The organism is Mycobacterium venezuelense (assembly GCF_054919535.1).
Window position 1 is genome coordinate 1 of sequence record NZ_JBONDW010000017.1, and the last position, 113829, is coordinate 113829.

Annotated in this window: 111 protein-coding genes (1 of these 111 only partly in view); 58 read left to right on the plus strand and 53 right to left on the minus strand. The window is 64.8% G+C overall.

The features are described from left to right. Positions 1-38: 38 nt before the first annotated feature. The 7 genes from ACRCUN_RS24525 to ACRCUN_RS24555 form a co-directional block, all read right to left on the minus strand. Positions 39-839, minus strand: a complete 801-nt coding sequence (locus ACRCUN_RS24525; RefSeq protein WP_462144224.1) for an acyl-CoA dehydrogenase family protein — start codon at positions 837-839, stop codon at positions 39-41. Positions 840-841: 2 nt separating this feature from the next. After that, positions 842-1963 (minus strand): acyl-CoA dehydrogenase family protein, encoded by a 1122-nt coding sequence (locus ACRCUN_RS24530; RefSeq protein WP_462144225.1) that lies wholly within the window; start codon positions 1961-1963, stop codon positions 842-844. Next, positions 1960-2394, minus strand: coding sequence for a nuclear transport factor 2 family protein (locus ACRCUN_RS24535; protein WP_462144226.1), 435 nt, complete (start codon positions 2392-2394; stop codon positions 1960-1962). The genes ACRCUN_RS24530 and ACRCUN_RS24535 overlap by 4 nt, the downstream gene beginning before the upstream one ends. Then, positions 2372-3598 (minus strand): metal-dependent hydrolase family protein, encoded by a 1227-nt coding sequence (locus ACRCUN_RS24540; RefSeq protein ID WP_462144227.1) that lies wholly within the window; start codon positions 3596-3598, stop codon positions 2372-2374. The genes ACRCUN_RS24535 and ACRCUN_RS24540 overlap by 23 nt, the downstream gene beginning before the upstream one ends. Before the next feature lie 82 nt (positions 3599-3680). Beyond that, complete coding sequence (locus ACRCUN_RS24545; protein WP_462144228.1) at positions 3681-4010, minus strand: hypothetical protein; 330 nt, start codon at positions 4008-4010, stop codon at positions 3681-3683. Beyond that, a complete protein-coding gene (locus ACRCUN_RS24550; RefSeq protein WP_462144229.1) occupies positions 4003-5340 on the minus strand; it encodes an aromatic ring-hydroxylating oxygenase subunit alpha in 1338 nt (445 codons plus the stop codon). Before ACRCUN_RS24550 ends, ACRCUN_RS24545 begins: the two co-directional genes overlap by 8 nt. Before the next feature lie 4 nt (positions 5341-5344). After that, positions 5345-5890, minus strand: coding sequence for a carboxymuconolactone decarboxylase family protein (locus ACRCUN_RS24555; RefSeq protein ID WP_462144230.1), 546 nt, complete (start codon positions 5888-5890; stop codon positions 5345-5347). A gap of 223 nt (positions 5891-6113) precedes the next feature. Between ACRCUN_RS24555 and ACRCUN_RS24560 the strand changes: the two genes are divergently transcribed. The 8 genes from ACRCUN_RS24560 (at position 6114) to ACRCUN_RS24595 (ending at position 14228) form a co-directional block, all read left to right on the plus strand. Next, positions 6114-7409 (plus strand): amidohydrolase family protein, encoded by a 1296-nt coding sequence (locus ACRCUN_RS24560; protein ID WP_462144231.1) that lies wholly within the window; start codon positions 6114-6116, stop codon positions 7407-7409. A 27-nt stretch (positions 7410-7436) separates the two neighbouring features. Next, positions 7437-8603, plus strand: coding sequence for an acyl-CoA dehydrogenase family protein (locus ACRCUN_RS24565; protein ID WP_462144232.1), 1167 nt, complete (start codon positions 7437-7439; stop codon positions 8601-8603). 15 nt (positions 8604-8618) lie between these two features. Then, entirely contained in the window at positions 8619-9377 is a 759-nt protein-coding gene (locus tag ACRCUN_RS24570) for an SDR family NAD(P)-dependent oxidoreductase (protein ID WP_462144233.1), read from the plus strand. Between the two features lie 5 nt (positions 9378-9382). Beyond that, positions 9383-10615, plus strand: a complete 1233-nt coding sequence (locus ACRCUN_RS24575) for a CaiB/BaiF CoA transferase family protein (protein WP_462144234.1) — start codon at positions 9383-9385, stop codon at positions 10613-10615. Between the two features lie 22 nt (positions 10616-10637). Further along, a complete protein-coding gene (locus ACRCUN_RS24580; RefSeq protein WP_462144235.1) occupies positions 10638-11786 on the plus strand; it encodes a thiolase family protein in 1149 nt (382 codons plus the stop codon). A 14-nt stretch (positions 11787-11800) separates the two neighbouring features. After that, entirely contained in the window at positions 11801-12949 is a 1149-nt protein-coding gene (locus tag ACRCUN_RS24585; RefSeq protein ID WP_462144236.1) for an acyl-CoA dehydrogenase family protein, read from the plus strand. Between the two features lie 116 nt (positions 12950-13065). Further along, positions 13066-13710, plus strand: coding sequence for a TetR/AcrR family transcriptional regulator (locus tag ACRCUN_RS24590; RefSeq protein WP_462144237.1), 645 nt, complete (start codon positions 13066-13068; stop codon positions 13708-13710). Positions 13711-13724: 14 nt separating this feature from the next. After that, positions 13725-14228 (plus strand): hypothetical protein, encoded by a 504-nt coding sequence (locus ACRCUN_RS24595; protein ID WP_462144238.1) that lies wholly within the window; start codon positions 13725-13727, stop codon positions 14226-14228. Between the two features lie 93 nt (positions 14229-14321). Here ACRCUN_RS24595 and ACRCUN_RS24600 read toward each other — a convergent pair whose 3' ends face one another. After that, positions 14322-15512, minus strand: a complete 1191-nt coding sequence (locus tag ACRCUN_RS24600; protein WP_462144239.1) for a cytochrome P450 — start codon at positions 15510-15512, stop codon at positions 14322-14324. Between the two features lie 191 nt (positions 15513-15703). Here ACRCUN_RS24600 and ACRCUN_RS24605 point away from each other — a divergent pair, with 191 nt between their 5' ends. After that, positions 15704-16060, plus strand: a complete 357-nt coding sequence (locus ACRCUN_RS24605) for a limonene-1,2-epoxide hydrolase family protein (protein WP_462144240.1) — start codon at positions 15704-15706, stop codon at positions 16058-16060. A 15-nt stretch (positions 16061-16075) separates the two neighbouring features. On the opposite strand, the gene ACRCUN_RS24610 is transcribed toward ACRCUN_RS24605, so the two are convergent. From ACRCUN_RS24610 to ACRCUN_RS24625, 4 genes are read right to left on the minus strand one after another with little or no spacing between them, the layout of a single operon-like run. After that, positions 16076-17041: an NADPH:quinone oxidoreductase family protein gene (locus tag ACRCUN_RS24610; RefSeq protein ID WP_462144241.1), complete on the minus strand. Its 966-nt coding sequence runs from the start codon at positions 17039-17041 to the stop codon at positions 16076-16078. Continuing rightward, complete coding sequence (locus ACRCUN_RS24615) at positions 17038-18027, minus strand: phosphotransferase family protein (RefSeq protein WP_462144367.1); 990 nt, start codon at positions 18025-18027, stop codon at positions 17038-17040. The genes ACRCUN_RS24610 and ACRCUN_RS24615 overlap by 4 nt, the downstream gene beginning before the upstream one ends. A 32-nt stretch (positions 18028-18059) precedes the next feature. After that, positions 18060-19361 (minus strand): acyl-CoA dehydrogenase family protein, encoded by a 1302-nt coding sequence (locus ACRCUN_RS24620; protein ID WP_462144242.1) that lies wholly within the window; start codon positions 19359-19361, stop codon positions 18060-18062. A gap of 16 nt (positions 19362-19377) precedes the next feature. Beyond that, on the minus strand, positions 19378-20034 hold the full coding sequence (locus ACRCUN_RS24625) for a TetR/AcrR family transcriptional regulator (RefSeq protein ID WP_462144243.1): 657 nt from the start codon (positions 20032-20034) through the stop codon (positions 19378-19380). Positions 20035-20232: 198 nt separating this feature from the next. On the opposite strand from ACRCUN_RS24625, the gene ACRCUN_RS24630 reads away from it, so the two are divergent. From ACRCUN_RS24630 to ACRCUN_RS24645, 4 genes are read left to right on the plus strand one after another with little or no spacing between them, the layout of a single operon-like run. Further along, positions 20233-21513 carry a cytochrome P450 gene (locus ACRCUN_RS24630; protein ID WP_462144244.1) on the plus strand — a complete coding sequence of 427 codons (1281 nt, stop codon included), beginning with the start codon at positions 20233-20235 and terminating at the stop codon, positions 21511-21513. Continuing rightward, positions 21513-21707 (plus strand): ferredoxin, encoded by a 195-nt coding sequence (locus tag ACRCUN_RS24635; RefSeq protein WP_462144245.1) that lies wholly within the window; start codon positions 21513-21515, stop codon positions 21705-21707. Before ACRCUN_RS24630 ends, ACRCUN_RS24635 begins: the two co-directional genes overlap by 1 nt. A 13-nt stretch (positions 21708-21720) precedes the next feature. Continuing rightward, a complete protein-coding gene (locus ACRCUN_RS24640) occupies positions 21721-22011 on the plus strand; it encodes a DUF1330 domain-containing protein (RefSeq protein WP_462144246.1) in 291 nt (96 codons plus the stop codon). A gap of 13 nt (positions 22012-22024) precedes the next feature. Continuing rightward, positions 22025-22945 (plus strand): LLM class F420-dependent oxidoreductase, encoded by a 921-nt coding sequence (locus tag ACRCUN_RS24645; protein WP_462144247.1) that lies wholly within the window; start codon positions 22025-22027, stop codon positions 22943-22945. Positions 22946-23192: 247 nt separating this feature from the next. Here ACRCUN_RS24645 and ACRCUN_RS24650 read toward each other — a convergent pair whose 3' ends face one another. The 8 genes from ACRCUN_RS24650 to ACRCUN_RS24685 form a co-directional block, all read right to left on the minus strand. Beyond that, on the minus strand, positions 23193-23396 hold the full coding sequence (locus tag ACRCUN_RS24650; protein ID WP_462144248.1) for a ferredoxin: 204 nt from the start codon (positions 23394-23396) through the stop codon (positions 23193-23195). Beyond that, a complete protein-coding gene (locus tag ACRCUN_RS24655; RefSeq protein ID WP_462144249.1) occupies positions 23393-24598 on the minus strand; it encodes a cytochrome P450 in 1206 nt (401 codons plus the stop codon). Before ACRCUN_RS24655 ends, ACRCUN_RS24650 begins: the two co-directional genes overlap by 4 nt. Before the next feature lie 129 nt (positions 24599-24727). Continuing rightward, positions 24728-25522, minus strand: a complete 795-nt coding sequence (locus tag ACRCUN_RS24660; RefSeq protein ID WP_462144250.1) for an NAD(P)-dependent oxidoreductase — start codon at positions 25520-25522, stop codon at positions 24728-24730. Continuing rightward, positions 25522-26340, minus strand: a complete 819-nt coding sequence (locus ACRCUN_RS24665; RefSeq protein ID WP_462144251.1) for an NAD(P)-dependent oxidoreductase — start codon at positions 26338-26340, stop codon at positions 25522-25524. The genes ACRCUN_RS24660 and ACRCUN_RS24665 overlap by 1 nt, the downstream gene beginning before the upstream one ends. Next, positions 26340-27227: an alpha/beta fold hydrolase gene (locus ACRCUN_RS24670; protein WP_462144252.1), complete on the minus strand. Its 888-nt coding sequence runs from the start codon at positions 27225-27227 to the stop codon at positions 26340-26342. The genes ACRCUN_RS24665 and ACRCUN_RS24670 overlap by 1 nt, the downstream gene beginning before the upstream one ends. 2 nt (positions 27228-27229) lie before the next feature. After that, positions 27230-28885: a thiolase C-terminal domain-containing protein gene (locus tag ACRCUN_RS24675; protein WP_462144253.1), complete on the minus strand. Its 1656-nt coding sequence runs from the start codon at positions 28883-28885 to the stop codon at positions 27230-27232. Positions 28886-28891: 6 nt separating this feature from the next. After that, positions 28892-29119 carry a ferredoxin gene (locus ACRCUN_RS24680; protein ID WP_462144254.1) on the minus strand — a complete coding sequence of 76 codons (228 nt, stop codon included), beginning with the start codon at positions 29117-29119 and terminating at the stop codon, positions 28892-28894. Continuing rightward, on the minus strand, positions 29116-30411 hold the full coding sequence (locus ACRCUN_RS24685) for an NADH-ubiquinone oxidoreductase-F iron-sulfur binding region domain-containing protein (RefSeq protein WP_462144255.1): 1296 nt from the start codon (positions 30409-30411) through the stop codon (positions 29116-29118). The genes ACRCUN_RS24680 and ACRCUN_RS24685 overlap by 4 nt, the downstream gene beginning before the upstream one ends. Positions 30412-30438: 27 nt before the next feature. Here ACRCUN_RS24685 and ACRCUN_RS24690 point away from each other — a divergent pair, with 27 nt between their 5' ends. After that, the gene (locus ACRCUN_RS24690; protein ID WP_462144256.1) at positions 30439-30912 is read left to right on the plus strand and encodes a hypothetical protein; all 474 of its coding nucleotides are present in this window, start codon (positions 30439-30441) and stop codon (positions 30910-30912) included. 5 nt (positions 30913-30917) lie between these two features. On the opposite strand, the gene ACRCUN_RS24695 is transcribed toward ACRCUN_RS24690, so the two are convergent. Genes ACRCUN_RS24695 through ACRCUN_RS24710 form a run of 4 tightly spaced genes read right to left on the minus strand, consistent with a single transcriptional unit; the run spans position 30918 to position 34491 of the window. Next, complete coding sequence (locus ACRCUN_RS24695; protein WP_462144257.1) at positions 30918-31832, minus strand: alpha/beta fold hydrolase; 915 nt, start codon at positions 31830-31832, stop codon at positions 30918-30920. After that, on the minus strand, positions 31829-32218 hold the full coding sequence (locus tag ACRCUN_RS24700; RefSeq protein ID WP_462144258.1) for a Rieske (2Fe-2S) protein: 390 nt from the start codon (positions 32216-32218) through the stop codon (positions 31829-31831). Before ACRCUN_RS24700 ends, ACRCUN_RS24695 begins: the two co-directional genes overlap by 4 nt. Positions 32219-32220: 2 nt before the next feature. Then, on the minus strand, positions 32221-33363 hold the full coding sequence (locus ACRCUN_RS24705; protein WP_462144259.1) for an amidohydrolase family protein: 1143 nt from the start codon (positions 33361-33363) through the stop codon (positions 32221-32223). Positions 33364-33387: 24 nt separating this feature from the next. Then, complete coding sequence (locus tag ACRCUN_RS24710) at positions 33388-34491, minus strand: amidohydrolase family protein (protein ID WP_462144368.1); 1104 nt, start codon at positions 34489-34491, stop codon at positions 33388-33390. A 242-nt stretch (positions 34492-34733) separates the two neighbouring features. Here ACRCUN_RS24710 and ACRCUN_RS24715 point away from each other — a divergent pair, with 242 nt between their 5' ends. The 4 genes from ACRCUN_RS24715 (at position 34734) to ACRCUN_RS24730 (ending at position 39090) form a co-directional block, all read left to right on the plus strand. Continuing rightward, complete coding sequence (locus tag ACRCUN_RS24715) at positions 34734-35738, plus strand: acyl-CoA dehydrogenase family protein (RefSeq protein ID WP_462144260.1); 1005 nt, start codon at positions 34734-34736, stop codon at positions 35736-35738. After that, on the plus strand, positions 35739-36914 hold the full coding sequence (locus tag ACRCUN_RS24720) for an acyl-CoA dehydrogenase family protein (protein WP_462144261.1): 1176 nt from the start codon (positions 35739-35741) through the stop codon (positions 36912-36914). Between the two features lie 130 nt (positions 36915-37044). Further along, positions 37045-38007 (plus strand): LLM class flavin-dependent oxidoreductase, encoded by a 963-nt coding sequence (locus ACRCUN_RS24725; protein ID WP_462144262.1) that lies wholly within the window; start codon positions 37045-37047, stop codon positions 38005-38007. Between the two features lie 9 nt (positions 38008-38016). Next, positions 38017-39090: an NAD(P)H-dependent amine dehydrogenase family protein gene (locus tag ACRCUN_RS24730; RefSeq protein WP_462144263.1), complete on the plus strand. Its 1074-nt coding sequence runs from the start codon at positions 38017-38019 to the stop codon at positions 39088-39090. 72 nt (positions 39091-39162) lie between these two features. Here the strand turns inward: ACRCUN_RS24730 and ACRCUN_RS24735 are convergent, their stop codons facing one another. Both ACRCUN_RS24735 and ACRCUN_RS24740 read right to left on the minus strand, forming a co-directional pair. Continuing rightward, a complete protein-coding gene (locus ACRCUN_RS24735; protein WP_462144264.1) occupies positions 39163-40494 on the minus strand; it encodes a TetR/AcrR family transcriptional regulator in 1332 nt (443 codons plus the stop codon). A 43-nt stretch (positions 40495-40537) separates the two neighbouring features. Further along, on the minus strand, positions 40538-41524 hold the full coding sequence (locus tag ACRCUN_RS24740; protein WP_462144265.1) for an SDR family NAD(P)-dependent oxidoreductase: 987 nt from the start codon (positions 41522-41524) through the stop codon (positions 40538-40540). Positions 41525-41618: 94 nt separating this feature from the next. On the opposite strand from ACRCUN_RS24740, the gene ACRCUN_RS24745 reads away from it, so the two are divergent. The 9 genes from ACRCUN_RS24745 (at position 41619) to ACRCUN_RS24785 (ending at position 52288) form a co-directional block, all read left to right on the plus strand. Further along, the gene (locus ACRCUN_RS24745) at positions 41619-43307 is read left to right on the plus strand and encodes a nitric oxide reductase activation protein NorD (protein ID WP_462144266.1); all 1689 of its coding nucleotides are present in this window, start codon (positions 41619-41621) and stop codon (positions 43305-43307) included. 29 nt (positions 43308-43336) lie between these two features. Then, positions 43337-44152, plus strand: coding sequence for a CbbQ/NirQ/NorQ/GpvN family protein (locus ACRCUN_RS24750; protein WP_462144267.1), 816 nt, complete (start codon positions 43337-43339; stop codon positions 44150-44152). 78 nt (positions 44153-44230) lie between these two features. Next, positions 44231-45346, plus strand: coding sequence for an ABC transporter substrate-binding protein (locus tag ACRCUN_RS24755; RefSeq protein ID WP_462144268.1), 1116 nt, complete (start codon positions 44231-44233; stop codon positions 45344-45346). A 4-nt stretch (positions 45347-45350) separates the two neighbouring features. Further along, positions 45351-46469 (plus strand): spirocyclase AveC family protein, encoded by a 1119-nt coding sequence (locus ACRCUN_RS24760; RefSeq protein WP_462144269.1) that lies wholly within the window; start codon positions 45351-45353, stop codon positions 46467-46469. Beyond that, positions 46462-47352, plus strand: coding sequence for an SDR family oxidoreductase (locus tag ACRCUN_RS24765; protein ID WP_462144270.1), 891 nt, complete (start codon positions 46462-46464; stop codon positions 47350-47352). Before ACRCUN_RS24760 ends, ACRCUN_RS24765 begins: the two co-directional genes overlap by 8 nt. Next, positions 47345-48814: an aldehyde dehydrogenase family protein gene (locus ACRCUN_RS24770; RefSeq protein ID WP_462144271.1), complete on the plus strand. Its 1470-nt coding sequence runs from the start codon at positions 47345-47347 to the stop codon at positions 48812-48814. Before ACRCUN_RS24765 ends, ACRCUN_RS24770 begins: the two co-directional genes overlap by 8 nt. Before the next feature lie 7 nt (positions 48815-48821). Further along, positions 48822-50063, plus strand: a complete 1242-nt coding sequence (locus tag ACRCUN_RS24775) for a cytochrome P450 (protein WP_462144272.1) — start codon at positions 48822-48824, stop codon at positions 50061-50063. After that, a complete protein-coding gene (locus tag ACRCUN_RS24780) occupies positions 50056-51324 on the plus strand; it encodes a cytochrome P450 (RefSeq protein WP_462144273.1) in 1269 nt (422 codons plus the stop codon). The genes ACRCUN_RS24775 and ACRCUN_RS24780 overlap by 8 nt, the downstream gene beginning before the upstream one ends. 85 nt (positions 51325-51409) lie before the next feature. Then, positions 51410-52288 carry a mycofactocin-coupled SDR family oxidoreductase gene (locus tag ACRCUN_RS24785; RefSeq protein WP_462144274.1) on the plus strand — a complete coding sequence of 293 codons (879 nt, stop codon included), beginning with the start codon at positions 51410-51412 and terminating at the stop codon, positions 52286-52288. 3 nt (positions 52289-52291) lie between these two features. On the opposite strand, the gene ACRCUN_RS24790 is transcribed toward ACRCUN_RS24785, so the two are convergent. After that, positions 52292-52957: a TetR/AcrR family transcriptional regulator gene (locus ACRCUN_RS24790; RefSeq protein WP_462144275.1), complete on the minus strand. Its 666-nt coding sequence runs from the start codon at positions 52955-52957 to the stop codon at positions 52292-52294. Between the two features lie 191 nt (positions 52958-53148). Between ACRCUN_RS24790 and ACRCUN_RS24795 the strand changes: the two genes are divergently transcribed. Together ACRCUN_RS24795 and ACRCUN_RS24800 are read left to right on the plus strand one after the other, a co-directional pair. Further along, positions 53149-53928, plus strand: a complete 780-nt coding sequence (locus ACRCUN_RS24795) for a spirocyclase AveC family protein (RefSeq protein ID WP_462144276.1) — start codon at positions 53149-53151, stop codon at positions 53926-53928. Positions 53929-54021: 93 nt separating this feature from the next. After that, on the plus strand, positions 54022-55128 hold the full coding sequence (locus ACRCUN_RS24800; protein WP_462144369.1) for a cytochrome P450: 1107 nt from the start codon (positions 54022-54024) through the stop codon (positions 55126-55128). 52 nt (positions 55129-55180) lie between these two features. Here ACRCUN_RS24800 and ACRCUN_RS24805 read toward each other — a convergent pair whose 3' ends face one another. From ACRCUN_RS24805 to ACRCUN_RS24825, 5 genes are all read right to left on the minus strand, one after another. After that, the gene (locus ACRCUN_RS24805; protein ID WP_462144277.1) at positions 55181-55504 is read right to left on the minus strand and encodes a hemophore-related protein; all 324 of its coding nucleotides are present in this window, start codon (positions 55502-55504) and stop codon (positions 55181-55183) included. 151 nt (positions 55505-55655) lie between these two features. After that, positions 55656-57017 carry a cytochrome P450 gene (locus ACRCUN_RS24810; protein ID WP_462144278.1) on the minus strand — a complete coding sequence of 454 codons (1362 nt, stop codon included), beginning with the start codon at positions 57015-57017 and terminating at the stop codon, positions 55656-55658. Positions 57018-57081: 64 nt separating this feature from the next. Then, on the minus strand, positions 57082-57273 hold the full coding sequence (locus ACRCUN_RS24815) for a ferredoxin (protein ID WP_085143733.1): 192 nt from the start codon (positions 57271-57273) through the stop codon (positions 57082-57084). A gap of 43 nt (positions 57274-57316) precedes the next feature. Then, positions 57317-58177 carry a mycofactocin-coupled SDR family oxidoreductase gene (locus ACRCUN_RS24820; protein ID WP_462144279.1) on the minus strand — a complete coding sequence of 287 codons (861 nt, stop codon included), beginning with the start codon at positions 58175-58177 and terminating at the stop codon, positions 57317-57319. A 24-nt stretch (positions 58178-58201) separates the two neighbouring features. Then, the gene (locus tag ACRCUN_RS24825; RefSeq protein WP_085143731.1) at positions 58202-58903 is read right to left on the minus strand and encodes an SDR family NAD(P)-dependent oxidoreductase; all 702 of its coding nucleotides are present in this window, start codon (positions 58901-58903) and stop codon (positions 58202-58204) included. A gap of 266 nt (positions 58904-59169) precedes the next feature. On the opposite strand from ACRCUN_RS24825, the gene ACRCUN_RS24830 reads away from it, so the two are divergent. From ACRCUN_RS24830 to ACRCUN_RS24885, 12 genes are read left to right on the plus strand one after another with little or no spacing between them, the layout of a single operon-like run. Next, positions 59170-60642, plus strand: a complete 1473-nt coding sequence (locus ACRCUN_RS24830; RefSeq protein WP_462144280.1) for an aldehyde dehydrogenase family protein — start codon at positions 59170-59172, stop codon at positions 60640-60642. Then, positions 60639-61847 carry a CaiB/BaiF CoA transferase family protein gene (locus tag ACRCUN_RS24835; protein ID WP_462144281.1) on the plus strand — a complete coding sequence of 403 codons (1209 nt, stop codon included), beginning with the start codon at positions 60639-60641 and terminating at the stop codon, positions 61845-61847. The genes ACRCUN_RS24830 and ACRCUN_RS24835 overlap by 4 nt, the downstream gene beginning before the upstream one ends. Positions 61848-61860: 13 nt before the next feature. Continuing rightward, the gene (locus ACRCUN_RS24840) at positions 61861-63036 is read left to right on the plus strand and encodes a Zn-ribbon domain-containing OB-fold protein (protein WP_462144282.1); all 1176 of its coding nucleotides are present in this window, start codon (positions 61861-61863) and stop codon (positions 63034-63036) included. Further along, positions 63033-64202: a thiolase C-terminal domain-containing protein gene (locus tag ACRCUN_RS24845; protein WP_462144283.1), complete on the plus strand. Its 1170-nt coding sequence runs from the start codon at positions 63033-63035 to the stop codon at positions 64200-64202. Before ACRCUN_RS24840 ends, ACRCUN_RS24845 begins: the two co-directional genes overlap by 4 nt. Continuing rightward, positions 64192-64989, plus strand: coding sequence for an MlaE family ABC transporter permease (locus tag ACRCUN_RS24850; RefSeq protein WP_462144284.1), 798 nt, complete (start codon positions 64192-64194; stop codon positions 64987-64989). The genes ACRCUN_RS24845 and ACRCUN_RS24850 overlap by 11 nt, the downstream gene beginning before the upstream one ends. Before the next feature lie 3 nt (positions 64990-64992). Next, positions 64993-65850, plus strand: coding sequence for an MlaE family ABC transporter permease (locus ACRCUN_RS24855; protein WP_462144285.1), 858 nt, complete (start codon positions 64993-64995; stop codon positions 65848-65850). A 17-nt stretch (positions 65851-65867) separates the two neighbouring features. Further along, positions 65868-67145: an MCE family protein gene (locus ACRCUN_RS24860; RefSeq protein WP_462144286.1), complete on the plus strand. Its 1278-nt coding sequence runs from the start codon at positions 65868-65870 to the stop codon at positions 67143-67145. Next, complete coding sequence (locus ACRCUN_RS24865; RefSeq protein ID WP_462144287.1) at positions 67142-68167, plus strand: MCE family protein; 1026 nt, start codon at positions 67142-67144, stop codon at positions 68165-68167. The genes ACRCUN_RS24860 and ACRCUN_RS24865 overlap by 4 nt, the downstream gene beginning before the upstream one ends. Beyond that, positions 68167-69249, plus strand: a complete 1083-nt coding sequence (locus tag ACRCUN_RS24870; protein ID WP_462144288.1) for an MCE family protein — start codon at positions 68167-68169, stop codon at positions 69247-69249. The genes ACRCUN_RS24865 and ACRCUN_RS24870 overlap by 1 nt, the downstream gene beginning before the upstream one ends. Beyond that, positions 69249-70727 carry an MCE family protein gene (locus ACRCUN_RS24875; RefSeq protein ID WP_462144289.1) on the plus strand — a complete coding sequence of 493 codons (1479 nt, stop codon included), beginning with the start codon at positions 69249-69251 and terminating at the stop codon, positions 70725-70727. The genes ACRCUN_RS24870 and ACRCUN_RS24875 overlap by 1 nt, the downstream gene beginning before the upstream one ends. Next, positions 70724-72139 carry an MCE family protein gene (locus tag ACRCUN_RS24880; protein WP_462144290.1) on the plus strand — a complete coding sequence of 472 codons (1416 nt, stop codon included), beginning with the start codon at positions 70724-70726 and terminating at the stop codon, positions 72137-72139. Before ACRCUN_RS24875 ends, ACRCUN_RS24880 begins: the two co-directional genes overlap by 4 nt. Then, positions 72139-73860, plus strand: coding sequence for an MCE family protein (locus ACRCUN_RS24885; protein ID WP_462144291.1), 1722 nt, complete (start codon positions 72139-72141; stop codon positions 73858-73860). Before ACRCUN_RS24880 ends, ACRCUN_RS24885 begins: the two co-directional genes overlap by 1 nt. 66 nt (positions 73861-73926) lie before the next feature. Here ACRCUN_RS24885 and ACRCUN_RS24890 read toward each other — a convergent pair whose 3' ends face one another. Then, the gene (locus tag ACRCUN_RS24890) at positions 73927-74436 is read right to left on the minus strand and encodes an Rv2253/PknI dimerization domain-containing protein (protein ID WP_462144292.1); all 510 of its coding nucleotides are present in this window, start codon (positions 74434-74436) and stop codon (positions 73927-73929) included. 110 nt (positions 74437-74546) lie between these two features. Here ACRCUN_RS24890 and ACRCUN_RS24895 point away from each other — a divergent pair, with 110 nt between their 5' ends. Further along, positions 74547-74942, plus strand: a complete 396-nt coding sequence (locus ACRCUN_RS24895) for a hypothetical protein (protein ID WP_462144293.1) — start codon at positions 74547-74549, stop codon at positions 74940-74942. Between the two features lie 9 nt (positions 74943-74951). On the opposite strand, the gene ACRCUN_RS24900 is transcribed toward ACRCUN_RS24895, so the two are convergent. From ACRCUN_RS24900 to ACRCUN_RS24910, 3 genes are all read right to left on the minus strand, one after another. Next, positions 74952-75383 carry an Rv2576c family protein gene (locus ACRCUN_RS24900; RefSeq protein WP_462144294.1) on the minus strand — a complete coding sequence of 144 codons (432 nt, stop codon included), beginning with the start codon at positions 75381-75383 and terminating at the stop codon, positions 74952-74954. A gap of 2 nt (positions 75384-75385) precedes the next feature. Then, positions 75386-75838: a hypothetical protein gene (locus ACRCUN_RS24905; RefSeq protein ID WP_462144370.1), complete on the minus strand. Its 453-nt coding sequence runs from the start codon at positions 75836-75838 to the stop codon at positions 75386-75388. Positions 75839-76013: 175 nt separating this feature from the next. Continuing rightward, positions 76014-77306 (minus strand): cytochrome P450, encoded by a 1293-nt coding sequence (locus ACRCUN_RS24910; protein WP_462144295.1) that lies wholly within the window; start codon positions 77304-77306, stop codon positions 76014-76016. A gap of 191 nt (positions 77307-77497) precedes the next feature. Between ACRCUN_RS24910 and ACRCUN_RS24915 the strand changes: the two genes are divergently transcribed. From ACRCUN_RS24915 to ACRCUN_RS24935, 5 genes are all read left to right on the plus strand, one after another. After that, positions 77498-78103, plus strand: coding sequence for a TetR/AcrR family transcriptional regulator (locus ACRCUN_RS24915; protein ID WP_462144296.1), 606 nt, complete (start codon positions 77498-77500; stop codon positions 78101-78103). 190 nt (positions 78104-78293) lie between these two features. Continuing rightward, on the plus strand, positions 78294-79034 hold the full coding sequence (locus ACRCUN_RS24920) for a hypothetical protein (protein WP_462144297.1): 741 nt from the start codon (positions 78294-78296) through the stop codon (positions 79032-79034). After that, entirely contained in the window at positions 79031-79783 is a 753-nt protein-coding gene (locus ACRCUN_RS24925; protein ID WP_462144298.1) for a hypothetical protein, read from the plus strand. Before ACRCUN_RS24920 ends, ACRCUN_RS24925 begins: the two co-directional genes overlap by 4 nt. Before the next feature lie 7 nt (positions 79784-79790). Beyond that, entirely contained in the window at positions 79791-80387 is a 597-nt protein-coding gene (locus tag ACRCUN_RS24930) for a cytochrome c oxidase subunit 3 (RefSeq protein ID WP_462144299.1), read from the plus strand. Positions 80388-80391: 4 nt separating this feature from the next. Next, positions 80392-80685 carry a cytochrome C oxidase subunit IV family protein gene (locus tag ACRCUN_RS24935; RefSeq protein WP_462144300.1) on the plus strand — a complete coding sequence of 98 codons (294 nt, stop codon included), beginning with the start codon at positions 80392-80394 and terminating at the stop codon, positions 80683-80685. 202 nt (positions 80686-80887) lie between these two features. Here the strand turns inward: ACRCUN_RS24935 and ACRCUN_RS24940 are convergent, their stop codons facing one another. Then, positions 80888-81655 carry a Coq4 family protein gene (locus ACRCUN_RS24940; protein ID WP_462144301.1) on the minus strand — a complete coding sequence of 256 codons (768 nt, stop codon included), beginning with the start codon at positions 81653-81655 and terminating at the stop codon, positions 80888-80890. Between the two features lie 454 nt (positions 81656-82109). On the opposite strand from ACRCUN_RS24940, the gene ACRCUN_RS24945 reads away from it, so the two are divergent. Continuing rightward, a complete protein-coding gene (locus ACRCUN_RS24945) occupies positions 82110-83450 on the plus strand; it encodes a cytochrome P450 (RefSeq protein WP_462144371.1) in 1341 nt (446 codons plus the stop codon). A 30-nt stretch (positions 83451-83480) separates the two neighbouring features. Here the strand turns inward: ACRCUN_RS24945 and ACRCUN_RS24950 are convergent, their stop codons facing one another. From ACRCUN_RS24950 to ACRCUN_RS24970, 5 genes are all read right to left on the minus strand, one after another. Next, positions 83481-84287, minus strand: a complete 807-nt coding sequence (locus ACRCUN_RS24950) for a phthiotriol/phenolphthiotriol dimycocerosates methyltransferase (RefSeq protein WP_462144302.1) — start codon at positions 84285-84287, stop codon at positions 83481-83483. An 8-nt stretch (positions 84288-84295) separates the two neighbouring features. After that, positions 84296-86551, minus strand: coding sequence for an MMPL family transporter (locus ACRCUN_RS24955; protein ID WP_462144372.1), 2256 nt, complete (start codon positions 86549-86551; stop codon positions 84296-84298). Between the two features lie 261 nt (positions 86552-86812). Further along, positions 86813-87961, minus strand: coding sequence for a 3-ketosteroid-9-alpha-monooxygenase, oxygenase component (locus ACRCUN_RS24960; protein WP_462144303.1), 1149 nt, complete (start codon positions 87959-87961; stop codon positions 86813-86815). A 151-nt stretch (positions 87962-88112) separates the two neighbouring features. Next, positions 88113-89021: a Coq4 family protein gene (locus ACRCUN_RS24965; protein ID WP_462144304.1), complete on the minus strand. Its 909-nt coding sequence runs from the start codon at positions 89019-89021 to the stop codon at positions 88113-88115. A gap of 3 nt (positions 89022-89024) precedes the next feature. Further along, positions 89025-90404, minus strand: a complete 1380-nt coding sequence (locus tag ACRCUN_RS24970) for a cytochrome P450 (protein ID WP_462144305.1) — start codon at positions 90402-90404, stop codon at positions 89025-89027. 231 nt (positions 90405-90635) lie between these two features. Here ACRCUN_RS24970 and ACRCUN_RS24975 point away from each other — a divergent pair, with 231 nt between their 5' ends. Beyond that, the gene (locus tag ACRCUN_RS24975; protein WP_462144306.1) at positions 90636-91454 is read left to right on the plus strand and encodes an Emopamil-binding protein; all 819 of its coding nucleotides are present in this window, start codon (positions 90636-90638) and stop codon (positions 91452-91454) included. Between the two features lie 220 nt (positions 91455-91674). On the opposite strand, the gene ACRCUN_RS24980 is transcribed toward ACRCUN_RS24975, so the two are convergent. From ACRCUN_RS24980 to ACRCUN_RS24995, 4 genes are all read right to left on the minus strand, one after another. Beyond that, positions 91675-92586: an SDR family NAD(P)-dependent oxidoreductase gene (locus ACRCUN_RS24980; protein ID WP_462144307.1), complete on the minus strand. Its 912-nt coding sequence runs from the start codon at positions 92584-92586 to the stop codon at positions 91675-91677. A 472-nt stretch (positions 92587-93058) separates the two neighbouring features. Beyond that, complete coding sequence (locus tag ACRCUN_RS24985) at positions 93059-94432, minus strand: WS/DGAT/MGAT family O-acyltransferase (protein WP_462144308.1); 1374 nt, start codon at positions 94430-94432, stop codon at positions 93059-93061. 410 nt (positions 94433-94842) lie between these two features. Further along, positions 94843-95988, minus strand: a complete 1146-nt coding sequence (locus tag ACRCUN_RS24990; protein ID WP_462144309.1) for a thiolase family protein — start codon at positions 95986-95988, stop codon at positions 94843-94845. Further along, the gene (locus ACRCUN_RS24995) at positions 95985-96428 is read right to left on the minus strand and encodes a Zn-ribbon domain-containing OB-fold protein (protein WP_462144373.1); all 444 of its coding nucleotides are present in this window, start codon (positions 96426-96428) and stop codon (positions 95985-95987) included. Before ACRCUN_RS24995 ends, ACRCUN_RS24990 begins: the two co-directional genes overlap by 4 nt. A 55-nt stretch (positions 96429-96483) precedes the next feature. On the opposite strand from ACRCUN_RS24995, the gene ACRCUN_RS25000 reads away from it, so the two are divergent. Beyond that, a complete protein-coding gene (locus ACRCUN_RS25000) occupies positions 96484-97017 on the plus strand; it encodes a VOC family protein (protein WP_462144310.1) in 534 nt (177 codons plus the stop codon). 71 nt (positions 97018-97088) lie between these two features. Here the strand turns inward: ACRCUN_RS25000 and ACRCUN_RS25005 are convergent, their stop codons facing one another. Then, positions 97089-97805, minus strand: coding sequence for an enoyl-CoA hydratase/isomerase family protein (locus ACRCUN_RS25005; RefSeq protein WP_462144311.1), 717 nt, complete (start codon positions 97803-97805; stop codon positions 97089-97091). Between the two features lie 58 nt (positions 97806-97863). Between ACRCUN_RS25005 and ACRCUN_RS25010 the strand changes: the two genes are divergently transcribed. The 5 genes from ACRCUN_RS25010 to ACRCUN_RS25030 all read left to right on the plus strand — a co-directional run bounded on the left by ACRCUN_RS25010 (position 97864) and on the right by ACRCUN_RS25030 (position 103798). Beyond that, on the plus strand, positions 97864-99441 hold the full coding sequence (locus ACRCUN_RS25010) for an AMP-binding protein (protein WP_462144312.1): 1578 nt from the start codon (positions 97864-97866) through the stop codon (positions 99439-99441). Between the two features lie 35 nt (positions 99442-99476). Next, entirely contained in the window at positions 99477-100667 is a 1191-nt protein-coding gene (locus ACRCUN_RS25015) for an amidohydrolase family protein (protein ID WP_067847621.1), read from the plus strand. Beyond that, positions 100664-102178, plus strand: coding sequence for a FadD3 family acyl-CoA ligase (locus tag ACRCUN_RS25020; protein WP_462144313.1), 1515 nt, complete (start codon positions 100664-100666; stop codon positions 102176-102178). The genes ACRCUN_RS25015 and ACRCUN_RS25020 overlap by 4 nt, the downstream gene beginning before the upstream one ends. Before the next feature lie 124 nt (positions 102179-102302). Then, positions 102303-103136 carry an Rv1363c family protein gene (locus tag ACRCUN_RS25025; RefSeq protein WP_462144314.1) on the plus strand — a complete coding sequence of 278 codons (834 nt, stop codon included), beginning with the start codon at positions 102303-102305 and terminating at the stop codon, positions 103134-103136. After that, positions 103133-103798 (plus strand): twin-arginine translocation pathway signal, encoded by a 666-nt coding sequence (locus ACRCUN_RS25030; protein WP_462144315.1) that lies wholly within the window; start codon positions 103133-103135, stop codon positions 103796-103798. Before ACRCUN_RS25025 ends, ACRCUN_RS25030 begins: the two co-directional genes overlap by 4 nt. A 127-nt stretch (positions 103799-103925) precedes the next feature. Here the strand turns inward: ACRCUN_RS25030 and ACRCUN_RS25035 are convergent, their stop codons facing one another. Further along, complete coding sequence (locus ACRCUN_RS25035; protein ID WP_462144316.1) at positions 103926-104414, minus strand: AfsR/SARP family transcriptional regulator; 489 nt, start codon at positions 104412-104414, stop codon at positions 103926-103928. Positions 104415-104653: 239 nt separating this feature from the next. Between ACRCUN_RS25035 and ACRCUN_RS25040 the strand changes: the two genes are divergently transcribed. Continuing rightward, complete coding sequence (locus ACRCUN_RS25040; RefSeq protein ID WP_462144374.1) at positions 104654-105874, plus strand: low temperature requirement protein A; 1221 nt, start codon at positions 104654-104656, stop codon at positions 105872-105874. On the opposite strand, the gene ACRCUN_RS25045 is transcribed toward ACRCUN_RS25040, so the two are convergent. Beyond that, positions 105859-107127, minus strand: coding sequence for an MFS transporter (locus ACRCUN_RS25045; RefSeq protein WP_462144317.1), 1269 nt, complete (start codon positions 107125-107127; stop codon positions 105859-105861). The genes ACRCUN_RS25040 and ACRCUN_RS25045 overlap by 16 nt on opposite strands. Before the next feature lie 308 nt (positions 107128-107435). Here ACRCUN_RS25045 and ACRCUN_RS25050 point away from each other — a divergent pair, with 308 nt between their 5' ends. After that, a complete protein-coding gene (locus ACRCUN_RS25050; protein WP_462144318.1) occupies positions 107436-108038 on the plus strand; it encodes a MerR family transcriptional regulator in 603 nt (200 codons plus the stop codon). 35 nt (positions 108039-108073) lie between these two features. On the opposite strand, the gene ACRCUN_RS25055 is transcribed toward ACRCUN_RS25050, so the two are convergent. The 4 genes from ACRCUN_RS25055 to ACRCUN_RS25070 are packed head-to-tail and all read right to left on the minus strand — an operon-like array spanning position 108074 to position 111995. Then, entirely contained in the window at positions 108074-108874 is an 801-nt protein-coding gene (locus ACRCUN_RS25055; RefSeq protein WP_067847606.1) for an ABC transporter permease, read from the minus strand. Next, positions 108874-109713 carry an ABC transporter permease gene (locus ACRCUN_RS25060; protein WP_462144319.1) on the minus strand — a complete coding sequence of 280 codons (840 nt, stop codon included), beginning with the start codon at positions 109711-109713 and terminating at the stop codon, positions 108874-108876. The genes ACRCUN_RS25055 and ACRCUN_RS25060 overlap by 1 nt, the downstream gene beginning before the upstream one ends. After that, positions 109692-110882: an ABC transporter substrate-binding protein gene (locus tag ACRCUN_RS25065; RefSeq protein ID WP_462144320.1), complete on the minus strand. Its 1191-nt coding sequence runs from the start codon at positions 110880-110882 to the stop codon at positions 109692-109694. Before ACRCUN_RS25065 ends, ACRCUN_RS25060 begins: the two co-directional genes overlap by 22 nt. A gap of 24 nt (positions 110883-110906) precedes the next feature. Beyond that, positions 110907-111995 carry an ABC transporter ATP-binding protein gene (locus ACRCUN_RS25070; RefSeq protein WP_462144321.1) on the minus strand — a complete coding sequence of 363 codons (1089 nt, stop codon included), beginning with the start codon at positions 111993-111995 and terminating at the stop codon, positions 110907-110909. 700 nt (positions 111996-112695) lie between these two features. On the opposite strand from ACRCUN_RS25070, the gene ACRCUN_RS25075 reads away from it, so the two are divergent. Further along, positions 112696-113829, plus strand: partial view of a fatty acid synthase subunit beta domain-containing protein gene (locus ACRCUN_RS25075; RefSeq protein ID WP_462144322.1) — the 5' end (the start) only. 8100 nt of this gene lie beyond the right edge of the window; only the first 1134 of its 9234 coding nucleotides appear in the window; its start codon is at positions 112696-112698; its stop codon lies off the right edge, out of view.

The window sequence follows — 113829 nt, forward strand, 5'->3', positions numbered from 1 at the left end:
CGGCCGACACGCCCGCTCGCGGTGCAAGGGGACGGGTGTCAGAGGTTGGCGAGACGGGGCACCGAGCCGCGGGCCCGCAGCCCCGCGCCGGCGCGGCGGGTGAGTTCCCGTGAGCTGCCGAGCAATCCGTCGAGCACCAGGGCGCGCTTCACGTGGCGGTGAAGATCGTGCTCCTCGGTGAAGCCGATGCCTGCGAGCACCTGCTGGCAGTGTTTGGCCGCGGTCAGCGCCGCCTTGCCCGCGGCTGCTTTTGCCAGCAGTGCGGTGAGATCGGGGTTGTCCGCGCCGGGGAGGGTGAGCGTAGCCTCGGCGCCTTCGATGGCCACGAGTGTTTCGGCCAACCGGTGCCGGACGGCCTGGAACGACGCGATCGGCCGACCGAACTGGACGCGGTCGAGTGCGTGCCGGCGCGCCAGGGACAGCATCGCTCGTGCCGATCCGACGAGCCACCAGCCGACCGCCAACCGGGCTTCGGCGACCCGAATGGGATAGCCCTCGTCCTCGCGGCGCAGCGGCAACCCGCCGAGCGTCGGATCAGCGCTGTGCGCGGTCGTCCGGTCCCACACGACCCACGTGTTGCCGGCATACGGCAACGGCAGCTCAAGCGTCCCGCCGATCTCATTGCCCGTGGCGTTCAGTACGACATCGACGAGAACCGAGGCGTGCGAGCCGGTTTCGCCCAGCAGGCGGAATACCAGTGGCACGGCCACATCCGGCATGTCGGACACCATCTCGGCCCAGCCGAGTTCCATCAGGGCCGCGTCGAGCTCAGGGCCGGAGGCCGAAAGCATGGTCTTGCGCAGACCGTCTTCGAGTAGTTCGAGCGACTCTCGATCCATGGTCACTCCTTCCCGAGGTCGAGCAGCCGACGGGCGATGATGTTGCGTTGCACTTCTGCGGTGCCGCCGTAGATCGTGGCTGCGCGCGAGTACAGATACTCGGTGCGCCATTCGGTGTCGTCGAGTTCGATGACGCCCGGCAGCAGATCGCGCGCCGTGTCGTAGAGCCGCTGTTCGGCACTTGCCAACAGCACCTTGTCGATCGAGGTGTCCGGACCGAGCTTGTGACCGTCGGCCAGCCGGTGCTGAGTGGCCCGGGACCGGCAGCGCAGCGTGTGCAGGGCCAGGTACGCCTCGCCCATGTCGGAGTCCACAGCCTGCCCGAGATTCTTGACCTCACCGACCAACGCGTCGAATCGCGAGTACAGGTAGGCGATGCGCTGCCAGAAGCACGTCGAGCGCTCGTAGGGCAGCAGATCCATCGCAAGCTGCCAACCGTCACCGGGCTTGCCGAGCATCCGGCCGGCGTCGACCGCGACGTCGTCGAAGTACACCTCGCAGAACTCGTCGACGTCGTGCATGGTGCGCAGCGGGCGCACCGAGATGCCTGGGGTGTCGAGGTCGACGAAGAACGCCGTGATGGCCTCGTGGTTGGGAGTGTCGGCATCACCGGTGCGGGTGAGCAGTATGCAGCGGTGTGAGTACTGGGCGAAACTCGTCCAGACCTTCTGACCGTTGATGATCCATTGGTCGCCCCGCTGCACGGCGCGCGTGGTCAACGACGCCAGATCGCTGCCCGAGCCCGGCTCGGAAAAGCCTTGACACCACTGCTCTTCGCCGCTGAGCAGCTTGGGCACCATCTCGGCCGCCAATTCGGCCGGCGCATAGTCGATCATCGTCGGCGCCAGTACTTCGAGCATCGAGTACGGTCCCGGCTCGGCGAGCCGGCGGCCCACCACCTCCTCGCCCACGATGGCCCGCAGCATCGCCGGACCGCCGAGGCCGCCCGCATGTTCGGGCCAGCCGTAACGGCTCCAGTCGGCGTCGTACAGCGCCCGCTGGACGCGCGCGAACTGGCGCATGTGCCCTTCGAGCGTGTGGTCGCCGGGCGGGGTCAGATCGTTCTCGTCGAGCCAGCCCCGCAGTGCCGTGCGGAACTGAGCGGGGTCGTGCAGGTCGGTCATGCGGACGGCCGCCCGATCGCGTGTGGTTTGCCGTGGTCGTGCGCGCCGCTGCGGCGGATGAACGTCATGGCTCTCGTCCGCAGCCGCCAGCCGTCGGCGGTGCGCACGTAGGTGTCGTTGTAGTACCCGATGCGCATGTCGTGCGCCGAGTGCTCGATGAAGCACAGCGGCTGCGTGCCACTGGCCGCGTCCGGGTTGTCCGGGTCGAACGTCACCAACGCCGTCCCCGTCATGAACAGACCTTTTGGTGCGGCATCCACCAGTACCGGGAAGCGTTCCAGCGCATAGGTTTCGCCGAATGCGCTGTATGTGCCGTCGGGCGTGAAAACACTCACCAGACCGTCGATGTCGCCCTGGGTGATCGTCACCGCGTACTTGGCCAGCACCTGCTGGATCTCGACGAGGTCGTCAGTTCTCGCTTGCGTACTCATTGCGAAAGACCCTACCCCCCTTCATTACAAATTTCACATCCCTTGTAACGCTGATGTCCTGCAGGGGATCGCCGGGGACCGCGATGATGTCGGCGAGGTAGCCCTCGGCGATGCGCCCGAGGTCGGTCCGGTTGATCAGGTCCGCGCCCACCACGGTCGCCGCCCTCAGCACCGCGGCCGCAGGCATACCCCAGTCGACCAGGGTCACCAGTTCGTCGGCGTTCTTGCCGTGCGGAATCGCCGGCGCGTCGGTGCCGACGGCGATCTTGACACCCGCCTCGTAGGCGGCCTTCACCGACGTGCGTGCCTTCGGGAACATCTCGGCGGCCTTGGCCTGAAGTTCGGGTGGAGCCTTCGAGACGTCCATCGCCTCGGCCAGCCGGCGTGTGGTGACCAGGAACCGGTCGTTGTCCACGAGCATCTGGATGGCCTCGTCGTCCATCAGGAAGCCGTGCTCGATGCAGTCGATGCCGCAGGCGACCGCGTGCTTGACGGCTTCGGCCCCGTGCGTGTGCGCCGCGACCCGCAGGCCGCGCCGATGTGCCTCGTCGACGATGACCCGCAGTTCCTCGTCCGAATAGTGTTGGGCCCCAGCTTCTCCCGTGAGGGACATGACGCCGCCAGAACAGCACACCTTGATCAACTGGGCACCGTGCTTGATCTGGTAGCGCACCGCCTTGCGGATCTCGTCGACGCCGTTGGCGATGCCTTCCTCGATCGTGAGCTCCAGCACGCCGGGCATGAAGGCCGCGAACATCGTGGGGTCGAGGTGCCCGCCGGTCGGCGTGATGGCATGGCCCGCAGGAACAATGCGCGGCCCTTCGATCCAGCCGGCGTCGATCGCCTTGCCGAGTGCGACGTCGAGCAGGTAGCCGCCCGTCTTGACGAACAATCCGAGGTTGCGCACCGTGGTGAAACCGGCACGCAACGTGCGACGGGCGTTGCCCACCGCGCGCAGCACCCTCGTCGGCGGATCGTCCTGCACCTGGGACAGTCCCGGGTTCTCACCCCGGCCGCCCATCAGCAGGTTGACCTCCATGTCCATCAGGCCGGGCAGCAGGATCGCGTCGCCCAAATCGACGATCTCTCCCGCTGGCTCACCGCCAAGCCCGACGATGCGGTCGCCATCGACCTTGACGATGCCGGGGCGAATGATCTCCCCGGCATCGACATCGACCAGACCCGCGGCTTTGAGGGTCAGCATGATTGCGCCGACACTACGGTTGTTGACGGATTTCGGGTGATTTTCATCAGAACCCGCAGTCTCGGCGATGCGTTGGGCACGTTCAGACCACCGGCTCCTTGACGAGCTGGATATAGGCCGCGCCGCTGTCGAGCACGCGGGGCTGTTTCCACACCTCGACCGGGAAGCTCACCATCACGATCGATTGCCCGAGATGCACCAGGGCCTTGGCGTCTTCGGGCATCCCCTTGAGCGGGAACCGCGCGTCGACATAGACCATGATGTCCTCGAGCCGTGCCATGCCGGCGTCGTAGAGTTCCTGCATCTCCTCCATCGTGGAGTCGAGACGCTTCTGATAGCGCTCCTCTTCGGTCGGCAGGCACCAGTCGCTGAACCGCTCCAGGTCGGCGAATTCTTCGGGAAGCTTAGACATTTGCGGGATCCTTCGTGGTCTTCGTGTGAGCCGCACCGTTGGCGGAACCGTTCCCGTTGGCCAGTGATTCTTTGTACCGGTCGACGTACTTGTGCGCGGTGTGGTGCAGATGGCGCAGCAGGATCTCCTGGTCGCACAACGGGAAGTCGAGTACGGCGCGGGTGCCGATCTGCGTCTGTGTGGCCTCCAGCGTGTTGGCGTCCTGGAACGCGTACTCCTTGAACGTCACCGCGGCAAGTTCCTGAGAGAGCCGTTCGCGCAGGTTCTTCGGCGGGACGAAGTACAGGTCGGCCTCGAAGATATGGGTGTCCACACCGGTCGGCCAGTAGTTGTAGGTCAGATACCAGCCCGGCACCCAGAAGAGCAGGGTGAAGTTGGGGAAGAACTCGAATGAATCCTGGCCCCAGGTCTTGTGCCGCCCCGGATTGATCGCCGGCGGCAGCTCCTCGGGCAGGATGCCCTTGATGGCGGGGCGATCCCACGGCCCGAACAGGCCACTGTGCAGGATGCGCTCGATGGGCTTGACCATCTTCAGGTCCTTCGGCGGGCTCATGCCGCCCCAGGACGAGATCATCGAGTGATCGCCCTTGATGTCGTAGTGCAGCGCCTCGAAGCCGAACTTGGCCAGCTTCTCGGCTTCCTCCTTCTCCGCCTGCTTCATGTGAAGGATCGGCGCGTGGTAGAACTCGACGAACGCATCGATGAACAGCTTCCAGTTGGCCTTGATCTCCGAGCGGTAGCTGTAATGCTCGGTCATCTCGTGGAACGGATAACCCTTGAGGCCCTGGCCGAACTCGCCCAGATACTCCTCGAGCGACACCGCGTCATCGTCGAAGTTGACGAAGATGAAGCCCTCCCACACCTCGCAGCGCACCGGCTTGAGCGGGTAGTCGGCCTTGTCGACGTCGAAGAACTCCTGCTCCTGCTGGATGAAGGTCAGGTCGCCCTTGAGGTTGTAGCGCCAGGCGTGATACTTGCAGACGAACTGGCGGCAGCTGCCGGAAACCTCTTCGCCGGGGTAGTCGTTCCACACCAGTTTGTTGCCGCGATGACGGCACAGGTTGTAGAAGGCACGGATCTGGTCGCCGTCGTTGACGATGATGATCGACGTGCCCGGGCCGACCGACGGCAGCTCACGGGTGATGTAGCTGCCCTTCTTGGGAATCAGCTCCACACGGCCCATTTGCAGCCAGGTCTTTCGGAAGATGGCCTGCTGCTCCAGCTTCCAGTGTTCGGGGTCGATCGAATCCTCGTAGTTCACTGGCCCGGTGCCCAATTCGGGCCAGTTCTCGGTCCAGCTGCCGGCGGCCGGCTTCGGGAAAAACGCCACTTGTCTACCTACTTTCTGGTTCCGAGCCGGATTCGGGCTCAATGCCAAATGTGTTGTAAGCCATGGCCATCAGGCCGTAGCCGCCGACGGTGAAAACCAGGTCCATGCGCTGGCGCTCGTCGAATTTCTCGCTGAGTGCCGCCCACGTGCGATCCGAGATCCGGGAGTCCTCGTCGAGTTCGTCGACCGCGTCCATCAGTGTCTGGTCGAACGGATCGGTCGCCTCGCCCCGCGCGATGCCTTCGATGTCCTCATCGGTGAGCCCTTCGGCCTTGCCGATGAAGACGTGGTGAGCCCACTCGTATTCGCACTTGCGGCGATGGGCGATCCGGAGGATCGCGAGTTCGCGGGTCCGTGCGTCGAGCGTCGAGCGGAACAAGAGGTGGTTACTGAACCGCAGAAAAGCTTTGGTGAGCCGCGGATGGCGCGCCAGCGTCGACAGCGCCGTGCCCGCGCCCGCCGGGTTGAGTCGCTCGTCGGGGAGCATCACCGAAAGCGCTCGCAGCACCTCGTCGTCCCACTCGTCGGCGGGCAATGGGGCCAGACGCACGTACGGTTCTCCTCTCGATCCCTCTCGCTGGCGAGAATCATGTTCTCATTTCCGACTAACAGGTTTCCATCTTTTCGCGCAACGGTCAATGGGAAGTCGTCGCGTCGCGGGCTGACCAGGGTGTATCTGCTCGTCAGCGATGGCACACATTGATTCTCTCTACGCGAGAAGCTAGTTTTCTGAAGTAGAGAACCTGGTGAGCACACGGGAACGGAGCACCGCCATGCAAAAAGACGACATGATCTTGATCAGCGTGGACGACCACATCATCGAGCCGCCGAACATGTTCAAGAACCATCTCCCTGCGAAGTACCGCGACGAGGCGCCGCGGCTCGTGCACAACCCCGACGGCAGCGATACCTGGCAGTTCCGCGACACGGTGATACCGAACGTGGCACTCAACGCGGTGGCGGGCCGGCCGAAAGAGGAATACGGGTTGGAGCCGCAAGGTCTCGATGAGATTCGCAAGGGCTGCTACGACCCCGACGAGCGGGTCAAGGACATGAACGCCGGCGGCGTGTTGGCGACGATGAACTTCCCGTCGTTTCCCGGTTTCGCCGCGCGGTTGTTCGCCACCGAGGATGCCGAGTTCTCGTTGGCGCTGGTGCAGGCATACAACGACTGGCACATCGACGAGTGGTGCGGGTCCAATCCGGGCCGGTTCATTCCGATGGCGATTCCGGCGATCTGGGATCCGCAGTTGTGTGCCGACGAGGTGCGGCGCGTGTCGAAGAAGGGCGTGCACTCGCTGACGTTCACCGAGAACCCCTCGACCCTCGGGTATCCGTCATTCCACGATCTCGAGTACTGGAAGCCGTTGTGGGAAGCCCTGGTCGACACCGACACCGTGATGAACGTGCACATCGGGTCGTCAGGCAAGCTCGCGATCACCGCGCCGGACGCGCCGATGGACGTGATGATCACGCTGCAGCCGATGAACATCGTCCAGGCCGCCGCCGATCTGTTGTGGTCGGCACCGATCAAGGCCTATCCCGACCTCAAGATCGCCCTGTCCGAAGGTGGCACGGGGTGGATTCCGTACTTTCTGGATCGGGTGGACCGCACCTATGAGATGCACTCGACCTGGACGCATCAGGATTTCGGCGACAAGCTGCCCTCCGACGTCTTCCGTGAGCACTTCATGACGTGCTTCATCTCCGATCCCGTCGGCGTCAAGAACCGGCACCTGATCGGCATCGACAACATCTGCTGGGAAATGGATTACCCGCACTCCGACTCGATGTGGCCCGGTGCGCCCGAGGAACTGTGGGCGGTGTTCGACACCTACGACGTGCCCGCCGACGAGATCAACAAGATCACGCACGAGAACGCCATGCGGCTCTACCATTTCGATCCGTTCAAGGACGTTCCCAAGGACCAGGCCACGGTCGGCGCATTACGCAAGGCCGCCGAAGGCCATGATGTGTCCGTCCGGGCCCTGAGCAACAAGGAAAAGACCGGCACGAGCTTCGCCGATTTCCAGGCCAACGCCAAAGCCGTGTCCGGCGCCAAAGACTGAACGAGGAGACCGCGAGTGTCGGGTGGTATGAATTTCGAGCTGACCGAGGACCAGGAGATCATCCGTAAGTCCGTGGCCGAGCTCGCGGGCAAGTTCGACGACCACTACTGGATGACCAAGGATCAGGCGCACGAATTTCCGCAGGAGTTCTACGACGCCATCGCAGGTGGCGGCTGGCTCGGGATGACGATTCCCGAGGAGTACGGCGGCCACGGCCTCGGTATCACCGAAGCCACGATCCTGGCCGAGGAGGTCGCCCGGTCCGGCGGCGGCATGAACGCCGCGAGCGCCATCCACATGTCGATCTTCGGTATGCAGCCGGTCGTGGTCTTCGGGTCCGACGAGATGAAAGCCGAGACGCTGCCCCGGATCGTGAACGGGGATCTGCATGTGTGCTTCGGCGTCACCGAACCCGGTGCGGGCCTTGACACTTCGCGCATCACGACGTTCGCCAGGCGGGACGGCGACAATTATGTGGTCAATGGACGCAAGGTGTGGATCTCCAAAGCGCTTGAGTCCGAGAAGATCTTGCTGCTCACCCGGACCACGCCAAGGGACGAGGCGGCCAAACCGACCGACGGCCTGACGCTGTTTCTCACCGACCTGGACCGCGATCACGTCGACATCCGCCCGATCAACAAGATGGGACGCAACGCCGTATCGTCCAACGAGCTGTTCATCGACGACCTTCGCGTCCCGGCCGAGCACCGGATCGGCGAGGAGGGTAAGGGTTTCAGTTATATCCTGCACGGTCTCAACCCCGAGCGGATGCTGATCGCGGCCGAGGCACTGGGCATCGGCAGGGTCGCGCTCGACCGGGCGGTCAAGTACGCCAACGAACGCGTCGTATTCGACCGGCCGATCGGCATGAACCAGGGCATCCAGTTTCCCCTGGCCGACTCCTTGGCTCGCCTCGACGCCGCCGAACTGATCCTGCGCAAGGCCACGTGGCTCTACGACAACGGCAAGCCGTGCGGCCGCGAGGCCAACATGGCGAAGTACCTGTGTGCGGACGCCGGATTCGCAGCCGCCGACCGTGCCCTCCAAACACACGGCGGGATGGGCTATTCGGAGGAATACAACATCTCAAGGTTCTTCCGGGAATCGCGGTTGATGAAGATCGCCCCGGTGAGCCAGGAGATGATCCTGAACTTCCTGGGTGCCAACGTTCTCGGCCTGCCCAAGAGCTACTAGAGGAAGCGCTACTGCATGAGGACCTATTTCGACCTGACCGGACGTTCGGCTCTCGTCACGGGCGCAGGTGCCGGCATCGGCGCCGCGGTGTCCGAGGCGCTGGCCGCCGCGGGTGCCGCCGTACTCGTCACCGACATCAGCGGTGACGCGGCGGCGTCGGTCGCGGAGCGCATCAATGCGGCGGGTGGGAAGGCCGACAGCGCACCGCTCGACGTCAGCGACCGTGACGCTGCCGTCGCGGCCACCGAACGCGCGGCCGGGCTGGGCGAGGGCAAGCTGCACATCCTGGTCAACAACGCAGGCGTCACGTCGCCCGCGATGTTCCCCAAGCTCACCGACGAGACGTTCCGCCTGACCTTCGACATCCACGTCATGGGCACATTCCACGTCACGCAGGCCGCGCTGCCGCACATTCCGACCGACGGGACCGGACGCGTCATCAACGTCACGTCGTCGGCCGGTATCACCGGAACGCTCGGCCAGGTCAACTACTCGGCGGCCAAGGCCGGCCTCATCGGGTTCACCAAGTCGCTCGCACGGGAACTCGCGACCAAGAACATCATGGTCAACGCGCTGGCACCGCTGGCAGCGACCCCGATGACCGAAACCATCCGCACCAACGAGAAGTTCGCGGCCAACATGATGAACCGCATCCCGCTCAAGCGCTGGGCCGAAGCCGACGAGGTCGCGGGCGCGTTCGTGTTCCTGGCCTCCGATGCCGCGTCGTACATCACCGGCCAGGTGCTGCCGGTCGATGGCGGCATGGTTATGTGACGGGCATGCCCCACGACACACCAGGTAGCGCAGGTCCACTGGCCGGGATCACCATCGTCGCGCTGGAGCAGGCGGTATCCGCGCCGATGTGCACGCGGGTGCTCGCCGACTTCGGCGCTCGGGTCATCAAAGTCGAGAACCCCAGAGGCGGGGATTTCGCGCGGGACTACGACGAGGTCGTCAACGGTCTTGCTGCTCACTTCGTTTGGGCCAACCGCGGCAAGGAATCCATCACGCTCGACCTGAAGTCGGCAGGCGGCATGGATGTGCTGCACCGCTTGCTGGACGGCGCCGACGCGCTGGTGTCCAACCTTGCACCCGGTGCGATGGCGCGCATGGGGTTGTCGCCGGCCGACCTGGCGCAGCGTCATCCGCACGTGATCCCGGTCGAGATCGACGGGTACGGCACCGGGGGACCGTTGTCGCACAAGCGTGCCTACGATCTGCTGGTCCAGGCCGAGTCGGGGGCCTGCGCGGTCACGGGCCATCCGGACATGCCCGCCAAACCCGGCCCGCCCGTCGCTGACATCTCGACCGGCCTGTACGCGGCGCTGTCGATCATGGCGCTGCTGATCGGCCGTACCCGGCAACCGTCGGATGCGCCCGCGCCCGCGGTTGCCGTGAGCCTGTTCGACACCATGACCGACATCATGGGTTATCCGCTCACGTACACCCAGCACTCCGGCATCGACCAACAGCCGTTGGGGATGAGCTCGCCCGCGGTGTCCCCGTATGGCGCGTTCCCCACGCGCGACGGCCAGACAGTGGTGCTCGGCACGACCAACGACCGGGAATGGCAGCGGTTGGCCCGCGACATCATCGACCGGCCGGATCTGGCCGACGACCCGCGCTTCGCGACCAACTCCGACCGCTGCGCGAGCCGCGATGTGCTCAACGAAGCGATCGGAACCTGGTGCGCCCAGCACGATCTCGCCGAGATCCAGCAGATCGCCGACGAGGCGGGCATCGGGAACTCGCGCTACAACCGGCCCAGTGAGGTGATCGCGCACCAGCACCTCAAAGACCGGGACCGATGGCGGACCGTGGCCACGCCCAACGGCGACATCTCGGCGCTGCTTCCGCCGCCGGTGATCTCCGGCCACGAGCTGCCGATGGGTGCGGTTCCCGGCCTCGGCGAACACACCGATGCCATCCTGAGCGATATGGGCCTCTCCGCCGAGGACATCGCGGCCCTGCGCGGGCAGGGCGCGATCGGCCCGGCCTACCCGACGTCCTAGATACCGAGATCGGAGCAGTCCAATGCGTGAAACCGTAATCGTCGAAGCCGTCCGCACCCCCGTGGGCAAGCGCAACGGCGGACTGTCCGGCATGCATGCCGCCGATCTGTCCGCGCTGGTGCTCAACGCTCTGGTCGAGCGGGCAGGCATCAGCCCCGACATCGTCGACGACGTCGTGTGGGGGTGCGTATCCCAGGTCGGCGACCAGTCCAGCAACATCGGCCGTTACTCCGTGCTGGCCGCCGGCTGGCCCGAGCACATTCCTGGCACCACGGTCAATCGGGCGTGCGGTTCGAGCCAGCAGGCCCTGGACTTCGCGGTGCAGGCCGTGATGTCGGGACAACAGGATGTCGTCGTGGCCGGTGGAGTCGAGGTGATGAGTCGCGTTCCACTGGGTGCGGCTCGTGCTACCGGCCAGCCGTACGGCCCGAAAGTGCTTGACCGGTACCGGGATTTCTCGTTCAACCAGGGCATCTCGGCCGAGCTGATCTCGCAGAAGTGGGGTTTCGACCGGACGCGGCTCGACGAATACTCGGCAGCCTCGCATGAGCGTGCCGCGGCCGCGCAGGACGCGGGCGCCTTTGAGACACAGATGATCACGGTGTTTCCCGATGACGGTGACCCCGTGATCTCCGACGAGGGCGTGCGGCGCGGAACCACGGCCGAAAAGCTCGCGGGATTGAAGCCGGCCTTCACCGAGGACGGCGTGATCCACGCGGGCAACTCGTCGCAGATCTCCGACGGAGCGGCGGCGCTTCTGGTCATGACCGCGGAAAATGCTGTGACCATGGGCCTTTCGCCGATTGTGCGCTACCGCGCGGGTGCGGTCACGGGCGCCGATCCGGTACTGATGCTGACCGGTCCCATCCCGGCGACCGAAAAGGTGCTGCGCAAGGCCGGCGTGAGTATCGACGAGATCGGGGTCTTCGAAGTCAACGAGGCGTTCGCGCCCGTGCCGATGGCATGGCTGGCCGAAACCGGCGCGGACGAAGCCAAACTCAACCCGCTCGGCGGCGCCATCGCGCTGGGCCATCCGCTGGGAGCCTCCGGCGCCGTCCTGATGACCCGCATGATCAACCACATGCGCGACAACGGAATTCGCTACGGCCTGCAGACCATGTGTGAAGGCGGGGGTACCGCCAACGCGACGATCGTCGAACTTCTCGCCTAGTAAAGGGACTACGCATGCAGCGAAACCTGTTCACCGAAGACCACGAGGCGTTTCGCGCCCTGGCGCGCGATTTCGTCGAGAAGGAAGTCGTGCCGCAATATCCCGAGTGGGAAAAGGCCGGCCGCATGCCGCGCGACGTCTTCAAGCAGATGGGTGAGCTCGGCATGCTCGGGATGGCGATCCCCGAGGAGTACGGCGGCGCGGGCATCTCCGACTATCGCTACAACGTGGTGCTGCAGGAGGAGGCCGCCCGCGCCCTCGTGACGCTGTCGACCGTACGCACTCAGCTCGAGGTCATCCTGCCGTACTTCCTGCACTACGCGAACGATGAGCAGCGCCAACGCTGGTTCCCGGGATTGGCGGCCGGGACATTGCTGACGGCGGTCGCGATGACGGAGCCAGGAACCGGCTCCGATCTCGCAGGCATGCGCACGACCGCCGTGCGGGACGGCGACTCCTACGTGCTCAACGGAGCCAAGACGTTCATCACCGGCGGCATCCAGGCCGACCTCGTTGTCGTCGTCGCGCGTACCTCGACCGACCCGGACAATCGCCGAAAAGGCTTGACGCTGTTGGTGGTCGAGGACGGCATGCCGGGGTTCGAGCGCGGTCGCGAGCTGGAGAAGATGGGCTGCAAGGTGCAGGACACCGCCGAGCTGTCCTTCACCGACGTCCGCGTCCCCGCCGCCAACGTGCTGGGGGAGGAGGGCGAGGCGTTCAGCTACCTGGGGCACAATCTGCCGCAGGAACGGCTGACCGTCGCGGTCGGCTCGGTGGCCCAGGCGCGGTCTGCGATCGCCGCCGCGATCGACTACACGAAGGACCGCAAAATATTCGGGGCCTCGGTCTCATCTTTTCAAAACACCAAGTTCGAGCTGGCGGCGTGCTCGGCCGAGGTCGAGGCGGCGCAGGCGATGCTGGACCGGGCGGTGGCCCTGCATGTCGATGGCGAGTTGTCGGGTGCCGACGCGGCACGCGTGAAGCTGTTCTGCACGGAGATGCAGGCGCGGGTCATCGATCGTTGCCTGCAGCTCTTCGGCGGGTACGGCTACATGATGGAATATCCCATCGCCCGGCTCTACACCGACGCCAGGGTCGCGCGCATCTACGCGGGCACCAGTGAGGTCATGAAGGTCATCATCGCCAAATCTCTCGGCCTGTGACCTGCGCCATTCACGCCATGTGACGGCTGTCAAGATTTACTCTCTCTGAGACACTTGTCACAGCGCCCAAACCAACCTACTGTGTGTTCACTAGGTTGGTTCGACGAAGGAGTTCGGTGACGCCTCCCGAGGTACCGTCTGAGGCCGCAAGGCCCTACGCGACACTGCTGGCCAAAGGGGAGGACCGCAGGCAGCGGATTCTTTCCGTGGCCGAGAGGTTGTTGGCCCGCAACGGGTGGCGGAACACCTCGCTGGCTCAGATCGCCAAGGAGGCCGGTGTCACGCCGGCTGGTCTTCTGCACCACTTCGAGTCCAAGGAGCAGTTGCTCAACGCGGTGCTCGATGCCCGTGACGACGATGACGACGCACACGCCGACCGGTCGGGCGACCTCGCTGACGAGATCAAGCGGGTAGCCGAGCGGTTCGTCCGGGCGCCCGAACTCGTCGGTACGTTCACCGTGTTGTTGGTGGAGAACATTCAGCCCGATGCGCCGTTGCATGATCGTTTGCTGAAACGTCAGCAGGATGCACGGGACATCGTCGCAGACATCATCCGCTGCGGTCAGCTCAGCGGCCGGTATCGCACAGATTTCGACCCGGTCACCAAGGCCGTGGAAATACTCGCCTTCGTAAATGGAATGGAGACCTCATGGTTACTCGATCCCTCACTGCCGCTGGCGGACGTGTTCAAGGGGTACGCCGAGATGCTGGCCCGAGAGATCGAGGCGCCGTCCGGCCACAGCGCAGCGGCCGGCCTGTGAGATTGGAGGACGACATGAGGTATCGGCTCGACGTCGTCGCACCCTGTGTGGTCGACGCGGTGCGGTTCGCGGGTGGCTGGCTCGTCGACCGGGTCATGGCCGGGTGGGATGTCACGGTGCTCATCGGTGTCGACGAAGACGTCCGCCCCTTGGAGATTCTCGGCGTCGACACCATGGACTTGGAGAGCGTGCTGGTGTCGTGGGAGGACCGGCCCCACCCCCAGACGGTGGCGGTGGCTGCCGACCTGTTCAACTCTGACGAGCGCGTTCGGCGCGGGGTCCTCGGAGCGCTTGAGCAGGGCCGGACCGAGGTGACGCTGTGGGGCGAGCAGTGCCCCGCCGATCTCAGCGTCGACCCGGTGCGTCACGAATTATCGGCAGCCGCACGGGCTTTCAAGGCTCAGGCGCTTGCCGCAATCAATCATCCCGATGCCGCGTCGGTCGGCTACACCGAAGCATTCCGCTGCGGCACGATGATCAGCCGATCAGTCCCGGCGGACCTCATACCCGCCAGCTGACGCTTGATCGCTTTCGGTCGAGTGGCCAGTTATGACACGACAACCGCAAGGTCACGTGTCATAACTGGCCACTGGGCGAGCTAGTTTCGCGGTTCAGGACACAAACGTCGGCATGGCGGCCCACCCGCGCACCGCGGCGGTCTCCGACGGAACCGCGTTGGGCCAGTCGACCTCCCACTCAGGGAACCGCTTCAGAATTTCCTCGAGCGCGATACGGCCTTCCAGCCGGGCCAGCGCATTGCCCATGCAGAAATGGGTTCCCGCACCGAAGGTCATGTGCGAACGCTGTTCTCGATGGATGTCGAAGACGTCACCGTCCGGCGCGAACCGGCGATGGTCCCGGTTGGCCGCGCCGATGAGCATCAGCATCGCCGAACCCTGCGGAACAGTGTGGCCGTAGTACTCGACGTCGCGGGCCACGTATCGGGCGATCTGCAGCGCCGGCGGCTCCCAACGAAGAATCTCCTCGATCGCCTGGGGAATCAGCCCTGGGTTCTCTGCGAGGTCACGGCGTTGATCCGGATAGTCGGCGAGTGTCTTACCGGCCCAGCCGATCAGCCGCGTGGTGGTCTCAGAACCGGCGGTGGCGATGACCGTCAGATACAGCAGGAGCTCATCACGGCGCAGCTTGCGCACCGTGCCGGTCTCGTCCTCGAACTCGGCATTCAGCAGGTCGGTCATGATGTCGTCGGACGGATGTTCGGCGCGCCAGTCGATGAATTCGGCGAACACCTCGCCGGTGGCCAGCGCGTCGACGGTCTGCCCCTGCAGCACCTCTTCGCCGTGGTCGGTGATCTGGCGCTGCCGATCTTCGGGGATGCCCAACAGCATGCCGATGACGCGCATGGGCATCTGCTCGCCGAGATCGTTGACGAAGTCGAACTTCCCGGACCCCACGATTGGATCGAGGCAACGCGCGGTGAACTCGCGGATCTGCGGCTCGAGCGCGAGCACTTTGCGCGGGGTGAACATACGCGACAGCAGGTTGCGGTGGATGTTGTGAATCGGCGGATCTTCGAAAATCAGTGTGCCCGGGGGGATCTCCATACCGGACTTGATGATCTCGAGCACCGCGCCGCGCCCGGAGATGAACGTTTCGTGGTCGACCACGCCCTTGTTGACGTCGTCGTAGCGGCTCAGTGCGTAGAAATCGTGCTGCTCGTTGTAGTACAGCGGCGCTTCTTCCCGGATCCTGGCGAAAACCGGATGGGGGTTCATGTTGAGGTCGACGTTGTACGGGTCGTAATAGACGTCGGATTCCGTCGGTACCGTCGGCGCGGCCATCGAAGCTCCATCCGGTGGGCTCGAGCGAGTCGAGTTGATTCGGGCACGTGCACTCGAACGGGATGAGTGCCACTGTGCACTTGCTTAGCAGGTTTGTCGACGCACGGTCAAGGTTCACGGGCGAGTCGGCGGCATTTACGATCAGCCCTAGAAATGTAAAGATGGTGTCACGCCGGACCGACGGGAAGACAATGACCGCTGAGGAAATCGTGCGCGCCGAGATCGCCGCATGGGGCAGCAACGACGTCGACGAAGTCATGAGTCACTTCGCCGAGAACGCGACGTTCGACATCGGACCCGACTGGCCGAAGCTGTCCGGGCGGGACGCGATCCACGAGATGATGAAGGTGTTCTTCGCCGGCGGTGAGTGCGTCGACCTTGAGATCTTGCATCTCGCCGTCGACGGCGATGTGGTGCTGATGGAGCGCCGCGATCACTGGATTGTGGACGGCAAGCAGATGAGCTGGCCGGTCATGGGCGCCTACGAGGTGACGGACCAGAAGATCACGGCCTGGCGGGAGTACTTCTACCCGCCGAAGCAATCCTGAGGAGCCCGATACCGCTTAGCGCACGTCGATGATGACCTTGCCGATCGCGTGCCCATCGGCGACGTGCCGCAACGCCGCAGCAGTCTCGGCTAGGGGAAAGACAGCGCCGATGTGTGGTTCGACGGCGCCGGCCGCCACCAACTCCCGCAACTCGGATTCGTTGCGCGCGAACTGGTCTGGCGGAATGTCCTGGAACTGAAAGCCCAGAATGTGCACCCCTTTGACCAGCACCAGATTGAGTGGAATGCGGGGGATGACGCCGGACGCGTAGCCGACGGTGACGAACCGGCCGCCCCGGCGTAATGATCGCAGCGCGGGTTCGGAGAGCTCGCCGCCGACCAAATCGACGACGGCATGTGCGCCGTCGGGAAGCGCGTGGCGCAGCGCCGAACGCAACTGACCGGCAGTGTGGTTGACAAGCCCGTACGCGCCGTAACCGGCGGCCACACCGAGCTTTTCGTCGGATGACGCCACGGCCGTCACGCGCGCGCCGAGCGCGACTCCGAGCTGTACCGCGGCGAGCCCGACGCCGCCGCCGGCCCCCAGCACGATCACGTCGTCGCCCCGCTGCACCTGTGCCACCGACCGCAGGGTGTGATAGGCGGTGCGGTGCGCGACGCCGAACGCCGCGGCCGTACGGTCGTCCACACCGTGGGGAACTCGGGCGAGTGCCCCGCCGTCGACGCAGACCTCCTCGGCGAAAGCTCCGAACATTCCCGTTCCGGTGACACGGTCGCCCACCGCGAAACCCGTGGTGTCTGCCGCGATCTCCGTTATCACCCCGGCGAACTCGCTGCCGGGCACAAAAGGCACCGGCACGTTCACCTGGTATCGGTCGGCCACCAGAAGTACGTCGGGGAAGTTGACCGCAGCAGCGCCGACGCGGACTCGAATCTGGCCCGGTGCCAGAACCGGTGAGGTGACCTCCTCGACCGCGACCGATTCGGGCGGTCCGTACTGTCGGCAGACCGCGGCTCTCACCGGTAGTCGCTGGATTCGGCCAGTTCGGCTGCCGAGGCCATCAGGTCGGTCACGACGGGCCCGAACGCCAGCAGTTTCTCGTCGTCGCCCGCGCGCTGAAAGCCCTGTTCCAGCACGATCGCAAGCTTCCACTTGGCCAGCACGAGGTAGTAGTCCAGATCGTCGACCTGGCGTCCCGAAACCCGGGCGTAGTGCGCGACGACCTCGTCACGCGACGGCATGCCGCGCATGTCGACGTAGCTCATCTCCGAATCGTCCGGCGCATTCGGATCGGCGGGCCAGCTCTGCACCATCCAGGCCAGATCAAGCTTGGGATCGCCGACGGTACCCATCTCCCAGTCGACGATCGCGGCGAGGGCGGCCGGTGCGCCGTGCCGGTACATGACATTGGCGAACTGATAGTCGCCGTGCATCAAGCCCGGGATGAAGTCGAGTGGCCGATGTGCACGCAGCCAGTCGGTCGCGACGTCCAGTCCGGGGAGCTCACGCTTCTTGATCCGTTCGAGGAAGCCGATCCAGCGGTCGACCTGCCGCTCGTGGTACCCGTCCGGCCGGCCGAGGTCGGCCAAGCCCCGCGTCTTCCAGTCGACCTTCGACAGGAGTGCGATACCTTCGGCGAGTTGGTAACTCAGGCCGCGACGGGCGCCGATGTCGCTGTTGAACGGTTCGGGCCACGTGCCGTGCCGGTCCATCGGGGACCAGCCGTCGACGAATCCCATGAGATAGAACGGCCGGCCCAGCACGTTTGAATCGGCACACATCGCGACCGCGGGGGTGTGCGGGACATCCGTGCCGTCGAGCGCTTCGATGATGCGCCACTCGCGCCGGATGCCCTTGTCGCGGTCGGGCGGAGCGCCAGGGGGTGGCATGCGGATGACGCACTGCTCCTCGCCGCGGCGCAGTTCGTAGATCACGTTCTGGGTTCCGCCGGACAGAAAACGCGCCGTGAGGGGTTCGCCTTTGCCGGGCAGGCCCGCGTTGTCCATCCAATCGGCAAGGCGCGCAACGTCGATCCCACTCACAGGTTGCCGACCTCGGCTTCCAGGTAGTCGGCGAACCGCGCCAGCGCCGCTTCCCGCTTACGGGGAATCCACTCGGTGGGCCAGGTGTCATCGGTCGGCTCGTAATCGCGCAACACCTGCCGGGCGACCGTCGTCTTGTGCACCTCGGTCGGGCCGTCGGCCAGGCCCATCACTGCCGCGCCGGTGACCATCCCGAGGAACGGCATCTCGTTGGTGACGCCCAGCGCGCCGTGCACCTGCATTGCGCGCCAGGCAATGTCATGCAGAACCGTCGGCATTACGACCTTCACGGCTGCGATGTCCTTGCGGACCTTCTTGTAATCGTTGTACTTGTCGATCTCCCACGCGGTGTAGAGCACCATCAACCGGAACTGCAACAGCTGTGCATACGAGTCGGCGATGTAGCCCTGCACGAACTGCTTGTCGGACAGACGGCTGCCCTGCGTCTCGCGGCTCAACGCACGTTCGCACATCATGTCGAGCGCCTTGCGGGCGAGACCGATGGTGCGCATGGCATGGTGGATCCGTCCGCCGCCCAGCCGGGTCTGGGCGATGACGAACGCCTGCCCTTCACCGCCCAGCAGCGCCGCGTTGGGCACCCGGACGTTGTCGTAGTGGATGAGGGCATGGGAGCCTTCGTCGTCCCGTTCGCCGTACAGGCCCACGTTGCGGACGATCTTGACGCCAGGGGTGTCGGTCGGCACGAGGAACATCGACATGCCCTGATAGGCGCTGACGTCGGGATTGGTCACCACCATCACGATCAGGAACGATGCGGTCGCAGCGTTGGACGAGAAGAACTTCCACCCGTTGATCACCCAGTCATCGCCGTCGCGTACCGCCCGGGTGGTGAACAGCGTCGGGTCGGCGCCTGCGTGCGGTTCGGTCATCGAATAGCACGAGAACAGCTCACCGTCGAGCAGCGGCCGAAGGTATCGGTCTTTCTGCTCGTGGGTGCCGTAGTGCGCGATGATCTCGGCGTTGCCGGTATCCGGTGCCTGGCAGCCGAATACGATCGGGGCCCACTGCGAGCGGCCCAGGATCTCGTTGAGCAGCGCGAGCTTGAGCTGACCGTATCCTTGGCCCCCGAGCTCGGGCCCCAGATGGGTGGCCCATAAACCTCGCTGGCGCACTTCGTCTTTCAGTGGAGCGATCGCTTCGCGGCGTTTGCCCTCCAGCGGGGTGTATTGCTGGTGAGGCCACACCAGGTCGAGGGGCTCGACGCGGTCGCGAACGAACTCATCCGCCCAGTCGAGCACCTGTTGATACTCGGCGTCAGTTTCGAAATCCCAAGCCATATCGCCTCCTTGCGATCTAGGGTTTGACGGTGTTGAAGCCGGCGATCAGTGCGGCGATATCGTCGGTCACCACGTCCGCGAACGAGCGGTCCCCATAGCTGCCCCCGGCCCAGTGCCGCACGCCTTCGCTCACGAGAATCTGGGCCAGATGCGACAGATGGCCCACGTCGACGTGGGCCGCGAGCTTGCCATCGACCTGTGCCCTGGCGAACAGCTCACCGAACATGTCCGCGCTCAGCGCATCCGGATGGCCGTCACCGCTCAGAATGCGGTGTTCGTGGCGGTAGCCCTCCAAGATGGTCTCGATGATCAACTCGGGCGGGTTGCGCGCCATCGACCGCTCCAGGCTGCGCAGCGCCTCGGCGATGACCGGCACCACGTCGTAATCGGAGTCGAGGAGAGATTGCACGCGCTTCTGCGCTGACCGGGTCGACAGCAGCCCCACCTCGAAGAGCACGTCCTCCTTGGCCGGGAAGTAGAAGTAGAACAGCGCGCGCGAGACTCCTGCGGCCCGGCAGATGTCGGCAACGGTCGTCCGCGCGTAGCCGTTTGTCCGCCACAGCGCCATCGCCGCCTGGACCAGATCGCGTTTGGTCTCGTGCGAACGCGCCCGTTGGTACGACGCCCGTCGCTGACCACCGTCAGTCCCTGTCGCGACGCCCGGCTTGGCCATTCTGCGAACTTTAGCAGCGGTTTTCTACGGTGGATATAGTTGACGTTCGTCTAACTAAGTCGAGTACGAGCCGCCGCTGCCACGAGTGGGCCGCGCGATCGCGCGGTATCGGATTGACGCGATACAGGCGCTGTGGAAATCTAATACTCAAGAATGAGAGCCGCATTCTCGCTGAGGCGGCTGGAACGGGAGCAGCACATGGCGATCGACCCAACCGGTATCGATTTCTTCCGCGATGAACGATTGGTCGACAACCCGTACCCGTTCTTCGAGGCGCTGCGTGACAGGTGCCCGGTCACACGCGAGGACCACTACAACGTGACGATGGTGACCGGGTGGGAAGAAGCCGTTCAGGTCTACAACGACGAGGAGACGTTCTCGTCGTGCATCTCGGTGACGGGTCCGTTCCCAGGCTTCCCGGTACCGCTGGAGGGCCGCAGCGGCGAAGAGGTCACCGAACTCATCGAAAAGCACCGCGACGAGCTGCCGTTCAGCGACCAGTTGCCGACACTGGATCCGCCGACACACACCGATCACCGGTCGCTGCTGATGCGGCTCATCACGCCGAAGCGCCTCAAGGAGAACGAGGATGCGATGTGGCAGCTTGCCGACGAAGTGCTCGACAACTTCCTCGCGCCGGGTGAGGGCGAGTTCATCAGGGGTTTCGCCGGCCCCTTCACGCTGTTGGTGATCGCCGACCTGCTCGGCATACCCGACGAGGACCGGGAGTCCTTCGTCAACGGCATCAAGCAACACTCCGGCGGCGGTGTCGGCAGCACCAGTAAGGAATCGTTGTCGCACAGTCCGCTGGAATTCCTCTACGGGCAGTTCGCCGACTATGCGTCAGATCGCCGGGCCAACCCGCGCGACGACGTGCTTACGGGGCTTGCCACTGCGACGTTCCCGGATGGGACGCTTCCCGACGTCGGCGATGTCGCCCGCGTTGCGACGAACGTCTTCTCGGCCGGTCAGGAAACCACGGTGCGACTTCTGAGCACCGCGCTCAAAGTGCTCGGGGAACAGCCCGACATCCAGCAGCGCCTGCGCGATGACCGCAGCCTCATACCGAATTTCATCGAAGAGGCCCTACGCATCGAGAGCCCGGTGAAGGGCGACTTCCGGCTTTCGCGCTGCCCGGTCACCATCGGAGACACCGAACTGAGCGCGGGCACCACGGTGATGGTGCTCAACGGGGCGGCCAACCGCGACCCCCGCCGCTTCGAAGATCCCGACACGTTCGACCCGGCTCGCAAGAACGCGCGTCAACACCTGGCTTTCGGCCGCGGCATCCACAGTTGCCCCGGTGCGCCGCTGGCCAGAGCCGAGACTCGCGTCGGCCTCGAGCGTCTGCTCGACCGCACGACCGATATCCGGATCTCCGACACCAAGCACGGGCCGGCGGGGGAGCGGCGCTACAACTACATCCCGACATTCATCCTGCGCGGCTTGACCGAACTGCATCTGGAGTTCGACACCTGATGCGCGTCAGGGTCGACGAAGACCGTTGTGCAGGCCACGGCATGTGCCTGACGCTGTGTCCCGAAGTCTTCGAGATGTCAGACGATGGTTGGGCGGTCGCCGACCCGGAGGACGTGCCAGCCGGCCTCGAGGATGCCGCCCGCGAGGCGGTCGAGAACTGCCCGGAACGGGCGATCAGCGAGATCTCCGAGTAGATAAGGACATTCGATGGCAAAAGGCTACGTAATCATCACCGAGGACATCAAGGATCCGGCGGGCATGGGCGAGTACGCCAAGTTGGCGCAGCAGGCCATGGCCGGCGCGACCATCGTCGCCGTCGACCAGAAGCCGGAAGTCGTCGAGGGAACCTGGCACGGCACCCAGACGGTCGTCCTGGAGTTCGAGTCCGTCGACGCGGCGCGCGAGTGGTACTACTCCGACGCCTACCAGAAGGCGGCCAAGGTCCGCCAAAGCGCGGCCGACTGCAACGGCGTGATCCTCTCCGGCTTCCCCGCCTGACCCGGCGGCCGCAGTGCGCTACAGCATCACCCACCCGATGCACACCCACCCGTATCACCCGGATCTGGTGAGCGGCAACGGGATCACCGCGGTGGCGGTTGCGGCCGAAGCTGCCGGTTTCGACGGGTTCGGGTTCACCGACCACCCGGCGCCGTCGCAGCGGTGGCTGGACGCCGGCGGTCATGACGCGCTGGATCCCTTCGTGGCAATGGCGTTCGCCGCGGCGGGCACGACAACGCTGCGCCTCGTGCCCAACATCGTCGTCCTGCCGTACCGAAACCCGTTCGTGGTCGCCAAATCCGGGGCAACCCTCGACCTGCTGTCCGGTGGACGGTTCACCCTGGCGGTCGGTGTTGGCTATCTTAAGCGCGAGTTCGCGGCGCTCGGCGTGGCCTACGACGAGCGCACGGAGTTGTTCGACGAAGCCTTAGAGGTCATCCGTGCCGTCTGGACCACCGACGACCTGACGTTCGAGGGCAAGCACTTCAGCGCCCGCGGCATCACGGCTCACCCACGTCCGGTGAGCCAGCCGCACCCACCGATCTGGATCGGCGGCAACACGTCCGCCGCGCGGTCGCGGGTGGCCAAGCACGGTGACGGGTGGTGCCCGTTCGCCGCACCGCCCGGCCTGGCGCAGACGGCGGGTACAGCGGCGCTGGATTCTCTGGACAAGCTGGCAGGCGGGGTCGAGGATCTTCGTGCTCGGTTGAGCGCCGTCGATCGAGACCCCGCATCGATCGACATCGTGTTCAACAACTTCGACGGTGGCAATCCCGGCGACGAGGATTTCAATGCCGACGCCTACCTGGCCGGCGTCGATAAGCTTGCCGCACTCGGGGTGACCTGGCTACATGTCACACTCCCGGGCGACAGCTTGTCCCACGCGCTGGAAACCGTCGAAAGCTTCGGTAAGTCTGTCATCGCGGCGGGCTGATCCGTTGACGCGGATCGAGCCCCGCGTGAGTAACGCAGTGGCGATTTTCGGCGTGGATTTCCGCCACAGCGTTACTCACGCGAACATTAAAAGCTCGGAGCCGCAGCAGAATTGACGCCAGGCGCACGATCAAACTCGATATTGTCCCTGGCGGGGTCGTCGCATGGATGCACAGCTCGGCCAGTTCGCGCGGACGACTGTAGGAATGGCGGCGTGAAATCCACCGTGTACGAAGACAAAACGCAAACTAGGGCTCTTCGTCGATCGAGATCGCCTGGCGTGGGCACTGCCGGACGGCCTCGCGTACCTGGGCCTCGTTGTCGGCAGTCACATCTTCCTGCAGAACGTGCAGATAATCTTCGTCGTCGAGATCGAACACCTCGGGGATGACACCCATGCAAACGCCGTTGCTTTCGCACAGGCCGAAATCGACATGGATCTTCTTGCTCATGATCGCAACACCTTCACGGGGACATGGGAATACCCGGCGACGTTCTGCATGTGTACCCGCTGCAGACCATCCCACTTCACCTCGTACCGTGGCATGAAATCGAGCAACTTCTCCAGGGCGATCGCGCTCTCCATCCGGGCGAGTGCCGCTCCCAGACAACTGTGAATTCCGTAGCCCAGCCCCAGATTCTGAGCTTCGGTGCGGTTGCGGTCGATGTCGAAGGCATCGGCATTCGTAAACGCTTCGGGGTCTCGGTTGGCCGCCGCACTGATCAGGAATACGGGCTTGCCCGCCGGAATCGTGCCGCTGGGCACATGCGCCTCTTTGAGCGTGTAGCGGACGTTGTACTGCACCGGACCCTCGTAGCGCAGAAGTTCCTCGACCGCCGCCGGAACTTTGTCGCGATCGTCGAGCAGCTTCTGCCACTGCTCGGGGTGGCGCGCGAACAACACCATCGCGGTGCCGACGAGCTTGGTGACGGTCTCGGCGCCCGCGCCGCCGAGCAACGTGGCGAACCCGGTGATCTCGATGTCGTCGAGGCGGCGCATCTGCCCGTCCTCGCCGGGGATCTCGGCGGCGATGAGGCGACTGATCATGTCGTCCTGCGGGTTCTCGCGCCGCTTCTGCACCAGGGAGTAGTAGTAGATGCCGGTGTCGATGTTGGCCTGCATTCCCGCTTCGGAGTAGCCGATCTGGCCCGGCTCGCGCGACAGGCTCGTGTCGATCCAGTGCCGGACCTGCTGACGATATTCGGGGTCGACACCGGCCATCCGGGTGATCACCTCGACCGGGAACGGGCCGGAGAAATCCTGCACGATGTCGAACTCGTCGGAATCGATCTGGCCGAGGTAGTGGTCGATCTGTTCGACGATGGTGTCCTTCTGAGCCTGAACGGCGCGTGGCGTGAAGGCCTTGTTGAGCAGGCTGCGCATGTGCCGATGGTCGGGTGGGTCCATGAAGATGATCGACTTCTGCGGGGGCTCGTCTCCCTGGACCATCGCCAGATCGCAGCCGCGTGACGACGAAAAGGCCTCATGGTCCTTCAACGCGGCCGCGACGTCCTCGTGACGGGTGAGGGCGTAGAAGTCCTGCTCCGCGCTGTAGTACAGCGGGGTCTCCTCGCGCATCTGCCGGTAGATGTCGAAGGGGTTGTTGAAGTAGTCCTCCGAGAAAGGATCGAAGATCACCTGAGGCTTGGTCATGGGCTCCTCCTCCACGGCGGGCTGTGCCGGAAGCGCACTGAGAGGCGTTACGGGAAACTGCTGAACTGTAACGGTAACAGTAATCCCTTTGGGAGTCGTTGAAAAGCACGAAATAGGTGTTGATCTGCGTTACTTCAGCGCCGCGCTGACCGTCGCGTCGAGCACGCCGAGATCGGTGCCCAGTTCAGCCGCTGTCTTGCGAACGACAGCCACGTCCTTGCCGATGAACTCGCCGACCCTCGTGATGAACGCGTCGGCCGATCCCGTGGCGGCGATACCGCTGAGCGCGCGGCTGCCCGCGCTGCCGTGGACGAGGGCTGTCAGCAGCGTGGACTCCGCGATGCCGAGCTCACTGCCGAGCCGCACGCCTTCGGCGACCAGACCGATCTGCGCCGCGAACAGTGTGTTGTTGACGAGCTTGACCCGCTGGCCCGCACCGACCGGTCCAACGTGCAGAATCGGATTGGCGTATGCGCACACTGCCGGCTTGGCGCGTGCGACCGCATCGTCGGTTCCACCCATGAACACCGTCACCGTTCCGGCGGCGATGTCGTGGGGACCTCCGCTGACCGGCGCGTCGACGACGGCGACGTCGTGCTCGGCTGCCCGGCGCGCGATCTCCTCGGCTGTGCGCGGACTCCCCGTGGTGTGCAGCACGACGACCGATCCGGGCGACATGGCGCCGATCAGGTCGTCATCGAGGCAGATCGTACGTACCTGCTGGTCGGTGAACACACACACGATCGCGACGTCGGCGTCCCGTCCGGCGTCGGCCGGGACGGCCACCGGATGCGCACCCAGTTCGACTGCCGCGGCGCGTTTGTCGTCGGTCCGGGTCACCGCGTGCACGTCGTGGCCGGCCGCGACGAGGCGCTGCACCATCGGGGAGCCCATCCGGCCGACCCCGATGAAACCGATGCGCATCAGCGCGGGTGGTTCATGAGGGCCAGCGCCGCGTCGGCCGCGTCGAACACGGCGCCATGGGGCGCCGACGCGGTATCGGCCAGACTCGCCGCATGCCGGCAGTCCTTCTGCAACAACGCACCAGCGATCGGCGCGAGATTGTCCAGTGTGCCGCCGAACATCGCGATGCTGTTGAGCGCCTTGCTGGTGGCCGAGCCCCGCGTGATCACCTCGCACAGTGCTGTGCGTGGAACACCAAGGGCCTCACCGAGTTCCAGTGCGCTCATCGCCGCGCCCAGATTGGCGCTGAAGAGCAGATTGTTGAGTATCTTGGCGACCTGGCCTGCGCCAACGCCGCCCAGATGCACGATCGGGTCGGCGTAGGTGGCGAACACCGGGCGGACCCGTTCGACCACTTCGGCCTCACCGCCGACCATCACGAGCAGCGTGCCCGCCGTGGCCGCGGGTTCGCCACCGCTGACCGGGGCGTCGATCACCGAAACGCCCTGCGCGGCTGCCTGTTCGGCGAGCTCGGCGCAGGTGTCGGGATGCACGGTGGAGTGAATGGCGATGATGCCGCCCGGTGCCAGGCCGGCCAGGACACCGTTCTCGCCGCCGAGAACCTGCTTGACGTCGTCATCGCCGACAACGCACAGGCACACGAGGTCGCTGGCCGCGGCCAGTTCGGCAGGGGAGCCGGCCACTTTGGCCGCGGTGTCGGCGAATGGTTCGACCGAGGCCGGACGGCGCGCCCACAGCGTGGTTTCGTAGCCGCCCTCGACGATCCGCCGGGCCATCGGCGCTCCCTGGCTGCCCAATCCGATAAATCCGACTCGCATCAACCTGCCTCCACTTCCACTTCAGTTTTTCCGGCGCCACCGGCGCGGTGAGCCACCACGCAGTCGTCGGCAAACGACAAGACCGCGTGGTGATACGCGGGAGCGGTCAGCCCCACGCTGAGGTTGTGACCGCTGTCGGCGACCTCGCCGACAGCGACCCGCGGCGCGGCGCGAAACAGCGCGGCGATGTCGGCGAGCGCGTCGGCGTCGGACTCCCAGACGCTTTCGTGATCGCCCGCCAGGAATTGCACCGGCACCGTGACTTGCGCCGCAAGCTCCGGAAGGTCGCGGGATGCCCACGTTTTGACGACATCGGCCTCGTACCGCGTGCCGCCGGCAGACAATCCGTTGCCCAGCACATCACCGGGGTACAGGCGCTCCGGTTGCCACAGCAGGTCGCGCAGGCCGCGCGGACGGTGGTCGATCGAGGCGTTCTTCAGGATGTCGCGAGCCCCGGTCTGGTACCGGAGTCCCGTGCCGGCCAGCGAGATCCCGAGCACAGCCGGTTCGGCACGCAGCGCCATCCGCACCGCCAGTTCGCACCCCATCGAATGGCCGAGCAGAAACACCGGGCCCGGGCCCGCGATGCGCTCGACCGCGCCGAAAGCCAGTGCGACCCGCTGATCGGGGTGCGCCATCGCGTCGGGATATGCCGCCGATGCGCCGTAGCCGGGGCGATCCAGCGCGACCACGGTGAAACCGCGCTCTACCGCTGTCCGCAGCAATGACAGCTCGGGATGGCCGGGGCAGTCGAAATAGGCCGACGTGGTGGCGCCGCCGTGCAGTGCGACGACGATGGCGCGCGGGTCGGCCGCCTCGGCCACCGATGCCGACATCGGCACGCCGTCGACCATGACGACTCTGGGATGCGGGGCGCTCCTCGCCATGGTCAGTCGTCCGTCCGCAGCAGCAGCACGCCGCTTGGCGTCAGGCCGCCCGAACTTGCCACGGCCACTTTGGCGTTCGCGACCTGGCGGTCACCTGCCTCGCCGCGCAATTGTGTGACGGCCTCGTGGATCAGACCCATGCCGTGTGTGCGGCCGTGAGACAACTGGCCGCCGTGGGTGTTGAGCGGGATGATGCCGTCGCGGGCGATGTTGTGGCCGCTTTCGAGGAAGTCCTTGGCCTCGCCGATGCCGCAGAACCCAAGGCCTTCGAGCCAGGACAGGCAGTTGAAGGTGAAGCCGTCGTACAGCTCGGCCACGTCGACGTCATTGGGCCGCAACGATGTTCGCGACCACAGATGCGCGCTCTGCCCCAGCACCTGCGGTTCGTGCGTCAGCGTGGTCTGGTCCCAGTCGAGTCGTTCGATGATCTGGGTGCCGACGGCCTCGAACCGGATGGGCGGCTTGGCCAGATCGCGCGCGGCGTCTATGGCCGAGACGATCACAGCCACCGCGCCGTCGCATGGCACGTCGCAGTCGTACAGGCCGAACGGCGTCGTGATCGTACGGGCCGAGAGGTAGTCGTCCATCGTCATCGGATCGCGGTAGATCGCGGTGGGGTTCAGCGCGGCGTTGGCCCGCTGGTTGAGCGCGATCCAGCCGAGCGTTTCGCGGGTCGTGCCGTACCGGTCGAAGTGCCTGCCCGCGTTCTGGGCCAACGTGTGTGCGGCCGAGGTGGCGCCGTACGGGTGCTGCCAGCTATTGGTCCGGCCACCCATGGGCGGTGACATCTTGCCTTCCTTGACCAGCTGCCCGAACGTCGCCTCCCACAGCGTGCGGAAGCACAGAACGTGCCGGGCCATACCGGTGGCCACGGCCATCATCGCGGCGATGACCGAGCCGCCGGGGCCGAATGTGTCCATGCCGCCGTTGATCCACGTCGGCCGCAGCCCGAGCGCGCCCTCCAGCGCGCTGACGCCGCCCTCACCCATGCCGGCCACGTCGAGTCCCGGGTAGGTGGAAAGTCCGTCGATGTCGTCGAAGGTCAGGCCCGCGTCGGCAACCGCCTTCGCGGCGGCCTCGATGGTCAGCGACAGCGGCGGGACCATCAGCCTGCGGCCGATCGTCGACATTCCGATGCCCGTGATCGCGGAGTGGTCCTCGAACTTCTTCTCGGTCAGCATCGGCCGGACGTACTTGCCGATGTCCTGTGGCGCGATCTCGTCGACCGGCGGCGGAACCGGGGTGGTGTCCGCGGACGGTTTGAACACTGGCAGCCAGACGTCTTCGATGTGCTGGAAGTCGACTTCCACCGGCTGCCCGAGCTCCAGGGTTTCGGGGTCGCAGTCGACGATGTTGGTGGTCAACCGGACTCGCGGATCCTCGGCTACAGCCACCTCGGCGACCACATACGGCGGCGGGAGATCGGGAAATCCGAACCGGTGGTTGATCGTGAACCCGGCCAACGAACCGCGGCCCGACACCTCGCGCACACCCAGGTCGCGACTGCGACAGTAGCGGCACACCGGCTGCGGTGGATGAATGAGCGCGTTACAGGCGTGGCACTCCTGCAGGCGCAGCACGCCGTCGGCGCCCGCGGTCCAGTAGTACTCGTTCAGCGCGGTGACCGACGGGAGCGGACGCCCGGGTATCTGTGCCAAGTCGACCTATCCCTTCTCGCCGGCGGGGCGCCGCCGCTTCTCTTTCAGCTCGATGATCGCGTGCACCGGGCAATCCAGTAACGCGCGCTTGACGGCGTCCTCGTCGTCCGCAGGCACCGCGCCGGTGCCCTCCAGCGACGCATACCCCCAGTCGTCGAGCGGGAAGTACTCCGGCGCGTGCTTCGCGCACAATCCGAAGCCGTCACACATCGTGCGGTCGAGCTTGACCTTCATACCGCCATCACCGCCTCCAGTCGCTCCACCTCGTACGGTCGCGCCGCGGTAAATGCTCCGGAACGGCAAGCGTGGCAAGCACTTTCGAGATGGCGCTGCACCGCGTCCGGGAACTGCGCCAGCAGGCTCGCCGCGACGTTCGCCGCCCCGTCGAGCGTCGCGCAGGCTCCGCGGCCGCGCAGCACAACCGACCACCGGCGCAGCCGCGCCACATCGTCTTCGGTGGCCTCGCCGCCCCGCAGTGCCGTTGCGACCGCGGCCATGGCCGCCGTGCCGTTGAAGCACGAGCCGCACTGGCTTGCGTTCTCGCGGTCGAAGTAGGCCAGCACGGCAGCCGCGACCGCCACCGGGCAGTCGTCGGTGAGAATGCTGATGGCGCCGCAGCCCAGGCCGCTGCCGAGCCCGCGGACGGTCTCGTGGTCGAGGGTCGCACCGAGGATGTCGCGATTGAGCAACCCGGCGAAGTATCCGCCCATGAGCGCGCCGGAGACCTTGTCGGGTGAGACGCCGTGCAGGGTCAGAAGATCGGCGAACGCCACGCCGTGCGGCAGTTCGTAGAGCGCGGGGGCGCGTCCGGCGCCGCTGATGGTGGCGAGGAAGGTACCCGGGGAATCGCCGGTTCCCACTGACCGGAATTCCGCGGCACCATGCCGGTGAAGATAGGCCAGGTGGGCCAGCGTCTCGACGTTGCTGATCAACGTGGGCAGGCCGTCGACGCCTTCTTCGAACGGCCGCGGAGGTTTGTCGGTGGGTTTGGCCGGTCCGCCGTTCACGACGTGCACGGCGGCGGTCTCCTCGCCTGCGACGTAACCGGGCGCGACCGTGACCAGTTCGACCGCGGTGGAACCCATTTCGTCGTGGAGTTCGGCGATGGCCTGCTGGACGCTACGCGCGGCCGCCGCGTCGGACACGTACACCACAGCGCGATCGGCACCGACGATCTGGGCTGCCAGCCGTAAGCCATCCAGAATCGAGTGCGGGCGGTTCCGCAGGAGCCACCGGTCCTTGACCGACGCGGGCTCACCCTCCTCACCGTTGGCGATCACCACCGTCCCGGCCGCGTCGCGGCCGTTGTCTCGCACCGTGCGCAGCTTCACCGCGAGGGGGAACGCCGCACCGCCCCGTCCGAGGAGTCCGCTGGCAGCGACGGTTTCGAGAAGCCCACTCGGATCGTGAAGGCCGGCATAACCTCCCGCCGACGTGTAGTCGGCGAGGGTCTCGGCCTCGGCGCGCAGCAGTCGCGGCGTCAAACCGGGCCAGGCGGCCACCGTCAGATCGGTCGTCATGGTCATATCCCGTCCCCGGCTAGGCTTACCGGCATGAGAACTGCGGTGGTGCGAGTCGGAGTGGACCCGGCGGGTGAGCTCGGGCCGCAACAGCTAGCCGACGGCATGGCAGCGCTCCGAGAACTGCTTGTCGAGCACGGCGCCGATGTTCTGGACAACCAGCTTGCCGGCCTCCCCGCGCACCGGCGCGAAGTGGAGGTCCTCATCGCCGGAGACGATGCGCAGCAGTTGCAGGCCCTCGTGATGGGATTGTGCACCAAGGCTTTCGGGACGGTGCCGACGGCTGGCGTGGTGACATTCGTCAGCCGGGGCACCGATGACGATGCGCACGGGGTGCTCGCCGGATTCGGGTTGACCGGCGAGATCGCCCGATCGGTCGACCAGGACGGCTGGGACGTGGTGTCGGTCACGTTGCGCAAAGCCGATCTGGAACGCATCCCGGAAAGCCGCATCCACACCGCGCTCGAAGCCTCGCTCAACTGCGAGGTGCACATCCGGACGGTCTGAGCCCGTCACGACTTCAGGAATTCCAGGATCGCGGGCGCGGCCTGCACCCACGTGTCGAACATGTTGAACCGCTTGACCTTCCCCGATGCCCGAGCTTCACCGGCCCGCTCCCAGGCGTCCTCTGGCCACGGTGGGTCGATCAGCTTCGAGCCTTTGATCAGGCAGCTCACCTCCAGCGAGGTGCGCTTGGGATGATCGAGGTCGTTCTCGCCGCCGCGGATGATCAACGTCGGAACCTTGATGTTGTCGAACATCTCGTCTTCGACGCCGGGGATGGTCTGACCCGGTTTCGGCACGAAGGCATTGAGCCAGCGGAGCATCAGTTTGAGGAACTCGTCGGAATCCTGGGCCATGATCCGGTCGCGGTTGGCCGGGTTCTCGGCGATTCGTTCCTTCCACTCATCTATGTGCGCAACGGCTTTCATGCCCGCGCCGCGGACAGCGAGGATGCTCGGCACGATGTAGTAGGAGCCCAGGACGAACGAGCCGTACACCCCGCCGACGATGTTCCACACGACGAGCTTCGTCACGATCTCGGGATAGAGCATCGTCGTCAGCATCGAGTCCCGAGCGCCGCCGGAGCCGCCCGCGATGATGCACGGTCCGATACCGAGTTTCGAGATCAGTGTGTACAGCGTCTCGGCCCGCATGTGGGATTCGCTCTGGCCGTAGAACTGCACGTCGGACTTGCCGCAGTTGGGGCGGTCCCACAGCAGCACCCGATAGCCGCCTTTGACAAGCGCCTGCGCCAGCGGCCGCAGCCCGGGAATGTCCTTGCTGAACCGGCCACCCGGGGTCAGCGCGATGAAGTCACCCTCTTTGCCGAGAATCTCGTAGACGACGTTCCCGCCGTTGATCTCAATCGACTTCTCGCCCCGCTTGAGGTCCGGGGTGCCAAGGATCGTCGCCGTATCGCTCATGCCATCACCAACACTTCATCGCCCACGACCCGCACCGGGTAAGTGCGGATGCTCCATTCCGGCTTGACCGCGGTGGTGCCGGTCGCCAACTCGAAACCCCATTGATGCCAGGGGCAGTAGATGTACTCCATGTCGCGCACCATGACCGCATCACCCGGTGCGGTCTCGTCGACGACGGTGCGTCCCCGAGCCCGGCCCGCGCACAACGGACCGCCCTCGTGCGGGCAGTAGTTCGCGATGGCGTAAAACGTGCCGTTGACGTTGTACACGCCGACACCGTGGCGGCCGATGGGCACCAGCTTGTGTGTGCCGGGCGGGATTTCGTCGACGGTGGCGACGACGTGCTCGCGTCCCTGTGCGAGCCTGGGCGGTTTCTGCTCGGTCAATTTCAGAACACCCGCACCTGGCCCTCGAGGACCGGAACGGTCTCGGGCAGCTTGTAGGTCTCAATCCCGTTGCGGAACATGATGGCCTCGCGGGCGTGTTCGGGGAGATGTTTGACGAGCCAGCGCGGATCGTCGAATGTCCAGTGCGGGTAGTCGCTGCTGTAGAGCAGAATCTTCTCGCACTCCATCCATTCGAAGGCCCGCGACAGTTCGGTCTTGTCCTGGGGATAGTCGAGGGGCTGGGTGGTGAATTTGATGTGGTCCTTGACGTATTCGGACGGCTTGCGCTTGATGTCCATCCAGTTCTTCCGTGACTCATAGATGGCATCCATGCGCCACATCAGGGGCAGGATCCAGGTGAACGCGTGCTCGACGAACACGATCCGCAGCGCCGGGAACCGGTCGAACACGCCGTCGAAGATCAGGCTCATCACCTGATTGGCCGCCAACAGCGAATAGGTGACCATGAAATCGTGGTTGTAACTCGGTAGCCCCACCGGCGGAATCGGCAGTGTTTCGTACTCGCCGCGCGAGAGGTGACAGCTGACGGTGATGTCGTGCTTGGTTGCCGCGGCCCAGATCGGGTCGTATTTCGGATCGCCCCAGGATGGGCGCGGTTCGGCCTTCATGAGAACCTGCGCCATATAGGGATGTTCGGCCCACTTCTCAATCTCGGCCACCGCGGTGTGTGGCTCCTCGATCGCGACACAGATCGAACCCCGCCACCGCTCATGCCAGTTGTTGTGGCTGTCCAGCCAGTGGTTGGCCAGCCACTGGTTGATCGCGGTGCAGTACGCCGCGGTGGCCTCTCCCAGCCTGGCTTCGGAGTGGGTGGGCTCCAGGATCGCGATGTCCGAGCCGGCCTCCATGACGAGCTGGCGCAGGGCCATATCCGGGTCACTGCAGGCGAATTCGCCGTCCGGCGGGAAAGCGTCGACACGCATTGCGTAGGCGTGCGCGTAATCCGGTGCGTCGTAATAGATCTGTTCGCCGACGGGGTGGCTGCGGAAGTACTTGCTGCGCCAGGGTTCGGGGATGTACTCGAGCAGTTCGCCACGCTTGGGCATGGGGTGGACGTCGGAGTCGACGCACCGCACCGCGATCCGCTCGGCCGCAGGCACCCGTGGGTTCGCCGTTATGGACATCTGTGTAGCCTCTCTCGGTTGCCGTTACCGCGCCGCAAAGGCGGACGACGTGATCGCGCTTTCGAGCCCATACAGCTGAGCCGCATTGCGCCACAACAACTTGTCGCGTTGTTCGGTGGTGAATGCGGCCGGTACGCGGGGTTCGTTGAGCTGCCAGTGCGGGTAGCTCGACCCGAACATCACCATGTCTTCCTTGCCGGTGAACCCGAACCACTCGCCGGCGAACTCGACATCGCCGGGCCCGTCGAGCGCGCCTTGCACGAAGTAGACGTGCCCGGGCAGGTAATCGCTCGGCATTTTCGGCGCCCACGGCGTTTGCTCAAGGTGGGGACGGCCGAAGCAGTCCATGCGCCACATGAACGGAGTCAGCAGATCGGCGGCGCCGTCGGCCCACACGAATTTGAGCGTCGGTGTCCGTTCGAATACGCCCTCGGCGATCATGTTCATCAGGTGGTAGAGGTAGTTGAGCGCCATGAACCCGAGGTACTGCTCGTAGGTCCGCGTCTTGCCCGACGGCGTCGGCGCGAACTGGATTCCCGCACCGCCCTCGATGTGGACGGCCACCGGCAGGCCGGCTTGTGCCGCGGCCTCCCACAGCGGCCAGAACTGCGGCTTGCCATACAGCTCACGCGACTGCATGGGCACGCCGATCTGCACCACGCGGGGATGGTCCTCGTACTTGTCGATCTCGCGCAGCGCACCGGTGATGTCGTCGGGGTTGACGCGGATGGTGCCGCGGAACTTCTCGCCGTGCACGTCGTGTTCGAGCCAGCGCGTCACCATCATGTCGTTGTGCGCCGCGGCCAGCGCCGTGCCCAGATGACGGTCGGGCATGATGCCGCGCGTCATCGGGTGAAGGATCGCGATGTCGACGCCGCGGTCGTCGAACAGATGCTGAGCCGCCAGATTCGGGTCCGATCCGGGGTACTGGCGGTCCGGTCCTTTGGTGCCCTTGGCGTACTCGCCGCCGGGCGCGCCGTACCAGTTCATCTCGTAGTCGGGAAAACCGCGGCTGGCGAACGGTTCTCGCAGGAAGTTCTGCCGCAAGTCCTTGTTGGACCCGAAGAAGATGTGCACGCTGGTGTCGATGACGGGGGATTGGGTTCCGTCGCTGTGCTGGATCACCAGGGCTGCCTCCAATGACGGTGTGCCGACGACACCGGATCTCTTTGCAGTTTAGATCGATATTCTTCAATAGCAAGAACATAGTTCTCAGCCAAGCCGACGGTTCCGTCGCAGGTGAAGGCTACTGCTGATCAGCTGCATAGCGTCGGCCCAGGGAGAACCGATGTTTGCCTAGTGAGAACGACAGATCGCCAAAAGAGAATGTTATTCTCATCGCGACGCGACAGTGCAGCAGGAGGCGGCGGGTGCTACTCGAATTTGATGCCGATCAGCGGCTATGGCAGGAGACCGTGCGCGATGCGGTCACCAAGCAGTGCCCGGCCACGCTGGTCCGCGAAGTTGCCGAACAGGACGTCGATCCGACGCCCCTGTGGAAGAGCTACATCGACCAGGGCTGGACGGAACTGACCGATCCGGAGAACGCGGTAGAGCTGGCCATCGTCCTGGAAGAACTCGGGCGGGCCACCGATCTGACGCCGTATCTCGCGACGATGACGCAGTTCGCGCCCCTGGCCGGGGACCGGTTCGACGTCGCACATGCTGGCACCGCCGTCTACGGCGGGGTGACCGCAAACCGCGACGCCACCGGCTGGGTACTGACCGGCACCGCCCACCACGTTCTCGACGGTGACCGCGCCGAGACGCTTGCGGTCGTCACCGACGCCGGCGTGTTCCTGATCGACGCGGGCAAGGCCGTCGTCCGGCGCAGTCCGATCTTCGATCCGGTCCTGCATGTCGCCGAGGTGTCGTTCGACGATGTGCACGTGCCGGACACCGACCGAGTGCACGCCGACACCGAAAAGGCTCGGCATCTGGCGCTGACGGGTATGGCGGTGACGACCGTCGGCGCCTGCCAGCGGGTCCTCGACCTCGCGCTGGAGCACGTCAAACAACGTCAGCAGTTCGGCGTGGCGATCGGTTCGTTCCAGGCCGTGCAGCACAAGGCCGTTGACATGCACGTCGCGATCGAACGTGCCCGCGCGCTGTCCTACTTCGCCGCGCTGACCATCGCCGCCGACGATCCACGGCGTCGGCTGGCTTCGGCGATGGCCAAGGCCGCGGCAGGGGAGTGTCAGGCAATCGTGTTCCGCCACGGTCTACAGCTGTTCGGGGCCATGGGATTCACGTGGGAGAACGACGTGCAGTTCGCGTTGAAGCGGGCCAAGGCGGGCGAACTGTTGCTGGGCGGCGCCGCCGAACACCGCGCGGTGATCGCCGCCGAGTACCGCACGAGCTACAGGGGACTGTAAATGCAGCTGACATTCGATTCCGACGTCGAGCAGTTCCGCGCCGAGTTCGCGGCATTCCTCGATGCCAACCTGCCCTCCGAGGCTCAGACGCTGGAACGGCCCCGGTCGGTGTCGCACATGCCGCAGTGGGCGCGCGACTGGCAGCGGCTGCTGTTCGACAACGGCTGGCTGCTGCCGGCCCAACCCCCCGAGTTCGGTGGGCGTAATGCCTCGGTCGTGCAGACTTTCGTCCACCTCGATGAGCTGTGCCGACGACGTATCTACCACAGCTTCAACCCTCAGGGCGTCAATATCATTGCGGCGTCGCTACTTACGTTCGGATCTGACGAGCAGAAGCACCGCTGGGCCGTGCCGGTCCTGCGCGGTGAACAGACGGCCTCACTGGGCATGAGTGAGCCGAGCGCGGGTTCGGACCTGGCGTCGCTGCGGACCCGCGCGGTACTCGATGGCGATCATTTCGTCGTCAACGGACAAAAGGTGTGGACTTCGGGTGCGCACGACGCGGACTTCCTGCTGACCTTCGTCCGTACCGACCCGGATGCACCGAAACACAAGGGGATCAGCGTGCTGATTATCCCGACCGACACGCCGGGTGTGGTGTGCCGGCCGTTCGCCGACATAACCGGTCAGGAGAACCTCGACTTCAACGAGGTCTTCTTCACCGATGCCAGGGTGCCCGCCGAAAACCTTGTCGGGCCGCTGAACGGCGGCTGGGGCGTGGCCAACGGATCGCTCGGCCACGAGCGCACCATGATGTGGCTCGGCTTCGCCGACCGCATCGACAACATGCTCGCCGATTTCGAGCCGCGTACCGAGCTCGAGCGCGACCAGTACGCCACGACGATCATGGACTACCAGGCGTTGCGGGCCATGGGTTCGGCCGCACTGGCGAAGGCGTCGCGTGGGGAGATGGACACCGCGTCGGTGTCGGTGCTGAAGCTGTTCGGCTCCGAGGCTGAGCGCAACGCGTTCGAAAACGCCTTGACCGCAGCCGGTCCCGACGGGTTAATCCATCCGTCGACGACCGGCCCGTACGAACACATGAACCTCGACCACTATTTCGCGAGCTGGTTCGAGCGTTACGCCCGCAGCTTCGGCGGCACGATCGCCGGTGGCACGTCGGAGATTCAGCGCAACATCATCGCGACGCAGGTGCTAGGCCTGCCGCGCCGCTGACTTTCGCTCCATTGTCACGCTGGAGTGGCTCTCGACGCCGCCAGCCACTCCAGCGTGACAACGGGGCGTGACGAGAGTGCCACGCAGTCGGCTCGTGACCCGGAACAAAACTTAGGTTACTGTCGGCGTGATGTTCACGCTGCGGTTCGACATGCGAGCTCCCGGCGGACCTGCCACCACTGGTGACCTGTATGCCGCGGCGATCGAGATGTGCGCATGGGCTGAGACGCGTGGTGCCGTACTGGCGGTGCTGTCAGAGCACCACGGTACTGCCGACGGACACCTTGCCGCCCCACACATCCTCGCCTCCGCCATCGCGGCCCGCACCGACGATCTGCGCATTCTCCTTGCGGCAGTTCCGATCCCGTTCTGGGACCCGGTTCGCCTGGCCGAGGAGATCTGTGCCCTCGACATCATCAGCCGGGGCCGGATCTCGTACGCATTCGGCGTCGGCCACCGGGCCGAGGAGTACGAACATTTCGGGCTCGATATGCGGGCGCGGGGGAAGCTGGCCGACGAGCGGCTGTCACTGCTGCTGCAGCTGCTCGCCGGCGAAACCGTCGACTACGACAGCAGGCGGATCTGCGTTTCGCCGGCTTGCGCGGCGCGTCCGTACCTGCTTGTCGCCGGGGGTAGCCGCGCGGCCGCACGGCGGGCTGCTCGACACGGGCTCGGGCTCATCTCGCAGACCTCCGCACCTGGGTTGAAGGAATTCTACGAATCCGAATGCCGGGCCAATGGCCACGAACCTGGTTTGGCGCAATTTCCCGTTGCGGGCTCGCCCACTGCGGTGTTCGTCGCCGCCAACGTAGACCGGGCCTGGGATGAGTTGGGCGCCTACCTGCTTCACGACGCGATCACCGCGGCGTCGTATCGCCACGGCGATGACACGGTCGCCAGCATCTCCCGCGCCGATACTGTCGCGGCACTGCGACAGACGGGCGGACCGTATCGCATCCTGACGATCGACGAGGCAGCCGACTACATCAGCGCCGGAATGCCGTTGCCCCTGCACCCGCTGTGCGGCGGAATACCTCCCGAGACTGCGTGGCCCTATCTGGAACGGGCCGTCATGGCCGCCGAACGTGTGTGAGGAGATTGTGTGACAAAGCCTTTGCGCGTGGTCGTCTGGTCAACGGGTGGTGTTGGGTCGATCGCGATCGATGCGATATCCAGGCGGCCGGACCTGGAACTGGTGGGCGTGTGGGTGCACTCCGAGGCAAAGGTCGGTCAGGATGCCGGCACGCTCGCCGGAGGTGCGCCGCTGGGCGTGGTGGCCACCGACAACGCCGACGCCCTGATCGCACTGCAGCCCGACTGTGTCGTGTATGCCGCGAGCGGGCCCGACCGTGATGCCGCCGCGGTGCCGGACTACCTGCGCCTGCTCGATTCCGGAATCAACGTGGTGTCAACAACTTCCACAGGACTGGTCTATCCACCGGCGTACTATTCGACGGACTGGCGGAATCAGTTGGAGGCGGCCGCCAAGACCGGGAACGCCTCGTTCTATGCGTCGGGGGTGTTTCCCGGGTTCGGATCCGATCACTTGGCGCTTGTATTGGCAACGCAGTCGAAGAAGATCGACCGAATCACGGTCTCCGAGATTTCGCTCAACGACCACTATCCGGTGGCGGACGTGATGATGGACGGCATGGGATTCGGGCGCCCACTGGATTTCGAGCCGATGCTCAAGACGCCAGGGTTCATCGAGATGGCATGGAAAGCACCGATCCACCTCATGGCCGATGCGCTCGGCGCCGAGGTGTCAGAGATCCGCGGGACACTCGACCGGTGCATCACCGACCGCGACATCGAGGTGGCGTTCGGAACCATCCCGGCGGGCACGTGCGGCGCGGTATGCACCCGCGCGGCCGGTGTTGTCGACGGCCGTGAGGCGATCGTGATCGAACACATCATCCGGATGTCGCGCGACGTTGCACCGGACTGGCCGACCTCGGAGTTCGACGCGGCCTACCGGGTGGACATTGAGGGCCAACCCGACATCCACTGCGCGATGAACCTGGGTGACGCGGCAGGACACGGCGCCGGCCGGGCCGCGATGGCCGCCACGGCGATGCGCGTGGTCAACGCAGTTCCGTTCGTGGTGGATGCGCCTGCGGGCCTGCTGAGCTCGCTGGATATTCCGATCACGTTGCCGCGGTATGCATTCGCTTGATCGGCGAGCAGACACGTAGGTACCCAAAGAGGCGCAATTTGGGGTACCTACGCGTCTGTTCGCGCGATGAGGTCAGCGGCGGACGGCGATGCCCCGGAGTACGGTGTCACGAGCCAGGATCAGCGCATTGCGCGTGCCGATCTGCTGAAGGATGTTCTCGGGGATCCACTGCTCACCGATGATGCACCGGGTCAACATGTCCGCCGTTGGGCTGTCGACATGTATCTCGCCGGCGCGGATCCCTTCGCCCAGCAGAGCTTTCATCTGACGGATCCGGGTGGTGAAGGACCAGGCGGGGTTGGCCGTGTCCGGCGGGGAGTGACGCAGCCACGCCAGTTGAATGCGGAACTCGTCGGGAAACTGGTCGAGGGCGTTGATGTTCAGCCAGCTCAGGGCATCGAGCTTCTGCACGGTCGTGGAGTCCGACCGGACGATGTCGGTCCAGGCACCGCCGACCTTGCGGCCGAACTCCAACATGATGGACATGAGCAGCTCGTCTTTCGAGCCGATGATGCGGTAGACGGTTCCGGTGCCCAATCCCGCGGCGGACGCAATGTCGCGGATCGTCGTCATCTCATAGCCGCGGCGGCCGAACTCCGTGCGCGCGACCGCACGCAGATGGGCGGCCTTGAGGTCGGTTTCGTCCTCGGCGTCGTCCCAACTGTCGATGACGGTTTGCGCCGCGGCGAACGCCTCCGACCGATCGAGCTCGGTATCGGGCGGCGGATCGACGGCGAGACCTTGCAGGGCGATCCGGCTTTTCAACGTGGCCACCTGGTCTGGTGAGGCCTTGTGCCGGATGACGTCGAGGCCGACGTGCAGCATGCTCTGGCACAGCCGGTCGGCGAGTGTAGGAAGGTCGACGTCGGACCGGATGTCACCGCTCCAGCGGCCGGCACGCAGTGCCTGCAACATCGCCGCCTGGACCTTCGACGGTCTGCGAGCAGTCAACTCGATGAGTTCGGGGTCCGCGCTCGGACCCTCGAAGAACGACATCTGCAGGGCGGCCCGGTGCTCGACCGCGCACCGGGCGATGGCGCATCCGAGCGCCGTGATCTGTTCGGTGGCGGGGCCGGTGTCGGGCTCGTCGAGGCGTTCCAGCGCGACCTCGCCGATGCGATCCAGATCGGCGTGATAGAGCCGGATCAGCTCGACGAGGATTGCTTCCTTGGATTCGAAATGGTGATAGAGGCTGCCCGCGAGAATGCCTGCCGCATCGGCGATCTGCTGCAGCGAGCTACGCAGGCCGGTGGTGGCGATGACGGAGTTCGCGGTCTTGAGAATCTCGGTGCGCCGCGTGGGATCGGCTGCGGCGGAGTCGGGAACGGCGGTGAGCTTGGCAGCGGTCGCGCTCTTCTTGCCCGCGGGACGACCGCGTTTGGGGTTTCGCCCCGCCTCGGCCATCGCTCCTCCTTCGTCCGCGCCGACAGAGACCGAAAACTCGATCCTACCGATCGGCCACCGAACTGCGGGTTTGCGGGAACGCGACGTCGGCGTTGTCCGGCATCGCACTGACGCCCCGTCGGTCACACACCTGCAGTACCTCGTCGACGATGGAGTCCGGCACGATGAACCTGTCGGTGGAGGACAATTCGTCCAGGTGTTTCTCGATGTCCTCGGCCGAAGGCTCAGTGTCCTCGTCGGCCAGCCAGCCGTCGCTCAGCCCGGCGAACACCCGGGCGTAGCGTCCGGCGCACGCCGAGTAGTTGCGGTGCGTCAGGGTGCAGCTTCTGCTTGCGAGGAAGATCACCAGCGGTACGACCAACTCGGGACGAATGGCACGCATGAAGCCGGACTCGGCCAGGAATTTCTCGTCTCCGACCGTCTCGGTGACCATTCGCGAAAAACCGGTGGGTAGAACGGTATTGGAGCTGATTCCGTGTTCAGCGCCTTCGATCGCGATGACGTTGGACAGGCCGACGAGTCCGGTCTTGGCTGCGGCGTAGTGCGCCTCCATCGGTTGTCCGAAATTGCCTGCCGACGATGAGATGAATACGAATCGCCCGTAGCGTTGTTTCATCATCACCCGGTATGCGGGCTGGCTCAGGTAGAAACCCCCGTCGAGATGCACCCGCAGCATGCGTCGCCAGTTGTCCCCGCTGAGTTGTTCGAACGGAATGCTGTTGAAGATGCCTGCGTTGCTGATCACGGCGTCGAGCCGGCCGAAGTTCTCGACGGCCGAGTCGACGATCGCCTGTCCACCTTGGGCAGTGTCCACCGACTCGTAGGACGCGACTGCTCGGCCGCCGGCTTTCGTTATCTCCTCCACGACCTGGTCGGCGACGCTGGTATCCGAGCCTTCGCCGTGCATGGTGCCACCGATGTCGTTGACGACCACCGACGCGCCCCGGCGAGCCAGATCGATGGCATAGAGCCGGCCCAGCCCGCGTCCGGCGCCAGTCACCACGGCAACCTGGCCGGTGAAGTCGATCATGTTGCGCTCCTCGCCTATCCGAATTCCGCGGCCCGATGATTGACTTCCGGTCGCGCCGAACTCTACGGTGGAACAGATATTTGGTCAAAGGTTGATGCGGAGGTGGTCGGTGTCCGACGAACTCCCCGGCCTCGGCATGCTGGCTTCTGCTCTCGCCGGCCACCCGGTCGCGGTGGCCCCACTCGCGCCTGGTGAACCGCCGTGGACGGACGGCCAAACCATCTTCGTCGCCCCCTCGGAGCCGGCGCGTGACCAACTTGAATCGGTGGCGGTACAGGCGTCGTTGATCGCTGCGGGGAGCCTGGTGCCCGAAGCGGTCGGCGCCATGGTTCGCCATCCACGGCTGGCGAAGCGCTATCTGGCCGTGGAGGGGCATCGCGCGCTGCTGGCCAACGGTTCGCTGCTGCCGGGCATTCTCGGGTCACTGGCCGACCACCGGGTCGGCGGTCGAAGCGATTCAGCCACAAGGTCGCTGGCGATCGCATCGGGCAAGGACGCGCTCGACGATCCACCCGCGGTTTTCGGTGTCATCCGACCGAAGAAGGTGTTGGCGGCGAGCAGTCGTGCGGTTCACCAGTCAGATCACGGGACGCCCGGACACGTCCCGAGAGGACGCGACAGCAAGCAGGCGTTCGAGGAGCTCGACGACGGCGAGGTCGACGACACCGACGAACCCGATTTGTTCACCAGCCCCGTCGGCGGCGGTGGTGCGATCGGCACATGGCTGAAGAAGTTGTTGTCCTCGGCGCGGAAGACGGGCAGCGGCGGCGGACCGCCCGGCGCCGATTCGCCGACGCATCGGGTCAATTCGGCCAAGCGTGGCTCGAATGCGGTGGTGTCGTCGGCCTCTGCGTCTACCGAAGAGATCGCCGACGTCGAATCGGACGGCTTCACCTATCCGGAATGGGACGTCAACCGAAAGAGCTACCGGCCGGACTGGTGCACGGTACGTGAGGTCGAGCCGCGGGTGTTGGCGTCCGCCTCGCAGGCCATCGACGCCGCCATCGGCGTGCGACGGCCGCTCGCGCGTCTCGGGATGGGCCTGCACCGTCGTCATCGCCAGTCCCAGGGCGACGACATCGACATCGATGCCGCGATCGAGGCGCGGGTGGAAGCGAGGGCGCGGTCGGTGCCGGACGAGGCCGTCTACCTGGACAGCCTGCGCCGCCGTCGTGATCTGTCGGTGCTCGTGCTGCTCGACGTTTCGGGTTCCACGGCGGAGCCGGGCACCGTCGGGCGCACCGTGCATCAGCAGCAGCGGGAGGCGGTGGCCAACTTGACGGTCGCGCTGCACGACCTCGGTGACCGGGTCGCGCTGTACGCCTACTGCTCGCAAGGCCGCAAGGATGTGACGATGGTGCCGGTCAAGCGGTTCGACGACCATCTCGACGCCCGGGTCATCCGGCAGCTCAACAGCCTTGAGCCAGGGGCATATTCGCGACTGGGCGCTGCGATTCGCCATGGCTCGGCGGTGCTGGAGTCCCGTGGTGGGACGTCGCGGCGACTTCTCGTGGTGGTGTCCGACGGTCTGGCCTACGACCACGGCTACGAGCGGCCCTATGGTGCGGCCGATGCGCGCCGGGCGCTGACCGAGGCTCGGCGTCGGGGAACCGGCTGTGTGTGCCTGACCGTGGGGGCGAGCACCGACGTCGTATCGCTGCGCAGGGTGTTCGGCAGCGCGGCCCACGCGACGGTCGGCCGCCCCGACCAGCTCGCGGGTGTGATCGGCCCGCTGTTCCGGTCGGCTCTGCGCGCGGCAGAGGTCCGACGGAGGGTGGCTTGATGGCGCTGTCCCACAATGGAGTTGAAGAAGTGAACATCGCACCGCCTCAGGCTGATACGGCACGCCCCTACTACACGCCGGTCGGGAACGAGGAGTCGGTCTTCAAGGCCGCCTACCGTCAAGGGCTTTCGATCGTCCTGAAGGGTCCGACCGGCTGCGGCAAGACCCGTTTCGTCGAGGCGATGGCGCACGACCTCGGTCGGCCTCTGGTCACGGTCGCATGCCACGACGACCTCACCACAGCGGATCTCGTCGGCCGCTACCTGCTTCGCGGTGATGAGACGGTCTGGGTGGACGGTCCGCTCACCCGGGCGGTGCGCGAAGGTGCGATCTGCTACCTGGACGAGGTGGTCGAAGCCCGCCAGGACACGACCGTCGTGCTGCATCCGCTCGCCGACCACCGGCGCCAGCTGCCCATCGAGCGCCTCGGTGTCACGCTCGACGCCGCGCCGGGCTTCGGCCTGGTGGTGTCCTATAACCCCGGCTACCAAAGCGTCCTCAAGGATCTCAAGGACTCGACGCGCCAACGGATGGTCGCGATCGAATTCGGTTACCCTGCAGCCGAAGTCGAAGAGATGATCGTCGCGCACGAGGCCTGCGTCGATTCCACGACGGCCGCCGAGCTGGTGCGCTTCGGTCAGGCGATCCGGCGACTGGAGACCGGGGGACTGCGCGAAGTCGCATCGACCCGGGTGCTGATCGCGGCGGGCCGGCTGACCGCGGAGGGCCTGACCTTGCGTGAGGCAGCGCAAGCGGCGATTGCCGGCCCGCTCACCGACGATGCCTCGGTGAGTCGCGGTTTGGCGGAGATGATCGAGGTCTACCTCGGTGAGGCCGGTCATTGACGCTGTACCGCACCGCCATTAGTGTCTGAACAAATATTAGGTTTCTCGATCCACAACCGAACCCGCCCAGGAGGTTGGATGTCGTACGAGAGCACCGCGGAGCCCATCAAGGTCGGCTACCTGATGGACTTCAAGCTGCCGCCGGGGTTCCCGGAGGAACTGCGGGCCTCATTCACCCAGACTTTCGACCTCGTATTCGCCGAGGCCGTCGAGCAGGGGCTGATGGACCGTCCGGTGCAGATGATCTACCGCGAGGTGGAGGGACTGCCGAAGGGTTCGGTCAAGGCGGTCATCGATGCCTACGGTGAACTCGTCGACGAGGGCTGCCTGGTGGTGTTCGGACCCAACATCACCGACAACTGCGTGCCGGTGCGCGAGGCGATCGAGGAGCGCTTCAAGGTGCCGGCGATCAGCGTCACGGGAACCGACGACTGGCTCGGGGAATGGACGTTCGCCTTCCCTCAAGGGTCGATGACCGACGAACCCATCTTTATCGCGGACCTCGTCGCGAAGCGGGGCCTGACCGATGTCGGTGTACTGGTCGAGCAGAATCTGATCGGCGACAGCTATCTGAAGAATCTGCGAACTGCGTGCGCTCGCAAGGGTATTCGCATCGTCGCCGAAGCCGCGATCGCGCAGACGGCGCAGGACATCAACGCCGCGGTCAGCACACTGCACGAAGCGAAGGCCGAGGCTATCGTGCATCTCGGGTTCGGTTTCGGAATCGTCTTCATCAATCCGGCACTTGAGGCCGTCGACTGGGATCCACCACGCTTCACCACCACCGCTTTTCAGAACGCGTGGGTCAACCCGATCATGTGGCAGGCGTTCCTCGGCTGGGTCGGCGTCGATCAGTACGACGAGGGCAACCCGATCGGGCAGTCCTGGCTCGACCGATATGCGAAGAGGTACAACGGAAGCCGCCCTGAGTACTGTGTGTCCGTCGTCAACCATGACGTCGCCGCCACGCTGGTGCGCGCCTTCACCGACGCGCACCCGCTCAGTCCGCGCGGCGTCAAGGAAGCGCTCGAGCGGGTGAAGATGATGCCCGCCGCCTCCGGTGCCCCCGGAACCCGGGTGTCCCTGGGCAAGTGGACGCGACGCGCATGGATGGGCCCGGGATATCTGGTTGCCCGCACGCTCGATCCGGACGGGGTCAATTCGCATCTGGTCGACCGCTTCGGTGCGGAGTGACGACATGACGGTCCAGGAGGAACAAGCGCCGGCGGGAGCCAAGAAGAACCGCGGCAGCCTGGGGTCGTGGCTGGCGGGCATCGGACTGCTCGCGTTCGTCGGGCTGTTCCTGGCCGTCTCGCGCACCGAACTCGACCCGCGCGTCGCCAATCCGAACGTGGCGGGAAGGCCGCGTCCGGTCGAGTATCTCTTCGGGTTCGACCATTGGATGTGGTTCGTCCAACTCGGCACCGCGCTGCTGCTGGTGACGCTCGTCGTCGTCTTCGTCATCGGCTGGCGACGCAACCCGGGCAGTCCGGTGATGTTGATGTTCCTGGTCACCACGTTGATCGTGTGGCAGGACCCGATCATGAACTGGGCGCCGTTCGCGGTGTACAACCCCGATCTGCTGCACTGGCCGGAATCGTGGCCGCTGATCATGATGTCGCCGACGGTCGAACCATTCATCGTGTTCGGCTACGTGACGTTCTACTTCGGCCCGTACTTCGTCGCGGTGTGGATCCTGCGCAAGCTGCAGGCGAAACGGCATCCCGCGGCGTTCGTCTGGCGTCATCCGTTGATCAGCCTCGGGCTGTTGATCCTGGTGATCGGTTTCGTGTTCGACGCGGCACTCGAGATCGGTTCGATCCGCACCGGCATGTACATCTATTCGCAGGTGATTCCGTTCGGGTCGATCTTCGTCGGCACACCATTCCAGTTCCCACTGATCTGGGAGTCCCTCGCGGTCACCTTCGTGATGATCCCCGCGGGCATCCTGGTCTACCGCGACGACACCGGAAAGTCGGTCGCGGAGAAGCTCGCGGCCAAAGCGAGAATTTTCCCCACGAAGCCCGTGCTCGGCACGTTCCTGGTGATGTTCGCGATCATCAACGTTGCCTACTTCACCTACGGCGCGTGGTTCTGGGCCATCAAGGCCAGCGGGCAGGCCACGGCGGTTGCCTGCCCCTGGCCGTATCCCGAGGCGAAAGTCTATGACCCGCAAGGGTATTACCGGGCGAATGGCGCAGAAGGGCCGTATTCGGTTGGCAAGTGGTCCACGTGGCAGCAAGGGCCGTTCGGCAACGTCGACGTCGAGCTGGGTTCGAAGAGCGATCGGTGCGCACCGGAGAACCGCGATGGCTGAGCCGAGGACTGTCGTCATCACCGGCGCCTCCCGCGGGCTCGGCTTCGCCTCGGCTACGCGCCTGTATCGCGAGGGGTGGCGCGTGGTCGCGGCGATGCGCACGCCGGACCGGGGGATGCCGCTGTTGCGCGAGGCGACCGGAGCCGTCGAGGACGACGACCGGCTGATCGGCGTCCAACTCGACCTCACCGATGCCGCGTCTGTCACCGCGGCGGCCAAGTCGATCGAAGCGGCCGCCGGCGCGCCGTACGCCATCGTGCACAACGCCGGGATCTCCGCCGCAGGGATGGTGGAGGAGACGCCGGCCGATCTGTGGGAGCGGATGTTCGCGACCAACATCTTCGGCCCGGTCCTGTTGACCAAGGATCTGCTGCCGTCGATGCGGGCCGCGGGTACCGGACGCATCGTGCTGGTGTCCAGCCAAGGTGGTGTGCGGGGAATGCCCGCGACCGCACCGTATTCCGCGGTCAAGGGGGCGCTCGAGCGGTGGGGCGAGTCGATGGCCGGGGAAGTCGCGCCGTTCGGAATCGGGGTGACGGTCATCGTCACGGGTACCTACGACACCGAGATCATCACCGACGCCGGCACCACCGACTGCCGCCGGCTCGACGGACCGTATGCCCGCCATCACCAGACCATGGACAAGCGCGGCCGTGCCGCCATGCGGATGGCGGCACGCTCTCCCGACAAGTTCGCAGTCGGGCTGGTGAAAGCACTCGACAGCTCGAAACCATTCGTCAAGAAAGCAATAGGGCCCGACGCGCGAATGCTGTTGATTGCCAGTCGATTACTCCCTTCGGCGGGATTGCACCAGATGACGCGTCTGATGATGGGGATTCCGCGGTTCGGCGCGCTGCGGGGAGAAGGTGCAGACCATGCCTGATTTCGAATCCCGGATGTTGATCGACGGCAAGCTCGTCGACGGCGAAGCCGGGACATTCCGCAACGTCAACCCGGCCAATGAAGAAGTGCTCGGCGAGGTGTCGGATGGCTCCAAAGCCGACATGCACCGGGCGATCGACGCCGCTCGGCGGGCGTTCGACGAGACCGAATGGTCCACCAGTCATCGGTTCCGCAAGCGATGCCTCGAACAGTTGCACGACGCGATCGAGGGCGAAATCGAGGAGTTCCGCGAGGAACTCATCGCCGAGGTCGGCGCTCCACGAGCCGTCACACACGGCCCGCAACTCGATGCCCCGTTGGCCGATGGGCTCAAGTACCCGGCCAGGCTGATCGAAACCTTTCCGTGGGAAACCGATCTCGGCGACACCGTGGTATCCGTCACCGGCGTCAACACCACCCGCAAGGTGTGGCACGAGCCGGTAGGCGTGGTCGGCGCCATCACGCCCTGGAACTTCCCGTTCGAGGTGACGATCAACAAACTGGGCCAGGCATTGGCGACCGGCAACACCGTCGTCCTCAAACCCGCGCCCGACACTCCGTTCAATGCCACCCGGTTGGGCCGACTGATCGCCGAGAACACAGACATCCCGGCGGGTGTGGTCAATGTCGTGACGGCATCGGACCACCTGGTCGGTGAGGAACTCACGTTGTCACCGAAGGTGGACATGATCTCGTTCACCGGTTCCACATCGGTGGGCAAGCGGATCATGGAAAAGGGTGCGGCCACGATGAAGCGGCTCTTCCTCGAACTCGGTGGCAAGTCGGCGACCATCGTGCTGGAAGATGCCGATTTCAACTCCGCATGTTTGATCGGGATCGGCCCACTGATGCACGCCGGGCAGGGCTGCGCGGCGCCCACCCGGATGCTGCTGCCGCGGTCACGTTACGACGACGGTGTCGCGATCCTCAAGGCCATGTACGAGAACATTTCCGCCGGAGACCCGCAGGATCCCGGCACCATCTGCGGCCCGGTCATCTCAGCCAAGCAGCAGGCCCGCATCCTCGGCTATATCCGGAAGGGCGTCGACGAGGGGGCCACAATGCTCGTCGGCAGTACCGAACCCCCGAAACAGTTCGACAGGGGATTCTGGGTCAACCCAACGCTTTTCACCGACGTCGACAATTCGATGACCATCGCCCGGGAGGAGATCTTCGGACCCGTCCTGGCCGTCATACCGTACGAGGACGAACAGGATGCGATTCGCATCGCCAACGACAGCCCGTACGGACTCGCCGGCAACGTCATGTCGAACTCGCTGGAGCGTTCGCTTGCCGTGGCTCGTCGGCTGCGTGCCGGATTCATCGGACTGAACGGCACCGCGGGCTACGGCGCCGATACGCCGTTCGGCGGCTACAAGGACAGCGGTGTCGGACGTCAGAACGGTATCGCGGGATTTCAGCAGTACACCGAAATCAAGTCCGTCGCATATCCGGCCGGCTAGGAGCAGCATGGAACAGCTTTTTGACGACCTCGAGGACTTCGGGTCCTTCGACGATGCCGTCTCGGGTGACGTTCGGGACCCCTACCCGGAACTCGCGAGACTTCGGCGCGAGGAGCCGATCCAGCGGATCGACATGTCGGCGATGCCCGGGGAAGAGGGCAAACCCGTATTCATCGTGTACCGCTACGAGGATGCCCAGCAGATGCTGCGGGACAACCTGACATTCTCGTCGTCGGGCGTCATCGCCGCTTTCGGCCCGGTGCTCGGTGAACGCGTGATGCTGGGCATGGACGAACCGGTGCACGGCCGGCTCCGCTCACTGGTATCGAAGGCGTTCTCGCAAAAGGCCTTGGCGCGCTGGGAAGACGAACTGGTCGGGCGTGTGGGCAACGAACTCATCGACAAGTTCGCGGACAACGGCAAGGCCGACCTGGTCAAGGAGTTCACGTTCGACTATCCGAGCCGGATCATCGCCGGCCTGCTGGGGTTGCCGGAGCAGGACTATCCGCAGTTCCAACGCTGGTCCATATCGCTGTTGAGCTGGATCATGAACCCGGAACGCGGATTGGCCGCGTCGGCTGCGCTGTGCGAGTACTTTGCGCCGATCCTGGAGGCCCGCCGCGCCGAGCCGAAGGAAGACATGATCAGCCTGCTCGCCGAGGCCGAGATCGACGGCGAGAAGCTCACCGACGAGGAGATCTTCTCGTTCTTGCGGCTCCTGCTGCCCGCGGGCGTGGAAACCACGTATCGCTCGCTGGGAAACCTGCTCTTCGGATTGCTTTCGGACACCATGCAACTGGACGCGGTTCGCGCCGACCGGTCGCTGCTGCCGCAGGCCATCGAGGAGGCGGTGCGCTGGAATCCGCCCCTGCTGACCATCACCCGCACCACCACCCGCGATACCGAACTCGGCGGCGTTCGCATTCCTGCGGGGTGTTCGGTGCTTCCGATGCTCGGTTCGACGAACAGACAGGAAGATCGATGGGAAGACCCGGACGAGTTCGACATCTTCCGCACCCCGAAGGGCAACCTCGGCTGGGGACACGGTGTGCACGTGTGCCTGGGTATGCATCTCGCGCGCCTCGAAATGCGCACTGCCGTCAACCTTCTGCTGGACCGATTACCCAATCTGCGGCTGGACCCCGACGGAGACGATCCCCATATCCGCGGGCAGGTGTTCCGTTCCCCGACTTCACTGCCCGTGCTGTTCGACCTGCTCGCGCAGCGAAAGGATGCCGCAGATGACTGACTTCGACAACGTGGATTTCTTCACCGACGCGGAGCTCATCCCGGACCCGTATCCGTACTTCGATCACCTGCGGTCGAAATGCCCTGTCACCCAGGCCACCCCGTTCAACGTGCTGGCGGTCACCGGCTACGACGAAGCGCTGGCCGTCTACAAGGACCCGGCGTTCTCGTCGTGCGTCTCGGTCGCAGGACCGTTCTCGGGATTGCCTTTCGGGCCGGAGGACAGCGACGACGTCTCGGACCTGATCGAGCGACACCGCGGTCAGGTCCCGATGTCCGAGCACATCACCTCACAGGACCCTCCGCTGCACACGCGCACCCGCGGCCTGATGAACAAGCTGATCACCCCCAAGCGGCTCAAGGAAAACGAAGACTTCATGTGGCGGCTGGCCGACCAGCAACTCGACACGTTCATCGAGAAGGGTGGCTGCGAGTTCCTCGGCGACTATGCGAAGCCCTTCTCGCTCCTGGTGATCGCCGACCTCCTGGGTGTGCCTGCTGACGATCACGAGGAATTCAAGGCGGCGTTCGCGCTGGAAACCGTCGGTGAGCTCGGTAAGGAGGCACCGACCACGCACAACCCTCTGCAGTGGCTCAACGACAAGTTTCACACCTACATCGAGGACCGCAGGCGCGTGCCACGTGAGGACGTGCTGACCGGGCTCGCGCAGGCCAAGTACGAGGACGGGTCGACACCCGAGATCGAAGACGTGATGAACCTGTCGACGTTCTTGTTCGCCGCCGGCACCGAGACGACGACGAAGCTGGTCAGCTCGGCGGTGCGGTTCATCGGGGACAACCCCGGATTCGAAAAGCTGCTGCGGGACGATCGCAGCAAGATCCCGGCCTTCCTGGAGGAGACGCTGCGATTGGAGAGCCCGGTCAAGTCGCATTTCCGGATGGCGAGCAAGACGACCAGCATCGGCGACGTGGAGGTACCCGCGGGGACGACTGTCATGGTGCTTCCCGGCGCCTGTAATCGCGATGAACGGAAGTTTCCCGACCCCAACACTTTCCGCCCGGACCGGCCCAACGTGCGTGAGCAGATCGCGTTCATCCGCGGTGCCCACTCGTGCCCGGGTGCGCCGCTCGCGCGTACCGAGGGCCGGATCTCGCTGAACCGGATCCTCGACCGGATGAGCGATATCGCGATCTCGACCGAACACCACGGCCCACCCGGGAACCGTGCCTACACCTACGAGCCCACCTTCATCATGCGGGGTCTTGCCGAACTACACATCACGTTCACCCCGGTCACCTAATCCGGCGAGCAGACGCAGACTCGCACAGAATGCCGCTGATTGTGCGACTTTGCGTCTGCTCGCGGTGGAAGAGTAAGGAGCACACATGGCTGGAAAACTCGACGGCAAGGTCGCGTTCATCACCGGCGCGGCGCGCGGGCAGGGACGCGCCCACGCGATCGCGATGGCCAACGAAGGCGCCGACATCATCGCGGTCGACATCTGCCGCGACATCCCTTCCAACCCTTACCCGTTGGCCACACCGGAGGACCTTGCCGAAACCGAACGGGCGGTCAAAGAACTCGGGCGCCGCATCGTCGCGCGGGTGGCCGACGTTCGTGAGCGCCACGAGTTGCGCGATGCCGTCGAGGCGGGGATCGCGGATCTCGGCGGGGTCGACATCGTCGTAGCCAACGCGGGCATCCTGCCGATGGCGATGGGCAATCCTGATCCGATGGGATTCGTCGACGCCTCGGACGTCGATCTGGTGGGCGTGATGAACACCGTCGCGGTCGCGATCCCGCATCTGCCCGACGGTGGGTCGATCATCGTGACCGGGTCCACCGCCGGCATGATCCGCGGCACCACCACCAGTCCGGACATGGGCCCCGGCGGTGCCGGCTACGGTTGGAGCAAGCGCATCGTCATGGAGTACGTCGACGAGATGTGTCTTCATCTGGCGCCGCGGATGATCCGCGTCAATGCCATCCATCCGACCAACTGCAACACTCACCTGCTGCAGAACGAGGGCATGTACGGAGTGTTCCGGCCCGACCTCAAAGCCGAGGGCAAGACGCCGACCCGTGAGGACGCCGAACCGCTGTTCTCGCTTTTTCAGGCCATGCCGATCCCCTACATCGAACCTGAGGACACGGCCAAACTCGGTGTGTTCCTGGCCAGCGACGACAGCCGCTACATCACCGGGCAGCACATCCGCGTCGATGCCGGTTCACTACTCAAGTGGCCCAACGGTCCTGGGGGCTAGCGGTCAGTCCGGTCGGTGCAGGAACCCGTGCAGGATCGCCTGGACGAGTTCGTCGACGATCGCCTCACGCGACGGGGGTGTGTTCCCGAAGAACGTCGACCGCAGGGCGACCATGCCGACGATCATCGCGACCGTCGAATGGGCGGGCAGATCGGGCTGGCCCGAATGCAATCCGCGCAGGCGCATGCCCTCGGTGCTGATCTGGCCGAGCACCTGCAGCGCTCGCCGGATGTCGGCGATGCCCGCGCTCTCGATCTCGTCCTCGCTGAGTCCATCCGACGCGACGAGTGTCAGCAGGAGCCCTTTGTGCTCGACGAGTACGTCGTAGAGCCGGCCGACGAACTGTCGGGACAACTCTTGTTCGTCGGTCTCCTCGGGGTCGATAGCTTGCCAGGTCTCACCGAACTCGTCGACGAACTGGGTGAACGGCAGCACCAGAGCTTCCCGGAAAAGCCCGGCCTTCGAGCCGAAGTGGCGAAACAACAGGTACTCGGTGACGCCGGCGGCCTCGGCGATCTCGCGGGTGGTTGTCGCGCGGTAATCCTGGCGGGCGAACCGCTCACGAGCGGCGTCCAACAGGAGTCGGCGCACCTCGCCGCGCGGCCGCCGGACGGCCTGGACCTCGACGGCGGTCTGCTTCTTCGACGAACTTCGCTGGGACACCGACATTCACCATAGTCCGGCCTTGACCGTCCCATTTGTAATAGTGTCCACTATTAATGCTGGTTTCGGCGTCCGAAGGAGGCAGGTGTGGGCGCAATCATCATGCTCGGCACCCTTTTTGGTTTGATCGCCCTGATCGTCGGCCTTGTGCTGTATTTCGATCCCGAGGCGCGTCGTGCCGACTCGGGGGAGGATCGGTGAACGTCCAGTTCCTGATCAACGCCGGTGTCGCATTCGCCTACGTCACCGGCTTGGGTTTTCTTGCGACCGGTGTCTACTTGAGCTACCGGCGCGGGCGGCTGCATCCCTTGCTCCTGCTGTGCATTTCGGCGCTCTCGTTCTCGTGGATCGAGGCGCCGTACGACTGGGCAATGTATGCGCAGTTCCCGCCGGCGCTCCCGCGCATGCCGTCGTGGTGGCCACTCAACATGACGTGGGGCGGCCTGCCGTCGGCGGTACCCGTCGGCTATATGGGCTACTTCGTGCTGCCCGCCATCATCGGTGCGGCACTGGGGCGCTGGGTGTGTCGGACACGGCAGTGGCGTCGTCCGCAGACACTGCTGGTGGTGGGCTTTGCGGTCGGCTTCTGCTGGGCGTTGTTCTTCAACGCGATCATCGGGGCACGGCTCGGCCTGTTCTACTACGGCTATGTGATCGAGGGGCTGGCGCTGTGGGAGGGCACCAAGCACCAGTACCCGGTCTACGACGCCATCGCGATGGGTGTGCAGATGATGGTGTTCACCTATCTGCTGGGCCGCACGGATTCCCAGGGGCGCAACGTCATCGAGATGTGGGCGGACAAGGTCTCCAAGACGCGGCTGCAATCGGCGCTGGTGTCGGTCCTGGCGGCGATCGTCGTTGGACACGCGGTCTACGCATCGGTCTTCGCGCCGCATCTCGTGACGAAGCTGGGGGGCTTCGTGACCGAGGGGCCGACGGAGCAGCTCTTTCCCGGCGTGGAAAACCAACCCAGATAGGTGTCTACTGTGGCGATCGATCAGGCTACCCAGCCGTATTACGACCCGTTCGACTACGACATCGACGACGATCCCTACCCGGTGTGGAAACGCATGCGGGCGCAGGCCCCGCTGTACTTCAACGACAAGTACAGCTTCTACGCACTGAGCCGTTACGACGATGTGGCGCGCGCACTGCCGGATTGGCAGACATACCGGTCGGGGCGCGGCACGACCGCCGACATCCTGTTCAGCGGTATCGAAGTGCCGCCCGGGATCCTGCTGTTCGAGGACCCGCCGCTACACGATCTGCACCGGCGCCTGTTGTCGCGTGTGTTCACCCCTCGCCGCATGCTGGCCGTGGAGGACCTGGTCCGTGGATTCTGTTCGCGCGCACTGGATCCGCTCCGGGATGCCGACGGCTTCGACTTCGTCGCCGACCTCGGCGCCATCATGCCGATGCGCACGATCGGCTACCTGCTGGGTATTCCCGAAGAAGGCCAACAACAGATCCGCGATCTCACCGACCGGAGCATCACGTACGAGTCCGGCGATGTCAGCGCGACGGTGTTCGCCGATTCGCTCGCGATGTTCGCCGACTACATCGAGTGGCGTGCGACGCATCCCTCCGACGACCTGATGACGGAACTGCTCAACGCGGAGGTCGAGGAATCGGGCGGAAGCCGGCGTCGGCTCGAGCGCACCGAGGTGCTGGCGTACACCGCGATGATCGCCGGGGCCGGGAACGAAACCACCGCACGGCTCATCGGGTTCATGGGACAGCTGCTCGGTGAACACCCCGAGCACCGGCACGAACTCGTCGCGAATCCATCGCTGATCCCCGCTGCGGTCGAGGAGACCCTGCGATATGAGCCGCCGTCACCGGTACAGGCTCGTTATGTGGCACGGGATGTCGAACTGTACGGACACACGGTCGTCGAAGGGTCGTACATGTTGCTGCTCAACGGGTCGGCCAATCGCGATGAGTCGCGGTACGTCGATCCCGACCGCTTCGACATCCACCGCAAAGGCGGTCATCTCAGTTTCGGTCAAGGACTGCACTTCTGCCTCGGCTCGGCTCTTGCCCGGCTGGAGGCCAGGGTCGCATTCGAGGAGGTTTTCAAACGCTGGGCCGATTGGGATGTCGACTACGGCAACGCGCGCAGAGGCCGCACATCGAGTGTGCGGGGCTGGGCCCAACTGCCGGTCAAAACGTCGTGAAGCAGATGTCCCCGGGATCACGTGATCCCGGGGACATCCGCAAAAGCACGGCTCAGTACCTGTTACAGCTGCCTGCGATGGACTGGATGGGGCCGAAGTACTGCGCGGCCATCGGGCTGCCCTGCAGTTGTGTCACGGTCCGCTGGCGTTCGGCCGGCCCGGAGGCCAGGAAGCTGCGCAACGCACCTTGTGCGAACGGCGACGCGTTGAACTGCTGCGCAAGGCCGGGCTCCTGCGCATTGAGCGCCGCCATCACTTGCTCGTACGTGCAAGTCGTGTTGACGACCGCCCCGAAGTCAGGTTCCGCGGATGCGACACCGACCGAGAAGGGCAAAGCAGCCAAGGCGAACCCGCCTGCCGCGATTGCCAGTTTCATGCGTGACAGCTTCACCATGTGTCGCCACCCCCATTCCGTCCGCCCGCAGGCGGTGAGTTTGCTCAGACGTCTACGAGACCCGACCTCGTTCGAGGTTAACAGGCCGGTGTGACAATCCGCTGACTCTCGATCTTGACCAGGGAGTATGACGTCACTCGATGACGGCGCGTTCCTTGCGTTCGGTGATCGGCCTCGCCAGTTCCTGTTCGTTGCAGATCCGCTGGAGCGTTTCCAGCGTCTCGTCCAGACCGGGGCCGAGCGGCTTGCTGGGGGTGAACGTCGCAGGCAGATTGCGCATGCCCTGGATGACGCCGATGGTGTCGTAGTGCACGGTGCCCTCGGGATCGCACACGTAGTCCGGCATCCGGTCGAGAACCGCGGTGAGCATGGATTTGAACACCGTGCGGGCGACATTCGAGCCCACGCAGCGGTGCACTCCGATACCGAAACTGAAGTGCCGGTTGCCCTTGCGATCCATCACGATCTCGTTGGGCTTCTCGAACACCGCCGGGTCCCGGTTGGCCATGGCCCACGACAGCCACAGGCGCTCGTACTTCTTGAACTTCTGTCCCTCGACCTCGACGTCCTCGGAGAACGTGCGGCCGTCGCCCGGCGCGGGCGTGAAGAAGCGCAGGAATTCTTCGGTAGCGGGATGCAGCAGGTTGTCCCGTTCGCGGCTGAGCCGGTCCCGCTCGTCGGGATGTTCACCGAGCCACTCCAGTGCATGTGCCGTGAGAGCCGTGGTGGTGTCGAATCCGCCGCCGATGATCAGACCGAGGTTTCCCAGGATCTCCATGTCGGGAGCCGGCTCGCCGTCGATGCGCAACTGCAGCAAGGCGTTCACCAGACCGGGACGCGGGTTCTGCCGGATCTCCATCATGTTGTTGATGAGATCGATGCCCATCTCGCGGTGCTGCTCGTTGATCTTCTCGCGTTCCGGGGCGTGCTCGGGGGTGTACACCGACGCGTGGGTGGGCTCGCTGTAGACGTTCCACTTCTTCAGATCGATGCCCATCATCGCGAGCGTGAACACCGCGGGCACCACGTTCGCGAGATGTTCGACGAAGTCGATGTGACCCGACTCGATGTGCTCATCGAGTGCGGCACGCGTGATCTCGTCGACGAACGGTTCCCAGCGCTTGATGGCCGCGGGGGACAGGTACGGGTTCAGCGCACCGCGGTAGGCGCTGTGTTCGGGTTCGTCCATCTCCAGGATGCCGCCGCGAACCACCGTGGCACGACTGGCCTTCGGGATCGTGATGCCCTGATAGGGCGTCTCACCGCTGATGTCGTGATGGTTGGACACCACCGGACAGCGCGCCAGTTCGAATACGTGCTTGCTGTCGGCGGCCACCCAGTGCCCGTTGTAGACGTCGGTCCACGCCAAGGGGCACCGGGACTGCATCTCCTCGGTGATCTTCTCGAACTGCAACCGGTATTCCGGCGTGTGCCGGTCGAAGTGGTACGTGTTTTTCTTACGGTCGTCGTCGGTCGTGACATCCTCGATGCTCACGGCGTTGTCTCCCTATGTATTTCGTGGACTCGGACGGCGATCTGCGGTGGTGTTGCCCCCCCGGCTATTCGAGGACGATGGCCTGCTCGGGGCAGGAGTGCGCGGCTTCCTTGACGGCGTCTTCTTGATCAGCAGGCACCACTTCGGATACGGGCGACGCGTGACCGTCGACGTCGTCGAGTTCGAACGAATCAGGCGCGATCATCGAGCACAGGGTGTGGCCCTGGCAGCGTTGTCCGTCAACTGAGACCTTCACAATCGTCAACTCCTTCTACACCGGTGAATTCCGTTGTGGCGCATCACACGTGGTAGTCGTACCACTTGAGGTAGCCGCCGGCGTCGACGCGCAGCTGCATGCCTGTGACGAACCGGGACTCGTCGGAGGCCAGCCACAGCACCGCGTTGCTGATGTCCTGCGGCTCGATCCACGGCACCTTCATGGCCTGCTGGACGTAGAACACCGGCTCGGCGTCGGCCTTCGTCGGGTGCTCCAGGTCCGGCCGGAACGAGCGGTACATCGGTTCGCTCTGCAGCATGTCGGTGTTGCAGTTGGTCGGATGGATGACGTTGGCCCGGATGCCGCGCACCGCCACTTCGGTGGCGAGGTAGTGCACGTACTCGGAGATCATCCGCTTGGACACCATGTAGCCCATGCCTCCGGGATCGCCGCCCGGGTTGGGCTTGTTGTGGGCGTCCATCAGGGCCGCAGCCGACGCGGTCGCGATGATCGACGCGCCCTCGTTCAGGTGGGGCAGCGCGACCTGGATGGCGTTGATGGTTCCCACCAGATTGGTGTTGATGCCGTCGGTCCAAGCCTGCAGCGGGGGCTGGCCCTTCATCGCCGCGACACCGGCCTGGGCCACCACGATGTCGACCTTCCCGAACTCGGCGAGCCCGGCGTCGAGCGCTTCCTTCAGTTGGCTCTCGACCCGCACGTCGGCCTGCGCGGTGACGATGCGGCGGCCCGTCTTCTCGACGAACCGGGCGGTTTCCTCGAGGTCCTCGGGTTTGGCCATCGCATAGCCGACCGTGTCGACGTCCTTACACATGTCGACGGCGATGATGTCGGCGCCCTCTTCGGCCAGCCGGATCGCGTGGCTGCGGCCCTGGCCGCGGGCGGCCCCGGTGATGAACGCGACCTTGCCCTCTACACGTCCCATGTAAATGTCCTCCCTGCCTGTCGGTTAGGTGTTGCGGCCGCCGTTGACGCCCAGAATCTGCCCGGTGATGTATCCGGCTTCCTCGGAGATCAAGAAGGCGCATGCGGCGGCGATGTCTTCTGGCCTGCCGATCCGGCGCACCGGTGTCTGTTGGATCTGCTGCTCGGTGTCACCGAGGAATCCACGCTCCTCGGCTTTCCGCAGCATCGGGGTGTCGATGAAGCCGGGTGGTACGGCGTTGACCGTGATGCCGTTGGGCCCGTATTCGAGCGCAAGGCTCTTGGTCAGCCCGTTGACCGCAGATTTGGCCGCGACGTACGGCGACATGAAGGGCTGGCCCGAATGTGTGCTGGAGGACGAGATGTTGACGATGCGGCCCCAGCCGGCCTCGATCATGTCCGGCAGTACTGCCTGGACGCAGTGGTAGACGCCGTTGAGGTTGACGTCGATCACGCGTTGCCATTTCTCGAACGAGATGTCGGTGAAGCGTTTGAAGCAGTCCAGTCCGGCCGCGTTGACCAGTACCGAGATCGGGCCCAATTGCGCACGGACCGCGTTGAGCGCGGTATCGACCGCGGCGCGATCGGTGACGTCGGCGACATGGGCGAACTCGTCGTCTGACGGCTGCAGATCCAATGTCGCCACATGAAGGCCGTCGGCGCGCAGGCGCGCTGCGATGGCCGCGCCGATCCCCGATCCCCCTCCGGTCACGACGGCGTTCTTCACGACAAACCTCCGGGCGCCGGGGGGAACCCGGGTCTCTCAAGCATCAAGAATCATCCTTCCGATTATGAGAACCGTACTCTCGGAGTCGTAGGTCTCGCAAGATCCAAGCCCGTCCCGCATGGCAGCTGGATATGGGCGGGAAGGGCTGCGAATAGGGCATGACTAGCCGGTCTAGCTTTCGCTTGTGTTCTCGTGTGGCGAATGTATGATTCGCCGGTGATGAGAATGAAGTTTCCATCACACTCGCTGATCGGTTGAGGAGGATGATGCACGAAACGCCGACGATCGCGGACGTACGCCAGGCTGACCGGAGGCTGTTGATCGGCGGTGAGCTGCGGGATACGCCGCGGACGTTCCCCTCGATCAACCCGGCAACCGGAGACGTCCTCGGTTACGCGCCGGACGCGACCGTCGCCGACGCCGAGGCCGCGGTCGCCGCGGCACGCGACGCCTTCGACAACACGGACTGGTCGACCAACACCGAACTGCGCATCCGCTGTCTCGAGCAGTTCCATCAGGCGCTGATCGACCATCGCGACGAACTGGCCGCACTGACCATCGCCGAAGTGGGCGCCACGGCCGCGCTGTGCGCGGGCGCGCAACTCGATCAGCCGGTCGACATCGTGCGTTACTACGCGGAACTGCTCAAGACTTATCCGATGACCGAGGATCTCGGGAACATCGAGAGCCGCGGCATGCAGCACCACCGCTGGGTAGAGAAGGAAGCCGGCGGCGTGGTGGCGGCGATCATCGCCTACAACTATCCGAACCAACTCGCGCTGGCCAAGCTCGCACCGGCACTGGCCGCGGGGTGCACGGTGGTACTCAAGAGTGCCCCCGACACCCCGCTGATCACGCTGGCACTCGGCGAGCTGATCGCCAACCACACCGACATGCCTGCCGGCGTGGTCAACGTCCTGTCCGGTGCGGACCCAGAGGTCGGCGCGGTGTTGACCACGAGTCCCGACGTCGACATGGTCACCTTCACCGGCTCTACGCCGACGGGCCGCCGGATCATGGCCGCCGCCAGCGAGACACTCAAGAAGGTGTTCCTGGAGTTGGGCGGCAAGTCGGCCGCGATCGTGCTCGACGACGCCGACTTCAGCACCGCGGCACTGTTTTCCGCGTTCAGTATGGTCACGCACGCCGGCCAGGGCTGCGCGCTGACCTCGCGACTGCTGGTGCCGGCCAAGCACAAGGACGAGATCGTCGAGCTGATCAAGAACAACTTCGGCCTGGTGCGCTATGGAAACCCGGCCGATCCCAAGACCTACATGGGTCCGCTCATCAGTGAGAAACAGCGAGACAAGGTCGACGGAATGGTCAAGCGCGCGGTCGAGGCAGGCGCGACGCTCGTGACCGGAGGCGAGAAGGTCGAACCCGGTTTCTTCTATACGCCAACGCTTCTCGCGGACGTGGATCCCGACAGCGAGATCGCGCAGGAGGAAGTGTTCGGGCCGGTCCTTGTGGTAATCGCCTACGAGGATGACGACGACGCGGTCCGGATCGCCAACAATTCGATCTACGGCCTGTCGGGTGCGGTGTTCGGCAGTGAGGACCGCGCACTCGCGGTGGCCCGCCGGATCCGGACCGGAACGTTCTCCATCAACGGCGGTAACTACTTCAGCCCGGACAGCCCGTTCGGCGGCTATAAACAGTCCGGCATCGGGCGGGAGATGGGCAAGGCCGGTCTCGAAGAGTTCCTGGAGACGAAGACGTTCGCGCGGGTGGTGTCGTGACGGCGCCGCTGGAAGGTATCCGCGTCCTCGAGGTCGCGATGTACGGCTTCGTGCCGTCGGCCGGCGCGGTCCTCGGGGAGTGGGGCGCCGACGTCATCAAGGTCGAGCATGCCGTCACCGGTGACCCGCAGCGCGGGCTGCGCCAGACGGGTCCGCTGCGGGTGGAGGGCGATCCCAACCCCAACATCGAACACGCCAACCGCGGCAAACGCAGTATCGGCCTGGACATGTCGGTGCCGGAGGGCAAAGAGGTCCTGCTCGAGCTGGCCCGCCGCGCCGACGTCTTTCTGACAAGCTTCCTGCCCGGGCACCGGCAGAAGTTCGGCATCGACGTCGATGACATCCGTGCGGTCAACCCGAACATCATCTACGCACGCGGGAGCGCGCTTGGCCCCCGCGGCGAGGAATCGGTCAAGGGCGGCTACGACATGACCGCCTTCTGGTGCCGGGCCGGCACCGCGGCAACCATCACCCCGGCCGGGATGGAGGGGATGATCGCGCCACCGGGCCCGGCGTACGGCGACACCATCTCGGGCACCAACCTCGCCGGCGGCATCGCCGCCGCACTGCTCAGGCGGGAACGGACCGGGGAGCCTTCGGTTGTCGACGTGTCGCTGCTGGGCAGTGGCCTGTGGTCGATGGGCCACACCGTCGCTCTCACCCAGCATCTGAACCAGCTGATGGTCACACCGCCCCCCGGGGTGCACGGCTCACCGATCAATCCGCTCGTGGGTCTCTACGGGACGGCCGATGACCGCTACATCTCGTTCGTGATGATGCAGCCGACCAAGTTCTGGGCCGACGTGTGCAAGCACATGGACCTCGAGTCCTACATCGATGATCCGCGGTTCGCGACGGCGGAATCGTTCGCCGAGAACACGCCCGCGGCTGTCGAGATCCTCACCGAGGCGATGAAGAAGCGGACTTTGCCAGAATGGAGCGAGCGATTCGCAACCCTGGCCGGCCCGTGGGCTCCGGTACAGGACACGCTGCAGGCCGCGCAGGACGCGCAGATCCGGGCCAACGAATATCTCGTCCGCGCGGGTGAGCTCGAGCTGGTGGCCAACCCCGTGCAGTTCGACGTCAGCGCTCCGCGCACGGGGCCTGCGCCGGGATTCGCCGAGCAGACCGACGACATCCTGGTCGAACTCGGACTGGATTGGGACCGCATCATCGAGCTCAAAACGGCCGGCGCCGTCACTTAGTACAGGGTTCGCCATGCCGTACATCACGTCCATCGGGACCTACCTGCCGTGCTGGGGAACCCAGTACCGGCGGACACCCGGCGACGACGAAGACGCCATCACCCTGGCCGTCGAGGCGGGCCGGGCGGCGTTGAGTTCCGGCGGAGCCGTCGAGCGAGTTGCGCTGGTCAGCCGCGATCTTCCGCTGCTGGAGAGCAGCAATGCGGCGGTGCTGCTCGCCGGTCTCGGCCTCGATCCCGAGCTTGAGGTCGACGAACGCCTTGGCGGCGCGCCTGCCACTCTTGACGCGGTGAGCTCGGCGCGGCCGCGCACACTGATCATCGGTGTCGACCTCGACCCAGCCGGAGCGGCCGCGATCCTCACCGCGGAGGACGGACTGCGGGTGCGGACCGCGGCGCGGGTCGCGCGCAGCCTGCCGGTGCGCACCCGCAACGCGGGTGGGGTGGTGCACGACTACGGCGACCCGCGGTTGCTGCACGAACGCGGCCTGTTGACCTCCCTGGCGGCGGCATGGCTGGACACGCCGGTGCAACTGGCTGGGGTGGACCACGACAAGGCCGTGGAGTTGTGTCAGGGCACTCCGCGTCAATTACCAACTACCGGAGCAAGTTCTGGCTTATTTGCCCTCGCGTCACTGGCCGAGTCGGATACCATCGGCCCCTTGGTTGCGGTCGAGCAGGCAAGCCTGTCAGGTGTCACCGTCGCAGGCGGCAAGGCGCAGGTGGTTCGAAACGAGCGGGAGGTGCGCCAGATGCCCGAGGGCACGCTTACTCCCGGTGCGGACCTGCAGATCTCGCTAGCCGCCTACGAGCGTGCGTTCGAGGCCAAAGTTCGTTGGGAGGCAGGGCAATACGCCGACTGTCCTGGTGATCTCGATTTCCCGCCCCGCTTCCGCGTTCGGGCGGACTGCACGCTGAACACCGAGTACGAGCTCGTTCCGCTGCCTCGGACGGGTACGGTCTACACCGAGGTGACCGTCCAGATCCCGGTTCCCGGCCTGCGCACGCCGTACTCGCTCGTGATCGTCGAGCTCGACGGCGTCGGAATCAGAGCGCTCGTGAAAGTCACTGGGGCCCAGCCTGGTTCGGTAGATATCGGCGATCGCGGCCGGATGGTGTTGCGGCGCATCGCAGTCCGCTCCGGCGTGCCGGATTACGGCTATGCCTTCGAACCGGAGATGGCGGCATGAGACGCGTCGCCGTCGTCGGCGCCGGGATGACGCCGTTCGCCGAACATTTCGCACTCGGTATCAAAGACCTGCTGCCCGTGGCGTTCGCCGAATGCGCCGCCAGCATCGACAAGGGCATCGAAAGGGACGACATCGACGCGGCGTGGTTCGGCGCGATGGGAACGACGGACGGGTTTCCGTCCGGTGTCCTCGCCGACACGCTCGGGCTGACCGACATCCCCGTCACTCACATCGAGAATTCGTGTGCCACCGGCAATGATGCGGTGCGCAACGCCTTGTACGGGATCGCGTCGGGTGCGGTGGACGTCGCGCTGGTGATGGGGGCCGACAAGCTGCGCGAGGTGGCGACCAACAGCATGCTGTGGGGCTGGGAGGCCCAGACCCGCGACATGGCATGGGATTACCCACTGGGACTGGTTGCCCCGGCCGGCTTCGCCATGCACGTCCGGCGCTACCTTCACGAGTCCCCGGCCACCCGTGAACATCTCGCCATGATCGCGGTCAAGAACCATCGGAACGCGGTCGACAATCCGAAGGCGCGGTTGCGCTTCGAGATCACCGTAGAACAGGCGCTCGCCGCGCCGATCGTGGTCAATCCGTTCGGGGTGTATGACTGCGCGCCACAGAGTGACGGTGCGGCCGCCCTGGTACTGGTTGCCGAGGACGTCGTCGACCGGTTCACCGACCGCCCGGTGTGGGTGCGCGGCGTCGGGCTCGGTCTCGATTCGGTGATGTACCCGCACAAGCCCGACATGACGACGTTTCCGGCGACTGTGCGTGCGGCGAAGCGGGCGTTCGGGATGGCCGGTCTCACGCCAGGCGATATCGACGTCGCCGAGGTGCACGACTACTTCACCGGCATCGAGCTGATCAGCTATGAAGATCTCGGATTCGCCGAGCGCTTCGAGGCGTACAAGCTCGTCGAGGCGGAGGTCACGAGCATCGGTGGAGCGCTACCGGTGAATACCAGCGGCGGCCTCAAGGCCAAAGGCCATCCGCCGGGTGCGACGGGAGTCGCGCAGTGTGTCGAACTGTTCGAGCAGCTGCGCGGGGAGGCGGTCAACCAGGTCGACGGCGCGCGAATCGGCCTGGCGCACAACATCGGCGGACCGACAGCGGTGTCGGCGGTCACCATCCTGGAAGGACCACACGCCAATGGCAGATAGATGGTCGACGGGCGTACCACTGGTACGCAACCTGTCCGGGCCGATGCAGGCCGTCGGGGCACTGTTCGCGATGTCGCTCGACGCGATCCGGTTCGCCTTCCAGCGGCCGTTCCAAGGTCGTGAGTTCCTGGACCAGTGCTGGTTCGTCGCACGGGTTTCCATGGCGCCGACGTTGTTGGTCGCGATTCCGTTCACGGTGCTCGTGTCGTTCACCTTGAACATCCTCCTGCGCGAGCTCGGCGCAGCCGACTTGTCAGGCGCGGGCGCGGCATTCGGCGCCGTCACACAGCTGGGGCCGATGGTGACCGTGCTGATCGTCGCGGGGGCAGGCGCGACCGCCATGTGCGCGGACCTGGGCTCGCGCACCATCCGCGAGGAGATCGACGCCATGGAGGTGCTCGGCATCAACCCGGTGCAGCGGCTGGTGACTCCGCGGATCCTCGCGTCCGGCTTGGTGGCGTTGTTGCTCAACAGCTTGGTGGTCATCATCGGCATCCTGGGCGGCTACGTGTTCTCGGTGTTCATCCAGGATGTGAACCCGGGTGCGTTCGCGGCGGGTATCACGCTGCTGACCGGTGTGCCCGAGGTGATCATCTCCTGCATCAAGGCCGCGTTGTTCGGGCTGATCGCGGGTCTGGTCGCGTGCTACCGAGGCTTGACGATCGTCGGCGGCGGTGCGAAAGCGGTCGGCAATGCGGTCAACGAGACGGTGGTGTACGCGTTCATGGCGTTGTTCGTCATCAACGTGGTGGTCACGGCCATCGGCATCCGGATGACGGCGAGCTAGCGCATGGGAACAACGACGATTCTGCGGAGCACGTATCCGCGCCTGGCCCGGCAGTTCAACAAGCCGGTGGCGACCATGAGCCGGGTCGGTGACCACACCCTGTTCTATGTCAAGGCGCTTGCCGGCACGCCGCACGCCGCGATCCACTACCGCAAGGAGCTCGTGCGGTTGATCGCCGAGATCTCCATGGGTGCGGGCACATTGGCGATGATCGGCGGCACCGTCGTGATCGTGGGGTTCTTGACGCTCGCGACCGGCGGCGTCCTGGCCATCCAGGGTTACTCGTCGCTCGGCAACATCGGCATCGAGGCACTGACCGGATTCCTCGCGGCATTCATCAACGTCCGGATCGCAGCCCCCGTGGTGGCCGGCATCGGCCTGGCCGCGACGTTCGGTGCGGGCGTGACCGCGCAGCTCGGTGCGATGCGGATCAACGAGGAGATCGATGCGCTCGAATCGATGGCGATCCGGCCGGTCGAGTATCTCGTGAGTACGCGCATCGTGGCCGGGATGATCGCGATCACCCCGCTGTATGCGATCGCGGTGATCCTGTCGTTCCTCGCATCTCAGTTCACGACAGTCGTGTTGCTCGGCCAATCCGGTGGCCTCTACGACCACTACTTCAACACCTTCCTGAACCCGATCGACCTGCTGTGGTCGTTCCTGCAGGCGGTGCTGATGGCTCTCACAATCCTTCTGATACACACCTATTTCGGGTACTTCGCCTCGGGCGGACCCTCCGGTGTGGGGGTGGCCGTGGGTAACGCGGTGCGCACGTCGCTGATCGTCGTGGTGTCGGTGACGCTTCTGGTGTCACTGTCGGTCTACGGATCCAACGGAAACTTCAACCTGAGCGGCTAGCGGGCAGGGAGAACACAGTGACACGAAACATCGGCCCGGGCCCGGCCCACCGGTCCGAAACCACAAGTGCGGCAGCGCCGGTCGCGGCGCGGCCCGGCCGCAGTTTCGGAGCGAGCGGTTATGCCCGTCCGCTGGCGGGTCTGGGGACCGTGGTCGTCGTCGGCCTGATCATCGCTCTGGCAGTTGTCCTGTTTCGGGGCGACTTCACCAAAACCGTTCCGTTGACAGTGATTTCCGATCGTGCCGGCCTGGTGATGAACCCCGACGCCAAGGTCAAGATGCGTGGTGTCCAGGTGGGCACCGTGCAGACGATCGAACAACGACCGGACGGCACCGCCGCCCTGCACCTGGCCATGAACCCGGACCAGATGCGGCTGATCCCCGAAGACGTGAAGGTGGACATCGCGTCGTCGACAGTGTTCGGCGCCAAGTTCGTTCAACTGGAGGTGCCGGAGAACCCGTCGACCACGCCGATCCAGGCTGGACAGGTGCTCCGTGGTGAGCACGTCACCGTCGAGATCAACACGGTGTTCCAACAACTCACCCGCGTGCTGGACAAGATCGACCCGACGAAGCTGAACGAGACCCTGGGTGCGATGTCGGCGGCAGTCGGCGGCCGCGGCGACAAGATGGGCCAGACGCTTTCCGACTTCGAGGCGGTGCTGGCCAAGCTGGAGCCGAGCCTGCCGAACCTGTCGCGCGACATCGAAGCGATGGCACCGGTGGCCAACGCCTACGGCGACGCCGCTCCCGACCTGCTGCGCACGGTCGACAACACAAATCGGATCAGCCAGAGCATCGTTGAGGAGCAGCAGAACCTCGATGCATTTCTGGTGAGCATGATCGGCTTGGCCGACATCGGCAACGAGGTCGTCGGCGGCAACCGAGCCGCACTGACCAACGTGCTGCATCTGCTGGCACCGACCACCGATCTGCTCAACGAGTATGCGCCCGGCCTCAATTGCGCGCTCGAAGGCATGATAGTGGCGAAAAATGCACCGCCGCAGATGGACCCGGGCGTGGTGGTCAACGTCGCGTTCACACTGGGCGTCGAACGGTACCGGTATCCGCGGAACCTGCCCAAGGTGGCGGCGAAGGGCGGGCCGCACTGCATGGGCCTGCCGGACATCGGATTCGGAAAGCCCGCGAAGTACCTCGTCACCGACACCAACGCCAACCCGTGGCAGTACGGCAACCAGGGCATCCTGCTGAACTCCGACGGCCTGAAGCAGATGCTGTTCGGGCCGCTGGACGGACCACCCCGCAACACCGCACAGATCGGACAGCCGGGATGAGGCGCGTGAGTAGCACATTCCTGAAATTCGGCGCATTCGCCACGGTGATGGCCGTGCTCACCGCGTTCCTGTTCATGACGTTCTCCGAGTACCGCGGCGGCTCCTACGCGAGCTATTCGGCGGTGTTCGGCGACGCGTCGCGCCTGGAAGCCGGCGACTCGGTCCGGGTCGCCGGCGTTCGGGTGGGAACTGTGACACACGTTGGGCTGCAGGACGACAAGAGCGTCCTGGTCACGTTCGACGCCGAACGCAACGTCGCGCTGACGACCGGGACGAAGGCGGCAGTGCGCTACCTGAACCTGGTCGGCGATCGGTATCTCGAACTGATTGACACGCCGGATTCCACGCGGCTGCTGCCGGCGGGCTCGCAGATCCCGAAGGACCGCACCCAGAGCGCGCTCGACCTCGACCTGCTGCTGGGTGGTCTGCGACCGGTGATCCAGGGGCTCAACCCACAGGATGTGAATGCCCTGACGTCCTCCCTGATCCGGATCTTCCAGGGACAAGGCGACACCCTGGATTCGCTGATGAGCAAGACGTCGTCGTTCTCGAACACGTTGGCCGACAACAACCAGGTTGTCGAGCAGCTGATCGACAATCTCAACACCGTGATCGACACGCTGGCCAGTGATGGCGACAAGTTCTCCGGAACCATCGATCGCCTGGAGCAATTGATCAGTGGGCTGTCGCAGGACCGTGACCAGCTGGGCACGGCCGTCACGTCCCTGGACAACGGCACCGCGTCGATCGCGAACCTGCTCACCGAAGCTCGCCCGCCGCTGGCCGCCACGGTCGATCAGCTCAACGTCATGGCGACGCATCTCGACGACCACAAGGCCGTACTGGACGCGGGCCTGCAGCGGGGACCAGGGAACTACCGCAAGCTCGCCCGGCTCGGGTCCTACGGCAGCTGGATCATGTACTACATCTGCGGCATCACGTTCCGGGTCACCGATCTGCAAGGCCGAACCGCGGTCTTCCCGATGCTCAAACAAGAAGGCGGGAGGTGTGCGGAGCCCTGATGCTGAAATACCGTGATTCCAAACTCATCAAGGCCGGCTTCATCGGCACCGTGCTGATCGCACTCATCATCGCCGTCGGGCTGCAACCCGAACGGCTGATGCAGTGGGCGACCTCGATACGTCATCAGGCACTGTTCACCGAGGCCGGCGGCATCGCCGTCGGCAACGACGTGACCCTCTCGGGCATCAAGATCGGCTCGGTCACCGACGTGTCACTGGAAAACGGTGATGCCCTGGTCACCTTCACGACCGAGGGCAAGTATCCGCTCGGTTCGCTGACCACTGCGCACATCCGCACCGGCTCACTGCTGGGCGAACGGGTGCTGACGCTCGAATCCGACGGCAGCGGCACGTTGCGGTCGACCGATGTCATCCCGACATCCCGCACGTCGTCTCCGTATTCGCTGACCGATGCGGTCGGCGATCTGACCACCAACACGGCAGGTACCGATACGGCGTCGCTGAACCAGTCTTTGGACACGTTGTCGGGTACGATCGACCAACTCGCGCCGAAACTCGGGCCGACGTTCGACGGCCTGAGCCGGATGTCGAGATCACTGAACAACCGCAACGAGAGCCTGGCAAGCCTGCTCAAGAGTGCCGCCGACATCACCGGCGTGCTGTCGGAGCGCAGCCAGCAGGTGAACACGTTGCTGCTCAATGCGAATGACTTGCTCGGTGTCCTCAACGACCGCCGGGAGGCCATCGTCGACCTGATGGCCAACACTGCTGCGGTGTCCGAACAGCTCAGTGGTCTGGTCGCCGACAACGAAGCCGAACTGGCACCCACGCTGGAGCGGCTCAATCGGGTGACCGAGGTCTTGGAGCGCAACCGCGACAACATCAACAAGATGCTGCCCGACATGAACAAGTTCATGTTGTCCCAGGGCGAGACGCTGGCCAACGGTCCGTACTACAACGCGTTCGTGCCGAATCTGCAGCCTGCGCAGCTGCTGCAGCCGTTTTTCGATTATGCGTTCGGATTCCGGCGCGGCGTCAACGCCGGCCAACCGCCGGACAATGCCGGCCCGCGCGCCGAGTTCCCGTTGCCGTACAACGGTATTCCCGGAGGGTCCCGCTGATGAGCCGCAAGAGTCTGATCACGGGACTGGCAGTGGCGTTGGCCGTGTTGCTGGTCGCGGGCGCCGCGGTGCTGGTGCGTCAGGTGGCGTTCGCGCCGAAGACCATCTCCGCGCTGTTCACGTCCGCCACCGGTATCTACCCGGGCGACGATGTCCGGGTGTCCGGTGTGAAGGTCGGCACCATCGAATCGATCACACCGGAGGGCACCCAGACCCGGTTGACCCTCAAGGTCGATCCCGACGTGGAGATCCCGGCAGATGCCAAGGCCGTGATCGTGGCACAAAACCTCGTTGCCGCACGGTATGTGCAGCTGACACCGGCCTACCGGTCGAGCGGTCAGACCATGCCCGACGACGCGGTGATCGGTTTGGACCGCACCGCGGTGCCGGTGGAGTGGGACGAGGTCAAGGAACAGCTGATGCGGCTGTCCACCGAACTCGGACCGCAGAGCGGCGTCGACGGCACGTCGATGTCGCGTTTCATCGACAGTGCCGCCAATGCACTCGACGGCAACGGCGAGAAGCTGCGCGAGACCATCACCCAGCTCTCCGGCGTGGCCCGGATATTGGCCGAGGGCAGCGGCAACATCGTCGACATCATCAAGAACCTGCAGGTGTTCGTCACGGCCCTGCGGGACAGCAACGTTCAGGTGGTGTCGTTCCAGAACCGGTTGGCGACACTCACCAGCGTGGTCGACGGCAGCCGGGACGACCTGGACGCGGCGCTGAAGAACCTGTCGGTCGCAGTGGGCGAGGTGCAGCGGTTCATCGCAGGAAGCCGCAACCAGACCTCCGAGCAGATTCAGCGTTTGGCCAACGTCACGTCGAACCTGGTCGAAGAGAAGCAGCGGCTTGCGGTCGAGAACTTGCTGCACATCGCGCCCAACGCGTTCCTCAACGGCTACAACATCTACAACCCGGACACCGGAAGCGCTGTGGGACAGTTCGTGTTCCACAACATGACCAACCCGCTGCAGTTCATCTGCGGCGCAATCGGTGCCATCGAGAACACGACCGCCCCGGAGACCGCGAAACTGTGTGCGCAGCAACTGGGCCCGGCATTGCGGTTGCTGAACTTCAACAACGTGCCGTTCCCGATCATGCCGTACCTGTCGCCCTCGGCGAATCCGGAGAACATCGTGTACTCCGAGCCGAAGCTGGCACCCGGTGGCGGGGGCGGAGATCCCGGCCCGCCGGAGACGCCGCCGGCGATCTCGGCCTACAACCCGGGCCCGCCACCGCCGCCGCCGTTTACCGGAAGGCCGCCGGGAACGCCTCCGCCCGGCGCGCAGCAGCTGCTTCCGGGAGGTCAGTTCTCGCCGCCGAACATGCCGGTGTCGGTGCCGGACATGCTCAACCCTGCCGGCCCGGCACCTGGGCCCGCGCCTGGCCCGCTGCCGGCCGAGGCTCCGGTCGAGGGCGGTGCGCCATTGCCTGCTGAAGCGCCCGCACCCGCAGAAGGGACACCGCCGGCATGATCAGTGCGAAGAAGCTGCGGCTCACCATCGCGGCAGGGTCATGCGTCGTACTGACCGCGAGTGGGTGTGCCTTCCAGGGTGTCAACTCGCTGCCGCTGCCCGGGGCAGTGGGGCGTGGCCCGGAAGCCAGTGTCTACCGCGTCGAGATTGCGAATGTGGCTACGCTGGAACCGAACTCACCGGTGATGATGAACGACGTCGTGGTGGGCAGTGTGCGCAGCATGGCGGTCGAGGACTGGCACGCCAACGTCGAGTTCTCGGTGCAGCCCGGTGTGGTGGTGCCGGCGAACGTGGTCGCCAGCATCGGCCAGACCAGCCTGCTGGGTTCCATGCACCTGGCTCTCAACGCTCCGATGGGTCAGCAACCGGAGGGTAAACTCCCACCCGGAGCGACGATTCCGCTGAACAACGCGTCGACGTACCCGACGACGGAGCAGACGCTGGCCTCGCTGGCGACCGTGGTCAACGGCGGCGGACTGGGCCAAATCGGCGACGTCATCCACAACTTCAGCGGCGCACTCAACGGCCGGGAAGATGATGTCCGCAATCTGCTCACCCGGCTGGACACCTTTGTCGGCACCCTGGATAGGCAGCGTGACAACATCGTTGCGTCAATCCATGCGCTCAACAAGTTGGCCTCGACCTTCGCCGGGCAACGCGACACGATCACCCGCGCTCTGGAAAAGATCCCGCCGGCGTTGGACGTGTTGATTCAGGAGCGGCCGAGATTCACCACCGCGCTGCAGAAACTCGGCACCTTCAGCGACACCGCCAACCAGTTCGTCAATGATTCCCAGGCCGACCTGGTGCGCAATCTGCGCAACTTGGAACCGGCGATCAAGGCCCTCGCCGATGTCGGGCCGGAACTCGCCGGTGTCCTGGAGTATGCGGGGCACTTCCCGTTCACCCAGAGCTTCATGGACCGCGCGATCCGTGGCGACTACTACAACCTGTACGCGGTGGTGGACTTCACCATCCCGCGGCTCAAGCGCAGCCTCATGCTCGGCACACGGTGGGAACAGGAAGGCGCGCAGTTGGTCCCGGCCCCCGGAGACCCGCCGTACCTCAACTACACGTACGACCCGCTCAAGACGGGTGCCACGCCGCCGCCGGACGCCATTCCGCCGGTTCCTGAAGCGGCTCCGGCTGATCAGGCGGCACTACCTGCCCCGCAGGCGCCACCACCGCCGCCGGTGTACGCCGGGCCGATCCTCCCGGCGACACCACCGGTGCCCATGACACTGCCCGGTGTCCCGGCACCAGCAGAAGTACCGCCGCCGCCACCGGATGCTCCGGCACCGATTTTCGCGGGACCCTATGCGGCCCAGGCAGGTTTGGCACCGGTACCCGCTCCCGCACCGCCGGTCGAACCTGTCCCACCGGCTCCGACTACGACAGAGGGTGGCGGATAATGCTGACGCGTTTTGTCCGGACTCAGCTGATCCTGTTCACGCTCGCCTCGGTCGTGGGTGTGGCGGTCATGCTGTTCGCCTATATGCAGGTGCCGACGCTGCTCGGAATCGGCCGCATCACCGTGAAGGTGGAGCTGCCGGCCAGCGGCGGTCTGTACCAGTTCAGCAACGTGACCTACCGGGGTTCCCAGATCGGCAAGGTCACGTCGGTGGATCTGACGGAGAAGGGCGCCGTCGCGACGCTGTCGCTGGACCGCTCGCCGAAGGTACCCGCCGATCTTGACGCTGAGGTCCGCAGCATGTCGGCAGTGGGCGAGCAGTACGTGGAACTCTTGCCGCGCACCAACTCCGGGCCGTATCTGGAGAACGGCTCGGTGATCGCCATGTCGAACACCAGTATTCCGCAGCAGGTGGGTCCGATGCTGGATCAGTTGAGCGCGCTGGTGGACACCATCCCGAAGGACAAGCTGAGCCAGTTGCTGGACGAGACGTACAACGCCTTCAACGGCACCGGCTACGACTTCGGCTCACTGCTCGACTCGGCGGAGACGATCACCCGGGATGCCAATGCCATCTCGGATCAGACACGTCAGTTGATCGACGACGCGGGGCCATTTCTCGACGCACAGGCCCAGACCACCGATGCGATCCGGACCTGGGCCGCCAGTCTTGCCGGCATCACCGATCAGGTCGCTAATAACGATCCCCAGGTTCGGACACTCCTGAAGAGCGGCCCTGGTTTTGCGCAGGAGACGTCAAAGCTGCTCGATCAGGTGAAGCCGACCCTGCCGGTGCTGCTGGCGAATTTGACGACCGTCGGGCAGATTACGCTGACATACAACCCGTCGATCGAGCAGTTGCTGGTGCTCCTGCCGCCGTATGTGGCGCAAATTCAGACCTACTTGCACACCAAGAACCCGTCGGGCCTGCCGAACGGTGAATTCTCACTCGGGTTGGGCGATCCCAACTCCTGCACGGTCGGATTCTTGCCGCCATCGGCGTGGCGGTCACCTGCCGACCTGTCCGACATCGACACTCCCGACAACATCTACTGCAAGCTGCCGCAAGACTCGCCGATCGCCGTGCGCGGCGCCCGCAACTATCCGTGCATGGCGCATCCGGGCAAGCGGGCTCCCACGGTCGAGTTGTGCAACGACCCGAACGGATTCCAGCCCCTGGCCCAGCGGCAGCATTCGCTCGGACCGTATCCGATCGACCCGAACTTGATCTCGCAGGGCATCCCGCCGGACTCACGGGTCCTGACGGATTCCAACACGTTCGGACCGATCGAGGGCACACCGTTGCCGCCGGGGGTGACGGCACCACCGCCGCAGATACCGCCCCCACCGCAGGGTCCACCGGATTTCACGGGAACGGGACCGGGGCCGCTGTTGCCGGGCCAGCCGATCTTCGTCAACCCACCGGTGCCGGGGCAGCCCCCCGCGCCGACCCCGGATCCAGCCAACCATCCGTTGAATCCTGCGGACCTGCCGCTGATTCCGGCGCCCCACGCCGGAGGCCCGGCCGTGCCTCCGGGCGACCCGGCAGCGCCCGGCGTCGCGCCGAGCGCGTTTGAGGGCGACCAATCTGCGGGTCCGTCGTTGGCCACGGCCAAGTACAACCCGCGTACGGGGGAGTACATGAGCCCGGATGGCACGCTGCACCGCCAGACAAACCTCACTACGGCGCCGAAGTCCTGGCAGGACCTCATGCCGACGTAGGACCCGATGAAAAAGAACCGGCCACGGGCGCTTGCCTGTGGCCGGTTCTTCTTGTCGCAGAACGCGTTAGGTCTTCTTCATGTAGAACGGCATCCGGATGGCCGGCCATTGGTTGCGGCCGCATGATCCGCTCGGACCGGTGGTCTTATCTTCGCCGGTGTACTCGGTGGATGAGGGGTCGACGTGGGCGTCTGCACCGACCGGGTAGATCTTGTAGATCTGCAGGCCCTCGATCGGGGTGCCGTCGGCGCAGAACCGCCACTGTGGCACAACACGCTTGACGTAGTAGAGACCGTTCGTCGTGTAGATCGGCGCGGACCAGCCCGCATCGCTGTTGACCGTGCCTACGCAGTCCGTGGGAGAGGTGCACTGGGTGCTGATGGTCCAGGTGCTCCGGGTCGAGGGTTGGGGCTCGTAGCGTTCGTTGATCTTCGCCCATTGGCCGTTGGAAGAGGTGGCGAAGGTACCGTTGATACCCCATTCCTCGGCCGCGCTGGCGGGCGCGGCGGCACCGAGGCCGACCGCCGCCGCGGAGGCCAGAATCACCGCGCTCGCAGTCATTTTGGTGGCCGTCATGAGCAGCTCCCTCTGACGTGGTTGTTCCTCGAACTGGAGAATAACAGGCCGGTTACAGTATTCTTCTCTGAAACCGAGAATTCGATTTCCAGCTGTGTAAAGGTGGACGCGTGCGTGTGACGGTACTGGCGGCCGCCTCGGCGATTGTCGCCGCAATGTTGACTGCCCCGCAGGCGAATGCGGGACCTCAGACGTGTAACGATGCGTTCTGTGTTCCGGGGATCCGGCCCAACATCGTGCTGGGGGCGCCTTGCGACAACACGAGCTATTTCGTCTTCGGTACCGCGGTCGCGGGACCGTCCATCCAGCCCGGCCGGCTGCTGTTCTGTAGCTCGCCGCGCCGGTACGCGCCGCGCTGGTTCCGATCGCCGGAGTTGGCCGGAATCCGTGACGAGAACACCCGGTGCACAAGCGAATTGAACATGGTGGCGCAGGCACCGGACGGCTTGTTCCTGATGTGTATGCCGATGAACGGCGAGGCCTTGTGGAAGCGGGGGGATGCCTGAGCCTGGGGTTCAGGTCCAGTTGCGAATCGAGCAGAGCGCGCCTTTTTCGCCGCTGTCGGTCTTGACTATTACGCCGTCGACTGCGAGTTCGCAGTTGAACCCGGGCGGCGGCATGTTGGGAGCCTCGCCGCTCTGCACCATGACCATTGCCCACAGGTCCGGCTTGGCGAGCATCGCGTCGAACACCCATGGCTGGCCCGGCCCGATGTCGGCTTCGGCCTTGGGGCTGAACATGTATGGGTTGTGGCTGTAGTCCGACCACGTTGGCGGGTCGGTGTCGCGGTAGTAGATGTGGGCCCAGAACGGGGCGTCGGCCGTGACCGTGTACCGGACGTGGTGTAAGGGTGGTTCGGCGTATGCTGTTGCAGCCGTGGCGATTACGGCGGTCACCATCGTGATCCCGGCAGTCGTCGCCAGTGCCGTTCGGTGCGTCGCGCGCATCGTCACATCCTCACGAGCGTGATCGGATAGGTGAGGGAGCCGCCGGGTGCGCCGTCGCAGCCGGCGGCGAACGAGGACACCATCTGTCCGGTGAGTGTGTTGGCGTCCCAGGTATACACGTCGTGAGTCGGGATCGTGGGCCCGTAATAGATGTCGCCACACCGCAGACCGAAGGGGTCGTCGACCGTCATGGTGTACCTTCCGTCGACCAACTGTGCTTTGCTGTCCATGTAGGCGGCTTTGGCGATCGGCTGCGGGATCAGCAGTGTGTCCGTGCAGTCGGTTCGCTTGGAGTTGTCTGGATTCCGGCACGGGGCGATCGCCGACAGGATCCAGGTGTGGAAGTCCCTGCGGTCCGGTATTAGCAGGTTGTAGTTGCCCAGATACATGGCTGACGCGGGCGGCGCGAAGAGGAGTGCGGCCGACACGAGCATGGCGCTCAACACGGTGCTCATCAGGCTGGACTTCACGGGGCTCCTCCCACGGTTTCGGCCTGCTCGGCTGACTATAGAGCGGGGTCACACCTCAGCGTGCCGAAACCGGAATCTCGCCCTCATCGCATGAGAGCATCATTCTCACTTAAGGAGAATATCAGTATGGGTGAAGGCGAGATTCGGGATTGGTGACCTGCTAGCGCACCGGGTCGAACGTGATGTGCAGGTCGGTGAGGCCGCGGAGGATGAAGGTCGGCTCGTACGTGTAGCGACGGTCGTCGGCCGGGCCGTGGTACTCCTCGTCGATCGAGATGTCGGCCATGCGGTCGAGGATGCGTTCGATCGAAACCCGGCCCTCGACCCGGGCCAGCGGTCCGCCCGGGCAGCTGTGTACGCCGCGGCCGAAGGCGATGTGCTCCCGAACGTTCTTGCGATCCAGGCTGAATGTGTGCGGGTCTTCAAAGCGGACCGGGTCACGGTTGACCGCGCCGGGGCACACCATCAACGTCGTCCCGGCAGGCACGTCGATCCCACCGAGTTGGGTGTGCTTCTTGGCCAGCCGGAACTGGCTTTTGACCGGGGCATCCATCCGTAAGGCCTCCTCGACGAATGTCGGGATGCGGCTGCGGTCCTGCCGCAGTGCCTCCTGGACGTCGGGGCGGTCGCCGAGCACCCGCAGCGACGCCGACAGCAGCTTGGTCGTGGTCTCCTGGCCGGCCGCGAAGAGGAATGTCGCGGACCGAACGACCTCGATGACGGGCGGTACGGAACCGTCCGGGTAGTTCGCCGTGGCGAGTGCGGTGAGCACGTCGTCGCGGGGTGTCTTCCGACGGTCTTCGAGGTAACCGATGAACTTCTCGTCGAGCCATTCCAGCGGGTTGCTCGACACGAGGTCGCCGTCGAGGGACCCGACCTGCGCACCGGGCCGGGGCGCGCCCAGCACCGTGCGGAACTCCTCGTGGTCTTCCTCCGGGACGCCCAGCATGTCGGCGATCACCAGCAGCGAGAAGGGCTTTGCGTAGGCGCTGAGGAATTCACACTTGCCGTCGGCGATGAAGTCGTCGAGACACTGGTCGGCCAGTCGCCACATGAAGTCCTCGTTCTCCTTCAACCGCCGCGGTGTGAGCAGCCGGTTGAGCAGGGAGCGGGCGTTGGTGTGGTCGGGCGGATCCATCGTCACCATGTGTTCGAACATCGGCATCTGCGGGCGATGCTCGGCGATCTGCTCGGTGATGTCGTCGCCCTCGGGGGTGAAAGGCAGCGGCGGGAACGGGCCGGCCACCGCGATGCATGACGAGAACGTGTCGGTGTCCTTGAGTACGTGGGTGGCTTCTTCGAAGCTGGTGATCGCGAGGACGCCGTAGTTGGGCTCGCGCACCACAGGGCATTTGCTGCGCAGATGGTCGAAGTACGGATGCGGATCGGGCACCAATGACGGGTCGGTGAAGTAATCGATCGAGTCGTAATCGGGCGTCGCGGCCTCGGTCATGATGCACTGCCTCCGAATTCAATATGCGCTGCGGCGTTTTCGCGACGGGCTGCACCGCGCGAATGGAAAAACACGAAAAGTGCTGAGCACCTGCTTAGCATGGCGCTAGAGTCGTGGTCAAGATCACTCGGCGCGCCGAAGTTACGATCTGGCTGAGGCATCGTTCGAGTTGCGAGGAGAGGGGCCGGGGTATGGCATCGGCGCGAAGGATCGGGGCGCCGGACGCGAAGAACCGCATCGTCCTGCTCGACGCCGCCGAGAAGTTGATGATCGAAGAGGGCTATGCCGCGGTGACGTCGCGCCGCGTTGCCGAGCATGCCGGTCTCAAGCCCCAGCTGGTGCACTACTACTTCCGGACGATGGACGACCTGTTCCTCGCGGTGTTCCGCAGGCGTGCCGAGGAGGGCCTCGTCGAACAGGCGCGTGCACTGGATTCGGCGCAACCGCTGTGGGCGTTGTGGCGGTTCGGCACCGACCCCGGCGCCACGCGCCTGACGATGGAGATCATGGGTCTGGCCAACCATCGCAAGGCGCTGCGCACCGAGATCGCGCACTACGCCGAGAAATTCCGCGAGGAGCAGACCAAGGCGATGACGGCTGCGCTTCGGCGGTACGGCGTCGACTCCTCCGACGGTCCGCCTATCGTGTGGACGATCTTCGCGACGAGCGTCTCGCGCGTGATGGTCATGGAGCAGGCCCTGGGCATGTCCGCCGGTCATGCCGAGGTGCTGGAGTTCTGCGAAAGCTGGCTGCGCCGCCTGGAGGGCGAGCCGCAGCCGATCGAAGTGTCTGCCTGAGGCGCGCACCGCTACGCCGGATGGCGTGGATCTCGCGGACCCGTACGGAAACCGCATTCTCGAATTCTAGAACGTCGATTACGTAAGCGGTACCCGGATTTGCGACGGCCGTTGACGCGGCGTAGGAGGCGCCGCTAGCGTCTTGGGTAGCCGTTCGGCTAGTTGGTGGCTGGGGCGAAAGGGCGGGGCGATGAGTACCAGAGCGCAGTGGATCAGCCTGTGGTCCACGTTGTTCTTCGCCGGTTTAATGCTCGTGGCGTTCTTCGCGTTTCCCGGCTTCCTGCCGCCCACGTCGCCGCAGATGCCGGCCGACGAGGTCGCGGCATTCTTCGCCGACAACGCCGCGCGCATCCGGTTCTCCATGATCACGTTCAACCTGTGCGCGATCATGCTGATCCCGTTCTTCATGGTGATCGTCGTGCAGATGAAGCGGATGGCCACCCCAAGTCACGTGCTGGCCTACAGCTATATCGGGGCCGTCTCCACCGGCGCCACGATGTTCGCGATCGCCGACATCCTGTGGCTGGTCGCGGCATTCCGTCCGGGTCGCGATCCCGCCCTGATCCAGTTGCTCAACGATATGGCCTGGCTCGTCTTCATCGCACCCGTCGGCATGTTCGTCGTACAGAATCTCTGTCTGGCCCTGGCGATCTGGCTCGACGCACGCGAGCGGCCCGTCTTCCCGCGGTGGGTGGCCGGGTTCAGCGTCGTCACGGCGGTGGCGATGACGCCCGCGGTGTTCGCGGTGGTGTTCCAGACCGGGCCGCTGGCGTGGGACGGCGCGGTGTCGTTCTGGCTGCGGCTCGGTGCCTTCTGCGTGAATGTGGCCGTGTTGTTCTGCGTGGTGTGGGCGGCGGTGAGACGACAGTCCGCCGAAGAAGGTTCGGACGAACCCGCGGAAAACGTTGCCGCCCAGCCGGTGCCGCGATGACCGCGTCGTTGGTGGCGACCGAGAGCACCGAAGGGGTCCACTGGACCCGCCGGCCCAAGGTCGATCAGTGGATCTGCTGGTGGACCATCCCGATCTTCTACCTCATCTTCGGGCTCATCTTCGTGGTGCTGACGCGGGTCATGCCGCCGCCCCGGCCCGACGTCGGGCATGCTGAGATCGTCGCGTTCTTCACCGACCATGGGCTCACCATCCGGATCGGGTTCGCGCTGCTGATGTTCTTCATCGGATTCACCGGTGTGGCAAACGGTCTCATCGCATTGCAGATCAAGCGCATGTCGGTGGCGCCGGTCTTCGCCTACGGTTACGTCGCAGCGTTGGTCGTCGGGGCCGTCCCGGGCTGTCTGATGGCGGCGTTCTCGTTCCTGGCGGCAGCCTTCCGGCCCGACCGAGACCCGCAGATCATCGCGATGCTCTACGACCTCGCGTTGCTGTCGTTCGTCGGTTCGCTGGGCTGCTTCTGCACACAGAACATGGTGCTGGCGTTGGCGATATTCCTCGACAAGAACGATGTGCTGCCGAAATGGCTTGCTTACATGTCGATCTGGATGATCGTCACCGAACTGCTGGCCGGGCCGGTGTTCATCTTCACGTCGGGCCCGCTGGCCTGGAACGGGTCGATCAGCTTCTACCTGGGCACCGTGGTGTTCGTCGTCTGGGAGATGGCGATCATCTATCTGCTGTTCTCGACCATCAAGCGTCAGTCACCCGACGAAGCGATCCAGGACTGAGGCGCGCATGACCGACACCGAGCAGGTGCGGGCGAAAACCCCTGCGGCCACGTCGAAACCGTATCTCGCCGCCGATTCGCACATGTGGGTGTTCGTGCTGGGGGACCTGGTCATCTTCTCGGCGTACTTCGTCATCTTCATGGTCTACCGGTCTCAGCAACCCGAGCTGTTCCTGGCGTCGCAGCAGCACCTGAGCATCAACTTCGGCGTCGCCAACACCCTGTTGTTGCTTGCCAGTTCGTGGTTCGTGGCCCGCAGTGTGCTGGCCACCCGCGACGGCCAGTATCAGCGCGCCATGCACCTCACGCTGTGCGGCGGAGCCTGCGGCGTGTTGTTCATGGCGATCAAGGCATTCGAGTGGTCGGCGAAGATCGGGCAGGGATTCACCTTCCCGAGCAACGACTTCTTCATGTTCTATTACATGCTCACCGGCGTACACGTGTTCCACGTAGCCCTCGGGCTGGTGTTCCTCGGGGTCAGTTACGCCGACCTGCGCAACCCGAAGCTGCGCCGGATCACGATGGTCGAAACCGGTGCCATGTATTGGCATTTGGTCGACCTGCTGTGGATCGTGATTTTCACGCTGGTCTACGTGATGAGGTGAGGCCGTGACTGTCCAGACGACCAGCACCGTGCGCGAGGGACGGTTGGTCACCTACGTATGGCTGGCGCTGAGCGTGCTCACCGTGACGTCCTGGTGGGTCGGGCCGATCCGCGGCGATGCCAGCCCGCAGCCCAGCGTGCCGATCACGATGGTCGTGCTGATGTTGGGATTGGTGAAGTGCCGGTTGGTGGTCCGGCATTTCATGGAGATTCGCACCGCGCCGCGTTGGCTCAAGCTTGCGACCGACGGCTGGCTAATCGCGCTTTGGGCAGCCGTCCTCGCCATCTATCTGTGGTGACTTTCCCTGCGCGTTGCGATAGCTCTATCGGAAGCGAGTGTAGTTGTCGTGTTAGACGGCACGGAGAATATGGCGTGTTTGCGGCAGGGCCGGGATGGATGCCACCGCGCCATTACCACGCAAATGGGCGGCATCGCCGGTGAACCGGGTCGATGCCGGTGGTTTTCCCGAAAACTCGGCGGCCTGGTAGGCGGTTTACCGTCTAGGTTGTCTCAGAGGTAAAGACTTCGTCGTAGTTCCAGCGATTCAGTGGCTCGGCGCCACGGGGGGTCCAAGTCGAGTACCAGGTTCCCTGTGGATGAGCCTGTGCCGCAGGTGTGACACCGAGTAGGTCCCGGACACGGCCTAACGGTCGGTCGAGCAACTCCTCCCACGGCGCCACCGTCAACTTGTCCGCGCGCCGGCCCCGCTCCAGCGCCTGCCGGTAGACGCGCAGCTTATGCTGAATTGAAGCTCCGGGAACTACCGCCGCCATCCCATACCCGATTTGCCTCAGCGGCGCTGCGGGTTCCATCTGGCCGCAGGTGAAACCGATGGCGATCACCTCTCCGGCGAGGTCGGGCCCGTATCCGGTCAGCACATGTACCACGTCATGCAGCGCAGTGGCCCGCATGATGTAGTAGTAGTAGTCCTCATGCCAGTTGTACTTCTCCGCCAATGGACGAACGATGCTGTCCTCGTCGTAAATACCCGCATCGAGCCGATTGGTTGCCAGAAACTCCCGATAGGCGTGCCCGACGCTGCCGACCGGCAGTGTCGCCAGATACGCGTCATCTCGTAGCTTGGCCAGAATATCAGGCTTCTGCTGAAAAACCTTGCGACCATTGGGATGTGCCCGTGCCTGGTGGAACGAACGGCCGCACACTTTGGCGCCGAGGGCCAGGTGAACTTCGAACACTACATTGGGATCGCCCTGGATGTAGCCGCGCCAGCAGGACAGGACCGACCGGATATCGGACTTGCTGGGCACCGTACCGCCTGGGCGGTTATACGTATCGAGTTGCGTGGGTGTGTACACCGACTGACCTCTCGTTTGCCGAACTTGTAAGAAGTGGTCGATGAAGTAGCAAAATTCGACCGCTCCGCAGGGGCGGGATAAACCAGAAAACTCCAAGACGTGGCCGAGATCGCAGAGTGCTTCGGAATATGGCCGTACACCCCCAAGCGCCGGGTCAGATAACGGTTGACGTATTTTCGAAGGCGGCCAACCCCAACTTGTCCGCGTTGTTCCACTCAAGTAGACGGCGAAAAACGGTATCTCTGAACGCCGTAACGTGATTATGTCAGAGGCGGAGTTGCCAGAGAAGGTTATCGCAATCCCTGACCTAAGTCAGTAAAATCACTGCCACCGGACGGCGGGAATCACTGGGGGAGAGATGCACGATCAGGTCGGGATGACGAACCACGGCGCCGCAAAATCAACGATGCGACCGCCAGGGCCGAGTCTGCTCGAACTTGCCCGCATCGCTGCCGGTGACCCGCGCAACGTGGTATACACACTGCTGCCGGAGGTTTCGCGCCGCTACGGCGATGTCGTGAACCTCCCGGTTCCGGCTCCTGGACCGACGATGACCCTGATCAGTCACCCGGACCACTTGGAACAGGTGCTGATACGCAAGCACGAGAACTACCGCAAGCACGAGTCCAGCCGCGAACTCGCCTTCGACGAGCCAACGCCCTTCGGGCTGCTAGAGGGTGAGGAGTGGAAGCGTATGCGGAGGCTGCTGAGTCCTCACTTCCGGGCGAGCGGGCTGGCCGACGCCGGCCCAGGAATGCTCAGTGCCATCACTGATCGAGTCGAGGCATGGACCACGCACGTCGAATCCCGCCGATCGGCCGCTCTGCATGATGAATTGGGTCTGGTCGTCTTGGACGGGCTGCTTCGGAGCATGTTCACCAGCGTGTGGCCGATTGGCCGGTTGACCCGCTGCGTCACCGCGACCCGTGACTACGACCGCTACATGCTTGCCCGGGTGTCCATGGATGCGCTGCCGCACGTCGTCCCGCGACCGTTCGGCAAGCGCGGCAAGGCTGCCAAACGGTTTCTGTACGCGCAGGCCGACCAGATGATCGCGCAACGCCGAAGCGATGGACCGCGCGAGCGGCCAGATCTTCTTGATGCGTTGCTCAATACGCCGTTCCCCGGATCTGCCGAACACCAGTACGCGCGCCTGCGTTCGGAAGTGGTCTCCTTGATGCTGGGTGCGGCGAGCACGACGACAAGCGCGGTGGGCTGGGCGGTGGCACTGCTCTTCGCCGACACCGAGGCGCTGGCGCGGGCCAGAGCGGAGGTAGATGCACTTGACGGTGAGCCGGTCGGCTATCGGCACCTGGCCGATCTTCCATATCTGCAGTGTTGTTTCGACGAGGGGCAGCGAATTCAGTCGTGGGTTCCGATCAATAGGCGGATCGCAATTCAGGATGACGAGATCGGAGGCTATGCCATTCCTGCCGGCTCGCACCTACTGTATTCACCGTATGGAATACACCGGGACAGCAGGTTCTGGAGGAACCCGGAAGAGTTTCGTCCAAGCCGGTTCTTGGATGACAAGATCAACCAGACAGCATTTTTGCCCTTCAGCATCGGACCGCGAAAGTGTATGGGCTACCGAATGGCCAATGCGGCGGCGGTCCTGACGCTGGCATCGATACTTCAGCGCTATGAGCTGAGGCTGCCGCCCAATTGGCGGCCGCAGCACTACTTCAGCCGAGCGATGCAAGCTCCGGTGGGTTCGTCGATGACGCTGACGCGGCGGGTCGCGTAGCGTGCTCGATTATCTGCCACCCGTCCCAGGTCACGTGTGTTTCGACAGGTGATACATCCGGTACACGATATCTCCCGTCGCCACGGCACGATGGAGCCCGTGCCCAGGTGCACCGGCCACCCCTCTGCTGAGTTTGCGCAACAGCAACGGCGTGTGCCGTTTGAATCGTTCGAGTGTGGCGGGTGCGCCCCAAATTGTGTCCAGTCCCCGCAGTATCTCGGCGTTGATATCGCGCCCGGCCAGAACGGTCAGCGGTGAGTCGGCCAGCTGTGCTTCCCATTTCGGTACGTGTTTGCGCTTCCTGAGGTCAACGTAGAGAAGGTGTCCGCCCTCGACGAGCACCCGTGCCGCCTCGCGCAAGAATCTCGCGAAATCCGGGTAGCAGTGCGACGATTCGATGTTCACGACAGCATCGAATGAGGCATCGGGAAAAGGCAGGTCCTGCGCATCGCCCTGAATGAATGTCAAATCCGGCACTTGGTGGATGCGCTTACAGAAGTCGATTCCCCTGCCGTTGAGGTCCAAGCCCGTATACGACGCCGGCCGCAGGTACCGCTTAAGATACGAGGCTCCGCCACCGTGGCCGCATCCCACCTCCAGTACGCGCTTGTCCGTGATGTCGGTCTGGGTGGCCGTGGCGTGGTAAAGCTGGATCGAGGGCCGGTCGGGTTCGTCAGCAAAGTCAAGTGCCAGCCCCAGCGGGGGATCCGTCTCGTAGCCGGCATCGAGGAAGACGGTTCCGTCGCGCTCCAACCGACGGGTCTGTAGCGGATAGGCATGCTTGGCCGAGTACTTCCACGTGATCGGGTTGTAGACGGCGCGGAACACCAGGTCCATGGGCAATCCTACTTTCGTGGTGAGGTCGGTAGCGGAGGACATCGGATCATCGGGAAGGTCAGCTGGCCGCGGTGCAGACGCCCGTGCAAATGAGCCAGTGGGCCTGGCGCCCACCAATTCCATCGTCCGAGTAGCTGCATGAACGCCGGCAGGAGCGCCATGCGGATCAGCGTGGCATCGACGAGCAGGGCGATCGTCAGTCCGACACCGAACATCCGGATCAACGCCACCTGACTGCCGATCTGTGCGGCGAACGGGATGGCCATCAGAAGTGCCGCTGCAGTCACGACCCGACCGGAGCGCGTCACCCCGAGCACCACACTCGCTTCGTTATCCGCTTGTGTGCGTTCCGAGTTCAACCAGTATTCGCGAATTCGGGAGACGAGGAACACCTCATAGTCCATCGACAATGCGAAGGCGAAGCAAAGCAGCGGCACCGGAAGGAATGTCGACAACGCGCCGATTGGCGTCGTGCCGAGGGCTCCGAGGTGGCCCTCCTGGAAGATCCACACCAGTGCGCCGAGGGTAGCCGTCAACGACAGCGCACCTAGGACCAGAGCTTTGATCGGTATCACCACGCTGCCGGTCAGCAAGAAAAGCAGGCCCAAGACCGTCACCGCCAACGTGGCAAGCACCCACGGCAAAGGTTTCGTCACCGATTCGACATTGTCATGATTGCCCTGGGCCAAGCCCGTGAAGAGCACCGACCGCTCGTCCGGCACCGTGACGGCACGGAGTTGTTCGAGTTGAGTATCGGACTCTTCGGACAGCGTGGGCACCGTGCTCGTAATCGTCATCAACACACTGCCTTCGGCTGCGCCGCTCCCGTCGGACGGTGGTCCGACCATCGCGCCTGATACGTAGGTGCCGACGGGTGCGGACACCGCGGACACGCCTGCAACGCCGGACAGTTGTGCCGCGTAGTGATGGAGCGCATCTGGTGGCAGCCCAGCCGCATCCGGAATCACCACCATGACCGCCGACGCTTCATCGTTTGCATAGTCGTCGCGTAACTGGTCGCCGACCTGCCGTGCGGACGCAGACTCCGGCAGCATCCGATCGTCGGGGCTGCCCAGCTTAAGGTTGAGGAAGGGCGCGCCGAGCACGAGCAGCACGGCGATCACCGTGGTGGCGACGGGAATCGGATGACGCATAACGAAACGCGTTGTGCGGTAGAGGATCCTCTCCTCCACCGGGTGGTCGCCCCGCGACGCCCGCCTGATGAGCTTGCGGATGTCGAGTGCGTTCAATCGGTCACCGAGCAGCACGATCGCGGCTGGAGCGACGACCATGGCCGCGACCGCCGCGAAGCCCACTGCCGCGACGCCCGCGTACGCCATTGAACGCAGCATCGGAGTCGGAAACAGTACGAGGGCGAGCAACGACGTCGCGACCGTGATAGCGGAGTAGCACACCGTGCGACCCGCTGCCACCATCGTGTTGACCAATGCGTCGTCTGGGGATCTTCCGTCAGCCAGTTCGTCCCGATAACGGCTGACGATCAGCAGGGTGTAATCCACGGCCAGGGCGAACCCGAGTCCGACACAAAGGCTCAACGCAAACAACGAAACTTCGGTGCCGTATGCGATGAACTTCAGCGCCGCCAATGAACCGACGACGGCCATCACGCCGACCGCGACAGGCAGCGCGGCCGCGACCAGGCCACCAAATACCCACACGAGTACGAAAAAGCTGATCGGGATGGCGATCGACTCCATCAGCAACATATCGCGCTGAGTCTGTTCTTCAATCTGCGAGTAGAACATCGACACACCACCGGCACGTACCCTCACACCGTCCCTGTCGGTGACGACCTGTCGAGAGAGCTCGGTAGCCCGCGCCGCGGCCGTGCCTTCGTCTCCATCAATACCTGCCACGATCAGACCCGAAGATCCGTCTCTGCTGATCAATCTTGGGGCGTCGTGCGCCGGAACCGTCCACGGTGACGTCACTTTGACGACGTGCGGCGAGGCGCTCAACTGGTCGACGATCGACATTCCGACCACACGTGCCGGACCATCCCGTACATCCTGTTCGTCGGAGACAGTGATCATGAGTTGCCACGGGCTTCGTCCGAACTTCGCTTCCAGCAACGCATTAGCTCTCGCAGACTCCGCCCCTGGATCAAATCCGCCCCCGGCGCTGAGACTTTCGGCGACCGAACTCGAAAATAGGCCCAGTATGGACGTCAGCAGTGCTGCACCGATCAATACACGTCTCGGTGCGGTCAAAGCCACGCGAGCGAGTCGCTGCAGCAGGTTCATCCTCACGGCACGACCGGCTGTCAATCCGTCGCCTCATTCCGGTGCGGCCGCAGATCACCGAATCTCAGTGCGATGGCATTCCACGGGTCGGCGCATCGACTGTCCGCGCCGCGGTAGGCCGCCGGGCGCCCCAGTCGGAATGTCACGAGAGGGCGGGGCATGGACCCCATGCCGGCCGCGACGGGAGTGCGGCCATCGGCCACCAACTGCAGCACGACCGCGGGGCCGATGAACCTGAACGCGCCAGTCACCAACACCGGATCAGACATCAGAAGCCAGCGCCGAACCTGTTGTGGTGATGGAGGATCGCCGTGCCAGATTTTCTTCGACCTCTCGGCTCCATACGGAGACCGGGTACTCGGTGTCGAGTTCGAACTCGACGTGGGCCGTCATGTCCGCGGTGACATCCGCGACGTCGACATAGAACTGTTCGTACCATCGCCGCAGTTGGTAGATCGGGCCGTCCTGATCACAGAGCAAGGGGTTGTCGATCTTCGCCTTGTGCAAGAAGATCTCGACGTCCTGTTCGAATCCCGCTGTCACGCCCTCGGCTACCAGAGTGGCGAGTCTGGAGGTTGTTTCGGCGTCGAGCCCCCGTGGCTTCCGCACCGAAACCGCGTTGTGCAGCATGAACGAGTCCTGATCCACCGGATAGTGATAGGCGATCAGGACGGCCTCGGTGCGATATCCGCCGAAGTCATTGTCCAGGTGGGTGACGACATAGGCAGGCCCGTAGTAAGAGGACTCCACTTTGAGGATCGACTTGCCGAACTCCGGTCCGAGATTCGTATCGGCACGTCCCCGGTTAATCAGGAACTGGCGTGCCACGTGACCTTCGAAGACATTCTTGAACGTGGTCGGGAACCCGTCGTGGACGTAGAAAAAGTGCGCCGTGTCAGCCAGGTTGTCGACGATCTCGCGGCTATGCGAGTTATCGATGCGCCACTGCTTGGTCGTCCAGTCGGTCCATTCGTCGCTGTAGGCCGCATCGATCGAGGGAATGGTCACCGCGTCCGGCGGCGGGTTGCCTTCATGGTCGTGCCACAGGTAGAGGAAGCCGTTCTTCTGGCAGGTGATCCAGGCCCTGGTCCGGGCCAACTTGGGAGTCCGTTTGGCATAGGGCACCAAAGCGCAGCGGCCGTCACCGCGCCAGCGCCAGTCATGGAACGGGCATGCGACGGCGTCGCCCTTGATCGAACCGCGGCTGAGGTCCCCGCCCATGTGTCTGCAGTAGGCATCGAGCACCCTCAGCCGCCCGCTGTCGTCCTCGAAGACGACGAGTCTGGTACCGAAGGCCTCGACGGCGTGAGGCTTGCCATCGCGGAAAGAATCCTCCAGGCCCAGACAATGCCATCCCCGGGCATACCTCGTGGGAAGCGCCCCGGTTTCGATATAGCGAACAGAATCCATGTGCCCCCCGAACTCATCCAAACCAAGTGCCGGTCGTCGCGAAATCAATGCGCTCATAACTCCGTTGTGCAACAGACTATTTGGGTGTAGCCTCCCCGCGAGGCGTCCTACGCGGCCGACGACGTCCCTTTCGGGGAACAGGCGTTCGGACTTACCCGTCACCTTCCGTCGGTTGCGGTGTCTCCTGCCCCCCTTCGGACAGGAGCGCGTCGTAATCCCAGTGCGTTCCAGGGGACATCCACGCCGGCGTCCATGTCGCGAACCAGAGTCCAGACGGATGTTCCACGCGCACGGAATTGACACCCAGGAGCGCTCGCACTTCGCCAAGGGGTTTGTCGAGCAGATCCTCCCACGGTGCCGCGGCGAGCTTATCGGCACGGCTGCCCCTTTCGACCGCCTTTCGGTAGACGCGTATTCTGTGACCCAGCGAAGCTCCGGGTACCCATGCCGCCCCGGCGTAGCCCAACTTCTCGAGCGCGCCAGCGGGCTGAGTCTGACCAGACTGGAAGCCTATGGCAAGTACTTCACCGACGACGTCGGGCCCGTACCCCGACACAACGTGCTGGAGGTCATGTACCACGGTGTGGCGCACCATGAAGTAGAAGAAGTCTTCGTGCCAGTTGAGCGCCTCAGCCAGTGGGCGGATGACGTCGGCTTCGTGGAACAGACAGCTGTCGAGCCCGTATGTCGCCATGAAAGCTCGATAGCCGTGTCCCAGCGTCCCGACCGGCAATCCCGCCAGGTATTCATCATCTCTCAGTAACGCGAGAAGATCGGGCTTGTCTCGAATGATATTGCGCCCGTGGGGATGTGCGCGAACCTGATAAAACAGACGGGCGAAGGCTGGAGCGCAGAGCAGGTAGAGGCCTGCGAACATGTGTGCGCCGGTGGGTTTTATGACGTCGAGCGCACTCTGACGCAACCGAGCGGTGCGCCCGATGTTCGGACCGTGCGGCGGGGCCGACCATACGGCGCGCGTGGCACGGAACCAATACCCGGCTACCCTGCGCCACGACCGCTGGTCGGGCACCACCCCGTGTGGATTCGTATATCCGTACATCCGTCACCGCCGCGCGAGTCGGGCGGGCAGTCCGCCGACCAGGCCGGTCGAGATGCGGATCTTGGGTTTGGGTGACCATCCGGGTCGCAGCTCAAGGGTGTAGCGCTGCAGGATCGCGGCCAGCGTCATCAGCCCGTCGATATATGCCATTCGCCAGCCCATGCACTTTCGCGGTCCGATATTGAACGGGATGTAGGCATTTCGGTTGATGTTGCCCAGAATGAATCGTTCGGGTTCGTAGCGCTCTGGCCGAGTCCAGAACCGTGGGTCGTGGTGCAGTCCGTACGGCGAGAGCAGAACGTGCGACTCCTTCGGAATGTGGTAGCCGCCGATCTCGTCGTCATCGCCGGCGGTGCGAATGAGGCCGGGCGAGGCTTGCATGCGCAATGCTTCGTCGAAGCAAGCGCGCAGATAGGTCAGCTGCTCCAGGTGCGCGTAGCGTAAAGGGACGCCGCCGAGCGCATCGACCTCGGCGTGAGCCTTGGTCAGCGCGGCCGGATTCCCGTGCAGCAGGGCGACTGTCCATGCCGCCGACTGCGCCGTAGTCTCGAAGCCGGCGAAGATCAGTGACGACAGTTCGGTGCGTAGCCGGCGGTACCGCTGATCCGGAGATCCGTTGAATGCCATGTCGATCAGTACGTCGAGGAGATCAGCGGATGCCCGCGGCCTGTCCGTCAACCGTTGTGCGATGACCTTGTCGAGTTCACCGAGAAGGGTGGCCTGAGCGGCTTCGCCGCGGCGCTGGAACGGCCGGGGTAGCAGCGCGGGGAACGTCGACATCAGTGCGCGGCTGATCGTGTACGAGCCCAGATCGCGCGCGGCCTCGACGTAGCGGCCGAGGGTGTCGCGATCAAGCACCGTGCTGAACATCGACCGCATCAGCGCGTCCATGACGACCGTTCCGAGTTCCAACTCGAGGTCTATCCACCGATCGCTGCCGAGGTGTCTTCGCCAGTCGTCCATCCCCGCGGCGACGGCTTCTGTCATCGACTCACTAAGCCGTGCAAGGGAACTCTCGGTGAAAAACGGATTGAGTGACTGACGCCATTGCCGCCATTCCTGGCCCTCCAGCACCGGCATCACGTCGGGTTCGCCGACGACGAGTTCATTGGTGAGGTGGTGCCGGACGTAACGGCTGTGGTGGCGAGTCATCACATGGTCGACGTGGTCTGGATGACTCAGTAGGGTCATCGTCCAACCCAGGACGGGAACCGGTAGGTTGGCTACGTCGCCGTGCCTGCGCGCGACCTCGGGCAGTAGGCCGTAGAAGACATCGTGCCGTGCGCTCAACACGGCCAGTTCGAAGAGGCTCGGGCCAGGCGGTCGACCGTAACCCGGCTCTTGATCAGCCGAACCTTTCCGGCGGCCCAACAACACCCTCATAGCCCCAACCTCGGAATCCCCCAGAATCGGCAGTGGCAGGCTTTCCTTAACGCAAAGGTTTACACATCGTGTTTACTGTGTCAACGTCAAGTTCGGCGCATCTCAGAGAATTTGCTGCAGGGTAAGAAGATTGCATTCCCTGTTGGAGAAGTGCCACAAAGACACGTCGCCCGCTGTCATGATGAGTTCTGGCAGAAGGGCATAGGGAGGAACCGGGGGAGGAAACATAAAGTGGGGGAAGGCCAACACGACTTCAAGCGACGGTGGGATTCCCGTCGTCTGAAGGTGTACTTCTGGTGCTCGGTGTTCGGGTTGTTGCTCGCCGGGGTGCCGGTCATTCTTGTCGGGACTGGCTTTTGGCCGATGGAACCGACGGGGCTCGTCTTCGGGCCTGCGCTGACCGTTCCCCTCTACGTCGCGATGGCTGCAGCGTGGTGGGATGCACCGGGTGAGCAGCGCACGACGTTAGAGAAATCGAACGAGTTCCTGTTGGTGTGGATTCCGATCACGGCCTCCAGTCAGATCTTCTGGGAACTCGTCTGGCTGGTCGGCGATCTGTTCGGCTACATGGATCTGACCGAGGAGAACCGGTGGGGCTGGATGTGGTGGTTGTTCGGGGTGGCTGACACTCGGTACCTCACCAGCGACGCCGGCCTCTTCGCGGTAGAGACATTCGTCGTGATCGGCGGAATCGTGCTCCTCGTGCAGTGGCTCCGGCTGTTGGCCGCAGGGGACGACATTGGCAAGCGCATCAACGCGTTGTGGTGGTGCTGCCTCGCCCTCACCAACAATCTCACTGCCTTCGGGATCTACTACGTCTCCGAAGCGCGTGCGTCATTCGAACATCTCGGACAGGGTTTCTGGGGATTTGTCCTGAAGTTCCTGTTCATGAACAGCCCCTGGCTGGCCGGGCCAGCCATCTGCCTTCCGTTCATCGTCAAACAGCTCGCCTACCTGTACCGGATCAGCGGTATTCACCAACAGGTCCGCACGGGGTTCGATTCGCAGGACGTCGATAGACCTCACACCCCGGCGGGCTCGGCGCCCTAGGCGTCCAAATAGTCCCTCGAGTGCCTGCGGCACGCCGGGATGCAATGCCAGCCAATCGGTTTGGCTGGCCACGATATCCTCGGCGACAGGAAGTTCACCAGGTTCTTCGGATCCGACCTTTCGACGTCGGCGGCGTAAACCACGTGACTGTCCATCGAGGAGTTGTTGAGGCGCCCCGACACGTCGGCGATGATGGGCTGATGCTCTTCGGCTCTGCGCATCACAGGGGGTAGACGACACCGGTGAGGTCCTCTGACACCGCCCACAGCCGACGTTGCAGAGTCTGGTCATGCGATTTTCTGGTGGACCGGGCTAGTTTCGGAGCGCCGCGAAACCCGCCAATTCCGTTCGGACCATAGTACTTCCCTCCGCGCACCGTAGGGGCGGTGGCCGCGAGCAGGGTGGGCAGCGCACCGGCGGCGGAGGACTGCGCCAGGAGTGGAAGGAACGGTCGCACGACACCGGGTAGGTGACGCATCATATCGGTGTTGGACAGGCCCGGATGGGCGGCCACCGCGATTGTAGGTTCGTTCCTGGCGGCCAACTGACGCTGAAGTTCGTAAGTGAACAGTAGATTGGCCAGCTTGGACTGAGGGTATGCGGCGCTCGGGTCGTAATGGCGCTCCCACTGCAGATCGTCGAAATGGATTGCGGCGCGCCGTTTGTGTGCGTTGCTGGCCACGGTGACGATGCGGGACCCCGGGACCGGCAGTAGGTGGTCGATGAGCAGTCCGGTCAGCGCGAAGTGGCCGAGGTGATTGATACCGAACTGCACCTCGAATCCGTCCGAGGTGACCTGTCGAGTCTCTCTGTTCATGACGCCGGCGTTGTTGATCAGCAGGTCGATCCGCGGGTAGGCGCGGCCCAATTCGTCGGCGGCGCTGTAGATTGACGCCAGGGACCCCAGGTCCAATTCCTGTACGGCGACCTTAGCGGCGGGCTCCGCGTTGGTGATTCGGGTAGCCGCGGCGGTTCCTTTGGCGGTGTCGCGCACCGCCAGGACGACGTGTGCGCCGTGCGACGCCAGCGCGCGTGCGGTGTCATAACCCAGGCCCGTGTTGGCTCCGGTGACGATTGCGACCCGGCCGTTCTGGTCGGGGATGTCGGCTTCCGTCCACTTCTGCGTAGCCATGGGTACGAAGATACGGCGTTCGAGAGGTGCCAGTGGCCGGAATTAGCCAGTGCTGCTGGACGAAACCCAAGGCACAGCATTTGGTTCGATGAGATCTGTCGGTCGGAATCTCGATGGTACTTCTGTCGCTCACCGGGATCGAGTCGGCAACCGCGCCGACGCCGAATGGAACCACATCACGTTGAGGAGATGTACGGCTGGATGACCCGAGGTGTACGCGTCGTCGCGATGCACGTAGCTCCGCGTGGACCACCACCGGGAGCCTGCGCATCGACACCGGTGTGTACGTGTTCGGTATGGAGACATATCAGGTCGTATGACCAGTGCGCTTGCGCTCCCGTGAACCGGTCAGGACACGCTGGAAGGTTGAGCCGCAGGCAGCTTCGTGATGAAGCCCAACTACGTCGCCGATTCGGTGGCCGACCCGCCGGAGCGGCTCGCGGTTTATGACTCCGAGACCGGCCGGGACGAGCTATGCATTCAACAGCTCCTCGAGGGACTGCGGCACAGCCTCTGCCAGTTCCCAGATGTCGGGGATCAATGTCGGGCAGCCCACGAAGCCGATCCCGACTGCATCGTTGAGGGTCGAGGCGGTGATGTTGAGCCCGATCTGGTTCACAATCGGTCCGAACGGATAGTTGACAACGATCGGTGCACCAAGAATGTGCTCCTGAAACCCTCGTACGTTCGAGAACGTCAAATTGACGGGTGGCTGTCGCTTTCCGATACCGGTTTTGGCAAAGAACCACACCACATTTCGGAAGATAGTTGGCACCAGCTGTGCCCAATCCTCGAGAAGTGCCGAACCGATGGCCGAAATGTGTTCCTGCCCAATCGAATTTGTTTTCGCTATGTCTGCGACCCGTTCTAATGGATCGGCTTGGCTGGTGTGAATGGAACAAAACATCGGCGTGAGCTGATTGCGAGCCGCTCTGGTCGGATCGTAGTGCGACACCGGAATGCCGGCAACCAGGTCCTTGTCGGGCAGTGCTGATCGTGCCTTGAGATATCGAACGAGCGCACCGGATACAACCGCGGTCAGTACGTCGTTGGCCTTGACGCCGAACTTGCGCTTGGCGGCCTCGATATCTTTCAACTCGATCCGAACGTAGGCAACCTCGCGGGTGGAATCGATGTCGCCATTGAACGGGGTTCTGGGAGCGATAAACCAACTGCTCATGGCCCGTCTCAACTTTGCCCGCCGGATTGTTCTCGACAGCGCCACCACCGTTCGCGGCAACACACTGGAGAGGAAGAACCACGGACGTCGAACAGCCTGCCCCATCCCCTGTATCGCAACCTGTCGGGCGGTCCATTGCCCGAACCCACCGGCTTGTTTCGCCGGAGGGGCCTCGTCATACAGCTTGGCCCACAGGTCGCCGGAAGTAACCCCATCGGCGAAGACGTGGTGCGTGCGGACAAGCACAGCGATGCGACCACTGACGCAGGGGTCGACACCCGACATCCCCTCGATGATCGTGATGTCCCATAAGGGCTGGCTGCGGTCCATGGGTTCTGCTACCAGACGTGCCGCGACTTCGCACAATTCGATGTGGCCACCCGGTGCGGCGACTTCGATGCGACGCACGTGCCGGTCGATGTCGAAATCAGGGTCATCCACCCACGCCGGTGTACCTAAGTTCAGCCGGGTGTCAATCAGCTTGGCGCGGAACTCGGGCAGCAGCTGTGCGTGCGCGCCCAACTTGGCGCGGAACGTCTCGAAGCTGTAACCGCCGGGTAGCGCGGACACATCGAGTACTGCAAGCGAACACGAGTGCAACGGCTGTGCGGCGATTTCCATCCGAAGAAATGCCGTATCGATTCCAGCGAGCCGATGGATGGTCATAATGCCTGCACGCCCCCGCCCGAACTCACGATTCCGAGTCTCGTTAACGGAGCCTCGTCATTGCGAAGCAGTGAATCATGTCAACGTGCGGTTCGCAAGGAGCTGTCCAGATCCAGTGTCAGACAGAATGGTTCGAGTTGGGGAACGATTCACCGGGTAAATAACTATTCGCGGTTTTCGGGAGGCCTGACGGATTCATAGCCCCCAAGGCGCAATGGCGGCCTGTGGATATGCCCGTCGTCGACGGGGGTTCTACGTCGGAGTTGCGGGCGTTCTCGAGATTCACGCCACCGGACCCGCTGCGCCGAGCGGATCTATGTGTGGTGACGTTACCTGGACGGGCAGGCGCGAAAAATGCTAGCAGCAGGTGATCGTCACGTCTGTTCGCGCAAGGGAACTCGCGCAAGGATCTACAGCGACAGGATCGTGGCCGACGCGGTGCCGGGCGCCCCGTACACCTGAGCCAGGCCGACACGCGGATTGCCGGGCACCTGGCGGTCGCCGGCTTCGCCGCGCAATTGGCGCACCAGCTCGTGCATCTGGCGCAGGCCCGACGCGCCGATCGGTTCACCGTTGGCGATGAGCCCACCGTCGGTGTTGACCGGGATCGACCCATGGATCTCGGTGGCGCCGTCGGCCAGAAGTTTCTCTTGTTCGCCGTCGGCGCACAGTCCGGTCTCGGCCATGTGGATGACCTCGGCGCCGGCGTCGGTGTCCTGTAACTGGGCGATGTCGACGTCCTCGGGCCCGATGCCCGCGGCCTCGTAGGCGGCCTTGGCGGCGTACACGGTCGGTGAGGCGTCTTCGTCGAGTGGGGCAGAGGTGGCGTGCACCTCGTAGGCGCCGAATGTGCGGGTGCGAATCTCACTGGCCCGCACGTACACCGGCTTGTCGGTGTAGCGGTGCGCGATATCGGCACGGCACATGATCACCGCGGCGGCGCCTTCGTCGGGTGCGCAGAACATGTACTGCGTCAGCGGATAGTTCAGCACGGTCGAGTTCAGGATCTCGTCGACCGAAATCTCCTTGCGGCGGAACGCATTCGGATTCAGTGCGCCGTTGCGGAAGTTCTTGTTGGCCACGCGCGCCAGCGTCTCCTGCGAGATGTTGTGCTTGTGGATGTAGTGGTTGGCTTTCATCCCGAAGAACTTCGTGGTGACGAACTGGCCGTTCTCGGCATACCACTGGGGGAGGGCCAGCTTGGCCGGATCGTCGGTGAACGCCCCGCGGGGGTGCTTGTCGAGACCGATCGCGATGCCGATGTCGTACTTGCCCAGCCGGATCGTGTCGGCGGTCTGCTGGATCGCGCTGGCTGCCGTCGCGCACGCGTTGAACACGTTGGTGAACGTGATGCCGGTCAGGCCGACCAGCCGGGTGACCGCGTCAGGGTTCGAGACCTCGTAGCTGCCGCCGAATCCGAACTGGATGTCCTTCCAATCAAGCTTGGCGTCGGCGAGCGCGCTCTCGATGGCCTCCGCGCCCATCTGCATGGCGGTCTTGTCGAATCGTCCGAAGGGGTGGATGCCGACTCCGATGATTGCGACGTCGTTGGTCATTTGTCGGTCCCTTCCGGGGTGAAGGCGAAGGTGATGATCTCGTTTCCGTCGTCGTCGGTGGTGAACGGGATCATGGTGAGTTCGACGTGTTGGCCGAATTGCAGTTTGGCGGGGTCGTTTTCGGTGAGTCGGCCTTCGACTCGGATGGTGTCGCCGAGTTGGACCAGGCCGACGCCGAAGGGGACGAAGTCTTTTCCGGTGGGGCCTTTGTAGGGCGGTCCGGGTGGGAAGCCCTGGGTGGTCCAGGCGATGAGGGTGCCGCGGCGGGGCAGCAGGGTCTCGGTGGTGTTGGCACTGCTGCAGCGGGGGCAGCGGGCCTGGGCGGGGAAGGTGGTGGCCGAGCAGTCGGCGCAGCGGCTGCCGATGAGCTGGGGGTTCTCCTCGGGCCAGGTGGAGATCTCCGGCGCCAGAGCTTTCTGTGTTGACACGTCGCTGACGATAATGGGAAATGCAATTCTCGTCTAGTGAGAACCGACTGCCAATTAGGCTGCACGCATGGGTTTCGACAAGTCCGTCCTACCCGGGACGGTCTGCCAGATCGGCTATGTGGTGCCCGATCTCGATGACGCCATCTCCGGCTGGCTCCAGATGGGCGTCGGCCCGTGGTTCGTCATCCGCGGGCTGCCGCAACGGGTCACCTTCCGCGGCAAGCCCTGTGCGGTGACGCTGTCGATGGCGCTGTCCAACAGTGGCGATCTCCAGATCGAGCTGATCCAACAGCTCGACGACACCAGGAGTGTCTTCACCGAGTTCCTCGACACCACGGGCGGTGGGTTTCACCAACTCGCCTATTGGGCACCGGATTTCGACGGCGCGATGGCCAAGCTCGACGACGCGGGCTGGCCGAGGGTGTGGTGGGGCGGTGAAGGGGACGGGGTGCGTTTCGCCTACTTCGAGCCGCCCGCCGGGGCGGCCATCGTCGAGATCATGGAACTGACCGACGCCTCACAGGGCATGGCCACATTCGTGCGTCAGGCCGCGGCGCGGTGGGACGGCAGCGACCCGGTCCGCGAACTGACCGCCGGCTGACGCGCGAGTGGCCACTTACGGCACGCGAATCCCGAAAGTGCGTGTCATAAGTGGCCACTCGGCGGGGACTGTCATTTCCCGCGGTTCATCACCTTGTCGGCGGCCGCCCAATGCGCGTCGGCGACCCACAGGCGCGCGAACGCGGCCACCGCCTCGGTGGTCGGCACACCGGCCATCACGCGCTTGATCTCCCCGGCCGGCCTGCTCGCGAGCGAGCGTGCGATGGCTCGCCAGCCGTCGGCGAACTCGGCGCGCGGCAACACCTGGTCGATCAGGCCGAGGCGCTCGGCCTCGGCGGCGCCCAGTATGCGCCCGGTGCCGGCGAGCAACAGCGCCCGGCTACCGCCGACCAACTTGGTCAGGCGCTCCGCGCCGCCCCAGGCCGGCATGATCTCCAACGCGACCTGATTGAAGCCGATCTTGATGTCGTCGGCGGCGATCCGGATGTCGGCTGCCACCGCCACTTCGGCGCCGCCGCCCAGGGCGTGGCCGTTGAGGGCCGCGATCACCGGTCCAGGAAACCCGGCGATGCGGTCGCAGATCGCGCGCATGCGCCACGCCATCGACGCCGCCTCGAGCTCGGTGCGCAGGGCGGCGAGTTCCTTGAGGTCGCCTCCGGAGACGAAGGCCCGGTCGCCGGCGCCGGTGATCGCCAGCGCGCGCGATCCGACGGCGCCGTCCAGCGCCTTGTTCAACTCGTCCATGGTGTCGAGCGAGATGGCGTTGCGGGCATGGGGCCGGTCGATGGTGACGACCGCCAATTCACCGTCGAGTTCCAGGTCGACCATCAATCGTTCTCCAGTTCCGGTATTGGCATTCTCGCTAGCTGAGAATAGCATCACCGACGTGCGCGACATCCCCGTTGAGCTGACCAAACGGTACGTCGAAGAAGGATGGTGGACGCCGGAGACGCTCGGCCAGATACTGGCCGACGGCTTGGCGGCCAACCCCGACGCCGCGTTTCACGTCCACTCCGACGTGCGGCCGTACGCCGGGACCTTCCGCGATGTCGAGCTGATCGGCCGCCGACTCGCCGCCGGACTGCGCGATCGGGGCGTCGGACCCGGCGACGTGGTGGCGTTGCAGCTGCCGAACTGGATGGAGGCGGCGGCCGCATTCTGGGCCTCGGCGTTCCTCGGCGCCGTGACGGTGCCGATCGTGCACTTCTACGGGCGCAAGGAACTCGGCCACATCCTGGCGACCGCCGAGCCGAAGGTCTTCCTCACCACCGAGCGGTTCGGTCGCATGACGTTTCATTCCGACCTGTGTGCCGAGGTGCCGATCGTCGGGCTCGTGGGCCAACCGTCGTTCGACGAGCTGCTCGCCGACGAACCCATGGCAGGCACCCTCGCCACCGATCCGGCCGCCCCGGCGCTCATCGCATTCACCTCCGGTACGACGCGCGATCCCAAAGGTGTTGTGCACAGCCATCAGACGCTCGGCTTCGAGACGCGCCAGCTGCTGGAGAACTACCCGCCGGACCGGGGCAGGCAGCTCACTGCGACGCCCGTCGGACACTTCATCGGCATGCTGGGTGCCTTTCTGATCCCCGTGCTCGAAGGTGCGCCCATCGACCTGTGCGACGTATGGGATCCGGGCAAGGTCCTCAAGCTGATCGAATCCGACGGCTTGTCGATCGGTGGCGGGCCACCGTATTTCGTCACCAGCCTGTTGGACCACCCGGATTGCACACCCGAGCACATGGCCCATTTCAAGACTGTCGGCCTGGGCGGGTCCACCGTGCCCACGGCGGTCACCCGGCGCCTGGCCGATCTCGGGATCTTCGTGTTCCGGTCTTACGGCAGCACCGAGCATCCGTCGATCACCGGCTCGTCCCCGTCCGCACCCGAGGCCAAACGGCTGTACACGGACGGCAATCCGCGTCCGGGAGTCGAGATCCGGCTGGGCCCTGACGGCGAGATCTTCAGCCGCGGACCGGATCTGTGCCTCGGCTATACCGATGACGCGCTGACCGCCAAGGTGTTCGACGACGAAGGCTGGTACCGCACAGGCGATGTCGGGATTCTCGACGACGACGGCTACCTGACGATCACCGATCGCGCCGGCGATCTCATCATCCGCGGCGGCGAGAACATCAGCGCGCTCGAGGTCGAGGAGGTGCTGCTGGCCATGCCGCAGGTGATCGAGGCGATCGTGGTCGCCGCCCCGGACGCGCGGCTCGGCGAACGCGTCGCCGCGGTGCTGAGGATCAAGTCCGGTCAGGCCATGCCCACGCTGGACCAGGTGCGGGCGCACTTCGAGAACACCGGGGTCGCTCGGCAGAAATGGCCGGAGGAACTGCACGAGGTGCCGGAGGGTCAGGACTTCCCGCGGACGGCCAGCGGCAAGGTGCAGAAATTCCGCGTCCGCCAGGCCGTACGGGAGTCGGCCGCCGCGGGGGATATTGCGACATCCGTACAATGAGAATACGATTCTCGTGATAAGAAAAGGAGTGTTTCATGGGGCAACTGTCGCATCGGGTTGACATCCCGTTCCCGCTGTTCGACGCGGACAACCACCTGTACGAGCCGCCGGAGGCGATGACCAAGTACCTGCCCAAGGAGTACAAGGACGTCGTCCAGTACGTCGAGGTCAACGGCCGCACCAAGATTGCGCTCAAGGGCCAGATCAGCAACTACATCCCCAACCCCACGTTCTCGGTGGTCGCCAAGCCGGGAGCCTGGGAGGAGTACTTCAAATACGGCAACCCGGACGGCAAGAGCAAGCGCGAACTGTTCGGTGAGCCGATGAAGGCGATCCCGGCATTCTTCGAGCCCGAGCCGCGCATCAAGGTCATGGACGAACTCGGCGTCGACCGCAGCCTCATGTTCCCGACACTCGCCAGCCTGATCGAGGAACGCCTCTCCGACGATCCGGTCGCCATCCATGTGCTCATCCACGCCCTCAACCAGTGGCTGGACGAGGTGTGGGGCTTCAACTACCAGAACCGCATCTTCACCACCCCGGTCATCACCCTGCCCATCGTCGAAAAGGCGATCGAAGAGCTGGAATGGTGCGTCAAGCGCGGCGCCCGTGCCATCCTGATCCGTCCTGCGCCGGTGCCGGGCTTCCGCGGGCCGCGCTCGTTCGCGCTGCCCGAGTTCGACCCGTTCTGGGAGCGGGTCGTCCACCACGACGTGTTCGTCGGCATGCACTCGTCGGACAGCGGCTACTCCCGGTACACGTCCGAGTGGGACGGCGCCGCGCAGGAGATGCTGCCGTTCCAGACCAACGCCATGGCGATCCTCAACGAGTGGCGGCCGATCCAGGACGCGGTGGCCTCGTGGGTGATCCACGGCGCGCTGTTCCGGCATCCGAAGCTCAAGGTGGGCATCGTCGAGGCCGGGTCCAAATGGATGTTCCCGCTGCTCGACTCCATGGCCGAGGTGTGGAAGAAGGCGCCGGAAGCGTTCTTGGGCAACCCGATCGAGGAGATCAAGAACCGCATCTACGTCAGCCCGTTCTACGAGGAGGGCATCGACGATCTGATCAACCTGATCGGCGTCGATCAGGTGCTGTACGGCTCGGACTGGCCGCATCCCGAAGGCCTGGCCGAACCGACGCATTACGTGACCGCGCTCGAGCACCTGTCCGTCGAAGATCAGGCCAAGATCATGGGTGGCAACCTGGGTCGTCTCGTCACGACGTGACCGGGGTTCCTTGGCAGACCATCCCCGAGATGGTCTTGAGCGCAGCGGACCGATTCGGCGACGCCGAAGCCGTCGTCGACGGTCCGCTGCGCTTGACCTTCAGCCAGCTCACCGAGCGGGTTCGCCGCGCGGCGGGCGCGTTCAACGGACTCCGCATCGAGCGGGGCGACCGGATCGCCATCTGGGCGCCGAACTCGGCGGAGTGGATGATCGCCGCGTTCGGGGCACTGACCGCCGGTGCGGTGATGGTACCCGTCAACACCCGGTTCAAGGCCGAGGAGGCCGGCGATGTCATCCGGCGCAGCGGCGCGAAAGCCGTTCTGCGTCAACAAGGTTTTCTCGGCCAGGAGTTCGAGGTGCCCGCCGGGGTACCGGCGATCGAGTTGAAGTCGGGCTTCCTCGAAAGCGGGCCCGCGTATGAAGCGCCGGACCTGAGCGGCACCGACATCGCCGACATCATCTACACCTCGGGAACCACCGGCCGCCCCAAGGGCGTCATGATGAACCATCGGCAGACGCTGCGGCTCTACGCCGAATGGTGCGATCTCGCCGATCTGCGCGAGGGCGACCGCTACCTCATCGTGAATCCGTTCTTTCACACGTTCGGTTACAAGGCCGGCTGCATCGCCTCGCTCATCCGGGGCGCCACGGTGCTGCCCGTTCCGGTGTTCGATGTCGATGCCGTGGTGGAACTGATCGCGGCCGAACGCATCACGATGCTGCCCGGTCCGCCGACGTTGTATCACTCGCTGCTCGCGGTTCCGGACAAGACCAAGCTGGCCACCCTGCGGGCCGGCGTGACGGGGGCCGCCGACATACCCGTGGAACTCGTCCGCCGAATCCATGAGGAGCTGCCGTTCCAAACTCTGGCGACCGGATACGGCCTGACCGAGGCCGGAACCGCGACCCTGTCGCGGCCGGGGGATTCGTTCGAGGACATCGCCACCACGGTCGGCACCGCGTGCGACGGCGTCGAGGTCACGGTGGCCGACGACGGTGAGGTACTGGTCCGCGGCTACAGCGTGATGCAGGGCTACTTCGACGATCCGGCCGCCACGGCCGAAGCCGTCGATGGCGACGGCTGGCTGCACACCGGAGACCTCGGCACGCTCGACGACAACGGTCGGCTGCGCATCGTCGGACGCAAGAAAGACATGTTCATCGTCGGCGGTTTCAATGCCTACCCCGCGGAGATCGAAGGTTTCCTGCTGGAGCACCCGGACGTTGCGCAGGCCGCCGTCATCGGCGTCGACGACGAACGGCTCGGCCAAGTCGGCAAGGCCTTCGTGGTCGTCAAGCAACGGCCGGGTGCGACGCGGGATTCCGTTTCGGCCGAGGATCTGATTGCCTGGAGCCGTGAACGCATGGCCGGCTACAAGGTTCCGCGGTACGTGGAGTTTCTCGACGAGTTGCCCCTCAACGCCACGGGCAAGGTCATGAAGGATCAGCTGCAGACCCGGTTACGGACGGAAGACCGATCAGAATCGGCTGAGCATTCGCACAGCACGTAAACATCATTTCCGCAGTAAGAACGGCATATCCGTGCCCTTTGTGAATGATGTATGGTCGGGACACTGTCAGAAACTGATAACGTGATTCTCATTAAGCAGGCTGCTGAACGGACAGGAGGTCGACATGCCGTCCCGCAAGCCTTCGCCGCCGGTACTCGATACCGGAGACGACATCGATGTCGATGCGGTGTCGCCGAGCGACCCGCTCGCGTTGGCCGAGCAGGCCGAGGCCGAAGCCGAGGAGGCTGAGGCGATAGCCGCCGCCGCGCGGGCCAGGGCCCGTGCCATCCGGTTGCGCCGGGAAGCCGAGCAGGCGGCCAAGAGCGAACCTGACCCGCCGTCCGACGGCGTTGAGACGGCTCAGGTGGCCGACGCCGACGGCGCCGGCGATGCCGTCGTCGATGAGATCAGTGAAAGCGCGGCCGAGGAAGCGCCTGCGATCGAGCATGATCGCAGGCTTCGTGCACCGGGGAGCCGCTTCTGGAAGCGCCTGGCTGTCGGTGTGGCAGCCCTTGCGACAATCGCCTTGCTGTCGGCCAGCGGCTTCATGGTCGTCAATCACCGCCAGGTGCAGGCCGAGCAGCAACGGGCCGCGGAGTTCGCCGCCGCAGCACGGCAGGGCGTCGTCACATTGATGTCGCTGGACTTCAACCACGCCAAAGAGGACGTCCAGCGGATCATCGACAGCTCGACCGGACAGTTCAAAGCCGACTTCGAGGCGACCGCTGACGACTTCACAAAGGTGGCCGAGCAGTCCAAGGTCGTCACCGATGTGACCGTCAACTCGACGGCCGTCGATTCGATGACCGACGACTCCGCCGTCGTCCTGGTCGCCGCGACGTCCCACATCACCAATGCCGCGGGTGCCAAACAAGATCCACGCAACTGGCGCCTGAGTGTCAGCGTCGCCCGCGACGGTGACCAGATCAAGTTGTCGAAAGTCGAGTTCGTACCGTGACCGTGGATCAGGACATCGCAGACACCGCCGCCCTCGAGGACACTGCAGTCGACGACGCGGCGGACGAACCGTCCACCGCCAAGTTCGAAGACGGTGAAGGACGGGAGGAGCCGGCAGGTGCCGGCACCGACGACGACGAATCCCCCCAGCGGGGAAAACGGATCGCCGCACGGGTGATCAAGGGCAAGCTCGTACCGATAATGGTTGCGGTGGCGTTGATCGCGTCGGCGGCAGTGACGGCGGTGCTGTACTTCACCCAGTTCCGGGTCGATCAGCAGACCGACGCCGCGGCGGCGGAGGTGGCCGTCAAGGCGGCCACCGACGGCACCGTCGCGTTGCTGTCGTACGCCCCGGACACGTTGGACAAGGACTTTGCCAACGCGAAATCGCATCTGACGGGGGACTTCCTGTCCTACTACACCGACTTCACCACCAAGGTCGTCACGCCGGCAGCCCAGCAGAAGAAGGTGAAGACGAACGCCACGGTAGTCAATGGCGCTGTCGCGGAAATCACGCCGGATTCCGCAGTGGTTCTGCTGTTCATCAACCAGACCACCACGAGCGAAGAGAATCCGGATGGGGCGTTTGCGGTCAGCAGCGTCAAAGTCGGCTTGAGCAAGATCGACGGCAACTGGTTGATCTCGACCTTCGACCCGGTGTAGGGCCGGATCGCCGCTCAGTCCTCGGCGTGGCGTTCGTACTCCCAACGCTCGAGCCGGGCCTGCAGTTCATGGAGCCCGAATGCGATGAGCGGGACGCCGAGAATGGCCATGGCGACGAGTAACGCGGTCATGGCATCGCTCCGCAATTCGGACGTCGTATCGCGGGTGACGCCAGCGCCGCCTGCTTGAGCGCGTGGAAACGAGCGCGTTCGGTCACACACCACGGTTCCGTCCAGCCGTCGAGCAGATCGCCGTCGCCCAGCAGGCGGCGCAGTCGCGGATCCGAATCCGGGCTCATGCGTTCGGCCAGGTGCAGCGCCTCATGCCAGTCCACCCACACGTGCGGTGCGAGCGCCAGGTGATGGCGATTCACCACCAGCAACGGGTCGGCGCCCAGTGGGCGCAGGCGCCACAGCGCCGAACGCAACGACGCGACCGCTTTGGCCGGCGGACTGTACGGCCACAGCGTGGCGCACACCCAGCTACGGTGCAACTCTCGGCGTTTCACGGCGGCCAAAGCCACCACCCGGCGACACGACGGTGGTAACACCAACGGCTTCATGTCACGGTATACGGCGAACTCACCCACGAGGTTCAGCGCGAACTGCTTGGACACGCGCTCAATCGTCGAGCGCGGCAGTCGCTGTGACACCAGTAGTGCACTACTCGTTTTTCGTCTGCGGGACCCGTGCGGCGGCAACCGTGTGCGCGCGGCAACTATGCGGTGAAATGGAGCGGTTGCGGGGGGCCTGACGGCTGAGGGAGGCCGCCTTCCCGCGGGCGAACAGAAAAGGGACGGACCAGGTGAACGACAGCGAACCGAAGCTCCCCGTGCGTGTACACCGGCTGAACCGGATGGCCGGACGCGATCCACACGAGCAGCACCGCGTGGCCACTCCGTTGGAGCTGCTGTTCGACCTGACGTTCGTGATCGCCTTCGGCGTCGCCGCGTCGCAGTTGGCCCATTTGATGGCCGAAGGGCATGTCGGCGCCGGGTTGGTGGCGTTCGGGTTCGCGTCGTTCGCGATCTGGTGGGCGTGGATGAACTTCACCTGGTTCGCGTCGGCCTTCGACACCGACGACTGGGTGTACCGGGCGATGACCATGCTGCAGATGGTCGGCGTCATCATCCTCGCGCTCGGTCTGCCCCAGCTGTTCGCCTCCGTCGAGCACGGCGGGCACGTCGACAACACCGTGTTGGTGGCCGGCTACGTGGTGATGCGAGTCGCCCTGGTGGGGCAGTGGTTACGGGCGGCCAAACAGGATCCGGAACATCGGTCGGCGTGCCTGACCTATGCGGCCGCGGTGGTCGTGGCGCAGATCGGCTGGATCGTTCAGATCTTCGCCCACACGTCGGTTCTGGTGTTCTTCCTGTCCGCGGCCGTCCTCGTCGTGGTGGAGGTGTCGGGTCCGTTCCTGGCCGAGCGGCGCATGGGCGGCACGCCGTGGCATGCCCATCACATCGCCGAGCGGTACGGGTTGCTCGCGATCATCGCGCTCGGCGAGGGTGTGGTCGGCACGGTCGCCTCGTTGACGGCCGCGGTCGGGGAGCAGGGCTGGTCCACCGATGCGATCCTGCTCGTGATCGCCGGAACCGGCCTGACGTTCGGCATGTGGTGGGTCTACTTCCTGGTGCCGGCCGCGGAACTTCTGCATGCCCACCGGAGACTGTCGTTCTGGTACGGCTACCTGCATCTGGTGGTGTTCGGGTCGATCGTGGCGACCGGCGCCGGCCTGCACGTGGCCGCCTATTACATCGAGGATCATTCCGAGCTGGATTCGGTTGCCACGGTGCTCGCGGTCGCGATACCGGTCGGGATCTACCTCGTGGGGATGTTCGTCATCTACTCGGTGCTTGTCGGCGAAATCGATGTCTTGCACACCGGGCTGCTGGTGCTGGCCGGCGTGGCGTTGGGGGCAGCGGTCGCGATGGCCTCGGCCGGCATTTCGATGGCCCTGTGTCTGCTCGTGGTGACGGGTGCGCCGGTGGTGGTCGTCGTCGGTTACGAGGTGATCGGCCATCGGCATGCCCGGCGAATAGTCGCCAGGCGGCTGGCGGATCAACGTGAGGGGTGAGCCTCGAACCCCTCCAGCAGCATGCGTTCCTGCTCGGCCTTCATCAGTCGGCGGGCCTTCATCCGCGTGATGAGAATGCCGATCGTGGCCAGGACCCACACCGCGTACTGCACGGTCCAGGCCACCCGGAACGACTCGAACGAGTAACTGCCGGCGTGGGACAGGATCACGCCCATCGCCTGCATCACCAGCAGCGCGGCCAGAAAACCGCCCATGTTCACCATGCCCTGAGCGGTGCCGAGGGTCGCGCTCGGATTGAACGTGCGGGCGGAGTCGAATCCGACCATCGAACCGGGGCCACCGACCGAGATGACGACGATGAGCACCAGCAGCAGCCACAGCGGAGCCGGGCCCGGCAGCGCCAGCACCACCGTCCAGGCCAGTGCGTTGCTCGCGATGATCGCGAGCACCAGGCGGGATCTGCGGTGCGGATGACGGCCGGTGAAGATCCCGATGACGATGCCCGCAGAAATCGCCGTGACCACGGAGATGGTCAGCAACGTGCCGGCCGCGGTTGTCGAAAGTCCCTGCGCGACGGTCAGATACGGCACACCCCACATGAGCGCGAACACCGTGACCGAAAACTGGGTGCCCATGTGGGTGAAGAAGCCCAGCCGGGTTCCGGGGCGCAGCCACACGGTCCGCACGCTGGCCAACGTGTCGCGCACGGTGGTGGTCTCAGCAGCCACCACGGAGCCGTGCGGGGTGTTGCGCACCAACGCGAACGCCAACGCCATCGCCAGCAATCCGAACGCGCCCACCGACAGGTACGCGGGGGTCCAGCCGGCCGCGGTGAGCAGCGCCAGGAACGGCACCGCCGAGAGCACCTGGCCGAGTTGTCCGCAGATGCCGGTCAGCTGGGTCAGCAACGGCACCTGGGAGGGTTTGAACCAGTGCGGTACGAGGCGCAACACCGAGATGAAGGTGACCGCGTCGCCCAGGCCGACGATCGCGCGCGCAGCGAGCGCGGCCGGCAGTGACTCACTGAGTGCCAGGACCAGTTGGCCGGAGGCCATCAACGCCGCACCGGAGACGATGAGCACTCGCGAACCGAACCGGTCCAGCAGTACCCCGGCGGGTACCTGGGCGCAGGCGTAGACCACGACCTGGAGAACGACGAACGTCGACAGCACACTCGGGTTGGCGGCAAACCTGTCGGCGGCCTGCAGGCCGGAAACGCCGAGAGTGGTCCGGTCGAGCACGGCGACGATGTAGGCGAGTAGTCCGGTGGTCCAAACGATCCAGGGACGCACACGGAGCCTTTCGCCGAGCAGATTTGTCTTAATGTCCTGATCCATCGTCGCCCAGGACCGGCCCGGGATTCCAATTCGGTCGGGGTGAATTCACTCACCGTGCCCGGGCGAATCACTTCACGAGTTGGCTGGAATTGCACAACGATGTGGAGCTAGGTGCGGATAAATCTACATTCGTGCAGATAAAAGCTTTGCCTATTGGTCAGCGAGGGGATGGCCTAGAGTGGTTGCAAATTCGCTCGCAACGTTCGGCCGAAGGTAGGGTGTCGGTATGAATTGCTGTTCAAGTCGGCGTGGGCGGCGTCGGGTTGGCTGAGTATCGCCTGGAGGACCTGGCGCGTTTGTCCGGCGTCAGCCCCCGCAATATCCGGGCATACCGGGAGCGCGGGTTACTCGATCCGCCGCGTCGCGTCGGACGCTCGGCATATTACGGCGAACCGCACCTGGCGCAGTTGAACGCGATCAGTCAGCTACTGGGCAAGGGATACAACTCCGCTCACATCGCCGAGTTCTTCGACAGTCTGCGCCGCGGCCAGGACCTCGCCGACATCCTCGGGATCGAGCGCACCGAGCTCGGCACACAGACGGTCACGCTTGAGATGGACCCGGCTGGAGACGACGCCCGCGCGCTCGTCGACTGCGGACTGGCCGAGGTCTCCGACGGTTCGGTGGTGCTGACCGATCCGGCATTGGGTGACCTCATCGAGCATGCGAGCGATCGGCGGTCGTATGTCCGCACGATGGTGCAGGTCGCCAAATCGACCGTCGCCGCGGTCAACGGCCTGGCCGACCTGACCGCGACAGCACTCACGCAAGGCGCGACACCGCCCGGCAGTCGCGAGCTCGCGAAGACCGTCGTCGCCGACAGTCTCGACCGAGCCCTGAAACAGCGGCTCGCCGCGGCCGAATAACCCCGCAGATTCGGTTGGGGTATCGGCCGAACGGTCTACGCGCCCCGCGTGCCGGGATCGCCGCCGAACCGTCCGGCAAGCCACACCGGAATGATCGCCAGCACAGTGAGCGCGGCCGCCACCACATTGATCACCGGAGCCTGGTTCGGCCGGAACAAATTCGAGAAGATCCAGATCGGCAGGGTCTGCACGGTAGGTCCCGCGGTGAACGTCGTCACCACGATCTCGTCGAACGACAAGGCGAACGCCAGAATGGCGCCGGCCACCAGCGCGCCACGCGCCATCGGCAACGTGACGAACCGGAACGTCTGCCAGGACGACGCGCCCAGATCGGCAGACGCGTCCTGCAGGCTCGTGCCCATCTGGCGCAGCCGGGCCGCGATGTTGTTGAACACGATGACGATGCAGAACGTGGCATGGCCGATGATCACGGTGGCCAAACCCAGTGTCATCGCCAGCGCCGAGGTGAACGTCGCGTTCAGCGCGATACCCGTGACGATGCCGGGGAGCGTGATGGGAAGCACCACGAGGAAACTCACCGCGCTGCGGCCGAAGAACCGGTAGCGCTGCACCGCGAACGCGATCATCGTCCCGAGCACCAGGGCGATGGCGGTCGCACCCAACCCGACCACGACGGAATTGGCCAGCGCCTTCCACATTCCGGTGCTACGCGCGGCATCGGCCCACCACGCCCAGGTGAAGCCGGTCGGCGGAAAGGCGAAAGTCCGGGATGCGTTGAACGCATTGACGAGAACCAGCAGCAGCGGCGTGTAGAGGAACACAAGGACCACCGCGGTCCAGATCCGCAACGCCCGGCGCCCGGTCGGCGAGAACATCAGACGTTCTCCATCGCGCCGGTGCGGCGCATCGCCAGCAGGTAGGCCACGATCGCCACGAGCGGGATGATCGACAACGCCGCCGCCAGCGGCTGGTTGTTGGCGGTGACGAGTTGTCCGTAGATGATGTTGCCGATCAACTGGGTCTTGCCTCCGACGATGGTCACGGCGATGTAGTCGCCCAGCGACAACGAGAAGGTGAAGATCGACCCGGCGGCGATGCCGGGAAACACCAATGGCGCCAGCACCATTCGGAGCGTCGCGAAGTCCGATGCGCCCAGGTCGGCGCTCGCGTCGGCGAGAGTGTCCGGTATGCGTTCGAATGCGGCGTAGACCGGAATCACCATGTAGGGCAGCCACAGGTACGTGAGGGTGATGACGGTGGCGATCAAACCGTAGCCGGGGGTGTAGCCCGTCGCCCACGTCAGCGGCCCTTCCGGGGACAGCAGCATGCGCCACGCGTAGGCCTTCACCAGGTAGCTTGCCCACAGCGGCGTCGTCACGGCGATCACCAGCATCAGCCGCAGCCTCGCCGTGGCGACCTTGGCCATGTACAGCGCGATCGGCACCGCGAGCACCGCGCAGACGACGGTGACCGTCAACGCCACGCCGACGGTGCGAAGCGCCGCGGTGCGGAACACGTCGTCGGTGAGGACTCGCACGATGTTGTCGCCGGTGAACGTGCGGACCACGGCGCCGGTGAACTCATCGGTGCTCCAGAAAGCCGAAACCAGGAGAACCGCAAGCGATCCGAGGTAGGCCACGGCAAGCCAGGCGAGTGGCGGCGTCAACAGCAACGCGAGCCGCACGCGGCGGGTCACCCCTTGATCTGCTGCCACTTGTCGACCCACTCGCTGTAGGCCGTGCAGTCGTCGCCGCTGCCGTCGACGCACTGCGTCTGCGGGGTGGTCCAGTAGTGGATCCGGGACGCGAACTCGGCGTCGGTCGCGTGGTAGATGTCGCAGAAGTCCTTCTGCGTGGTGTGTTCGCAGGCCTTGGTCTGGGCCGGCGCCTCGCCGAAGTACTCTGCGACCTGGGCGTTGATCTCCGGCGACGAGATCCAGTTCATCCACTTGTACATGCAGTTCGGATGGGCGGCCTTCGCCGACACCATCCAGGTGTCCGACCAGCCCGTGGATCCTTCCTTGGGCAGCACGGTGTTGACCTGAACCTTGTTGTCGGCGCCGATCGTGTTGGCGATCACCTGCCAGCTCGTGCCGATCACCGAGGTCCCGGATTCGAACGCCTGCACCTCCTTCGTGTAATCCGACCAGTACTCGCCGATGTTCTCCCGCTGGGCCTTGAGCAATTCGGTTGCGGCATCGAGTTGTTCGGAGGTCAGCGAGTACGGGTCGGTGATACCGAGTTCGGGTTTGGTCTTCGACAGGTACAGCGCCGCGTCGGCGATGTAGATCGGCGAGTCGTAGGCGGTGACCTTGCCCTTGTACTTGCTCGCATCGTCGAACACCGCCGCCCACGAGTTCGGTGCATCGCGCACCACGTTGACGTTGTACATCAACAGGTTTGCGCCCCAGCCGTGCGGGATGCCGTACATCTGCCCGTCGACCGAGTTCCACGGCTGGTCTTTCAAGAACGACGAGATCGTCTCGTAGTTGGGCACCAGATCGGTGTTGACCGGTGCCACGTCACCGGCATAGATGAGCCGGAGCGTGGCGTCGCCCGATGCCGATACCCCGTCGTACTGACCGCTGCGCATCAGCTGCACCATCTCGTCGGAGGTGTTGCCGATCTTGACGTTGACCTGGCAGCCCGTCTCCTGTTCGAACGGCGTCACCCAGTCGACGGCCTTGTCGTTGGAACCGTCCTCGGCGTAGCCCGCCCACGCCACCAGGTTGAGCTGTCCCTCGCCGTCGCCGACGGCGCTCAGCGGTTCCAGCTCCGGGGGAGATCCGCTCTCGCCGCCCGGGCTCTGCGATCCCGCGCACGCGACCACAAGGGTCGCACAGGCCGCGAGAACCAGACCGGTGTGCAGGGCAGGCCGTTTCATCGTCGGATCCTTTTTCGTCGTCGATCAATCGTCAAGGTGGTGAACGGCAGATTCCGGCCACGACAGCGTGATCGGTGAGCCGTGGGCGAGGCCGGCCGGAAGCGCGGTGTTCGCCGTGAGCACGCTCGCGCTGAGCGCGATGCCGCCGGTGGTGGCGGCGACGACGCGGGTGAGCGGGCCGGCGTAGATGATCTCGGTGACCGTCGCCGCAACGGCCCGGCAACCGACGGCAGGCGGAGTTTCGTTGTCCAGCACGGCAATCCGCTCGGGACGCACCGCCAGCGTGCCGGAGCGGCCGAACACCGCCGCGGCGGCTGAACCGTCGAGCACGTTGGACGTGCCGACGAAATCGGCCACAAAGCGGTTGGCCGGATGTTCGTAGACGTCACGTGCCCTGCCGACCTGTTCGATCCGTCCGTTGTTGAACACCGCCAAGCGGTCGCACAAGGTCAGTGCCTCGTCCTGGTCGTGGGTGACGATGACGAACGTGATCCCGACGTCGCGCTGGATCGACTTGAGTTCAACTTGCATCTGCTCGCGGAGTTTGAGATCGAGTGCGCCGAGCGGCTCGTCGAGCAGCAGCACCCGCGGGCGGCCGATGAGCGCCCTGGCCAGTGCCACGCGCTGACGCTGACCGCCCGACAGCTGCGCGGGTCGCCGTGCCGCCTGATCGGCCAGCCGCACCATGTCGAGGGCGTCGGCTGTGCGGCGCCTGCGCTCGGCTTTCGCGACCCCACGCACCCGCAGGCCGTACTCGACGTTCTGCGCGACCGTCATGTGCGGGAACAGCGCGTACTCCTGGAACACCGTGTTGACGTCACGGTGGCGGGCGGGCGTCGTCGTCACGTCCTGTCCACCCAACCGGATCGTGCCCGCGGTGGGTGCTTCGAAACCGGCGATCATGCGCAGCACCGTGGTCTTGCCCGAACCGGACGGCCCGAGGATCGCGAACAGTTCGCCGTCGTCGACCTCGAGGTCTGCGTGATCGATGGCGACCACGGGGTGTCGGTGCTCGCCGAACACTTTCCGGACGCCGAGCAGTTCGATGCCGGGTGTCGTGTGCGTGGTCTCGGCGGCCGGGTCGAGTGGTGAGCTGACCGTCCCCGAGGGCATGGCTCATCGTATGAAGCCCGCGGTCGGACCGTGGGGCCATTGACGGTCAATTGTGAAAATTGATGGCGCTGTGACCTGTGGCGTTGGATGTGGTGATTGGGGCGATCGCCGTAACCAGAGCCAATGGCGCCGGGGTGGACATCAACTACATCCCGAAGCCGCGCCATGGGCAGTGGGGCTGAAAACTTACCGACGAGTAAGGCTTGCCAGCAAACTATGGCTGAGAACCAGTACGGTTCGCTAGACAGAACGCCCCGGAATGTTGACCCGTCAGGGCCGTCTTCCAGGCACTCTGCCGCGGGAAAAATTTAGATAACGATTCGATAACAATACTGCTTTGATCTGCGCTGTTATGGCTACTCGACCGTAACCACCTGCATGCAGGACGTTTGTCCCGAATGGCTTCGATCCCCACTCGGCGCGGTGTTACGTTACCGGCGGTTACCCATGCGTAGAACTCGCCAGTAACCAATCTGGCCGGAAAATCCCCGTGTGCTCTTATGCCACTCTTAGTACGGCGGGACTGCGAGCGGAACCACCCACGCCCGGGCGGACCTCGCCCCGCCGGATTCGACGCTGAATCGCCGTTGGCCTGACGCCCGGGGAGCAAGGCCGCCCCCTGAGACCACGCCGCAGACACACGCAGACACGCGACAAGCCACACGCGACAACACGAGAGCAGCACGAGGAGATAGCGCCAGTGACGATCTACGAACACGACCGGGTGTCCGCCGGTTGGAGCGACGAGTCCGGATCTGACGGTTCGCAGACTGAAGCCACCCACGCGCTCGTCGATCGGCTGAGCGCCGGCGAGCCCTACGCCGTCGCCTTCGGCGGCCAGGGCAGCGCCTGGCTGGAGACGCTTGAGGAACTGGTGTCGTCGGCTGGCATCGAAGCCGAACTGGCCACCCTGGCCGGCGAGGCCGAATTGCTGCTTGAGCCGGTGGCCAAAGAACTCGTCGTCGTCCGGCCCATCGGGTTCGAGCCGCTGCAGTGGGTTCGCGCGCATGCGGCCGAGGAGCCGGTGCCGTCCGACAAGCAGCTGACCTCAGCCGCGGTGTCGGTGCCCGGCGTGCTGCTCACCCAGATCGCCGCCGTACGCGCCCTGGCGCGCCAGGGAATGGATCTGGCCGCCACGCCTCCGGTGGCCGTCGCAGGGCACTCTCAGGGCGTGCTGGCGGTCGAGGCGCTCGCCGCCAACGGTGCCAAGGATGTCGAACTGCTCGCGCTGGCTCAGCTGATCGGCGCCGCGGGAACCCTGGTGGCCCGGCGCCGCGGAATCACGGTCCTGGGGGACCGGCCGCCCATGGTGTCGGTCACCAACGCCGAGCCCGAGCGAATCTACGAACTGCTCGAAGAGTTCTCCGCCGACGTCCGCACCGTGCTGCCCCCGGTGCTGTCCATCCGTAACGGCCGCCGTTCGGTAGTGATCACGGGCACACCCGAGCAGCTGTCGCGCTTCGAGCTCTACTGCAACCAGATCGCTGAGAAAGAAGAGGCCGAGCGCAAGAGCAAAGTCCGCGGCGGCGCCGTTTTCGCTCCGGTCTTCGACCCGGTTCAGGTCGAGGTCGGGTTCCACACCCCGCGTCTGTCCGACGGCATCGACATCGTCGGCCGCTGGGCCGAGGCGGTCGGCATCGATGTCGAACTCGCCCGTGACATGACCGAGGCGATCCTGGTCAGCCAGGTCGACTGGGTCGACGAGATCACCGAGATCAGCGACGCCGGCGCCCGGTGGATCCTCGACCTGGGCCCCGGCGACATCCTGACCCGCCTGACGGCCCCGGTCATCCGCGGCCTCGGTATCGGCATCGTGCCTGCCGCGACCCGCGGC

Coding starts and splice junctions, on each gene's coding strand:
- ACRCUN_RS24685 (WP_462144255.1), bottom strand. CDS start 30,411: ATGACCATGACGACCGATCTGACGGTGGCCGCCTGGCCCGGTTTGACG.
- ACRCUN_RS24870 (WP_462144288.1), top strand. CDS start 68,167: ATGCTGAAATACCGTGATTCCAAACTCATCAAGGCCGGCTTCATCGGC.
- ACRCUN_RS24570 (WP_462144233.1), top strand. CDS start 8,619: ATGAGGACCTATTTCGACCTGACCGGACGTTCGGCTCTCGTCACGGGC.
- ACRCUN_RS24790 (WP_462144275.1), bottom strand. CDS start 52,957: ATGTCGGTGTCCCAGCGAAGTTCGTCGAAGAAGCAGACCGCCGTCGAG.
- ACRCUN_RS24925 (WP_462144298.1), top strand. CDS start 79,031: ATGACCGCGTCGTTGGTGGCGACCGAGAGCACCGAAGGGGTCCACTGG.
- ACRCUN_RS24650 (WP_462144248.1), bottom strand. CDS start 23,396: ATGAGCAAGAAGATCCATGTCGATTTCGGCCTGTGCGAAAGCAACGGC.
- ACRCUN_RS24640 (WP_462144246.1), top strand. CDS start 21,721: ATGGCAAAAGGCTACGTAATCATCACCGAGGACATCAAGGATCCGGCG.
- ACRCUN_RS24785 (WP_462144274.1), top strand. CDS start 51,410: ATGGCTGGAAAACTCGACGGCAAGGTCGCGTTCATCACCGGCGCGGCG.
- ACRCUN_RS25040 (WP_462144374.1), top strand. CDS start 104,654: ATGGCCGGACGCGATCCACACGAGCAGCACCGCGTGGCCACTCCGTTG.
- ACRCUN_RS24745 (WP_462144266.1), top strand. CDS start 41,619: ATGCGGAGGTGGTCGGTGTCCGACGAACTCCCCGGCCTCGGCATGCTG.
- ACRCUN_RS24960 (WP_462144303.1), bottom strand. CDS start 87,961: ATGGATTCTGTTCGCTATATCGAAACCGGGGCGCTTCCCACGAGGTAT.
- ACRCUN_RS24525 (WP_462144224.1), bottom strand. CDS start 839: ATGGATCGAGAGTCGCTCGAACTACTCGAAGACGGTCTGCGCAAGACC.
- ACRCUN_RS24865 (WP_462144287.1), top strand. CDS start 67,142: ATGAGGCGCGTGAGTAGCACATTCCTGAAATTCGGCGCATTCGCCACG.
- ACRCUN_RS24540 (WP_462144227.1), bottom strand. CDS start 3,598: ATGCTGACCCTCAAAGCCGCGGGTCTGGTCGATGTCGATGCCGGGGAG.
- ACRCUN_RS24920 (WP_462144297.1), top strand. CDS start 78,294: ATGAGTACCAGAGCGCAGTGGATCAGCCTGTGGTCCACGTTGTTCTTC.
- ACRCUN_RS24945 (WP_462144371.1), top strand. CDS start 82,110: ATGCGACCGCCAGGGCCGAGTCTGCTCGAACTTGCCCGCATCGCTGCC.
- ACRCUN_RS24950 (WP_462144302.1), bottom strand. CDS start 84,287: ATGGACCTGGTGTTCCGCGCCGTCTACAACCCGATCACGTGGAAGTAC.
- ACRCUN_RS24585 (WP_462144236.1), top strand. CDS start 11,801: ATGCAGCGAAACCTGTTCACCGAAGACCACGAGGCGTTTCGCGCCCTG.
- ACRCUN_RS24845 (WP_462144283.1), top strand. CDS start 63,033: ATGAGACGCGTCGCCGTCGTCGGCGCCGGGATGACGCCGTTCGCCGAA.
- ACRCUN_RS25025 (WP_462144314.1), top strand. CDS start 102,303: ATGCCGTCCCGCAAGCCTTCGCCGCCGGTACTCGATACCGGAGACGAC.
- ACRCUN_RS24840 (WP_462144282.1), top strand. CDS start 61,861: ATGCCGTACATCACGTCCATCGGGACCTACCTGCCGTGCTGGGGAACC.
- ACRCUN_RS24575 (WP_462144234.1), top strand. CDS start 9,383: ATGCCCCACGACACACCAGGTAGCGCAGGTCCACTGGCCGGGATCACC.
- ACRCUN_RS24910 (WP_462144295.1), bottom strand. CDS start 77,306: ATGACCGAGGCCGCGACGCCCGATTACGACTCGATCGATTACTTCACC.
- ACRCUN_RS24735 (WP_462144264.1), bottom strand. CDS start 40,494: ATGGCCGAGGCGGGGCGAAACCCCAAACGCGGTCGTCCCGCGGGCAAG.
- ACRCUN_RS24905 (WP_462144370.1), bottom strand. CDS start 75,838: ATGAGCACCGTGTTGAGCGCCATGCTCGTGTCGGCCGCACTCCTCTTC.
- ACRCUN_RS24965 (WP_462144304.1), bottom strand. CDS start 89,021: ATGTACGGATATACGAATCCACACGGGGTGGTGCCCGACCAGCGGTCG.
- ACRCUN_RS25005 (WP_462144311.1), bottom strand. CDS start 97,805: ATGGTCGACCTGGAACTCGACGGTGAATTGGCGGTCGTCACCATCGAC.
- ACRCUN_RS24875 (WP_462144289.1), top strand. CDS start 69,249: ATGAGCCGCAAGAGTCTGATCACGGGACTGGCAGTGGCGTTGGCCGTG.
- ACRCUN_RS24930 (WP_462144299.1), top strand. CDS start 79,791: ATGACCGACACCGAGCAGGTGCGGGCGAAAACCCCTGCGGCCACGTCG.
- ACRCUN_RS24605 (WP_462144240.1), top strand. CDS start 15,704: ATGACCGCTGAGGAAATCGTGCGCGCCGAGATCGCCGCATGGGGCAGC.
- ACRCUN_RS25015 (WP_067847621.1), top strand. CDS start 99,477: ATGGGGCAACTGTCGCATCGGGTTGACATCCCGTTCCCGCTGTTCGAC.
- ACRCUN_RS24580 (WP_462144235.1), top strand. CDS start 10,638: ATGCGTGAAACCGTAATCGTCGAAGCCGTCCGCACCCCCGTGGGCAAG.
- ACRCUN_RS24760 (WP_462144269.1), top strand. CDS start 45,351: ATGACGGTCCAGGAGGAACAAGCGCCGGCGGGAGCCAAGAAGAACCGC.
- ACRCUN_RS24830 (WP_462144280.1), top strand. CDS start 59,170: ATGCACGAAACGCCGACGATCGCGGACGTACGCCAGGCTGACCGGAGG.
- ACRCUN_RS24720 (WP_462144261.1), top strand. CDS start 35,739: ATGCAGCTGACATTCGATTCCGACGTCGAGCAGTTCCGCGCCGAGTTC.
- ACRCUN_RS24765 (WP_462144270.1), top strand. CDS start 46,462: ATGGCTGAGCCGAGGACTGTCGTCATCACCGGCGCCTCCCGCGGGCTC.
- ACRCUN_RS24530 (WP_462144225.1), bottom strand. CDS start 1,963: ATGACCGACCTGCACGACCCCGCTCAGTTCCGCACGGCACTGCGGGGC.
- ACRCUN_RS24980 (WP_462144307.1), bottom strand. CDS start 92,586: ATGGCTACGCAGAAGTGGACGGAAGCCGACATCCCCGACCAGAACGGC.
- ACRCUN_RS24820 (WP_462144279.1), bottom strand. CDS start 58,177: ATGGGACGTGTAGAGGGCAAGGTCGCGTTCATCACCGGGGCCGCCCGC.
- ACRCUN_RS24900 (WP_462144294.1), bottom strand. CDS start 75,383: ATGCGCGCGACGCACCGAACGGCACTGGCGACGACTGCCGGGATCACG.
- ACRCUN_RS24755 (WP_462144268.1), top strand. CDS start 44,231: ATGTCGTACGAGAGCACCGCGGAGCCCATCAAGGTCGGCTACCTGATG.
- ACRCUN_RS25055 (WP_067847606.1), bottom strand. CDS start 108,874: ATGTTCTCGCCGACCGGGCGCCGGGCGTTGCGGATCTGGACCGCGGTG.
- ACRCUN_RS24705 (WP_462144259.1), bottom strand. CDS start 33,363: ATGTCCATAACGGCGAACCCACGGGTGCCTGCGGCCGAGCGGATCGCG.
- ACRCUN_RS24725 (WP_462144262.1), top strand. CDS start 37,045: ATGTTCACGCTGCGGTTCGACATGCGAGCTCCCGGCGGACCTGCCACC.
- ACRCUN_RS24595 (WP_462144238.1), top strand. CDS start 13,725: ATGAGGTATCGGCTCGACGTCGTCGCACCCTGTGTGGTCGACGCGGTG.
- ACRCUN_RS24880 (WP_462144290.1), top strand. CDS start 70,724: ATGATCAGTGCGAAGAAGCTGCGGCTCACCATCGCGGCAGGGTCATGC.
- ACRCUN_RS24660 (WP_462144250.1), bottom strand. CDS start 25,522: ATGCGCATCGGTTTCATCGGGGTCGGCCGGATGGGCTCCCCGATGGTG.
- ACRCUN_RS24955 (WP_462144372.1), bottom strand. CDS start 86,551: ATGAACCTGCTGCAGCGACTCGCTCGCGTGGCTTTGACCGCACCGAGA.
- ACRCUN_RS24890 (WP_462144292.1), bottom strand. CDS start 74,436: ATGACGGCCACCAAAATGACTGCGAGCGCGGTGATTCTGGCCTCCGCG.
- ACRCUN_RS24885 (WP_462144291.1), top strand. CDS start 72,139: ATGCTGACGCGTTTTGTCCGGACTCAGCTGATCCTGTTCACGCTCGCC.
- ACRCUN_RS24615 (WP_462144367.1), bottom strand. CDS start 18,027: ATGGACAACGCGGGCCTGCCCGGCAAAGGCGAACCCCTCACGGCGCGT.
- ACRCUN_RS24805 (WP_462144277.1), bottom strand. CDS start 55,504: ATGAAACTGGCAATCGCGGCAGGCGGGTTCGCCTTGGCTGCTTTGCCC.
- ACRCUN_RS24850 (WP_462144284.1), top strand. CDS start 64,192: ATGGCAGATAGATGGTCGACGGGCGTACCACTGGTACGCAACCTGTCC.
- ACRCUN_RS24635 (WP_462144245.1), top strand. CDS start 21,513: ATGCGCGTCAGGGTCGACGAAGACCGTTGTGCAGGCCACGGCATGTGC.
- ACRCUN_RS24655 (WP_462144249.1), bottom strand. CDS start 24,598: ATGACCAAGCCTCAGGTGATCTTCGATCCTTTCTCGGAGGACTACTTC.
- ACRCUN_RS24740 (WP_462144265.1), bottom strand. CDS start 41,524: ATGATCGACTTCACCGGCCAGGTTGCCGTGGTGACTGGCGCCGGACGC.
- ACRCUN_RS24665 (WP_462144251.1), bottom strand. CDS start 26,340: ATGCGAGTCGGATTTATCGGATTGGGCAGCCAGGGAGCGCCGATGGCC.
- ACRCUN_RS24855 (WP_462144285.1), top strand. CDS start 64,993: ATGGGAACAACGACGATTCTGCGGAGCACGTATCCGCGCCTGGCCCGG.
- ACRCUN_RS24630 (WP_462144244.1), top strand. CDS start 20,233: ATGGCGATCGACCCAACCGGTATCGATTTCTTCCGCGATGAACGATTG.
- ACRCUN_RS24625 (WP_462144243.1), bottom strand. CDS start 20,034: ATGGCCAAGCCGGGCGTCGCGACAGGGACTGACGGTGGTCAGCGACGG.
- ACRCUN_RS24620 (WP_462144242.1), bottom strand. CDS start 19,361: ATGGCTTGGGATTTCGAAACTGACGCCGAGTATCAACAGGTGCTCGAC.
- ACRCUN_RS25065 (WP_462144320.1), bottom strand. CDS start 110,882: ATGAAACGGCCTGCCCTGCACACCGGTCTGGTTCTCGCGGCCTGTGCG.
- ACRCUN_RS24800 (WP_462144369.1), top strand. CDS start 54,022: ATGCGGGCGCAGGCCCCGCTGTACTTCAACGACAAGTACAGCTTCTAC.
- ACRCUN_RS25070 (WP_462144321.1), bottom strand. CDS start 111,995: ATGCCCTCGGGGACGGTCAGCTCACCACTCGACCCGGCCGCCGAGACC.
- ACRCUN_RS24970 (WP_462144305.1), bottom strand. CDS start 90,404: ATGAGGGTGTTGTTGGGCCGCCGGAAAGGTTCGGCTGATCAAGAGCCG.
- ACRCUN_RS24565 (WP_462144232.1), top strand. CDS start 7,437: ATGAATTTCGAGCTGACCGAGGACCAGGAGATCATCCGTAAGTCCGTG.
- ACRCUN_RS24695 (WP_462144257.1), bottom strand. CDS start 31,832: ATGAGCGATACGGCGACGATCCTTGGCACCCCGGACCTCAAGCGGGGC.
- ACRCUN_RS24985 (WP_462144308.1), bottom strand. CDS start 94,432: ATGACCATCCATCGGCTCGCTGGAATCGATACGGCATTTCTTCGGATG.
- ACRCUN_RS25000 (WP_462144310.1), top strand. CDS start 96,484: ATGGGTTTCGACAAGTCCGTCCTACCCGGGACGGTCTGCCAGATCGGC.
- ACRCUN_RS24545 (WP_462144228.1), bottom strand. CDS start 4,010: ATGTCTAAGCTTCCCGAAGAATTCGCCGACCTGGAGCGGTTCAGCGAC.
- ACRCUN_RS24915 (WP_462144296.1), top strand. CDS start 77,498: ATGGCATCGGCGCGAAGGATCGGGGCGCCGGACGCGAAGAACCGCATC.
- ACRCUN_RS24770 (WP_462144271.1), top strand. CDS start 47,345: ATGCCTGATTTCGAATCCCGGATGTTGATCGACGGCAAGCTCGTCGAC.
- ACRCUN_RS24535 (WP_462144226.1), bottom strand. CDS start 2,394: ATGAGTACGCAAGCGAGAACTGACGACCTCGTCGAGATCCAGCAGGTG.
- ACRCUN_RS24690 (WP_462144256.1), top strand. CDS start 30,439: ATGAGAACTGCGGTGGTGCGAGTCGGAGTGGACCCGGCGGGTGAGCTC.
- ACRCUN_RS24780 (WP_462144273.1), top strand. CDS start 50,056: ATGACTGACTTCGACAACGTGGATTTCTTCACCGACGCGGAGCTCATC.
- ACRCUN_RS24560 (WP_462144231.1), top strand. CDS start 6,114: ATGCAAAAAGACGACATGATCTTGATCAGCGTGGACGACCACATCATC.
- ACRCUN_RS24670 (WP_462144252.1), bottom strand. CDS start 27,227: ATGGCGAGGAGCGCCCCGCATCCCAGAGTCGTCATGGTCGACGGCGTG.
- ACRCUN_RS24990 (WP_462144309.1), bottom strand. CDS start 95,988: ATGACCAACGACGTCGCAATCATCGGAGTCGGCATCCACCCCTTCGGA.
- ACRCUN_RS24600 (WP_462144239.1), bottom strand. CDS start 15,512: ATGGCCGCGCCGACGGTACCGACGGAATCCGACGTCTATTACGACCCG.
- ACRCUN_RS24775 (WP_462144272.1), top strand. CDS start 48,822: ATGGAACAGCTTTTTGACGACCTCGAGGACTTCGGGTCCTTCGACGAT.
- ACRCUN_RS24680 (WP_462144254.1), bottom strand. CDS start 29,119: ATGAAGGTCAAGCTCGACCGCACGATGTGTGACGGCTTCGGATTGTGC.